At 70.5% G+C, this 110,848-nt stretch carries 106 protein-coding genes and 4 pseudogenes (1 of these 110 cut by a window edge); 53 read left to right on the plus strand and 57 right to left on the minus strand.

The annotated features are described in order from the left end of the window. Window positions 1–227: pseudogene (locus ACZ7LS_RS33575) on the minus strand (coagulation factor 5/8 type domain-containing protein); the annotation flags it as partial. Window positions 228–597: 370 nt separating this feature from the next. Between ACZ7LS_RS33575 and ACZ7LS_RS33580 the strand changes: the two are divergent. From ACZ7LS_RS33580 to ACZ7LS_RS33595, 4 genes are all read left to right on the plus strand, one after another. Beyond that, entirely contained in the window at window positions 598–2,466 is a 1,869-nt protein-coding gene (locus ACZ7LS_RS33580) for a discoidin domain-containing protein (protein WP_382665042.1), read from the plus strand. A gap of 243 nt (window positions 2,467–2,709) precedes the next feature. Further along, window positions 2,710–3,573 carry a DUF1996 domain-containing protein gene (locus ACZ7LS_RS33585; RefSeq protein WP_382516632.1) on the plus strand — a complete coding sequence of 288 codons (864 nt, stop codon included), beginning with the start codon at window positions 2,710–2,712 and terminating at the stop codon, window positions 3,571–3,573. A 70-nt stretch (window positions 3,574–3,643) separates the two neighbouring features. After that, entirely contained in the window at window positions 3,644–4,240 is a 597-nt protein-coding gene (locus ACZ7LS_RS33590) for a DUF305 domain-containing protein (protein WP_385133799.1), read from the plus strand. A gap of 79 nt (window positions 4,241–4,319) precedes the next feature. Beyond that, window positions 4,320–5,372 carry a LacI family DNA-binding transcriptional regulator gene (locus ACZ7LS_RS33595; protein ID WP_382516626.1) on the plus strand — a complete coding sequence of 351 codons (1,053 nt, stop codon included), beginning with the start codon at window positions 4,320–4,322 and terminating at the stop codon, window positions 5,370–5,372. 6 nt (window positions 5,373–5,378) lie between these two features. Here ACZ7LS_RS33595 and ACZ7LS_RS33600 read toward each other — a convergent pair whose 3' ends face one another. The 4 genes from ACZ7LS_RS33600 to ACZ7LS_RS33615 form a co-directional block, all read right to left on the minus strand. After that, a complete protein-coding gene (locus ACZ7LS_RS33600; protein WP_382665043.1) occupies window positions 5,379–6,185 on the minus strand; it encodes a fibronectin type III domain-containing protein in 807 nt (268 codons plus the stop codon). 11 nt (window positions 6,186–6,196) lie between these two features. After that, window positions 6,197–6,799: a hypothetical protein gene (locus ACZ7LS_RS33605; protein ID WP_382516620.1), complete on the minus strand. Its 603-nt coding sequence runs from the start codon at window positions 6,797–6,799 to the stop codon at window positions 6,197–6,199. Between the two features lie 201 nt (window positions 6,800–7,000). Next, complete coding sequence (lpdA, locus tag ACZ7LS_RS33610; RefSeq protein ID WP_382665044.1) at window positions 7,001–8,407, minus strand: dihydrolipoyl dehydrogenase; 1,407 nt, start codon at window positions 8,405–8,407, stop codon at window positions 7,001–7,003. A 76-nt stretch (window positions 8,408–8,483) separates the two neighbouring features. After that, a complete protein-coding gene (locus ACZ7LS_RS33615; protein WP_129767839.1) occupies window positions 8,484–8,885 on the minus strand; it encodes a DUF6221 family protein in 402 nt (133 codons plus the stop codon). Between the two features lie 228 nt (window positions 8,886–9,113). On the opposite strand from ACZ7LS_RS33615, the gene ACZ7LS_RS33620 reads away from it, so the two are divergent. Beyond that, window positions 9,114–9,191 (plus strand): 50S ribosomal protein bL37, encoded by a 78-nt coding sequence (locus ACZ7LS_RS33620; RefSeq protein ID WP_370671728.1) that lies wholly within the window; start codon window positions 9,114–9,116, stop codon window positions 9,189–9,191. 131 nt (window positions 9,192–9,322) lie between these two features. Here ACZ7LS_RS33620 and ACZ7LS_RS33625 read toward each other — a convergent pair whose 3' ends face one another. Continuing rightward, complete coding sequence (locus ACZ7LS_RS33625) at window positions 9,323–11,110, minus strand: PucR family transcriptional regulator (RefSeq protein ID WP_385133794.1); 1,788 nt, start codon at window positions 11,108–11,110, stop codon at window positions 9,323–9,325. A 234-nt stretch (window positions 11,111–11,344) separates the two neighbouring features. Between ACZ7LS_RS33625 and dnaK the strand changes: the two genes are divergently transcribed. The 7 genes from dnaK to ACZ7LS_RS33660 all read left to right on the plus strand — a co-directional run bounded on the left by dnaK (window position 11,345) and on the right by ACZ7LS_RS33660 (window position 18,489). Then, window positions 11,345–13,240 carry a molecular chaperone DnaK gene (dnaK, locus tag ACZ7LS_RS33630; protein WP_385133792.1) on the plus strand — a complete coding sequence of 632 codons (1,896 nt, stop codon included), beginning with the start codon at window positions 11,345–11,347 and terminating at the stop codon, window positions 13,238–13,240. A 9-nt stretch (window positions 13,241–13,249) separates the two neighbouring features. Further along, complete coding sequence (locus tag ACZ7LS_RS33635) at window positions 13,250–13,840, plus strand: nucleotide exchange factor GrpE (RefSeq protein ID WP_385133789.1); 591 nt, start codon at window positions 13,250–13,252, stop codon at window positions 13,838–13,840. 6 nt (window positions 13,841–13,846) lie between these two features. Further along, entirely contained in the window at window positions 13,847–14,791 is a 945-nt protein-coding gene (locus ACZ7LS_RS33640; RefSeq protein WP_385133786.1) for a DnaJ C-terminal domain-containing protein, read from the plus strand. Continuing rightward, on the plus strand, window positions 14,788–15,189 hold the full coding sequence (locus ACZ7LS_RS33645) for a chaperone modulator CbpM (protein WP_382516601.1): 402 nt from the start codon (window positions 14,788–14,790) through the stop codon (window positions 15,187–15,189). Before ACZ7LS_RS33640 ends, ACZ7LS_RS33645 begins: the two co-directional genes overlap by 4 nt. After that, window positions 15,180–17,810: an ATP-dependent chaperone ClpB gene (clpB, locus tag ACZ7LS_RS33650; RefSeq protein ID WP_385133783.1), complete on the plus strand. Its 2,631-nt coding sequence runs from the start codon at window positions 15,180–15,182 to the stop codon at window positions 17,808–17,810. The genes ACZ7LS_RS33645 and clpB overlap by 10 nt, the downstream gene beginning before the upstream one ends. 98 nt (window positions 17,811–17,908) lie before the next feature. Next, a complete protein-coding gene (locus ACZ7LS_RS33655; RefSeq protein ID WP_382516890.1) occupies window positions 17,909–18,142 on the plus strand; it encodes a UBP-type zinc finger domain-containing protein in 234 nt (77 codons plus the stop codon). 101 nt (window positions 18,143–18,243) lie between these two features. Then, entirely contained in the window at window positions 18,244–18,489 is a 246-nt protein-coding gene (locus ACZ7LS_RS33660; protein WP_382516596.1) for a hypothetical protein, read from the plus strand. Between the two features lie 55 nt (window positions 18,490–18,544). Here the strand turns inward: ACZ7LS_RS33660 and ACZ7LS_RS33665 are convergent, their stop codons facing one another. Continuing rightward, the gene (locus ACZ7LS_RS33665; RefSeq protein WP_385133780.1) at window positions 18,545–21,019 is read right to left on the minus strand and encodes a SpoIIE family protein phosphatase; all 2,475 of its coding nucleotides are present in this window, start codon (window positions 21,017–21,019) and stop codon (window positions 18,545–18,547) included. 175 nt (window positions 21,020–21,194) lie between these two features. Then, the gene (locus ACZ7LS_RS33670; RefSeq protein ID WP_382516591.1) at window positions 21,195–21,953 is read right to left on the minus strand and encodes a DeoR/GlpR family DNA-binding transcription regulator; all 759 of its coding nucleotides are present in this window, start codon (window positions 21,951–21,953) and stop codon (window positions 21,195–21,197) included. 552 nt (window positions 21,954–22,505) lie between these two features. Between ACZ7LS_RS33670 and ACZ7LS_RS33675 the strand changes: the two genes are divergently transcribed. The 8 genes from ACZ7LS_RS33675 (at window position 22,506) to ACZ7LS_RS33710 (ending at window position 31,528) form a co-directional block, all read left to right on the plus strand. Then, the gene (locus ACZ7LS_RS33675; protein WP_382516588.1) at window positions 22,506–23,846 is read left to right on the plus strand and encodes an ABC transporter substrate-binding protein; all 1,341 of its coding nucleotides are present in this window, start codon (window positions 22,506–22,508) and stop codon (window positions 23,844–23,846) included. Between the two features lie 10 nt (window positions 23,847–23,856). Continuing rightward, window positions 23,857–24,900, plus strand: coding sequence for a carbohydrate ABC transporter permease (locus tag ACZ7LS_RS33680; RefSeq protein WP_382970806.1), 1,044 nt, complete (start codon window positions 23,857–23,859; stop codon window positions 24,898–24,900). Next, complete coding sequence (locus ACZ7LS_RS33685) at window positions 24,897–25,823, plus strand: carbohydrate ABC transporter permease (protein ID WP_385133776.1); 927 nt, start codon at window positions 24,897–24,899, stop codon at window positions 25,821–25,823. The genes ACZ7LS_RS33680 and ACZ7LS_RS33685 overlap by 4 nt, the downstream gene beginning before the upstream one ends. Window positions 25,824–25,937: 114 nt before the next feature. Then, window positions 25,938–26,924: a carbohydrate kinase family protein gene (locus ACZ7LS_RS33690; RefSeq protein WP_382516580.1), complete on the plus strand. Its 987-nt coding sequence runs from the start codon at window positions 25,938–25,940 to the stop codon at window positions 26,922–26,924. Beyond that, window positions 26,924–28,252: an alpha-glucosidase/alpha-galactosidase gene (gene melA / locus ACZ7LS_RS33695; protein WP_382516577.1), complete on the plus strand. Its 1,329-nt coding sequence runs from the start codon at window positions 26,924–26,926 to the stop codon at window positions 28,250–28,252. The genes ACZ7LS_RS33690 and melA overlap by 1 nt, the downstream gene beginning before the upstream one ends. 69 nt (window positions 28,253–28,321) lie before the next feature. Then, window positions 28,322–29,215, plus strand: a complete 894-nt coding sequence (locus ACZ7LS_RS33700; RefSeq protein WP_382516574.1) for an SIS domain-containing protein — start codon at window positions 28,322–28,324, stop codon at window positions 29,213–29,215. A 109-nt stretch (window positions 29,216–29,324) separates the two neighbouring features. Next, entirely contained in the window at window positions 29,325–30,197 is an 873-nt protein-coding gene (locus ACZ7LS_RS33705) for a class II fructose-bisphosphate aldolase (protein WP_385133772.1), read from the plus strand. Then, entirely contained in the window at window positions 30,185–31,528 is a 1,344-nt protein-coding gene (locus ACZ7LS_RS33710) for a Gfo/Idh/MocA family protein (RefSeq protein WP_382665054.1), read from the plus strand. The genes ACZ7LS_RS33705 and ACZ7LS_RS33710 overlap by 13 nt, the downstream gene beginning before the upstream one ends. Here ACZ7LS_RS33710 and ACZ7LS_RS33715 read toward each other — a convergent pair. Beyond that, complete coding sequence (locus ACZ7LS_RS33715; protein ID WP_385133769.1) at window positions 31,476–31,880, minus strand: DUF5997 family protein; 405 nt, start codon at window positions 31,878–31,880, stop codon at window positions 31,476–31,478. The two genes, ACZ7LS_RS33710 and ACZ7LS_RS33715, sit on opposite strands and share 53 nt — an antisense overlap. 58 nt (window positions 31,881–31,938) lie before the next feature. Between ACZ7LS_RS33715 and ACZ7LS_RS33720 the strand changes: the two genes are divergently transcribed. The 4 genes from ACZ7LS_RS33720 (at window position 31,939) to ACZ7LS_RS33735 (ending at window position 36,070) form a co-directional block, all read left to right on the plus strand. Beyond that, window positions 31,939–32,757, plus strand: a complete 819-nt coding sequence (locus ACZ7LS_RS33720) for a LysR family substrate-binding domain-containing protein (RefSeq protein WP_385133766.1) — start codon at window positions 31,939–31,941, stop codon at window positions 32,755–32,757. 153 nt (window positions 32,758–32,910) lie between these two features. Beyond that, window positions 32,911–33,354, plus strand: coding sequence for a hypothetical protein (locus ACZ7LS_RS33725; RefSeq protein WP_382516560.1), 444 nt, complete (start codon window positions 32,911–32,913; stop codon window positions 33,352–33,354). Further along, entirely contained in the window at window positions 33,351–35,219 is a 1,869-nt protein-coding gene (locus ACZ7LS_RS33730; protein WP_382516558.1) for a GMC family oxidoreductase, read from the plus strand. Before ACZ7LS_RS33725 ends, ACZ7LS_RS33730 begins: the two co-directional genes overlap by 4 nt. Further along, on the plus strand, window positions 35,216–36,070 hold the full coding sequence (locus ACZ7LS_RS33735; RefSeq protein ID WP_385133763.1) for a hypothetical protein: 855 nt from the start codon (window positions 35,216–35,218) through the stop codon (window positions 36,068–36,070). The genes ACZ7LS_RS33730 and ACZ7LS_RS33735 overlap by 4 nt, the downstream gene beginning before the upstream one ends. A gap of 16 nt (window positions 36,071–36,086) precedes the next feature. Here the strand turns inward: ACZ7LS_RS33735 and ACZ7LS_RS33740 are convergent, their stop codons facing one another. From ACZ7LS_RS33740 to ACZ7LS_RS33750, 3 genes are read right to left on the minus strand one after another with little or no spacing between them, the layout of a single operon-like run. Beyond that, a complete protein-coding gene (locus ACZ7LS_RS33740; protein WP_382516553.1) occupies window positions 36,087–36,425 on the minus strand; it encodes an antibiotic biosynthesis monooxygenase family protein in 339 nt (112 codons plus the stop codon). A gap of 14 nt (window positions 36,426–36,439) precedes the next feature. Beyond that, window positions 36,440–37,498, minus strand: a complete 1,059-nt coding sequence (locus ACZ7LS_RS33745; protein ID WP_385133760.1) for a sensor histidine kinase — start codon at window positions 37,496–37,498, stop codon at window positions 36,440–36,442. Next, complete coding sequence (locus ACZ7LS_RS33750) at window positions 37,495–38,181, minus strand: LuxR C-terminal-related transcriptional regulator (RefSeq protein WP_382516547.1); 687 nt, start codon at window positions 38,179–38,181, stop codon at window positions 37,495–37,497. Before ACZ7LS_RS33750 ends, ACZ7LS_RS33745 begins: the two co-directional genes overlap by 4 nt. Window positions 38,182–38,406: 225 nt before the next feature. Between ACZ7LS_RS33750 and ACZ7LS_RS33755 the strand changes: the two genes are divergently transcribed. Further along, window positions 38,407–40,050 carry an ATP-binding SpoIIE family protein phosphatase gene (locus ACZ7LS_RS33755; RefSeq protein WP_385133756.1) on the plus strand — a complete coding sequence of 548 codons (1,644 nt, stop codon included), beginning with the start codon at window positions 38,407–38,409 and terminating at the stop codon, window positions 40,048–40,050. A gap of 63 nt (window positions 40,051–40,113) precedes the next feature. Here ACZ7LS_RS33755 and ACZ7LS_RS33760 read toward each other — a convergent pair whose 3' ends face one another. The 4 genes from ACZ7LS_RS33760 to ACZ7LS_RS33775 form a co-directional block, all read right to left on the minus strand. After that, complete coding sequence (locus ACZ7LS_RS33760; RefSeq protein ID WP_382516542.1) at window positions 40,114–40,611, minus strand: DUF1990 family protein; 498 nt, start codon at window positions 40,609–40,611, stop codon at window positions 40,114–40,116. A 120-nt stretch (window positions 40,612–40,731) separates the two neighbouring features. Beyond that, on the minus strand, window positions 40,732–41,085 hold the full coding sequence (locus ACZ7LS_RS33765; protein WP_385133754.1) for a hypothetical protein: 354 nt from the start codon (window positions 41,083–41,085) through the stop codon (window positions 40,732–40,734). A gap of 1 nt (window position 41,086) precedes the next feature. Further along, a complete protein-coding gene (locus ACZ7LS_RS33770) occupies window positions 41,087–42,055 on the minus strand; it encodes an RHS repeat domain-containing protein (RefSeq protein ID WP_385133751.1) in 969 nt (322 codons plus the stop codon). 405 nt (window positions 42,056–42,460) lie between these two features. After that, the gene (locus ACZ7LS_RS33775; RefSeq protein WP_385133749.1) at window positions 42,461–43,525 is read right to left on the minus strand and encodes a LacI family DNA-binding transcriptional regulator; all 1,065 of its coding nucleotides are present in this window, start codon (window positions 43,523–43,525) and stop codon (window positions 42,461–42,463) included. Between the two features lie 215 nt (window positions 43,526–43,740). Between ACZ7LS_RS33775 and ACZ7LS_RS33780 the strand changes: the two genes are divergently transcribed. The 3 genes from ACZ7LS_RS33780 to ACZ7LS_RS33790 all read left to right on the plus strand — a co-directional run bounded on the left by ACZ7LS_RS33780 (window position 43,741) and on the right by ACZ7LS_RS33790 (window position 48,323). Continuing rightward, window positions 43,741–45,039, plus strand: coding sequence for an alginate lyase family protein (locus ACZ7LS_RS33780; protein WP_385133746.1), 1,299 nt, complete (start codon window positions 43,741–43,743; stop codon window positions 45,037–45,039). A gap of 108 nt (window positions 45,040–45,147) precedes the next feature. Further along, window positions 45,148–45,591 (plus strand): helix-turn-helix transcriptional regulator, encoded by a 444-nt coding sequence (locus ACZ7LS_RS33785; RefSeq protein WP_382516528.1) that lies wholly within the window; start codon window positions 45,148–45,150, stop codon window positions 45,589–45,591. Window positions 45,592–45,917: 326 nt separating this feature from the next. Next, window positions 45,918–48,323, plus strand: coding sequence for an ATP-binding cassette domain-containing protein (locus ACZ7LS_RS33790; protein WP_385133743.1), 2,406 nt, complete (start codon window positions 45,918–45,920; stop codon window positions 48,321–48,323). 105 nt (window positions 48,324–48,428) lie between these two features. On the opposite strand, the gene ACZ7LS_RS33795 is transcribed toward ACZ7LS_RS33790, so the two are convergent. The 8 genes from ACZ7LS_RS33795 to ACZ7LS_RS33830 form a co-directional block, all read right to left on the minus strand. Beyond that, the gene (locus ACZ7LS_RS33795) at window positions 48,429–49,253 is read right to left on the minus strand and encodes a polysaccharide lyase family 7 protein (protein ID WP_382516523.1); all 825 of its coding nucleotides are present in this window, start codon (window positions 49,251–49,253) and stop codon (window positions 48,429–48,431) included. Window positions 49,254–49,284: 31 nt separating this feature from the next. Beyond that, window positions 49,285–50,433 (minus strand): mandelate racemase/muconate lactonizing enzyme family protein, encoded by a 1,149-nt coding sequence (locus ACZ7LS_RS33800; RefSeq protein ID WP_382516520.1) that lies wholly within the window; start codon window positions 50,431–50,433, stop codon window positions 49,285–49,287. A 13-nt stretch (window positions 50,434–50,446) separates the two neighbouring features. Beyond that, window positions 50,447–51,424: a D-2-hydroxyacid dehydrogenase gene (locus ACZ7LS_RS33805; RefSeq protein ID WP_382516517.1), complete on the minus strand. Its 978-nt coding sequence runs from the start codon at window positions 51,422–51,424 to the stop codon at window positions 50,447–50,449. After that, entirely contained in the window at window positions 51,421–52,410 is a 990-nt protein-coding gene (locus tag ACZ7LS_RS33810; RefSeq protein ID WP_382516515.1) for a hydroxyacid dehydrogenase, read from the minus strand. The genes ACZ7LS_RS33805 and ACZ7LS_RS33810 overlap by 4 nt, the downstream gene beginning before the upstream one ends. Next, a complete protein-coding gene (locus ACZ7LS_RS33815; RefSeq protein WP_382970785.1) occupies window positions 52,407–53,606 on the minus strand; it encodes a hypothetical protein in 1,200 nt (399 codons plus the stop codon). The genes ACZ7LS_RS33810 and ACZ7LS_RS33815 overlap by 4 nt, the downstream gene beginning before the upstream one ends. 5 nt (window positions 53,607–53,611) lie before the next feature. Further along, window positions 53,612–54,466 (minus strand): carbohydrate ABC transporter permease, encoded by an 855-nt coding sequence (locus ACZ7LS_RS33820; protein ID WP_382516510.1) that lies wholly within the window; start codon window positions 54,464–54,466, stop codon window positions 53,612–53,614. Next, window positions 54,466–55,332 (minus strand): carbohydrate ABC transporter permease, encoded by an 867-nt coding sequence (locus tag ACZ7LS_RS33825; protein ID WP_382516507.1) that lies wholly within the window; start codon window positions 55,330–55,332, stop codon window positions 54,466–54,468. Before ACZ7LS_RS33825 ends, ACZ7LS_RS33820 begins: the two co-directional genes overlap by 1 nt. A gap of 230 nt (window positions 55,333–55,562) precedes the next feature. Continuing rightward, a complete protein-coding gene (locus ACZ7LS_RS33830; protein WP_382665069.1) occupies window positions 55,563–57,008 on the minus strand; it encodes an ABC transporter substrate-binding protein in 1,446 nt (481 codons plus the stop codon). 276 nt (window positions 57,009–57,284) lie between these two features. On the opposite strand from ACZ7LS_RS33830, the gene ACZ7LS_RS33835 reads away from it, so the two are divergent. After that, the gene (locus tag ACZ7LS_RS33835; RefSeq protein WP_382516501.1) at window positions 57,285–58,091 is read left to right on the plus strand and encodes a sugar phosphate isomerase/epimerase family protein; all 807 of its coding nucleotides are present in this window, start codon (window positions 57,285–57,287) and stop codon (window positions 58,089–58,091) included. A gap of 166 nt (window positions 58,092–58,257) precedes the next feature. Then, the gene (locus ACZ7LS_RS33840; RefSeq protein WP_382665070.1) at window positions 58,258–59,262 is read left to right on the plus strand and encodes a LacI family DNA-binding transcriptional regulator; all 1,005 of its coding nucleotides are present in this window, start codon (window positions 58,258–58,260) and stop codon (window positions 59,260–59,262) included. Between the two features lie 144 nt (window positions 59,263–59,406). On the opposite strand, the pseudogene ACZ7LS_RS33845 reads toward ACZ7LS_RS33840, so the two are convergent. Continuing rightward, a pseudogene (locus ACZ7LS_RS33845) lies at window positions 59,407–59,544 on the minus strand (MerR family DNA-binding transcriptional regulator); the annotation flags it as partial. 150 nt (window positions 59,545–59,694) lie between these two features. Between ACZ7LS_RS33845 and ACZ7LS_RS33850 the strand changes: the two are divergent. Beyond that, window positions 59,695–60,600: an NADP-dependent oxidoreductase gene (locus ACZ7LS_RS33850; RefSeq protein ID WP_385133737.1), complete on the plus strand. Its 906-nt coding sequence runs from the start codon at window positions 59,695–59,697 to the stop codon at window positions 60,598–60,600. 36 nt (window positions 60,601–60,636) lie between these two features. Here ACZ7LS_RS33850 and ACZ7LS_RS33855 read toward each other — a convergent pair whose 3' ends face one another. Next, entirely contained in the window at window positions 60,637–60,999 is a 363-nt protein-coding gene (locus tag ACZ7LS_RS33855; RefSeq protein WP_382665071.1) for a hypothetical protein, read from the minus strand. Between the two features lie 102 nt (window positions 61,000–61,101). On the opposite strand from ACZ7LS_RS33855, the gene sigJ reads away from it, so the two are divergent. Further along, on the plus strand, window positions 61,102–62,001 hold the full coding sequence (gene sigJ, locus ACZ7LS_RS33860) for an RNA polymerase sigma factor SigJ (protein WP_382877118.1): 900 nt from the start codon (window positions 61,102–61,104) through the stop codon (window positions 61,999–62,001). 112 nt (window positions 62,002–62,113) lie between these two features. Next, the gene (locus ACZ7LS_RS33865) at window positions 62,114–62,452 is read left to right on the plus strand and encodes a YciI family protein (protein ID WP_385133733.1); all 339 of its coding nucleotides are present in this window, start codon (window positions 62,114–62,116) and stop codon (window positions 62,450–62,452) included. A 144-nt stretch (window positions 62,453–62,596) separates the two neighbouring features. Here ACZ7LS_RS33865 and ACZ7LS_RS33870 read toward each other — a convergent pair whose 3' ends face one another. Further along, window positions 62,597–63,247 (minus strand): TetR/AcrR family transcriptional regulator, encoded by a 651-nt coding sequence (locus ACZ7LS_RS33870; protein WP_382516484.1) that lies wholly within the window; start codon window positions 63,245–63,247, stop codon window positions 62,597–62,599. A 57-nt stretch (window positions 63,248–63,304) separates the two neighbouring features. Between ACZ7LS_RS33870 and ACZ7LS_RS33875 the strand changes: the two genes are divergently transcribed. Beyond that, a complete protein-coding gene (locus tag ACZ7LS_RS33875) occupies window positions 63,305–64,204 on the plus strand; it encodes an SDR family NAD(P)-dependent oxidoreductase (protein ID WP_385133729.1) in 900 nt (299 codons plus the stop codon). 172 nt (window positions 64,205–64,376) lie between these two features. Here ACZ7LS_RS33875 and ACZ7LS_RS33880 read toward each other — a convergent pair whose 3' ends face one another. The 5 genes and pseudogenes from ACZ7LS_RS33880 to ACZ7LS_RS33900 all read right to left on the minus strand — a co-directional run bounded on the left by ACZ7LS_RS33880 (window position 64,377) and on the right by ACZ7LS_RS33900 (window position 69,007). Continuing rightward, window positions 64,377–64,865 (minus strand): GNAT family N-acetyltransferase, encoded by a 489-nt coding sequence (locus ACZ7LS_RS33880; protein ID WP_382516478.1) that lies wholly within the window; start codon window positions 64,863–64,865, stop codon window positions 64,377–64,379. Between the two features lie 64 nt (window positions 64,866–64,929). Continuing rightward, on the minus strand, window positions 64,930–65,316 hold the full coding sequence (locus ACZ7LS_RS33885) for a DUF6333 family protein (RefSeq protein WP_385133727.1): 387 nt from the start codon (window positions 65,314–65,316) through the stop codon (window positions 64,930–64,932). Continuing rightward, a pseudogene (locus tag ACZ7LS_RS33890) lies at window positions 65,219–65,473 on the minus strand (DUF6333 family protein); the annotation flags it as partial. The pseudogene ACZ7LS_RS33890 and the gene ACZ7LS_RS33885, both read right to left, overlap by 98 nt. 74 nt (window positions 65,474–65,547) lie before the next feature. After that, complete coding sequence (locus ACZ7LS_RS33895; RefSeq protein WP_385133724.1) at window positions 65,548–66,501, minus strand: alpha/beta fold hydrolase; 954 nt, start codon at window positions 66,499–66,501, stop codon at window positions 65,548–65,550. A 244-nt stretch (window positions 66,502–66,745) separates the two neighbouring features. Next, a complete protein-coding gene (locus tag ACZ7LS_RS33900; protein WP_385133721.1) occupies window positions 66,746–69,007 on the minus strand; it encodes a serine/threonine-protein kinase in 2,262 nt (753 codons plus the stop codon). Between the two features lie 424 nt (window positions 69,008–69,431). On the opposite strand from ACZ7LS_RS33900, the gene ACZ7LS_RS33905 reads away from it, so the two are divergent. Beyond that, a complete protein-coding gene (locus ACZ7LS_RS33905; protein ID WP_382516470.1) occupies window positions 69,432–69,929 on the plus strand; it encodes a DUF6328 family protein in 498 nt (165 codons plus the stop codon). A 10-nt stretch (window positions 69,930–69,939) separates the two neighbouring features. Here ACZ7LS_RS33905 and ACZ7LS_RS33910 read toward each other — a convergent pair whose 3' ends face one another. Then, window positions 69,940–70,212, minus strand: a complete 273-nt coding sequence (locus tag ACZ7LS_RS33910) for a hypothetical protein (RefSeq protein WP_385133718.1) — start codon at window positions 70,210–70,212, stop codon at window positions 69,940–69,942. Window positions 70,213–70,590: 378 nt separating this feature from the next. Here ACZ7LS_RS33910 and ACZ7LS_RS33915 point away from each other — a divergent pair, with 378 nt between their 5' ends. After that, complete coding sequence (locus tag ACZ7LS_RS33915) at window positions 70,591–70,773, plus strand: hypothetical protein (protein ID WP_382665077.1); 183 nt, start codon at window positions 70,591–70,593, stop codon at window positions 70,771–70,773. A 654-nt stretch (window positions 70,774–71,427) separates the two neighbouring features. Here ACZ7LS_RS33915 and ACZ7LS_RS33920 read toward each other — a convergent pair. Next, on the minus strand, window positions 71,428–72,654 hold the full coding sequence (locus tag ACZ7LS_RS33920) for an AbrB family transcriptional regulator (RefSeq protein ID WP_382665078.1): 1,227 nt from the start codon (window positions 72,652–72,654) through the stop codon (window positions 71,428–71,430). A 277-nt stretch (window positions 72,655–72,931) separates the two neighbouring features. On the opposite strand from ACZ7LS_RS33920, the gene ACZ7LS_RS33925 reads away from it, so the two are divergent. Together ACZ7LS_RS33925 and ACZ7LS_RS33930 are read left to right on the plus strand one after the other, a co-directional pair. Next, window positions 72,932–73,609 (plus strand): response regulator transcription factor, encoded by a 678-nt coding sequence (locus tag ACZ7LS_RS33925; RefSeq protein ID WP_382516458.1) that lies wholly within the window; start codon window positions 72,932–72,934, stop codon window positions 73,607–73,609. A gap of 81 nt (window positions 73,610–73,690) precedes the next feature. Next, entirely contained in the window at window positions 73,691–75,058 is a 1,368-nt protein-coding gene (locus ACZ7LS_RS33930) for a sensor histidine kinase (protein ID WP_385133715.1), read from the plus strand. 92 nt (window positions 75,059–75,150) lie between these two features. Here the strand turns inward: ACZ7LS_RS33930 and ACZ7LS_RS33935 are convergent, their stop codons facing one another. Beyond that, window positions 75,151–75,777 carry a class I SAM-dependent methyltransferase gene (locus tag ACZ7LS_RS33935; RefSeq protein ID WP_382516452.1) on the minus strand — a complete coding sequence of 209 codons (627 nt, stop codon included), beginning with the start codon at window positions 75,775–75,777 and terminating at the stop codon, window positions 75,151–75,153. A gap of 77 nt (window positions 75,778–75,854) precedes the next feature. Here ACZ7LS_RS33935 and ACZ7LS_RS33940 point away from each other — a divergent pair, with 77 nt between their 5' ends. Then, window positions 75,855–76,526: a TetR/AcrR family transcriptional regulator gene (locus tag ACZ7LS_RS33940; RefSeq protein ID WP_382665081.1), complete on the plus strand. Its 672-nt coding sequence runs from the start codon at window positions 75,855–75,857 to the stop codon at window positions 76,524–76,526. A gap of 78 nt (window positions 76,527–76,604) precedes the next feature. On the opposite strand, the gene ACZ7LS_RS33945 is transcribed toward ACZ7LS_RS33940, so the two are convergent. Genes ACZ7LS_RS33945 through ACZ7LS_RS33965 form a run of 5 tightly spaced genes read right to left on the minus strand, consistent with a single transcriptional unit; the run spans window position 76,605 to window position 82,077 of the window. Next, window positions 76,605–77,369, minus strand: coding sequence for a response regulator transcription factor (locus ACZ7LS_RS33945; protein ID WP_382873059.1), 765 nt, complete (start codon window positions 77,367–77,369; stop codon window positions 76,605–76,607). A 55-nt stretch (window positions 77,370–77,424) separates the two neighbouring features. After that, entirely contained in the window at window positions 77,425–80,097 is a 2,673-nt protein-coding gene (locus ACZ7LS_RS33950) for an ABC transporter permease (protein ID WP_385133711.1), read from the minus strand. Continuing rightward, on the minus strand, window positions 80,094–80,792 hold the full coding sequence (locus tag ACZ7LS_RS33955) for an ABC transporter ATP-binding protein (RefSeq protein WP_385133708.1): 699 nt from the start codon (window positions 80,790–80,792) through the stop codon (window positions 80,094–80,096). Before ACZ7LS_RS33955 ends, ACZ7LS_RS33950 begins: the two co-directional genes overlap by 4 nt. Beyond that, the gene (locus tag ACZ7LS_RS33960; RefSeq protein WP_382516437.1) at window positions 80,789–81,478 is read right to left on the minus strand and encodes an ABC transporter ATP-binding protein; all 690 of its coding nucleotides are present in this window, start codon (window positions 81,476–81,478) and stop codon (window positions 80,789–80,791) included. The genes ACZ7LS_RS33955 and ACZ7LS_RS33960 overlap by 4 nt, the downstream gene beginning before the upstream one ends. After that, window positions 81,475–82,077, minus strand: a complete 603-nt coding sequence (locus ACZ7LS_RS33965; protein ID WP_382516434.1) for a hypothetical protein — start codon at window positions 82,075–82,077, stop codon at window positions 81,475–81,477. Before ACZ7LS_RS33965 ends, ACZ7LS_RS33960 begins: the two co-directional genes overlap by 4 nt. A 159-nt stretch (window positions 82,078–82,236) precedes the next feature. On the opposite strand from ACZ7LS_RS33965, the gene ACZ7LS_RS33970 reads away from it, so the two are divergent. Genes ACZ7LS_RS33970 through ACZ7LS_RS33980 form a run of 3 tightly spaced genes read left to right on the plus strand, consistent with a single transcriptional unit; the run spans window position 82,237 to window position 85,585 of the window. Further along, entirely contained in the window at window positions 82,237–83,568 is a 1,332-nt protein-coding gene (locus ACZ7LS_RS33970) for a sensor histidine kinase (protein ID WP_385133705.1), read from the plus strand. Beyond that, window positions 83,565–84,236 (plus strand): response regulator transcription factor, encoded by a 672-nt coding sequence (locus ACZ7LS_RS33975; protein WP_382516428.1) that lies wholly within the window; start codon window positions 83,565–83,567, stop codon window positions 84,234–84,236. The genes ACZ7LS_RS33970 and ACZ7LS_RS33975 overlap by 4 nt, the downstream gene beginning before the upstream one ends. Then, window positions 84,233–85,585: a sensor histidine kinase gene (locus ACZ7LS_RS33980; RefSeq protein WP_385133702.1), complete on the plus strand. Its 1,353-nt coding sequence runs from the start codon at window positions 84,233–84,235 to the stop codon at window positions 85,583–85,585. The genes ACZ7LS_RS33975 and ACZ7LS_RS33980 overlap by 4 nt, the downstream gene beginning before the upstream one ends. Here the strand turns inward: ACZ7LS_RS33980 and ACZ7LS_RS33985 are convergent. Together ACZ7LS_RS33985 and ACZ7LS_RS33990 are read right to left on the minus strand one after the other, a co-directional pair. Further along, on the minus strand, window positions 85,566–86,378 hold the full coding sequence (locus ACZ7LS_RS33985; protein WP_382516424.1) for a COG4705 family protein: 813 nt from the start codon (window positions 86,376–86,378) through the stop codon (window positions 85,566–85,568). The two genes, ACZ7LS_RS33980 and ACZ7LS_RS33985, sit on opposite strands and share 20 nt — an antisense overlap. Window positions 86,379–86,444: 66 nt before the next feature. Continuing rightward, window positions 86,445–86,917 (minus strand): annotated as a pseudogene (locus ACZ7LS_RS33990) (MFS transporter); the annotation flags it as partial. 489 nt (window positions 86,918–87,406) lie between these two features. Between ACZ7LS_RS33990 and ACZ7LS_RS33995 the strand changes: the two are divergent. Next, entirely contained in the window at window positions 87,407–88,021 is a 615-nt protein-coding gene (locus ACZ7LS_RS33995) for a TetR/AcrR family transcriptional regulator (protein WP_385133699.1), read from the plus strand. A 236-nt stretch (window positions 88,022–88,257) separates the two neighbouring features. On the opposite strand, the gene ACZ7LS_RS34000 is transcribed toward ACZ7LS_RS33995, so the two are convergent. Together ACZ7LS_RS34000 and ACZ7LS_RS34005 are read right to left on the minus strand one after the other, a co-directional pair. Continuing rightward, window positions 88,258–89,577, minus strand: coding sequence for a COG1361 family protein (locus ACZ7LS_RS34000; RefSeq protein WP_382516416.1), 1,320 nt, complete (start codon window positions 89,575–89,577; stop codon window positions 88,258–88,260). A gap of 460 nt (window positions 89,578–90,037) precedes the next feature. Continuing rightward, the gene (locus tag ACZ7LS_RS34005; protein WP_385133696.1) at window positions 90,038–90,448 is read right to left on the minus strand and encodes a winged helix-turn-helix transcriptional regulator; all 411 of its coding nucleotides are present in this window, start codon (window positions 90,446–90,448) and stop codon (window positions 90,038–90,040) included. Between the two features lie 100 nt (window positions 90,449–90,548). Between ACZ7LS_RS34005 and ACZ7LS_RS34010 the strand changes: the two genes are divergently transcribed. Next, entirely contained in the window at window positions 90,549–91,406 is an 858-nt protein-coding gene (locus tag ACZ7LS_RS34010) for an alpha/beta fold hydrolase (protein WP_385133694.1), read from the plus strand. A 111-nt stretch (window positions 91,407–91,517) separates the two neighbouring features. Here ACZ7LS_RS34010 and ACZ7LS_RS34015 read toward each other — a convergent pair whose 3' ends face one another. From ACZ7LS_RS34015 to ACZ7LS_RS34025, 3 genes are all read right to left on the minus strand, one after another. Then, window positions 91,518–92,264: a phosphotransferase family protein gene (locus tag ACZ7LS_RS34015; protein ID WP_385133691.1), complete on the minus strand. Its 747-nt coding sequence runs from the start codon at window positions 92,262–92,264 to the stop codon at window positions 91,518–91,520. A gap of 191 nt (window positions 92,265–92,455) precedes the next feature. Further along, a complete protein-coding gene (locus ACZ7LS_RS34020) occupies window positions 92,456–93,964 on the minus strand; it encodes a hypothetical protein (RefSeq protein ID WP_382874106.1) in 1,509 nt (502 codons plus the stop codon). Between the two features lie 825 nt (window positions 93,965–94,789). Next, on the minus strand, window positions 94,790–95,086 hold the full coding sequence (locus ACZ7LS_RS34025) for a hypothetical protein (RefSeq protein ID WP_385133688.1): 297 nt from the start codon (window positions 95,084–95,086) through the stop codon (window positions 94,790–94,792). Here ACZ7LS_RS34025 and ACZ7LS_RS34030 point away from each other — a divergent pair. Beyond that, entirely contained in the window at window positions 95,072–95,614 is a 543-nt protein-coding gene (locus ACZ7LS_RS34030; protein ID WP_385133686.1) for an NAD-dependent epimerase/dehydratase family protein, read from the plus strand. The two genes, ACZ7LS_RS34025 and ACZ7LS_RS34030, sit on opposite strands and share 15 nt — an antisense overlap. A 122-nt stretch (window positions 95,615–95,736) precedes the next feature. After that, window positions 95,737–96,045 (plus strand): alpha/beta fold hydrolase, encoded by a 309-nt coding sequence (locus tag ACZ7LS_RS34035; RefSeq protein ID WP_385133683.1) that lies wholly within the window; start codon window positions 95,737–95,739, stop codon window positions 96,043–96,045. Here the strand turns inward: ACZ7LS_RS34035 and ACZ7LS_RS34040 are convergent. The 4 genes from ACZ7LS_RS34040 to ACZ7LS_RS34055 all read right to left on the minus strand — a co-directional run bounded on the left by ACZ7LS_RS34040 (window position 95,940) and on the right by ACZ7LS_RS34055 (window position 99,502). After that, window positions 95,940–96,851, minus strand: coding sequence for a MerR family transcriptional regulator (locus ACZ7LS_RS34040; protein ID WP_382665094.1), 912 nt, complete (start codon window positions 96,849–96,851; stop codon window positions 95,940–95,942). The two genes, ACZ7LS_RS34035 and ACZ7LS_RS34040, sit on opposite strands and share 106 nt — an antisense overlap. Window positions 96,852–97,104: 253 nt before the next feature. Continuing rightward, complete coding sequence (locus ACZ7LS_RS34045) at window positions 97,105–97,764, minus strand: NADPH-dependent F420 reductase (protein WP_385133805.1); 660 nt, start codon at window positions 97,762–97,764, stop codon at window positions 97,105–97,107. A 78-nt stretch (window positions 97,765–97,842) separates the two neighbouring features. Beyond that, the gene (locus tag ACZ7LS_RS34050) at window positions 97,843–98,778 is read right to left on the minus strand and encodes an SDR family oxidoreductase (protein ID WP_385133680.1); all 936 of its coding nucleotides are present in this window, start codon (window positions 98,776–98,778) and stop codon (window positions 97,843–97,845) included. 91 nt (window positions 98,779–98,869) lie between these two features. Further along, window positions 98,870–99,502 (minus strand): NADPH-dependent F420 reductase, encoded by a 633-nt coding sequence (locus ACZ7LS_RS34055; protein WP_385133678.1) that lies wholly within the window; start codon window positions 99,500–99,502, stop codon window positions 98,870–98,872. A gap of 204 nt (window positions 99,503–99,706) precedes the next feature. On the opposite strand from ACZ7LS_RS34055, the gene ACZ7LS_RS34060 reads away from it, so the two are divergent. Next, window positions 99,707–100,621, plus strand: a complete 915-nt coding sequence (locus tag ACZ7LS_RS34060; RefSeq protein ID WP_382516382.1) for a LysR family transcriptional regulator — start codon at window positions 99,707–99,709, stop codon at window positions 100,619–100,621. Between the two features lie 604 nt (window positions 100,622–101,225). Here the strand turns inward: ACZ7LS_RS34060 and ACZ7LS_RS34065 are convergent. Beyond that, window positions 101,226–101,837, minus strand: coding sequence for a TetR/AcrR family transcriptional regulator (locus tag ACZ7LS_RS34065; protein ID WP_385133676.1), 612 nt, complete (start codon window positions 101,835–101,837; stop codon window positions 101,226–101,228). Between the two features lie 144 nt (window positions 101,838–101,981). Here ACZ7LS_RS34065 and ACZ7LS_RS34070 point away from each other — a divergent pair, with 144 nt between their 5' ends. Both ACZ7LS_RS34070 and ACZ7LS_RS34075 read left to right on the plus strand, forming a co-directional pair. Next, complete coding sequence (locus tag ACZ7LS_RS34070; protein WP_030354521.1) at window positions 101,982–102,716, plus strand: SDR family NAD(P)-dependent oxidoreductase; 735 nt, start codon at window positions 101,982–101,984, stop codon at window positions 102,714–102,716. Between the two features lie 32 nt (window positions 102,717–102,748). Continuing rightward, complete coding sequence (locus ACZ7LS_RS34075) at window positions 102,749–103,372, plus strand: NADPH-dependent F420 reductase (RefSeq protein ID WP_385133672.1); 624 nt, start codon at window positions 102,749–102,751, stop codon at window positions 103,370–103,372. A gap of 522 nt (window positions 103,373–103,894) precedes the next feature. Here ACZ7LS_RS34075 and ACZ7LS_RS34080 read toward each other — a convergent pair. The 3 genes from ACZ7LS_RS34080 to ACZ7LS_RS34090 all read right to left on the minus strand — a co-directional run bounded on the left by ACZ7LS_RS34080 (window position 103,895) and on the right by ACZ7LS_RS34090 (window position 106,219). Continuing rightward, window positions 103,895–104,692: an alpha/beta fold hydrolase gene (locus ACZ7LS_RS34080; protein WP_385133669.1), complete on the minus strand. Its 798-nt coding sequence runs from the start codon at window positions 104,690–104,692 to the stop codon at window positions 103,895–103,897. A 64-nt stretch (window positions 104,693–104,756) separates the two neighbouring features. After that, window positions 104,757–106,055, minus strand: coding sequence for an MFS transporter (locus ACZ7LS_RS34085; RefSeq protein WP_385133666.1), 1,299 nt, complete (start codon window positions 106,053–106,055; stop codon window positions 104,757–104,759). A 38-nt stretch (window positions 106,056–106,093) separates the two neighbouring features. Next, on the minus strand, window positions 106,094–106,219 hold the full coding sequence (locus ACZ7LS_RS34090; RefSeq protein ID WP_382516368.1) for a hypothetical protein: 126 nt from the start codon (window positions 106,217–106,219) through the stop codon (window positions 106,094–106,096). 380 nt (window positions 106,220–106,599) lie between these two features. Here ACZ7LS_RS34090 and ACZ7LS_RS34095 point away from each other — a divergent pair, with 380 nt between their 5' ends. Then, window positions 106,600–107,220: a TetR-like C-terminal domain-containing protein gene (locus ACZ7LS_RS34095; protein ID WP_385133662.1), complete on the plus strand. Its 621-nt coding sequence runs from the start codon at window positions 106,600–106,602 to the stop codon at window positions 107,218–107,220. Between the two features lie 33 nt (window positions 107,221–107,253). On the opposite strand, the gene ACZ7LS_RS34100 is transcribed toward ACZ7LS_RS34095, so the two are convergent. Then, window positions 107,254–107,568, minus strand: coding sequence for a DUF6879 family protein (locus ACZ7LS_RS34100; protein ID WP_382665101.1), 315 nt, complete (start codon window positions 107,566–107,568; stop codon window positions 107,254–107,256). A 126-nt stretch (window positions 107,569–107,694) separates the two neighbouring features. On the opposite strand from ACZ7LS_RS34100, the gene ACZ7LS_RS34105 reads away from it, so the two are divergent. Continuing rightward, window positions 107,695–109,125, plus strand: coding sequence for a multicopper oxidase family protein (locus ACZ7LS_RS34105; protein WP_385133659.1), 1,431 nt, complete (start codon window positions 107,695–107,697; stop codon window positions 109,123–109,125). Between the two features lie 9 nt (window positions 109,126–109,134). On the opposite strand, the gene ACZ7LS_RS34110 is transcribed toward ACZ7LS_RS34105, so the two are convergent. Next, window positions 109,135–110,016 carry a LysR family transcriptional regulator gene (locus ACZ7LS_RS34110; RefSeq protein ID WP_382970750.1) on the minus strand — a complete coding sequence of 294 codons (882 nt, stop codon included), beginning with the start codon at window positions 110,014–110,016 and terminating at the stop codon, window positions 109,135–109,137. 138 nt (window positions 110,017–110,154) lie between these two features. Between ACZ7LS_RS34110 and ACZ7LS_RS34115 the strand changes: the two genes are divergently transcribed. Beyond that, window positions 110,155–110,538: a hypothetical protein gene (locus tag ACZ7LS_RS34115; RefSeq protein ID WP_385133656.1), complete on the plus strand. Its 384-nt coding sequence runs from the start codon at window positions 110,155–110,157 to the stop codon at window positions 110,536–110,538. After that, a protein-coding gene (locus ACZ7LS_RS34120; RefSeq protein ID WP_385133653.1) for an MBL fold metallo-hydrolase crosses the window boundary here: on the plus strand, window positions 110,538–110,848 show its beginning. It continues 616 nt past the right edge of the window; only the first 311 of its 927 coding nucleotides appear in the window; its start codon is at window positions 110,538–110,540; the stop codon falls past the right edge of the window. The genes ACZ7LS_RS34115 and ACZ7LS_RS34120 overlap by 1 nt, the downstream gene beginning before the upstream one ends.

The following is a 110,848-nucleotide window of genomic DNA, read 5'->3' on the forward strand; positions in this document are numbered from 1 at the left end:
GATTCCTGCTGCCGGAAGATCTCGTCCAGCCTGCCCTGGATGTTGGGCGTCGACGGATCGAAGACCACCACGTTCGGCCCCAGATCACCACCGCCGGGCAGGGCCGCCGCGCCGGTACGTGCCGGCACCGACGCGGACGCGGGCGAGGACAGGGCGAGCATGCTCGGAGCCGACGCGGCGGCTGCCATGACGCCAAGAACGGTACGGCGCGTGGGGGGAGTAGGCATGGCGACTCTCCTTGTTCAGGATGTGAACGGTGGGGGTAACAGGGAGCGCTCTCTCACTCAGGCATGTTCACGGCATGTGAACAGCCCGTCAAGGGAGATGACCGGTTCCGCATCGCAGCGGGCCCCAACTAGCCCTGTGATAAAGGGATATGAGGAGCTATCCGGGTGGATCGAGCGCGCTTCCCGGCGTGCGGGGTTGTATTCACGAAGTGTCGATCACAGCGAACGGCAATCTGTGTGCCACAGGTGTCTTGACACCTTCTGAGGCTGCTTCTACGTTCCACGAGAGCGCTCTCTCGCTGTGGTCTCCTCAGCCCCGACCCTCGTACGGGCTGTGTCCGAGCTCCCCCACCCCTCTCGAAGGAGAGCCATGCGCCCACGTCTGCTTTTCGCTTCCGCCGCCGCTGTCGTCGCCGCGTTGACGGCGGCGACGGCTCCGAGCGCGACCGGCGCCCCCCGGGCCGCGGCCGCGGCCTGGGACAGTGATCTCGCGGCCGCGGCCCTGAGCGCGAACCCGGCCGCCGCCACCGCGTCCGGCAGTCAGAGCCCGGAGCTGGGTCCCGGCGCCGCCTTCGACGGCAACGGCGCGACCCGCTGGTCGAGCAACGCCGCCGACAACGCCTGGATCCGGGTCGATCTGGGCGAGACCCTCCGTATCGACCGGGTCACGCTCGACTGGGAGGCCGCCTACGGCAAGAAGTACGTGCTGGAAGTGTCGGGCGACGGCACCAACTGGCGGCCGTTCTACACGGAGGACGCGGGCACCGGCGGTACCGTCACCGCGCACACCTACCCGCAGGAGGTCAGGGGCCGGTACGTACGCCTGCGCGGCATCGAACGGGGCACGCCCTACGGCTACTCGCTGTTCTCCTTCAAGATCTACGGCGGCACCCCGGCCCCCGCATCCACCACCCGCGCCAATCTCGCCCTCCACCACCCCGCCTACAGCAACCTCTACCAGCACGCGGGGAACTCGCCGGCGTTCGTCACCGACGGCGGCTGGCCCGCCGCCCTCAAGGGCGACCAGACGCGATGGGCGAGCGACTGGAACGCCGACCGCTGGGTCGCCGTCGACCTCGGCGCCACCTCCGTCATCAACAGCGTGGACCTGTACTGGGAAGCCGCGTACGCCGTCGACTACGAGATCCAGGTCTCCGACGACAACAGGACCTGGCGCACTGTCCACCGCCCGTCCGCCGCCGAGGTCGCCGCGCGCCGCGCCGACATCAAGTCCCCGGGCGAGGCGGCCGGGCGGCATGACACCGTCACGCTCTCCGCACCCGCCACCGGCCGCTATGTGCGCATGCTCGGCAAGGAGCGGCGCTCCTTCTACAACCCGGCGCCCGCCACGGCCCAATTCGGTTACTCCCTCTACGAGTTCCAGGTGTGGGGCACCGGCGGCAGCGCGGCGGCCGCCTATCCCGCCCTCCCCGGCGAGCAGGGCGGCACGTACCGTACGACGTTCTTCGACGACTTCACGGGAGCCTCGCTCGACCGCTCCAAGTGGCGGGTCGTGAGAACGGGCCAGGAGATGGGGTCGGTCAACGGCGAGGCCCAGGCGTATGTGGACTCCACCGACAACATCCGTACGGCGAACGGCAGTCTGATCCTGACCCCGAAGTACTGCAAGGGGTGCACCCAGGCGGGCGGCGGTACGTACGACTTCACCTCGGGCCGTATCGACACCAACACCAAGTTCGACTTCACCTACGGCAAGGTCAGCGCCAGGCTGAAGCTCCCGGTGGGCGACGGCTACTGGCCCGCCTTCTGGCTGCTCGGCAGCGATGTCGACAACCCGGCCGTGTCCTGGCCCGCCTCGGGTGAGACGGACATCATGGAGAACATCGGCTACGGCAACTGGACCAGCAGCGCCCTGCACGGGCCGGGCTACTCCGCCGACGGCAACATCGGGGCCCAGCAGTACTACCCCGCCGGGGGAAGCGCCGACCAGTGGCACACGTACGCGGTCGAGTGGACGCCCACCACCATGCGGTTCTTCGTGGACGACCGGATCGTCCAGGAGACGTCCCGCAACAAGCTGGAGTCCACGCGTGGCAAGTGGGTCTTCGACCACAACCAGTACGTGATTCTCAACTTCGCTCTCGGCGGCGCCTATCCGGCCGGCTGGAACAAGGTCACCACGCCCTACTGGGGTCTGCCGCAGTCCAGCGTCGACCGCATCGCCCAGGGCGGCATCCAGACCGAGGTCGACTGGGTGAGGGTCGAGCAGAAGGGCTGATGCCGAGCAGCAGGGCTGATACGGACAGCCCGCCGCCGTCCGTCCCCCGCGTCCTCCCGTCCCCCAAAGTCCCCGTCCTCGCGTCCCCCCATTCCCCACCCGCGCGTCAGCCCGTCACATCTGTCCCGACCGACACATCACCGCAACCACTGGATTGGACCCCTTGTGAAAAGGATCCTCGCTCCCCCCACCGCGCCCTCCCCGCCCCGTTGGCGCCGGCTATTAGGACTCGCCGCGGCTTCCGTGGCCGCTCTGCTCATCGCCGGCTTCAGCTACCCGGGAGAGCGCGCCCAGGCCGCGCAGACCCCGGCCGCGTCCGCCCCTGCCGCGTCCGCCCAGGGCGAAGACGTGGTGCGCGTCGCCGAGTTCCTCGCGGAGTGCCCTTACAGCCACCGGGCCACCGACGACCCCATCGTGTTCCCCGGCCTTCCGGGCGCGTCCCACATGCACAGCTTCTTCGGGAACACCTCCACGAACGCCCACTCGGACCTGACCAGTCTGGAGCGCTCGTCCAGCAACTGCAGCCCCTCCACCGACCTCTCGTCCTACTGGGTGCCGACCCTGTACAACGGTGACACCGCGGTGGAGCCGACCGGAACGACCTTCTACTACCTGGGTGAAGGCGTACGCGACGACATCATCGCGAAGATCCAGCCGATGCCCCGGGGCCTGCGCATCGTGGCCGGCAACGCCAAGGCCACCGGCCCCAATGACAACACCATCTCCCGCTGGTCGTGTCTGCACCACGGCGAGGTCGGGTCCTCCCCCAACTTCGTGAACTGCCCGGCCGGTGCGATGCTGGAGTCCTATCTCGACTTCCCGCAGTGCTGGAACGGCAGGGACCTGGACTCCGCGGACCACAAGAGCCATATGTCCTATCCGGTGGCGGGCGCCTGCCCCTCCACGCACCCGGTCCCCGTGCCCAAGCTCCGGCAGGTGCTCCGGTATCCCGTCAACGGGGATCCCGCGCGGTTCCGGCTGGCCTCGGGGCCCGGATACACCATGCACGGCGACTTCTTCAACGTCTGGCCCGCCGCCGAGATGGAGCGTCGCGTCCGCGACTGCATCAACCCCATCATCAAGTGCGGTGCGGACGGCCGTCCCTGATTTCTCGTCACCTCACCCCCCACACGCCCGCCCGGGTCTCCCGGGCGGGCCCTTCACGGGAAAACCCACCATGAAGCGACGCCTCGTCACCCCCCTGCCGGCCCTGCTTCTGCTCCCCCTTCTCCTGCTGCCGCTCCTGTCCCTGAGCGGCTGCTCGGCCTCGGCCGATCGGCCGGCCGCCGCCGGCACGTCCGCCGCACCCGCCCCCTCGTCCAGCGCGCCGTTCACCGCCACCGACTCCGGCTGGATCCAGCTGATGACGCCGATGAGCGAGCAGGCCGGGCAGCTCCTCGCGATGGCCTCCGCCCACGACTCCGCGCCGCCGCTGGCCTCATGGGCCGCCGCCCTCGCGAAGGAGCACCGTACGGAGGTGGCCCAACTCCGGCAGCTGCTCGGCCGCATGGGCCTGCCCGACACCAATGTGCACGCGGGCCATGACATGCCGGGCATGGTCACGGAAGCGGATCTCGCCCGCGCCCGCGGGCTCAAGGGCGCGCGATTCGACGGTTTCGTACGCCAGGAGATCCGCGCGCACCTCGAACAGTCGCAGCGTGTCTCCCGCTCCGAGTCCCGGGCGGGCGGCAGCCAGGAGGCGAAGCGGCTCGCCGCGCGCATCGCCGACTCGCGCGCCGAACAGCTGAAGACGCTGTCCTCACTGGACCGGTGACCGTGCGGTACGGCGAGGGACCGCCGCACGGCGAGGCCGCCGGTGTGCCGGCAGGGAGCACGTGGATATAAAAGACCTCATGGATGCCGACTCCTCGCCCCCTTTCCGCCCGGTGACCCTGGAGGACGTGGCCCGCGTCGCCGGTGTGTCCCGGGCCACGGTGTCCCGGGTCATCAACGAGACACCCACCGTGGACCTGGCGCTCCGGCACGCCGTGGAGAACGCCGTGGCCGCCACGGGATACGTGCCCAACCGCGCGGCCCGCTCACTCGTGACCCGGCGGACGGGTTCGGTGGCGCTCGTGGTCTCCGAGCAGGAGAAGCGCCACGCCGCCGCGCCCTTCCTCGGCCGGGTGTTCACGGACCCGCACTTCGGGCGGGTCGTCAGCGGGCTGGTCGATGTGCTGCGGCCCGCGGGTGTCCATCTCGTCCTGATGCTGGTGGACGACGAGGCCTCCCGCCTCCAGACCCTCTCGTATCTGCGCCAGGGACATGTGGACGGTGTGGTGCTGATCTCGTCGCATGTGGACGACCCGCTGCCGCGACTGCTCGCCGACACCCGGCTGCCGGCGGTCCTGTCGGGGCGTCCGCGGCGCGACTCCACGCTCGCGTTCGTGGAGGCCGACCAGCGGGAGGGTGCCCGGCTGGCCGCCGGACATCTGGTGGCCCTGGGCCGGACCCGGATCGGCTCGGTGGCCGGGCCGCAGGACATGCCCGCGGCACGGGAGCGCCTGGAGGGTTTCCGCGCCGCCCTGGCGGAGCACGGCATCCATGATGTCCCCTGGACGGAGGGCGACTTCACCCACACAGGGGGCGCCTCGGCCGTACGGGAGCTGCTCGCGCGGCGGCCGGATCTGGACGGACTGTTCGTGGCCTCCGACCTCATGGCCCTCGGTGCGCTGCCGGTCCTCCAGCGCGCGGGCAGAGAGGTGCCGCGGGACGTGGCGGTGGTGGGCTTCGACGACAGCCATGCCGCCCAGTCCTGCGACCCGCCGCTGACCACCGTACGGCAGCCGGTCGAGGAGATGGCCTCCGCGACGGCCCAGCTCCTGCTGCGCCGGATCGCCCGGCCGGACCAGGCCGTGCGGTCGGAGCTGTTCGCGCCCGTGCTCGTGGTCAGGGAGTCCGCCTGACAGGGCCTAACGCCGGTCCGCCGCAGGCTCCCCGGTCGTGAGCCGGGGGACGTTCGACCGCGCGCCGTACGTGAAGGCGCGGACCCGGTAGGAGGCCCGTTTCTCGGTGGGCAGGGTGATCAGCCCGCAGGAGTTGATGTCGGGGTCGAGGACGGCGACCGGAGCGTAAGCGGAACCGCCCCGGGGGCGCGCCTCCAGCAGAAACCCCTCCTCGTCCGAGGCGTGATCGGTCCAGCTGAAGTGAATGCCGTTCGCATGCTTGACCACGGCCTTGAGTCCGGTGGGCGCCGCGGCTCCCCCGTCGCGGACGGGACGGCCGGTCGCGGACCGTCCGGGATCCCTGCGCGGCGGCAGCCAGTCGTGGCCGGACTCCTGGTCCTCCGTGGTCAGTTCGCCCGGTGGCAGGGAGACGTCGACCGGCGCCGACGCCGGGCCGTCGAAGGTCCTGAGGCGGTAGAAGAACGTCGTACGCGGCATCAGGTCGGGGTGACGGTATGCCGTCGCCCCGGGCGGCAGGTACTGGAGGACGGTGTACGGCCCCGCCTCCTCCGTCGCGAACTCAAGGACATGGCCGGAGGCGCCGGGCGCACCGCCGCGCCAGCTGAGATCGATGTCGGTGGGGGTGGTCAGGACCGCGCGGAGCGCGGGGGCCGCTCCGCCGCCGGTCCCCGGCGTACCCGGGGTGGCGGCGGCCCCGCCCGGGGAGGTGGCGGACCCCCGGACGGGGCGCTCGGCCGGCGGCCGCGTGGAACACGCCGTCACCGCCAGCACGAGCGCGACGGCCGGCACGGCGGCCCGGATCGCTGGGCGCACGGACGGGCCCGCTACTTGCGCCAGAAGCGGACGTCGCTCCAGACCACCGTGGCCGGTCCGTTGCCGCTGTCGGTGCGGTAGGCGCCGAACTTGTCGTAGAAGCTGCCGCCCGGACTCGCGTAGGTGTGCTTGAGCGACCCGTTGATGTACGTACGGTGCGAGGTGCCGACCTGGTGAACGGTGTTGACGCGGACCGTCGCGCCCACGGTCCCGGCGTTCGACAGCGTGGTGCCGCCGTGGACCGCGTACAGCCGCCCGCCGCGTTCGGCGGCCAGCATGAAGTAGGGGCCCGACGCGGACTCGTTGAACGTCTGCTTGAGGCTGATGCGCGTACCGCTCAGGCTGCTGATGCGGAAGTAGCCCTCGAACTGCCGGGTGCCCCCGGTATAGGTGGCGTACCGGCGTTCGGCGCGCTGGTCGCCGCTCGCGGTGGAGCAGGTGAGCGTGAACGTCAGACCGTCGACCTGGCCGCACCCCCGCTCCTGGACCGTGAAGGTGGGCGAGACCGAGGTCCACCCGCCGGGCTCGACCTCGGCGGAGGCGGGCGGGACGGCGAGGAACGAGGAAGCACCCACCGCGGCGAGAACCGTGAACGTCCGAAGGCGTGTGAACATGTCTCACTTCCCTCTCTGGGGGAGGACGCAATCAGAGCCCGCATTCCATATACATGAACGCCGACTCTGATTTTGAATGGTTGAGTGGGAAGATAGGACTGGACCAACCGCCCGTCAAGAGCCCTCCGCGAGGCGGCTGCTGGCGATACGGAACGTCTACGCCGGATCACCGCCACCGATCCCCGGCCCCGCGGGCGGGCCTCAGAAATTGATCATGTGACCGGCCAGACCGTGGACCGCTTCCTTGACCGCCTCGCCCAGCGTCGGATGGGCGTGCACATTGCGTGCGACCTCGTGGACCGTCAGGTCCCACTGCTGGGCCAGTGTCAGCTCCGGCAGCAGTTCGGTGACCTCGGGGCCGATCAGATGCGCGCCGAGCAGTTCGCCGTACCGGCCGTCACTGATCAGCTTCACGAAACCGGCCGGATCGCCCAGACCGTGGGCCTTGCCGTTCGCGGTGAAGGGGAACTTCACCACCTTGACGTCATGGCCCCGCTCGCGCGCCTGCTCCTCGGTCCAGCCGAAGCTGGCGATCTGCGGCTGGCAGTAGGTGGCGCGCGGGACCATCACGAAGTCCAGTTCCATGGTCTCCGCCCCGGCGATCGTCTCGGCCGCGATCACCCCCATCGACTCCGCGGCGTGGGCCAGCATCAGCTTCGCCGTGACGTCCCCGATCGCGAAGATGTGCGGCACGCTGGTACGGCCGCGTCCGTCCACGTCGATCGCTCCGCGCTCGGTCAGCCGGACGCCGGTGTTCTCCAGGCCGTAGCCGGCGATGCGCGGCGCGAAGCCGATCGCCTGGAGGACCTTGTCGGTCTCCAGCACCTGCCGCTGCCCGTCGCGCGAGACGGTGACCCGCACCTTCGCCGACGGATCACTGTCGTCGATCCCCTCGACCCGGGTGGAGGTCAGCACCTCGATGCCCAGCCGCCGGTAGCGCTTGGCGAGTTCCTTGGAGATCTCGGTGTCCTCCAACGGCACCAGCCGGTCGAGGAATTCGACGATCGTGACCTTCACCCCGTAGTTGTGCAGCACATACGCGAACTCGACGCCGATGGCACCGGCACCCGCGATGACGATGCTCTCCGGCAGCGTGTCGGAGAGGATCTGCTCCTCGTAGGTGACGACCCGCTCGCTCAGGGAGGTCCCCGGCAGCAGCCGGGTCGTGGTCCCCGTCGCGACGACGCAGTGGTCGAACGTCAGCGTCTCGGTACCGCCGTCCGACAGCGCCACCTGAAGGGTCCGGTCGTCGGCGAACGTGCCACGGCCGTCGTACTCGGCGATGTCGTTCTTCTTCATCAGATAGTGCACGCCGGCCACCCGGCCGTCGGCGACCTTGCGGCTGCGCCTGAACGCCTCCGTGTAGTCGAAGCTGACCCGGCCCTCCACCCGGATCCCGAAGGTCTTCGCCTCCTGCGTGAAGATGTGCGCGAGTTCGGCGTTGCGCAACAGCGCCTTCGAGGGGATGCACCCCACGTTCAGACAGACGCCGCCCCAGTACTTCGCCTCGACGACTGCCGTCCGCAGCCCGAGTTGCGTCGCGCGGACCGCCGCGGTGTATCCGCCCGGTCCCGCGCCGAGGACCACGACATCAAAGTGTGTACTCATGATCCACACCATAGGCACCCGGGACGCCGCGCGAGCACATGTCGGGGCAAGCGTGCTGCCCCTCACACGACAGGCCCTAACGGACGAACCGGGGCAGCCACTTCGCCCGGTAGCCGGGATGGCCCGCGTGCTCCGCCGCCATCTGCCGCACGACGAACCCCAGCCCGACGGCGCGGCCTGACGGGAAGTCGTCCGCGGGACGGTCGGTGTCGAGGTGGGACACCTCCGCGTACTCGTCGAGGAGGACCCTGCTCGTCTCGATGCGCCGCAGGGTGTACTCCGGGTTCTGGTGGGCGATGTGCTCGTCGTAGCCGCGCGTCCGCACCGTGAACGCGATCCCGCCGGTACGGTCGTGGATCTCGCCCGGCATCTCGGGCGGACAACGCCAGCGTTCCCCGCCGGCCTCCTGCGCGTGCCGCGCCTCCTCGTCGAGACGCGCCCGCACGAACGCCAGCAGGTCCGCATTGTCGTCACTCATCAGCTCTCGGTCCTTTACCGTCACGGACACGGGCGGGGAAGACCTCCGTCCCGGGCACGTTCTACCGTCCAGCAGAGGATGCCGTACAAACGGCTCGGCGCATGAGGATCGCGCGCGTGGGGTAAGCGCTCCCTGGCCATCGGATGAAACGCGGCAGAACGGCGTATATCCGGTAACGGCCCCTGTCCGGTAAGGATGTAAGGATCAGCTCTCACGAGAGGAGACGTCATGTCATCGAAGCGGCGCCGCAAGAAGAGGGCCCGTCGTAAGAACGGGGCCAACCACGGCCGACGTCCCCAGTCCTGACCGGAAGACTCCTCCGTACGGACTACCTCCAGTGGCCCCCGCGCGTGCGGCACCCCGCCGTACACCGGCGCCGGGGGCCACTGCCTCGGCCTCGCGCGGCGGAGCGGACGGGCGGTCTCGCGCCGGCGGGGTCAGGCCTCGCCGCCCAGGACCTTCCAGACCCGGGTCGCCACATGCAGATTGAGGCGGGTCTCGACGTCGCTCAGATCGTGCCCGCCGATCTCGCGCATGCGCTGGAGCCGGTAGCGCAGCGTGCTGCGGTGGATGCCGAGGGCGGAGGCCGCGCCGTCGTAGTTCCCGCCCGCCTCGAAGTACTGCGAGAGGGTACGGACCAGATCGCCCCGGTGGGCCGCGTCGTAGTCGAGGAGCGGGCCGAGCCACTCGCGGACATACGCCTCGATCTCCCGGTAGTCGTCACCCGTACCGATGATCCGGTACAGCCCGAGGTCGTCGAACGAGGTCGCGCCGTGGGGGACGCGCGAGCGCTGCCGTACCTCCAGCGCGCGCAGCGCCTCCTGGTAGGAACGGGGGATCTCGGCCGGGGAGTCGCAGCGGCTGCCGAGCCCGATCGCTCCCGCGCGCGAGCCCAGTTCCTGGGCGACCGACCGATACAGCTCCTCCCCCTTCGGACGCCCCTGGACGACCAGGACCGCCCGGCCCGAGCGTCGGGCCACCAGCGACCGGAGCCCCAGGCCGGCCGCCGCGCCGGCCACCGCCTGGACGAACGCGTCGTCGGCGGTCAGCCCCGTCCACCCCACCGCCACCAGATGCTGCGCGCCGTGCAGATCGTGGCCGACGGCCGCGGCGCGCGCGAAGGCGCTCTCGTCGTCCGTACCGGTGATCAGATCGTCGACCAGCTCGCGGCGCAGGCGTAGCTCCATCTCGGCCAGGCTGCGCAGATGCGCCATCTCCAGGGCCAGCGCGTCGCAGGCGTGACCGAGCGCGAACTCCTCCCGCTCCCCCGCGGCTCCCCGGGGATCGACCAGGGAGACGGTGCCGAGGATCTCTCCGCGATGGCGGGCGACGGCGGTGAGCCGGTGCCCGACGTACACCGGGCGCGCGTCCCGGATCGCGTCGAGGATCAGCTGTTCCTGACGCCCCGGGTCGGGCTTCGGGTACGGGTCGGGGCAGCCGGGGCCGGCCCAGGCCCGCAGATTGCCGAACTGGTCCTCCACCACGGCGGAGAAGCCGGTCAGCCGGTGGACCGTCCACGCGATCCCCGCCTCGGTGTCCCCGGTGGCGGTGGCACCGCTCAGCGCGTCGTGCACCGAGCGCCGGTACGTCAGTTCTGACTCCACGTCGGCGAGGCGCGCACGCGCGGCGTTGCCGTCCTGCCGGACCCGGCTCAGCTCGGCGGCGGACTCCCGCTCCCGGCGGTGGGCGGTGGCGCCCGCCAGGGCGGCGCCGGTCTGGCGCGCGAGCAGTCCGAGCAGCGCGAGGTCCTCGTCGCCCGGCGGCCGGCGGCCGCTCACGACCAGATATCCGGCCGGGGAGCTTCCGGCCCGGCCGGATGGCCCCCGGAGGGCGAACGCCCATGACCACTCCCGGCCGGGGACCCGGACGGCGCCGTCCCGGCTGTCGAGTCGGCCGACCTGGCCGTCCAGCGCCCGGCCGGTGGCGGAGGGGCCCGGCGGAGAGTAGGAGCCCGGCGGCGGGTAGGAGCCCGGCGGCGGGCGCGGGCCGGCGGCGGGCGAGCCGGTCGGCGGGCAGCGGACGAGCCGCCCCTCGGCCGTCGGCAGATAGGCGGCCTCGGTACGCCACGGACCGAGCCGCGCGACCCAGGAGCCCGCCAGCCGCAGCACCTCGTGCTCGTCCCGGCCGTCGGACAGGACGCCCGACAGCGCCATCAGACGGTGGAGGCGGGAGGACCGGCTGCCCGGGGGGTCCGGGGCTCCGGTTCTTCCGGCGGCCGTGCTCATCTCCCTGGCCCCACACCTTCCCGAAGACAGTCGCCCCCAGCACAACTTTACCGGGCGGCCGGGTCCGCGCATCCGGTCCGCCGGGGGCCGTGCCCTGTACCGGCAGGTCCAGTCACCGCCCGGATTTGGACCTCGCAGGAGCAGGAATCGGCGCGGCGCCGTCGTCAGGCTGGAGGAGAAGGACCCCTGCCCCGAGGGCAGCCAGCGAAGGCAGTGGACGTAAGGGAGCACCTCATGGCCAAGGCAGTCGGCATCGATCTGGGCACCACCAATTCGGTGATCGCCGCGTGGGAGGGAGGTGAGGCGACGGTCCTCCCCAACGCCGAGGGCTCCCGCACCACCCCCTCCGTCGTCGCCTTCACCGACTCCGGCGAACGGCTCGTGGGCCAGCTGGCCCGCCGGCAGGCGATCCTCAACCCCAAGGGCACCATCTACTCCGCGAAGCGGTTCATCGGCCGGCACTTCGACGAGGTCTCCGACGAGGTCAAGGCGGTGACGTACGACGTCGTGGCGGGCGAGAACGGCGTCGCGCGGTTCGACATCGGCGGCAAGCAGTACGCGCCGGAGGAGATCAGCGCGCTGGTGCTGCGCAAGCTCGCCGAGGACGCCTCGAAGTCGCTGGGAGAGCGGGTGACGGAGGCCGTCATCACCGTACCGGCGTACTTCAACGACGCCCAGCGCACCGCGACCAAGGACGCGGGGCGGATCGCGGGTCTCGAAGTGCTGCGCATCATCAACGAACCGACCGCGGCGGCCCTGGCGTACGGCATGGACAAGAAGGAGCACGAGACGGTGCTCGTCTTCGACCTCGGCGGCGGCACCTTCGACGTGTCCATCCTGGACGTCGGTGACGGCGTGGTGGAGGTACGTTCCACCGCGGGAGACACGCACCTCGGCGGCGACGACTTCGACCGCCGGCTCGTGGACCACCTCGCGGACACGTTCCAGCGCGAGAACGGGATCGATCTGCGCGATGACACCCAGGCGCTGCAACGGCTGTTCGAAGCGGCGGAGAAGGCCAAGACCGAGCTGAGCTCGGTGACCCAGACCCAGGTCAGCCTGCCGTTCATCACGGCCGACGCCAACGGCCCCAAGCATCTGACCGAATCCGTCATGCGCTCCACCTTCGAGCAGATCACCGCCGATCTGGTGGACCGCTGCCTGGGCCCCGTGCGGCAGGCGCTGTCCGACGCGAAGGTGACGGACAGCGATATCGACGAGGTCATCCTGGTCGGCGGCTCGACCCGGATCCCCGCCGTCCAGGCGCTGGTCCGGCGGCTGACGGGTGGCAAGGACCCGAATATGAGCGTCAACCCGGACGAGGTGGTGGCGCTGGGCGCCGCCGTCCAGGCCGGGGTGCTCAAGGGTGAGGTCAAGGACGTCCTGCTGCTGGACGTCACCCCGCTCTCGCTGGGCGTGGAGACACGCGGCGGGGTGATGACGAAGATCATCGAGCGGAACACCACGATCCCGGTCCGTCGTACGGAGACCTTCTCCACGGCCGAGGACAACCAGCCCGCCGTCGATGTCGTCGTCCTCCAGGGCGAGCGCGAGCGCGCGGCCGACAACCGGGTCCTCGGCCGCTTCCAGCTCACCGACATCCGCCCCGCGCCACGCGGGGAACCGCAGGTCGAGGTCACCTTCGACATCGACGCCAACGGCATCCTCCATGTCACCGCGCGCGACAAGGACACCGGCGGGGAACAGGGCATCACCCTCAGCGAGGGCTCCAACCTCGACCGGTCCGAGGTGGAGCGCATGGTCTCCGAGGCGGAGCGCAACCGCGGCGAGGATCAGGCGCTGCGGCAGGCCGTGGACGCGCGCAACGAGCTGGACGCGATCGCCTATCAGGTGGAACGCAGGCTGGGCGAGCTGGGCGAGAACGCGCCCGAGCACGAACGGGCGCGGGCCCAGCTGCTGGTCTCCGACGCGCGCCAGGCGGTGAAGGGCGAGGAGACGCTGGACCGGGTCAGGTCGCTGACCTCCGAGCTCCAGCAGGTCCACCAGGCGCTGTCCGCCCGCCCGGCCGGTCCCGCCGGCTCGTCCGAGCCCGGTCCCGGTGGGCCGCCCCCGGCGAGCGGCACCGGAGGCGACGACGACGTCGTGGACGCCGATTTCGACCGGAGCTGAGGTCACGCCATGGCCACCGAGCCGGAGCGGATACCACCGCCGGACGAGACGGACGCCGTGCCTCCGCCGGAGGGCCGGACGGACGGGCGGCCGGACGACGTCCAGGACGACACACAGCACGGCGCGCAGCACGACGTACAGCGAGACGTACGGACAGACGGCGACGTGCGGGAGGACCTGGCCGAGGCGCAGGACGCCTGGCGGCGCGCGCTCGCCGATCTCGACAATCTGCGCAAACGCCACGCCAGGGAGCTGGAGGAGGCACGGGAGACCGAGCGCGCCCGTACCGCCGCCGCGTGGCTTCCCGTACTCGACCATCTCGAACTGGCCCTCGCGCACGCGCACGCCGACCCCTCCTCGGTCCTGAAGGGCGTCGAAGCCGTACGGGACCAGGCCGTGGACGTGCTGGCGCGGCTCGGCTATCCGCGCGAGGAGGAGAGCGGTGTGCCGTTCGACCCGGGCCGGCACGAGGTGGTCCGGGTCGTCGACGACCCGGACACCGAGCCCGGCACGGTCGTGGAGGTCCTGCGCCCCGGATACGGACGCGACGGACGCCAGTTGCGCCCGATGGCCGTCGCGGTCAGTCAGCGGCGGGAGTGACGGCGCATGGCACAGGACTACTACGAGGTCCTCGGCGTCCCCCGCACGGCGAGTCAGGAGGACATCCAGCAGGCCTACCGGAAGCTGGCCCGCCGCCACCATCCGGACGTCAACAAGGACCCGGAGGCCGAGGAGCGCTTCAAGGACGTCAACGAGGCGTACAGCGTTCTGGCCGACCCGGACACCCGGGCGCGCTACGACCGGTTCGGCCCGGACTTCCGGCAGATCCCCGAGGACTACGACGAGCGGGTGGCCGCGGGGACGGGCCGCGGCGGCGCGGGCTGGGCCTCCACCGGTGGCGGGGTGCGCTTCGCCCAGGGGCCGGGCGGCTCCTTCCAGGACGTGGACTTCGAGGACCTCTTCGGCGGCCTGTTCGGGGCGGGCGGCGGGCGCGGCGGACCCCGCCGTACCGTCCCCGGCGCCGACCAGGAGGCCGAGGTGGAGCTGTCCGTGGAGGAGGCGTACCGGGGCGGGCGGCACGCGGTCGGTCTCGCCGGGCCGGACGGCCGGCGCGACTACCGGGTCACCATTCCCCGGGGAGTGCGGGACGGGCAGCGGATCCGGCTGGCCGGCGAGGGCGGCCAGGGCAGCCGCGACGCGCCCGCCGGTGACCTCTATCTGCGGGTGCGCATCAGACCCCATGAGCGGTACCGGCTGGACGGCCGCGACATCCATGTCCAGCTGCCCGTGACGCCCTGGGAGGCGGCGCTCGGCGCGACCGTGCCCCTGCCCACCCCCGGCGGCACCGCCAAGGTCACCGTGCCGCCCGGCTCCTCCAGCGGGCGCCGGCTGCGGCTGCGCGGCGAGGGAATGCCCCACCCGCGCGGCACCGACGGCGACCTCTACGCCGAGGTGCGGGTGATGGTCCCGCCGCGCCCCACCGACCGTGAACGCGCGCTGTTCGAGGAGCTGGCGGCGGCGTCCGACTTCGACCCGAGGAGGCCGGGATGACGCCCGAGCGACGGCGGCGGCCGGACACGACGGCCTGGCGACGGCCGGACGGGACAGCCGAGCGGCGGCAGGACGCGACGGAGGTCCGGGTCTACGAGCTGGTGCCCGTGCGCGGGCTCAGCCTGGAGAGCGTGGCCCGCGGCTCGGGAATGCACCCGGAGATGGTCCGGCGCCTGGTGACGCTGGGGCTGGTGGACGCCACCCGTGACCCCGCCGGCCGGCTCAGGTTCGACCGGTCCGCCCCGCGCACGCTGGCCCGTATCCAGCGGCTGCGGGCCGGACTCCCCCTCAACTACGCCTCCATCGGGCTGGTACTCGATCTGCTGGACCGGATCGGTCAGCTGGAGGCCGCGCTGCGCCGTACCGGCGCGAGGAGTGACGACGTGCCATGGACATGAACCGCCTCACCCAGAAGTCCCAGGAAGCCCTGCAAGAGGCCCAGAGCGCGGCCGTACGCCTCGGGCAGACCGAGGTCGACGGGGAGCATCTGCTGCTCGCGCTGCTCGACCAGCGGGACGGGCTCGTCCCCCGGCTGCTCGACCAGGCCGGCGTCGATCCGCCCGCGCTGCGCACCGCCGTCGAGAACGAGCTGTCGCGCAGACCCCGGTCGACCGGCCCCGGAGTCGCGCCGGGCCAGGTCTTCGTCACCCAGCGGCTGTCGCGGCTGCTGGAGACCGCCGAGCAGGAGGCCGGGCGGCTCAAGGACGAGTACGTCTCCGTCGAGCATCTGATGATGGCGCTGGCCGACGAGGGCTCCGCCACCGCCGCGGGGCGCCTGCTGAAGGACCACGGGCTGACCAAGGAGGCGTTCCTGTCCGCGCTCACGCGGGTCCGCGGCAACCAGCGGGTCACCTCCGCGACCCCGGAGGCCGCCTACGAGGCCCTGGAGAAGTACGGCCGCGACCTGGTCGCCGAGGCCCGTACCGGCGGTCTGGACCCGGTGATCGGCCGGGACGCCGAGATACGGCGGGTGACCCAGATCCTCAGCCGCAAGACCAAGAACAACCCGGTGCTGATCGGCGACCCGGGGGTCGGCAAGACCGCGATCGTGGAGGGCCTCGCCCAGCGGATCGTCCGCGGCGATGTGCCCGAGGGGCTTCGGGACCGTACCGTCTTCGCGCTCGACATGGCGGCGCTGGTGGCCGGTGCCAAGTACCGCGGAGAGTTCGAGGAACGGCTCAAGGCGGTGCTCGGCGAGGTCAAGGCGGCCGGCGGACGGATCCTGCTCTTCCTCGACGAACTCCACACCGTGGTCGGCGCGGGCGGCGCCGAAGGAGCGGTGGACGCCGGGAACATGCTCAAGCCGATGCTCGCCCGCGGTGAGCTGCACATGATCGGCGCCACCACCCTGGACGAGTACCGCAAGCACATCGAGTCCGACGCCGCGCTGGAGCGCCGCTTCCAGCAGGTGCTGGTGGACGAGCCGAGCGTGGAGGACACCGTCTCCATCCTGCGCGGGCTGCGCGAGCGCCTGGAGGTCTTCCACGGCGTACGGATCCAGGACACGGCGCTGGTCGCCGCGGCGACGCTGAGCCACCGCTACATCTCGGACCGGTTCCTGCCCGACAAGGCCATCGACCTGGTGGACGAGGCGTGCGCGCGGATGCGTACGGAGATCGACTCGATGCCCGCCGAACTGGACGAACTGACACGGCGGGTGACCCGGCTGGAGATCGAGGAGGCGGCCCTCGCCGAGGAGACCGCCCCGGCCAGCGTCACCAGACTGGCGGAGCTGCGCGGGGAGCTGGCCGATCTGCGGGCCGACGCCGACGCCCGCCGCGCCCAGTGGGAATCCGAGCGCCAGGCCATCCGCAAGGTCCAGGAGCTGCGGCAGGAACTGGAACGGGTCCGTCAGGAGGCCGACGAGGCCGAACGGGCCTACGACCTCAACCGTGCCGCCGAGCTGCGCTACGGAAGGCTCACCGACCTGGAGCGCCGGCTCGCCGCCGAGGAGGAGCAACTGCGCGCCAAACAGGGCGAGACCCGGCTGCTGCGCGAGGTGGTCACCGAGGACGAGATCGCCGAGATCGTCGCCGCGTGGACCGGCATTCCGGTGAGCCGGCTCCAGGAGGCCGAGCGCGAGAAGCTGCTGCGGCTCGACGAGATCCTTCAGGAGCGGGTGATCGGGCAGGACGAGGCCGTACAGCTGGTGGCCGACGCGATCATCCGGGCCCGCTCCGGGATCCGTGATCCGCGCCGCCCGATCGGGTCGTTCATCTTCCTCGGCCCGACCGGCGTGGGCAAGACGGAGCTGGCGAAGACCCTCGCGGCCGCGCTCTTCGACTCCGAGGAGAGCATGGTCCGCCTGGACATGAGCGAGTACCAGGAGCGGCACACCGTGAGCCGGCTCGTCGGCGCCCCGCCCGGATACGTGGGGTACGAGGAGGGCGGCCAGCTCACCGAGGCCGTCCGGCGCAAGCCGTACTCGGTGGTCCTGTTCGACGAGATCGAGAAGGCCCACGCCGATGTCTTCAACACCCTGCTCCAGGTGCTGGACGACGGCCGGATCACCGACGCCCAGGGGCGGACCGTCGACTTCCGCAACACCGTCGTCATCATGACCTCCAACATCGGCTCGCCCTATCTGCTGGACGCGAGCGCGGACGGCGAGATCAAGCCCGACGCCCGCGCGCAGGTGATGTCCGAACTCCGCGCGCACTTCCGGCCGGAGTTCCTCAACCGCGTGGACGACATCGTGCTCTTCAAGCCGCTCGGTCTGACCCAGATCGAGCGGATCGTGGACCTCCAGTTCGATGAACTGCGCCGGCGTCTCGCGGAGCGCAGGATCACGGTGGAACTCACCGGGCCGGCCCGTGAACTCATCGCCCACCAGGGCTTCGATCCGGTGTACGGGGCCCGTCCGCTGCGTCGCTATATCTCGCACGAGGTCGAGACGCTGATCGGACGCGCGCTGCTGCGCGGGGAGGCGGAGGACGGGTCGCACATCAAGGTGGACGCCCAGAACGGCGAGCTGGTCGTGACGTACCAGGACCCGCCCGAGTCCGCGCCGGAAGGGTGAGCACCGTGGCCGGCAGGACGAGGGTCGTGAGGAGGGATGTGCGTGCCGTGACGGGGGAGGCGAGGGCCGTGACCACGGACGCCGACTGGCACCTGTCCATGGCGCGCCCCGTCACCCCCCGTACCCCCGACGGCTGCGAGGAGTGCCTGCGGCTCGGCGCGCCCTGGGAACACCTCAGGATCTGCCTGACCTGCGGCCATGTCGGATGCTGCGACTCCTCCCCGCTCCGGCACGCCCGTGCCCACGCGGCCTCCCTCGGCCACCCGCTCGTGGCGTCCCTGGAGTCCGGGGAGCACTGGCGCTGGTGCTACATGCACGAGGCGTTCGTCTGAACACGCGCGCCGTGACCGCTCCCCGGGTTGCCGTGCCGGTCCGGGCACCGGAGCCTGTCAGAGCGGGCACGGCACGCATCTTCGAGGCAGGGGTCGTTTTCATGACAGAGAGTGAAAGCCCGCGGTTCCAGTACGCTCCGGTCGTGGTCCTGCCGGTCCAGGACGGGCAACCGCCCTTCCGGCTGGTGGAGATCCACGGCGAGCTGGCCGGCAAGGCGTTCTCGATCGAGGACGTCTTCGAGTACGCCTTCGCGCTCGGCCTGAAAGGCTCCGAGCTGGACGACCCCGAGGTGGTCCGGTGGGTGGGCGGCGACCAGTACACCTGGAGCGTCCGGCACTGGAAGTGAGACGCGCGGCCGCCCCGGCGGAGCCGCGATCGCGGCGTTCACAGCCGCGGTGGAGTCACATCAGTTCCTGTTCCGCCCAGATGATCTTGCCTTCCGGTGTGTGCCGGGTCCCCCAGCGGTGCGCCAGCTGGGCGACGAGGAAGAGCCCGCGGCCGCCTTCGTCGGTGGTGCGGGCGTGCCGCAGCCGGGGAGAGGTGCTGTTGGCGTCGGCGACCTCGACGATCAGACGGGACTGGCGCATCAGCCGGAGCCGGATCGGTCCCGTGCCGTACCGGACCGCGTTGGTCACCAGCTCGCTGACGATGAGTTCGGTCGTCATGACCAGCTCGTCCAGGCCCCATTCCTCCAGTTGGCGGGTTGCCAGATTCCGGATGCCGGCGACGGCGGCGGGGTCGGAGGCCACGTTCCAGGAGACGACATGGTCGGCGCTCATGGCACGGGTACGCGCGAGCAGCAGCGCCACGTCGTCGGGCTGCGCCGCGGCGGTCAGCCGTTCCACGGCGGCGGCGCACAGCGCCGTGAGGGAGAGGCCGGGCTGCGCCAGGGCGTGTGCGAGGCGGGACATGCCGAGGTCGATGTCCTGGTCGGCGGCCTCGATGAGACCGTCGGTGTAGAGACCGAGCAGACTGCCCTCGGGAAGCTCGATCTCGGTGGCCTCGAAGGGCAGTCCGCCCAGCCCCAGCGGTGGTCCGGCCGGCAGCTCCAGGAATCTGACATGCCCTTCCGGAGAGACGACGACGGGCGGTGGATGCCCGGCCCTGGCCAGGGTGCAACGCCGGGTGACCGGGTCGTAGACCGCGTAGAGACAGGTGGCGCCGACCACGGTCGTACGGAACGGGTCGGCGCTCTCGTTGAGCGGCTCCTCGTCGCTGAGGCGCAGCACCAGATCGTCGAGGTGGGCCAGCAGCTCGTCCGGGGGCACGTCCATGTCGGCGAGTGTCTGCACCGCGGTGCGCAGGCGTCCCATGGTGGCGGCGGCGCTGATGCCGTGCCCGACCACATCGCCGACGACCAGACCCACGCGGGCTCCGGACAGGGGGATCACATCGAACCAGTCCCCGCCCACACCGTCGCCCGCGCCGGCCGGCAGATAGACGGAGGCCACGTCCACGGCGGCGCCGCCCGCCAGTGTGTGCGGCAGCAGACTGCGCTGGAGTGTCACGGTCGCGTTGTGTTCGCGGGTGTAGCGGCGCGCGTTGTCCACACACACCGCCGCGCGGGCGACGACTTCCCGGGCCAGCAGGACATCGTCCGCCTTGAAGGACACCGGGTTGAGGGAGCGGAAGAACGTGGTGACGCCCAGCACGGTGTCCCGCGCCCGCATCGGCACGGAGATGAGCGAGTGCATCCCGTACTCGCGGATGTTCGCGGCCCTGGCGGGCTGCCGTGTCACCCACTGGGGAGTGGTGGCGTCGAGGACCTGAATGAGCACCGGCTCGCCGTTGACCAGGAGGTCGGGGCCGTGCGGCGGGGGCAGCGAGTCCACCCGGTCGCCGATCCGGGCGACGGCCTCCGGGCATCCTTCCCGTACGGAACTCATGCCCGCCCTGCGCATCGTCACGCGCGTGACCGCCGGTCCCGCGTCGGTCAGCCAGGTCCCGTGCCCCTCGTCGCTGAGAATCGGTTCCAGCAGGTCGACGGTGACGAAGTCGGCGAAGCGGGGTACGGCGAAATCGGCCAGCTCCTGCGCCGTCCGTGTCACGTCCAGGGTGCTGCCGACCACGGCTCCGGCGTCATTGACCATGGCCAGCAGCTCACGGGCGTTCCACCGGTCGGTCACATCGAGCACGATGTAGCAGACGCCTGTGACACCGCCGTCGGCGTCGACCAGGGGAAAGAACGAGGTGGAGTAGGCGTGCTGCCGGTGCGGATCCGCCCAGCTCCAGCCCAGGTACTCGTAGTCGGTGACCGGCACACCGGTCTGCAGCACCTTGCGCATCAGGTCTTCGAGGATGTCGGCCTGGAGGCCCGGGAGCAACTCGCTCAGCCGGCGGCCCAGGCGCTGCTCACGCGGCACTCCGCCGAAACGTTCCAGGGTGTCGTTGATCCAGCTGTAGCGCAGGTCCATGTCCATGACGGCCATGCCGACGGGTGACCGGGTCAGGAACCCGTCCAGTACGGACTGGCCCATCGCCCATTGGGTCCGCTGCTCCCATGCCGAGATCAGAAAGCATTCATCGCCACCGATGCGGAACGAGGTGGAGACGCGCAGGTTCAGTTCCATGCGCCGGCCGTCGCGGTGCCGCACCGGAACGACCCCGCTCCACCCGGCCCCCGCGCGGCAGTGCTCGGCGACCGCCACCGCACGTACCCGATCGCCCGGATCGGTCAGCAGCAGGGCGGCGGTCCGGCCCACCACCTCCGCCGGCGGGTAGCCGAGGATCTCCTCCGCCCCCCTGGTCCAGGCCACGACGTTGCCCGCCGCGTCCACCACCGCGGTCGCGTCATTGGATGCGTCCAAAGGAACCTCCGAACGCGCGGGCGGGGGAGCGCCGGGCCTCGGGCCCGACTGCCTGCGCGCCGATGACATCCACCTCACCATCCCCTATGCACCCCATAATCGCACCGCGTCACGCAACGCGCAGGGACGCGCGATCTTCGGGATACGGGCGGACGCGCGGGGCCGCGGGCACGCCCGGTACCCGTCCGGCCGCGACGTGTCACCGAGGTGCCGCCGCCCGTCACGATCGACCGCGGTGGCGGGGTCAGACCGCCGTCACCTCGACGCCCGCCTCGGCGATGCGTGCCAGGGGGTCGGCCGGGGCCGCCTTGTCGGTGACGAGGTGGTCGATGTCCGTCAGCGGGCAGATCTTCGCGAAGGTGACCTTCCCGATCTTCGAATGGTCCGCCACGACGACGGTCCTGCCGCTGTTGTCGGCGAAGGCGCGGTCCGTCGCCGCTTCGAGCTGGTCGTGGGTCGTACAGCCATGGGCCGCGCTGATCCCGTCCACCCCCAGGAACGTCATGTCGGTGTGATGGTCGGCCAGTGTCTTCTCGGCGATGGGGCCGACGAGTTCATAGCTCGCGGTACGGGCGTAGCCGCCGACGACGACCAGCGTGACATCCCTGTGCGGTACCAGTTCGGCGGCGATGTTGACCGCGTTGGTCACGATGGTGACGGGTCCGCGCGCGGCGAGCACCCGCGCGATCTCGATGACGGTCGTGCCACCGGTCAGACCGACGACGGCTCCCGCCGGCACCAGCTCGGCCGCGGCCCGTGCGATGGCCTGCTTCTCGGACCTGCGGCGCTCCGTGCGGTGCTGGACCGGAAGCTCGGCCGGGAAGCCGCCGGCCACCGCTCCGCCGTGCGTACGGCGCAGCAGATTCAGCCGGCTCAGATGCTGCAGATCGCGCCGGACCGTGGCCGCCGACACGTTCAGCAGGCGGGAGAGCTCATTGACATCGGAGCCGCCTCGCGCGGAGACATGCTCAAGTATCCGCGCATGGCGCTCAGTTTTCAGCATGAGGTGAGCATAGCCCCGCGCGGGAATGCCCAGCTCGGAGATTCCCCGGGGCCCGTTGACCGTCGAACCCACTGCCCATGTGCGCAAAGTGCGCAGCTTCGATCTGTTGACATGCCGAAAGTTGCTCGCTTTACTCCATGCAACGCCAGAGTTGAGCACCCGGCGCCAGAGGTACGCCCAGCCGGTAACGCGGTCCACGCACCGCCAGCCCGGACTGAGTCGCCAGGACACCCGCGGAGATCGCGGAGTCCGAGGCGGGGACGTACCCCCCATCTTCTGGAGCTCACGATGCCTTCGATCAACCGTTTCCGCACCGCCGCACCGCCGCCCGCTCGGCGGTCCTGACCGGCTTGGTGCGTCCCGGTCCCGGGTGGGGTGCACCGAGCCGCCGCTCCCGCCCCCACGCGGCGCACACTGTTCGAATCACCTCGCCACGCACCACCTCACAGCACACCACCGCACAGCACACACCTTCCACACCACACACCACCCACCGTGCCGGGACGCTCTCCGCGCGATCGTCCCGTGCCGCGTTTCCCCTGGGGGGCTCACATGGCCGCAGCACACCGCTTTCCCGGCGCTCCCGCCGGGCTCTCGCGCCGCACGGTCCTGCGCCGGGGCACCGGTCTGGCGCTCGGCGCCGCCGCCACCGCGGCCCTGCCCGGTTGCGGTACGGACACGAGCGACGGCGTAGGAGCCGACGGACGCGTCACGGTCGAACTCTGGCACGGGCAGACGGACACCGGCCGGGCGGCGATCGAGAAGCTGGTCGCGGAGTTCAACCGCACCCACCCCGGCATCCGCGTCGATTCCGGCGGGGGCGTGCTGGCCGACGCGATGCTGCAGAAGATCACCGCGGCGATCGCGTCGGGCTCCTTCCCCGACGTCGCCTATGTCTTCGGCTCCGACCTGGCCAGCGTCGCGCGCAGCCCGTCCGTGGTGGATCTGACCGACACGGTCCGGTCCGGCCCGCTCCCCTGGAAAGACTTCTGGGCCCCCGCCCGCGAGGCCGTCACCCTCAACGGACGGGTACGGGCGGCCCCCGCACTGCTCGACTCACTCGCCGTGGTCTGCAACAAGAAGCTCTTCCGCGACGCCGGCCTGCCCCTCCCCGAGCCGGGCTGGACCTGGGCGGAGTTCGTGGCGACGGCCAGGAAACTGACCGACACGGGACGTGGCACCTTCGGCACCGGCTGGCCGGGCGTGGGCGACGAGGACACGGTGTGGCGGCTGTGGCCGATGGTGTGGGACCTGGGAGGCGATGTCGTCAGCGAGGACGGGCAGCGGATCGGGTTCGCGGACGTCGGCGTACAGGCCCTGGAGACGGTGGCGGCGCTCGCGAAGGACAAGAGCGTCTACATCGACCCCAAACCGGGCAGCGAGCAGATGTACCAGGTCTTCCTCTCCGGCCGGATGGGCATGGTCGTCACCGGCCCGTGGCAGCTGCCCGACATCGAACAGGCGAAGATCGACTATCACGTGGTGCCCCTGCCCAGCTACAGCGGCAAGCCGATGACCATTTCGGGACCCGACACCTGGACCGTGTTCGACAACGGTCCGGCGCGCGTACGGGCGGCACGCACCTTCGTCACCTGGCTGGCGCAGCCCGCGCAGGACGTGCGCTGGGACGTCATGGCCGGCAGCCTGCCGCTGAGCCGGAGCACCGAGGCCCTGCCCGCCTGGCAGGCGCAGGAGGCCAGGACCGACGGGCTGCCGGTGTTCACCCGGGCGCTGGATTCGGCGCGCGTACGTCCCGTACACCCGGCGTATCCACAGATCTCCCAGGCGCTCGGACAGGCCATCGCCGCCGTGCTCCTCGGCAGGAGTACCCCCGTCAAGGCCCTGCGCGCGTGCGCGGACGAGGCCAACGCCGCTCTGCTCATCCCGCGTTGAGAGGAATACGATGCCGCGCCTGCCCACTCCGCTCACGCTTCCGGATCACGGCCACGAGCACAACGAACACACCGACAGCACAACCAACGGCAACGGCGCCCGCGCCGCGGCGTCGGGCGCTCCCGGAAAGCGACCACGACCGGGCGCCGCACGGCGGTGGCTGCGCGGGGAGACCGCGACCGCCTGGGCGTTCGTCTCGCCCTCGGTCCTGATCATTCTCGGTCTGAGCGTCATCCCCGTGGCCTGGTCGCTGCTGCTGTCCTTCCAGGCCGACGACCTGGTCACGCCCAGCCGCTGGGTCGGTCTCGGCAATTACCAGGCGCTGGTACGGGACCCGCACTTCAGCCAGGCGGTGCGCAACACACTGCTGTACACAGTGCTGTACGTGCCGCTGAGCATCGGTCTGGGGCTGCTGCTCGCCCTCGTACTGAACCAGCGGATCCGGCTGGTGGGCGTGTACCGCACGCTGATGTTCGTGCCGTTCGTCATCTCGGCGACGGCGCAGGGGGTGTTGTTCTCCTTCATCCTCGATCCGGAGTTCGGGGCGGCCAACTCCGTACTGCACACACTCGGCATCTCCTCCCAGGGCTTCCTCACCGATCCCGGGCAGTCCCTGCTCATTCTGGTGGCGATCTCGCTGTGGAGCGGCACCGGCTTCTGCGTGGTGGTCACCCTCGCCGCGCTGCAGGACGTGTCGCCGTCCCTCATCGAAGCCGCGCGGCTGGACGGCGCCGGGCGCCGGCATCTGCTGCGGCATGTCATCCTTCCCGCGGTCACACCGGTCATCGTGTTCCTCCTGCTGTGGCAGACCATCAACGCGCTTCAGGTCTTCGACCTGGTGTACGTGACGACCAAGGGCGGACCGCTCGGCTCCACCACCGTGATCGTCTACTTCATCTGGGAGCAGGCGTTCAAGAACTTCACCGCCGGTTACGGCGCGGCGGCCGCCTACGCGCTGGCGCTCGCGCTGCTGCTGATAGCCGCTGTCCCGCGGGTGGCCCGGGGCGTACGGAGCCGGCGCGAGAACCACCGCCTCGAAGGAGCCGCACGATGACGGCCACATCCGCTTCCGCCTCCCCCTCTTCCTCCGCCCCCTCTTCCTCCGTCGCCGCCTCATCCCCCGCTGCCGCCCGGCCGGCCGCCGGACCTCCGCGAGGCCGTCGGTGGCTGCCGTTCAGCCCCTGGCATCTGCTGCTCGCCCCTCTCACGCTGATCTTCGCGATCCCGTTGATCTGGCTGCTGCTCAGCTCCGTGATGAGCAACGCGGAGATCAACCGCTTCCCGCCGGCCCTGTGGCCGTCGGGGATCGACCTGGGCGGCTACCGGTATGTGCTCGGCAACGCGATGTTCCCGCGCTGGTTCGCCAACTCGCTGATCGTGTCGGTGGTCGCGGTGGCGTCCAACCTGCTGCTCGGCTCCCTCGGCGGCTACGCGTTCGCCCGGATGCGGTTCGCCGGCTCCCGTGTCCTGCTGGGCCTGATGCTGGCCACGATGGCGATCCCGTTCCAGCTGACGATGATCCCCACGTTCCTGGTCATGAAGCGTCTCGGACTCATCGACACACTGGGCGCGTTGATCGTCCCGTCGCTGGTCACACCGTTCGCCGTGTTCCTCCTGCGGCAGTTCTTCCTCTCCCTGCCCAGGGAACTGGAGGAAGCGGCCTGGATCGACGGCTGTTCACGGCTACGGGTGCTGTTCCGCATCGTGCTGCCGCTGTCACGACCGGCCCTGAGCACCGTGGCGGTGCTGACCTTCCTGACCACCTGGAACGACCTGACCTGGCCATTGATCGCCATCAACCACGACACCCAGTACACGCTCCAGCTCGGCCTGACGACCTTCCAGGGACAGCATCACACCCAGTGGTCCGCGGTCATGGCGGGCAATGTGATCACCGTGCTCCCGGTGCTGCTCGCCTTCCTCTTCGCGCAGCGGTCCTTCATCCAGTCCATCACGTCCAGCGGTCTCAAGGGCTGAGCCCCGCCCCACGAACACAGCACGCACACCACACCACACCAGACCTCACGCCGCACCACACACCACCGCCCACACCACACCTGCGTGGCCAGGGCCGCGATCACGGGAAGCCGCATGCCGCACACCTTCGACCTGCTGGTCATCGGGGACGCCAACCCCGACATCGTTCTGGGACCGCTCGACGCCCCGCTCGCCTTCGGACAGCGCGAACAGCTCGTCGACACCGGCCTGCTCACGCTCGGCGGCTCCGCCGCGATCATGGCGTGCGGAGCCGCCCGGCTCGGACTGGAGGTCGCCTTCGCCGGACGCGTCGGGAACGACGAAGCGGGACGTTTCATCCGTACGGCACTGGACGCCCGGGGGGTGAACACCGACGCGCTGCGCGTCGACCCCGCGCTGCCGACACCGCTCACGGTGGTCGTGACACGCGGGGACGGCGACCGTACGATCCTCACCTCCCCCGGCACCCTCTCCGCCACCGGGCCCGATGACGTCCCGGAGGCGCTGCTCACCAGCAGCCGTCATGTGCACGCCGCCTCCTACTTCCTGCTGCCGAAACTCGCCGGAGCGCTGCCCGAACTGCTGGCCACGGCACGGGCGCACGGCGCCACCACCTCGCTCGACACCAATGACGACCCCTCCGGCACATGGGCGCCCGGCCGTATCGACGCGACGCTCGCGGTCACCGACTTCCTGCTGCCCAACGCGCGGGAGGCGCTGGCTCTCGCGGCCGCCGCCGCTCCGGACGCGACCGGCTCGCCCGCCACCGCGATCACCCTGGAGGCGGCGGCCGGCGCACTCGCGGCGCGCGGGCCGCGGGTGGTGGTCAAGAACGGGGCCGACGGCGCCCTCGTACACGACGGCCGCACCCTGCTGCGCACCCCCGGCATCCCCGCCCGCCCACTGGACACCGTGGGCGCGGGAGACAGTTTCGACGCCGGTTTCATCGCCGCGTTCCTGCGCGGCCTGCCCACCGCCGAGGCGCTGGCGTTCGCCGCCGCCTGCGGCGCTCTGTCCACCCGGGCGCACGGCGGTACCACCGCCCAGCCCACCTGGGACGAGGCCGGAACGGCCCTCGCCCGCGACGGAAAGAACCTCTGATGACCCTCACCACCCCGAAGATCGCTTTCATCGGCGCGGGAAGCGTCGTGTTCACCCAGGGCCTCCTGGCGGACCTCTTCGCGTTCCCCGAGCTCAAGGGCGCCCATATCGCCCTGCACGACATCGACGCCGAACGGCTCGCCACGGCCCACGGAGCCGCCCGCCACATCGCGGAGCGGCTGACGGAGCCGAGCGGCACCACGCCGCGGATCACCGCCCACGCCGAGCGGCGCGCGGCCCTGGAAGGCGCCGACTTCGTCATCAACATCGTCCAGGTCGGTATGCGCGAGTCGACCCGTACCGACTTCGCTGTCCCCGCCGCATACGGGGTGCGCCAGACCATCGCGGACACCCTCGGCGTGGGCGGGATCTTCCGCGCGCTGCGCACCTTCCCGCTGCTCAAGTCGCTCGGCGAGGACATCGCGGAGGTCTGCCCCGACGCCTGGCTGCTCAACTACACCAACCCCATGGCGATGAACGTCCAGTACCTCACCCGCGCCACCGGGCTGACCCGCGTCGTCGGCCTGTGCCACTCGGTGTACTGGACCATCCGCGACCTCGCGGACCTCCTGAACGTCCCGCACGAGGAGGTCACCTACCGGGCCGCCGGAGTCAACCACCAGGCGTGGGTGCTGCGCCTCGAACACCAGGGAAGCGACCTCTACCCGCGGCTGGACGCCCTCGTCGCGGAGAACCCCGAGCTACGGCGCCGGGTCCGTGTCGACATGTACCGGCGCCTCGGCTACTACCCGACCGAGACGAGCGAGCACTCCTCCGAGTACGTCCCCTGGTATCTGCACCACGACAGCGAGATCGAGCGGCTGCGCCTGCCCGTGGGCGCCTACCTCGGCATCGTCGACGAGAACATCGCCGAGTACGAGCGGACCCGTGACGCGCTGGCCGCTGGAGCTCCGCTGACCGTCGAGGGCACCATGGAGTACGCCCCGCAGATCATCCACAGCATCACCACCGGCACGCCCCGCACGGTCTACGGCAACGTCCCGAACCATGGGCTGATCGACAATCTCCCGTCGACCGGCACCGTCGAAGTGCCGTGTCTGGTGGACGCCCTGGGCGTGCAGCCCACCCGTATCGGCTCGCTGCCCGCCCAGTGCGCCGCGCTCAACCGGGGCTACCTGAGCATGAACGAGCTGGTCGTCAGGGCCGCCCTGGAGGACGACCCCCGCTCCATCCGGCAGGCGGCCATGGCCGACCCGGCCACCGCGGCCGCCCTGCCCGTCGAACGCATCTGGGACCTGTGCGACGACATGGTGCGCGCGCACGCGGATCTGCTCCAGCCGTCGCTGCGCACAACGCTCGGCCACTGAGCACACCTCGCTCCCCCTCCCCCGCACCCACCCGCCCGCGTACCGCACTCTCACCCCCCTCGGAGAACCATGTCGCAGCACCACACCAGCCAAGAGATCGCCTCCCAGCCGGCCTGCTGGGAGCGCGTCCTCAGGGAACTTCCCGACCACGCCGCGGCTTTGCCCGCACCGGGCGAGCGCGTCGCGGTCATCGGCTGCGGAACCTCGCTGTTCATGGCGCAGGCGTACGCGCACCTCCGGGAGGAGGCCGGTCTCGGGCTCACGGACGCGTACCCGGCCTCGGAGGTGAAGCCGCACCGCGCCTACGACCGGGTACTCGCCCTGACCCGTTCCGGCACGACCACCGAAGTCCTCGCCGCGCTCGACCGGTTCGCGCCCAGCGTGCGCACGACCGTCGTCACCGCCGTCGGCGACTCCCCCGCGGCGGCCGCCGCCCATCACGTGATCTGCCTCGACTACGCGGACGAGCGATCCGTCGTCCAGACCCGCTTCCCCACCACGCAGCTCATGCTGCTCCGTGCCCACCTGGGCCACAGCACCGTCCGGGCGCTCGCCGACGCCGGAACGGCCCTCACCACCGAGATCGGGCCCGAGCTGCTCGGGGCCGAGCAGATCTCCTTCCTCGGCGCGGGCTGGACCGTCGGTATCGCCGCGGAGGCCGCGCTCAAGGTACGGGAGGCGGCGGCCTGGTGGACCGAGTCGTACTCCGTCATGGAATACCGGCACGGCCCCATCGCCGTGGCCGCGCCGGGACGCGTGGTCTGGGGGCTCTCGTCGCTCCCCGGGCCGCTCACCGACCAGATCCGTGCCACGGGCGCGCATCCGCGTCACCCCCGGCTCGACCCCCTGGCCGAACTCGTCGTCGTACAGCGTCTGGCGGTCGAACTGGCCACCGCGGCCGGCCGTGACCCCGACCAGCCGGCTCATCTGACGCGCTCGGTCGTCCTGGAGCGGACCGGCTGACACCGGCGAGGCGGGCGGGCGCTCCCGTCCGCCGTCCGCCGCTTCCCATGCGGCTCTCCCCCGTCCCCCGTCCGCCCCTCCCCCGCCTGTCCCTCACAGAAAGCAGAACATGCCACTCGTCCCCACCGGCGACATCCTCGGCCAAGCGACGTACGGCGTCGGCGCGTTCAATGTCGTCCTCCTCGAACAGCTGGAGGCCGTCCTCGCGGGCGCCGAGCTGGCGAACGAGGCCGTCATCGTCCAGATCAGTGAGAACGCCGTCGCGTACCGGGGCGCCCTCGGGCCGCTCACCGCCGCCGCGCACGAGGCCATCGCCGCCGTATCCGTACCCGTCGCGCTGCACCTGGACCACGCCACCCGGCCCGAGCTGATCGAGGAGGCGGTCCGGCGCGGCTTCACCTCCGTGATGTACGACGGCGCTCATCTGCCCTGGGAGGAGAACGTCGCCAGGACCCGCGAGATGAGCGACCGGTGCCACACGCATGGCGTGTGGATCGAGGCGGAACTCGGCGCGATCGGGGGCAAGGACGGTGCCCACACCCCCGGGGTTCGCACCGACCCCGGTGAGGCGGCCCGGTTCGTCCGCGACACCGGTGTCGACGCGCTCGCCGTCGCGGTCGGCTCGTCCCACCAGATGACCCGGCGTACCGCGCGGCTCGATCTGGACCTCATCCGCGACCTGCGCACGGCGGTGCCCGTCCCGCTGGTGCTGCACGGTTCGTCGGGGGTGGCCGACAGCCACCTCGCCGCCGCGGTACGGGCGGGCATGCGCAAGATCAATATCGCCACGCATCTCAACACCTTCTTCACCGCGTCGGTGCGCGACCGGCTGTCCGCGCGGCCGGCGACCGTCGATCCCCGTGCCTATCTGCGTCCCGCGCGGGAGGCCGTGACGGACGAGGTCGCCCGCCTGCTGCGGCTGATCGGACAGGAGCCGGACGGACTCGACGATTCCAGGGAGGGGGCTTCATGTCCCAGGTGACGATGGTCCTCGTCGGAGCGGGACTCCGCGGAATGACATACGCCCGGCGCGCCCTGGCCACGGGAGCGGGACGGGTGGTCGCGGTGGCCGAGCCGGACCCGCGGCGCCGTGCGCGGGCCGCGGAGGAGTTCGGAGTACCGCCCGAGCGGGTGTACGCGGACTGGAGCGAGGTCGTGGCGGCGGGCAGGCTGGCCGACGCCTGCGTCATCGCGACCCAGGACCGGCTGCACACCGGACCGGCGGTGGCCCTGGCCGATCTCGGCTACCACATCCTCCTGGAGAAGCCGATGGCGACCAGCGAGGACGAGGCCGCGGCGATCGCGGACGCGGCACGGCGCAATGACATCCTGCTGGCCGTCTGCCATGTGCTGCGCTACACGCCGTACACCCGGCTCCTCAAGCGGCTGCTGGACAGTGGCCGCATCGGCGGCCTGGTCAGCGTCCAGCACCTGGAGCCCGTCGGCTGGTGGCATCACGCCCATTCGTTCGTACGGGGCAACTGGCGCCGCCAGGACACCTCCGCCCCCATGCTGCTCACCAAGTCCTGCCACGACATCGACTGGCTGGTCCATCTCTTCGGACGTGCGCCCAGGAAGGTCAGCTCCTTCGGCGGTCTGACGCACTTCCGGCCCGAGGGCGCCCCGCCCGGCGCGACCGCCCGCTGCCTGGACTGCCCACTGGAGAACGCCTGCCCCTACTCGGCCAAGCGGCTCTACCTGGGCTGTCTGGGCGATCCGGACCGGGAGTTCTGGCCGCTGTCGGCGGTGACCGACGACCACACCGAGACGGGCGTGCTGGACGCGCTGCGCACCGGGCCGTACGGCCGCTGTGTATACGCCTGCGACAACGACGTGGTCGACCACCAGGTGGTCAGCATGGAGTTCGGCTCCGGCGCCACCTGTTCGTTCACCATGAGTGCCTTCACCCCCATGGAACAGCGCCGCACCCGGCTGCTGGGCACCCACGGCTTCATCGACGGCGACGGAAACACACTACGGCTCGTCGATTTCCGTGACGGCTCCGAGGAGACGATCGACACGTCCATGAGTGCGGCGGGGAGCCCGGGGCCCTCGCCGGAGGACGGCCACGGTGGCGGGGACGAGGCACTGACCGACGCGTTCCTCACCGCCGTCGCCGCGGGCGACGCGTCCCTGCTGCTCTCCGACGCCGCCGAGAGCCTCGCCACCCACCGCGTGGTGTGGGCGGCGGAACAGGCCCGGATCACCGGCACGGTGGTCGAACTCGGCGACCGCGACGAGGTGCCGACGGCGGCGGGGGTCAGGAACGGGGACGGCGGGCCTGCTCGCGTCGCTCCGCGTTCTTCTCCTTGACCCGCACGGCTTCCTTCCGCACCTCGGCCTGGGTGGCGCGTTCCTGCCGCAGCCACTCCGGGCTGTCGCCCTTCAATGCCTCGATCTGCTCCGTGGTGAGGGCTTCCGTGACTCCGCCGCGCGCGAGACCCGAGATGGAGACGCCCAGCTTCGCCGCCACCACCGGCCGGGGATGCGGGCCGTCGCGGCGCAGCTCCAGCAGCCACTGGGGCGGGTCGGCCTGCAGCGCGTTCAGCTCGGTGCGCGAGACGACACCCTCCTGGAACTCGGCGGGGGTGGCTTCGAGGTACACACCCAGCTTCTTCGCCGCGGTCGCGGGCTTCATTGTCTGGATGGTCTGGTGCGACGTCATGCTGTCAAGAGTAGCGAGCGTGTGCGATACCTCCGACCACGGCCGGTAACCTGGTGGCGTGACAGGCTCGGAAGTACCCCCTTCGTTCCGGCTCGCGTATGTCCCGGGCGTGACGCCCACCAAGTGGGTGCGGATCTGGAACGAACGGCTGCCGGGCATCCCGCTGACCCTCGTCCCGGTGTCCGCCGCCGAGGCGCCCGGTCTCTTGCGGGACGGCGGGGCCGACGCCGGTTTCGTACGGCTGCCGGTCGACCGGACGGACCTCAGCGCGATTCCCCTCTACACCGAGACGACGGTGGTCGTGGTCCCGAAGGACCACCTGGTGGCGGCGGTCGACGAGGTGTCCGCCGAGGATCTGGCCGACGAGATCGTGCTGCATCCGCTGGACGACACCCTCGGCTGGGAGGTCCGGCCGGGACGGCCCGCGTACGCGCGCCCCGAGACGACGGCGGACGCCGTCGAACTGGTGGCGGCGGGGGTCGGACTGCTCGTCGTCCCGCAGTCGCTCGCCCGTCTGCATCACCGCAGGGACCTCACGTACCGGCCGGTCCTGGACGCCCCCGAGTCGCGCGTCGCCCTGTCCTGGCCGGAGGACGGAACCACCGACCTGGTCGAGGACTTCATCGGTATCGTCCGCGGGCGGACCGTCAACAGCTCGCGGGGCCGCCCGGCCCCGGCGCAGCCGAAGAGCGAGCGCCCCGACACGGGGGGCGCACGGCGGAAACAGGCGCCCGGCCGGTCGACCGGCGCGTCGGGCGGCAACACGGCCCGGAAGTCGGCCGGCAAGAATCCGCGGAGCGCTTCCGGCGGCTCCAGGGGCGGTGCCCAGGGCGGCACCAAGGGCGGCCGGCGCGGCAAACCCGGCCGCCGGTCGTAACTCCCCTGCACCACACCCCTTCCGGTCACTTTACGTTCGACCGCGCTCACACTCGGCGAGTTTCCGAGGCATGAACGGGTTCCCATCGAGGTAGGGATCCCGGCTGATGTGCCCGGTCTCCGGTGAGTGGCCCGACGAGGGGGATCTTTGTCCATGACGCAGACCGAGCGGTTCGTCACGCTGTCGGCCGTGCTGACGGGGTTCGACGCCGCCGAGCTGACGGCGACCGGAATGACCGGGATCTACCAGGCGTTCGTGGCCCGGCGGGTCGAACCGGCGCTCTACGCACGGCTGGTGGACGCCCTGGTCGACACGGAGGCCGATACGGGAGCGGTGACGGACCCGCGGACGGTGGCGGACAAGGACGAGGAACTGGGCGAGCTGGCCCGCGCCGTGTGTCACCTCTGGTATCTGGGCACGTGGCCGGGAGAGTGGCCGGACGACGGCCGGACCGCGCCCGCTCCGCCCCCGGCGCGCGCCTACGCCCGCGGGCTGGTGTGGAGCAGCTTCGGTGGCCACGCCCCCGGTGCCGGGCGCCCCGGCTACGGCACCTGGGCCGAGCGTCCCGCCGGCGCTGCGGGAGGCGGGGAGCGTTGACCGCAGCGGAGCGTTTCGATGTGATCGTGGTCGGCGCCGGTGTCGCGGGGTCGCTGGTGGCGCGGCGGCTGGGGGACCGCGGCCGGCGGGTCCTGGTCCTGGAATCGGGTGTGGGCGACGGTGACACCGGACCCGCCGGCGGACGGGCGGCGGATGTGGAACGGTTCCGGGCCGCGCCGGTGAAGGTTCCCGGCGCGGCGATCGCGGACAACGCGTTGGTGCCGTCACCCGACGTACTGGACCTCGCCGGCCGTCCCGGCGGTGGTTACCGGGCCGGCGGATACCTCGTCCAGAACGGCCCGTTGCCGTACGCGAGCGGCTATCTGCGGGTCAACGGCGGTACGGGCACGGCCTGGACGGGTCTGGCCCCGCGCATGCATCCCGAGGACTTCCGTACCGCCGACTTCGGATACGGCCGCAACTGGCCCATCGGGTACGCCGAGTTGGAACCGTACTACCGCGCCGCGGAACGCGAGCTGGGGGTCGCCGCCGATCCGGCGGAGCAGCGGGACCACGTCGGTCTGCCGCTCGCGGAGGACTACACCTTCCCGCACCGGCCGCTCCCCGCGAGCTATCTGGACCGGCTGCTGGCCGAGCGGCTCGACGGGCACGAGATCGTGGATCCCTCGTATCCGCGCCCCACCGCGCTGCGGGTCGTCGGGACGCCCCAGGCGCGCAACAGCGCGGCCACCGAGGAGCACGGTCCCGTGTGCGAGGGCAGCGCCAGTTGCATTCCCATCTGCCCCACCGGGGCGAAATACACCCCGCGACGCACCCAGGAACGCTGGGGCCCGAGCGTCACCCTGCGCACCCGCGCGGTAGTGGGACGGCTGCTGGCCGACGCCTCCGGCCGGATCACGGGCGTCGAGTACCAGCGCTATGACGACCCCGCCCGCCCCGCTTCCGTCAGCCGGCGAACGGTCCACGCGCACACGGTCGTACTGGCCGCCCACGCGATCGAGAACGCCCGGCTCCTGCTCGCCTCCGGCCTGGCCAACTCCAGCGACCAGGTGGGCCGTAATCTGATGGACCACCCCGTCCTGCTCACCTGGGGCCTCATGCCCCATCCGGTCGGCCCCTACCGGGGGCCCGGCTCGACCTCCGGACTGGAGGGATTCCGCTTCGGCCCGGCCCGCGCGGCCCGCGCCCCTTTCCGTATCGAGATCGGCAACTGGGGCTGGAACTGGGCGGTCGGCCCGCCCGGCCACGAGGTCGCCGCCCTGCTGCGCCCCTCGGACCCGGCGATGCCCGGCGGGGACGGGGCGCTGTTCGGCCCGGCGCTGCGCCAGGCGGCCGGGGACCGGATCGGGCGGCAGTTCGCCCTGCAGTTCGAGATGGAGCAGAGCGCCGATCCCGCCAACCGCGTCACCCTCGACACCGTCCACCGCGACCTGCTCGGCAATCCGCGCCCCGTCCTGACCTATGACCTGTCCGGCCATGTGAAGGAGGGCATCGTCGCGGCCAAGTCCGTGTCCGACCAGATCTTCGCCCTGCTGGGGGCGCGGGACCACAGCCGGTACGAACCGGGGCCTTCCCAGCCCGGGTGGTTCGAGTACGGCGGCAGGTCCTACGCCTACCGCGGCGCGGGCCACGGCGCGGGCACGCACATCATGGGCGACCACCCCGGTGACTCCGTCGTCGACTCGTGGCAGCGCTGCTGGGACCACCCCAACCTGTACGCGGTGGGGTGCGGCTCGATGCCCTCCCTCGGCACCTCCAACCCGACGCTCACCATGGCCGCGATCACTCTGCGCAGCGCCGAACAGATCGACCGCGACCTGTCGGAACAGCGCGTCACGATCCGCCCGCCGGCCGCCGGACACGTCCCCGGCCCGGCCACCCCCGAGGAGACCCACGCCCCGTGACCGACGACCTCACCCTGCCGCCCGTCGCCGCCCCGTACCAACTGCCGTTCCACTACGGAGCCCTGCACAATGTCGGCCTCGACTACCTGGTCGATCCCGCGCCGGTGCGCAAGGCGCTGGCCGAGCACCATCCCGATCTGAGCGCCGCCGAGTTCGACGGACGGGCCTGCGTGACGCTCAACTACCAGCTGTACTTCGCCCAGTACCCGAACGGCGGAGGCATCACGCAGGAGATCGAGTACAGCGTCATCGCCCACCCCGCCGCGAGCGCCGGGCGCCTGGCCCGGCTGTCGTACGAACAGTTCGCGCACGGCTACGACCAGACCAAGCTGCTCGGTATCGCCCGGCTGCATGTGCTGTGCGACAACCCGCTGGCCATCGAGGCCGGCACGAAGCTCTACGGGGAACCGAAGTATCCGGCGTGGTTCGAGGCGACCATGCCCTCCCTGAACGGCCCCGCGGGTGACAAGTGGACCGTGGCGTGCAAGCAGGCCACGCACGCGCCCTCCGGCGCGGGCATCGACCGCGGGGAGCGGACCCTGTTCTCCTTCTCGGCCGACCTGACCGGGCTCCCGCGTACGCCCGTCAACAACACCCCGATCACGGGCTACGGCACCGATCAGGACGGCCGGCCGCTCGCCGGCCCCATGAACGTCTACCAGCCCTACGACTACCGGGGGTTGGCCGGCGAGGCCGACCGGGTGAGGCTCACCGTCCACGACGCGTCCTCACCCGTCGGCGCCGACCTGGCCACGCTCATCGGGGACGCCCCGGCCGCCGGGGCGTGGACCTACCAGTCACCCCCGGTCGCGGCGCACAACCGCCCCTATTACGTCCCACGCGCCGGCTGACCTGTACGCGGGCGGGTCACCGACCGTCAGCGGCCTTGGGGGCGGCCTGCTGGACCACCTCGAAGGACCACAGGCTGGAGCCGGAGGCGGCCGGCTTCTGCTGAGGGGCGCCGGCGTCGCCGCCACGCTGATGGGCCGCCTTCATCGGGCCTTCCATCCACGCCTGGAAGTCGGCCTCACTGCGCCAGCGGGTGTAGACGAGGTACTGGTCGGTGCCCTCGACCGGGCGCAGCAGCTCGAACCACTCGAATCCGTCGGAGTTCTCCACCGACCCCGCGCGGGAGGCGAAGCGCTTCTCCAGCACCTCGCGCTGCTCCACCGGAACCTGCAGGACATTGATCTTGACGATGCTCATGGCTCCATCTTGCCTCAGCGCGGTGGCCGCCCGTGCCGTCGGCCGTCTCTGACATGGCGCGGCATCCGCAGGGTGACGCGCGTGCCTTCCCTGGGCGCCGAGTCCACCATGAGGTGCGCGTCGAGCAGGTGGGCGCGCTCCCGCATGGCCGCGATGCCCATGCCTCCGGAAGCGGTCGCGTGAGGCGGGGTGCGAACGGTCGCCGGGGCGGGTTCCGGCGTCATCCCGAGGCCGTCGTCCGTGACTTTCGTGAACAGGCCGTGGTCGTCGCTGTCGAGTTCGACGAGGATCCGTGTCGGCCGGGCGTGCTTCACCGCGTTGTTCACCGCCTGCTGCACGATCCGGTAGACATGGACCTGTGCCTCGGGAGGCAGCTCCGCGCCGAACCGGTCCCAGTCCGCGCCCACGCGCAGTTGGGCGTCGATACCGAAGTTCTCCGAGGTGCTCCGGCACAGGGCCTCCAGGGCCGGGCGCAGTCCGAGCTGGTCGAGCGCCGCCGGGCGCAGCTCCGCGATCAGACGCCGGAGCGAGGTGATCTGGTTGCCGATCAGGCGCCGCGCCTGTTCGATGGCGCCCTTCATGACGTCGGGGCGGCTGCTGGCGGTCGCCCCGGCCAGCACGATCTGGACGGCGCCCAGTTCCTGGAGCGTGTCGTCGTGCAGCTCGCGGGCCCAGTGCCGTCGCTCTCGTTCCTCTCCGTCGTGACGGGCCCGGGTCCACTCCCGTTCGAGGTTGCCCTTGCGCAGAGCCGAACGATGTCCGATCGCGACGGCACAGGCGATCAGTGTGAGTGGCACGAGGTGCAGGCCGTTGAGCAGGGGTGCTTCGACGATACGGACGAGCAGCGCCACGGCGATCACGAGCGAGATCCCGCTGATGATCGCCAGCCACGACCGCCGGGCTTGCGGGCTCAGCGCCGCGGCCGCCAGGAAGACGGCGCCCGCGGCGAAACAGAGCACGGCCTCGGCGCGCAGTGAGCGGTGCGCGATCTCCAGAGCCAGTGTGGCCACGAGCAGCAGCGTGCCCACCGTCTCCAGGACGGCGCCGGCCCGTGCCCCCGACGAGTGGGTCATGCCAGCAGCCCACGCTCTCGTGCCGCCGTGACCAGGTCCGCCTTGGTCTCGGCCCCGAGCTTCTCCCGGATCCTGGCCCGGTGCGTCTCCACCGTCCGAACGGATACATGCGTCTGTTCCGCGATCTCATGATTGGTGTGGCCGAGGGCGAGCAGGGACAGCACCTCCACCTCGCGCGCCGTCAGAGAGTCGGCCGCCCCTGTCCCGGGCATGTCGGGGGCGGTGACGGCGAGGCGGGCGCCCAGCGAGGGCTGCACGTAGGTGGCGCCCCCGGCGACCTGGCGAGCGGCCCCCAGGAGCTCCTCCGCGGCCGCCTCCTTCAGCAGGTAGCCGACCGCGCCGATCCGCAACGCCTCGCGGGCGAACGCGGGATCTTCCTGCATGGTGAGGACGAGGATCCGGGTACGGGGCGATGTCGCCAGCAGCTCCGGGATCGAGCGCAGGCTGGACTGCCCCGCCAGTGTCAGATCCAGGACCAGTACCGACGGCTGGTGGCGCTCCACGGCCAGAAAGGTGCCGGGAAGAGTGGAGCTCTCCGCGACGATGTCGAACGCCGGGTCCTGGGACAGCAGCAGCCGCATGCCCGCGCGTACGACCAGGTGGTCGTCGGCGAGCACCACGGTCAGGTGTGACGTGGGTTCTCCACTGACGAGGCGGTTGGCCTCCCTGGCACTGCCGTCCATAGCACCACCGTAAGCCGCGAACCCCGTCCGCGAGAGCGCGACGGCCAGGGCTGCGGGGAACCCGCGACAGCGTCGCGGCGATCCCGCGGGCCGGGCGGGATCGCCCGCATCCCGCGGTGTGCAACGCGCAGGGCCGGCTGCGGTTCAGTGCCGACGCCCCGGAGGCGCTCGGGCAGCACGCTCGGAAGGAGAGCAGACCAGCGTCTCCCTCACAGGATGAACACCATGACGTCTCACACCGACCCAGTCCACAGCCGAAGGCTCTTCCAGGTCGCCGGGGAACTCGCCGGCGCCGCGGTGCCGAAGCTGGCCGACGCCTCCTCGGTCGACGTGCTCGAAGTCCTGCTGCGCGGCGACGTGCCACCACCCGGACCGGTGGACGGAAGCAGGAAGCTGCGACGTGCCGCTTTCCTGAGCACACGGGGGGAATCGGCCCGCGGCGCGTACGAGGTGGGTGAAGTGAGCCTGATCAGGCCGGCGACGCCGTACGGCCAGAGCCTTGCCGATCTGCGCCCCCGGCTGATCCGCCATCTGAACCACGACAGCCGGTGGCTCGTCCGTGACCCCCGGCGCGCGCGTGTCCTCCGTGAGGCGCGGACGCACTCCCTCATCGTGCTGCCGCTGACCATCCGGGATGTGGTCCTCGGTCTGTTCGTGCTGTACCGGCGGGACGAATCGAGCCCGTTCGACGAGAACGACCTCAGGGAAGCCGCGGCGCTCGCGGATCGCGCGGCCCGGTGTCTTGACACCGTCCGCCGTCAGATCGACGAGGAGGCTCTCGCCCGGCTTCTGCGGCGTTCGCAACTGCCCGAGCGGCTGCCGCCGCTCAGCGCGCTCGAAGCGGCCCACGGCCATGTCCCGGCGGAGGCCGCCACCGGGCAGTGGTTCGATGTCCTCCCGCTGTCGAGCGCGCGGGTGGCCCTGGTGGTGGGGACCGCGGAGGGGAAGGGAGCCGATGCCGCGATCGGCATGACCCGGCTGCGGGCGGTGATCACCACGCTCTCGGCGCTCGACCTGCGTCCCGACGAACTGCTCACGCACCTGAACGACACGGTGATCCGCCTGGAACGTCAGCGCACGGTCCCGTGCCGGGGGCCCCGCGACGCGGAACGGACCGGCACCAGCTGCCTCTACGTGATCTACGACCCCGCCACGGAGCGCTGTGTCTCGGCGCGTGCGGGCGGCCCGACGCTGATGATCGCCCACCCGGACGGCGACGTCACCGCCCCTCGCCTCGCCTCCCATTCCCCCTTGGGTGTCGGCGACGAGCCCTTCGAGAACACCGAGTTCGAGGCGCCCCCGGGAACCACCCTGCTCCTGAACGGCGGCCGCTCCCCCGCACCGCACGCCGCCGGCCCGACCACGGAACGGTTCCAGGACGCGCTCGCCGCCTCCGGGCCCGATGTCGCACGACTCCTCGGCCACGTGGTGCGCGACCTGGCACCGGACCGCGAACCGACCCTCCTGCTGACCCGCACACGGGCACTGGCGGCCAAGGATGTCGCCACGCTGACCCTGCCGCCGGATCCCGCCGCCGTCGCCACCGCCCGCGACTGGGCAGCCCGGCGGCTGGCGGCCTGGACGCTCGACGACCTCACGGACAACACGACCCTGGTGATCAGCGAACTCGTCACGAACGCCATCCGTTACTCCGACGGCCCGATAGGTGTCCGCCTGATCAGGGACGACCGCACGCTGATCTGCGAAGTCTCCGACACCAGCGGCTCCGGCCCGCACAGGCGTCAGCCGAAGACGACCGACGAGGGCGGCCGCGGGCTGTCGATCGTCGGCCGGCTCACCCAGCACCAGGGGACGCGCTACACCGCCTCCGGCAAGATCATCTGGACCGAGCAGCCACTCCCGGCGTGACGGCCGCGCCGGGTGACGCGACGCCTCCGGCTCTCGGCGCACCCGGTGGCCCTGGGGCCTGTCTCAGGTCGTTCGGGCCAGCCGCCGCAGACCTTGGGCGTATCGGCGCGCCACGGCCCGCTGAAGCAAGCGTCCGCAGGGGCCCAGCGCCTTCGTGTACCAAGCCGAGGGTCGGCTGATGGCGACGATGACGAAGTCGGTGGAGTTGTCCGGCAGGCGTTCCAGTACGAAGGATTCCTCACCGCACTCGGGGTGTCCGGCGAGCGTCCCGTAGGCAAACCCGGTCCGATGCTCCTCGTTGACGGTCCACACGACCTGGCACGGTGCCCTGAGCGGTCCTGCGCGCAACAGCACCCGTACGCCGGGCGCGGCGTACGGAGTGTCGTTCGGAACACGGATCAAGGGAGTGGCCCGGTGCATCCCCCACCCGAAGAGCGCCTCGGCGGCACGGTCGTACGTGCCGGGCCCCAGTGACATACGGAGCCGCAGCACGTGGAAGCCCGGGGGTGTCGGTCCGCTCTTCGCCGTCATGCCCACGTCGGAATAGGTCAGATCGCGCATGCGCCCCATCATGCCCCGCCGGCCACATGGGAGTGCCTGACAGCCCCGGGCCGGCCGCACCATGCGACCGAGGGCCGGGAGAGAAGTCCCCGGCCCTCGGCGGTCACACCAGTCGGCACATCAGACGCCGGCGGACACCGTCGCCATCGCGCAGGCGATCAGGCCACAGCCGAGCACGACCCCGGCACAAATCCTCGCCGTCCTGAGGCCGGGCAGGCGCTTGGCCCGCTCGGCCATCAGGACCACCGGCGCCGCGACGAAGGGCAGCGCGGCCACCCCCAGCATCGCGAGGCCCCAGCCGAGCGAGGCCGTGGCGCCTTCGGGCATCTCGGCCCGGCCCAGGGCGCTCAGCGTGTGCTGTGCGCCGTTGAACCCGAGCGGCAGCCCCGCGAGGAGTCCCGGCAGGAACGCCAGGCAGATCGCTGCCACCGCGCCGGCGGTGCGGTCCAGCAGACCTGTTGTATTCGCTTGCATTTCAGCCCCTTACCAACGCGGTGCGTACCAAGCTGGTCAGTTCCCTGCCCAGGGTGACCAGATGGAGCGGACCGTATTCGTCCAGCGTCCGCTGTCCGTCGGCCGAGTACACCGTTGTCGAGGAGAGCCGTTCGGCCCGCTCGGCGCCGGCGAGATCGGACAGCCCGAGTGTCGTGGCCTTGGCGTCGTCGGCCCGGAGAGCGATGGCGCGGTTACCTGCGGTCAGTTCGGTGACCGTGTTGCCGTGGGCGTCGTACTCGGTCGTGGTGATCGAGCCGCCGGGCGCCGCGGTGTTGGTCTCGTCTCCGTTGGCGTTGATGTAGGTGACGGTGGCCGTGCCATAGGCGCTCGCGCCCAGGTCGACGCCTGTGCTGGAGGCCGGGTCCGAGCCGGGCGGAAAGACCGCGGTGGCATCGGTGGGCGCCTCGTCCTGCGCCCAGGTGGCGACCGTGGCCTTGTTCATCTGGTAGGGCGCCTTGGATCCGGACAGCGGGACGTCGTAGACGACCGTGGTCGCGGCCGTGCCGGCCGTGGTGGTGGCTGTTCCCTCGGCGAGACCCGGGCGGGACGCCTTGAGCAGCATGCCCGTGCCCGCCGTGAGAGCGGATCCGGCCTTGCCGTAGGTGAAGGTCCATGGCAATGCGCCGCCCTCGGTGAGGGTGGCGATCCTGCCGTCCGCGTCATAGGTGTAGGAGGTCTTCAGCGCGGCGCCGATCCTCGGGTCCCACACTTCGCGCAGCCGGCCGGTGCTGTCGTAGGCGTAACGGGAGATGATCTCCGGCGTGGCCTTGTCCGCTCCGGGCTCGGTGGCCCACAGGCGGACGGACTGCACCCGATTCTGCTGGTTGCCCAGGGCCCCGGTGGTGGCGGTGGTCGTGGTGGCGTAGACGAACTCCACGACACGGCAACCCCGCTGCGCGGGATCGGCCTGGCACTGCGCGGGAGTGACGCCCTCGGTCGGTGAGATCACGTACTTTCGGGCGGACGAGCTTCTGACTGCCGCTCGTGGTCGTCTCGGAGACGAACGTGAGTTGCGTGTCGTCCACTGCGGACGCGCTGGAGGCCAGCGGCCACGTGGTGGTGCCCGCGGCCTTGGTAAAGACTGCGACGCTGGCCTGGCTGTCCTTCAGCGTGAACGACGTGCCGGTGAGCGACCCCGTGAGCGTGAACGACTCATATCCGGTCTGGGCAGCCCAGCCGCCCTTAGAGGCCGCGGTGAAGGCGGGTACGGGATCGGCGTCGGGAAGACCTCCGAGCGGCTCGGCGAGGACCGGCCGTTCGCCTCCGTGGCGAACGGCGGAGCCGGCGAAACACCGGAACCGCTGTGAAGCACCTTTCGGGTCCAAGGGACGACCGGACAACAGCTCTCGGGGCGTCAGGCGGGACGGCCGACGCTGTCGCGGACCACGATGTGGGTCCCCAGCAGCTGCCGCTCCTGTCCGGATCCGGGATCGTCGCGCAGGGCGAGCCGTAGCGCTGTGCGTCCCATCTCCTCGGCGGGAATATGGACCGTGGTCAGCCCGGGAGTCAGATCGTCGGCGACCGGGTCGTCGTTGTAGCCGATCAGCGAGATGTCGTCGGGCACCGTCAGGCCGTGCTTGCGCAGCGCCTTCATGGCTCCCGCGGCGACCTCGTCGTCTCCCGCGAACACGGCCGTGAAGTCCAGCTCTCCCGATTCGAGGAGCGTGTTCATGCTCGCGTACCCCTGCCGCTTGTTGAAGCCGGTGCCCACTACGCGGGCGGCCTCGGGAGGCAGCCCGAAGTCGAGGAGGGCTCTGCGGTATCCGCTGATCCGGTCCTCCGATGTCGAGTTGCCCGGCAACTGCCCGAGGAAGACGATGCGCCGGTGCCCCGCTGTCAGGAGATGGCTGGTGATGCCATAGGCGCCGGCCTCGTTGTCGTACTCGACGACCAGCGCGGGTACGTCGGGAGGGGGAGCGGGCCGCCCGCAGAGCACCAGGCGGGAGCCGACGGCCGCGAGTGCCTGGGCATAGCGGGCCATCCGCTCGCGGTACTCGTCGTTCTCCACCACGCCGCCGACCAGGACCACCGTCTCGGCCCGCTGTTCGCGCAGCATCTGGACCATCTCGTGCTCGCGCGCGTTGTCACCGCCGGTCGTGCAGACCATGCACAGCCGGCCGCGGGTGGTCGCCTCGTACTCCACGCCCTGCGCCACCTGCGAGAAGAAGGGGCTGGTGACATCGCGGATCAGTACGGCGACGGTCTTGCGCCCGGTGCCGGCCAGGGCCCGCGCATGAGCGTTGACCACATAGTCGAGGTCCTTGACAGCCCTCAGCACCCGGGCACGCGCGCCGGCGGACGTCGGATGACTTCCTGTGAGCACCCGGGAAACAGTCGCGGCCGACACCTGCGCACGCTGCGCGACCTCCTGAATCGTGACGCGTTCTCCCAATGCCCCTCCTCGTGTGCGGGTGGACATCGCCGTCCGGCCGCCACCCCTGTCGCACACCATCGTGCGTCATGATCACCGCTCGGCCGCCCCAAACCCCTGTCCCGACCGCCCCCTCAGGACCTAAAGCGCTTTCACAAGAGCGCCCATCTTTCCCATCACGCAACTCCTTGACGCCGCTATCAGCTGCACTTAATCTCCAGTCGACTTCATGAAATCGCTTACATACGAGTGGAGGACGTTCCGTGAGAAGAAGACTCCGGCCGCGGCTGGGGGCCCTGATCGCCGCCGTTGCCGCGACTGCCGCCGTACTCGTACCGACGACGGCCTCCTCCGCCTCGGCGCCCCCGGGAGACCCTCGCGCCGTACGGCACGGGCTCCACTCGGCCCCCAAGACCCCCGTCATGGACGGCAAGCGGCTCCTGCAAGCCCGTACCCGCCTGGCGCTCGGCGACCCGACGCTCCGTGACGAGGTCACGTCGCTGACCGCCCAGGCCGACGCATGGCTGGGGAAGGGACCGTGGACCGTCACCGACAAGCCCATCCCGGCGGCCAGCGGTGACATACACGACTACCTCAGCCAGGCCCCGTACTTCTGGGCGACGCAGCCCAGGACCCCGGAGAACCCCAGGGGCTGCCCGTACGAGGAACGCGACGGGCAGCGCAATCCCGAGGCCGAGATCGGCACCGACCGCGTCGACGCCGGGAACGTGCTGAAATCCGTCCCCCTCCTGACTCTGGCCTGGTACTACACGGGGAAGAAGGAGTACGCCGAGCACGCCTCCAGGATTCTGCGCACCTGGTTCGTCGACCCCGCGACCCGGATGAACCCGCATCTGAACTACGCGCAGGGCATCCCGTGCAAGAACGACGGACGTTCCATCGGCATCATCGATTTCGCGCAGTACTACACGGGCAACCTCGACGCCATGGCGATCCTCGATACCGGAGCACCCGGCTGGACGAAGAGTGACCGCGCGGGCATGCGGGCCTGGAACGAGGCCTACCTGGACTGGCTGGTGAACTCCGAATTCGGCAAGAAGGAGTCCGCCGCCACGAACAACCACGGCACGTACGCGGCCATGCAGATCGCCGGCCTCGCGGTCGCGACCGGGGACAGGGAACTCGCGCGTGAGACGGTCCGCGAACAGGGTGCCAAGCTGATCGACTTTCAGATCACCGCGGACGGCGGCCAGCCCCGGGAACTGGCACGCACGCGGAGCTGGCACTACTCGAACTACAACCTGGCCGCGTTCTGCCGCCTCGCCGCCATCGGCAAACAGGTCGGCGTGAACCTCTGGTCCCATCAAGGACCACAGGGCCAGAGCCTGTTCGACGCGATCGGCTATCTGCTGCCCACCGCGACCGGCGAGGCCAGCTGGCCGCACCCGGAGCTGGAGTTCTACCGCTACGCGGCGAGCGACATGGTCCACGCCGCCGCTGACGCGGGTGACCGGGCGGCGAAGGCGGCCCTGCCGAAGCTGCAGGCCCCGCCGGGCGGCGACCTCTGGGAACTGAGACCGGCCGCGCAGCACGCGGTCTGAACACCCGCTGTCCGATCGAGCGGCCACCGACGGTCACCGGCCGGTGGGAACGGTTCGCCCGTGGAACGCATCGGGGGACTGTCACACGCACGACGTACGATCGCGGATGTGACCAGCAGACCCACCCCGGCGCAGCGCCTGCGCGACCTGGCGCGGCTGCGTCGCGTCCGCGACCGGATCGACCGGGAGTACGCGCAGCCGCTGGACGTCGAGGCGCTCGCCCGCGGTGAGCACATGTCCGCCGGGCACCTCAGCCGCGAGTTCAAGCTCGCCTACGGCGAGTCGCCGTACGGCTACCTCATGACGCGTCGCATCGAGCGCGCGATGGCGCTGCTGCGTCGTGGCGATCTCAGCGTCACCGAGGTGTGCTTCGCGGTCGGCTGCGCGTCACTGGGCACCTTCAGCACGCGCTTCACCGAGCTGGTCGGCATGCCGCCCAGCGTCTACCGGCAGCGGGCGGCGGGCGCGACGGCGGGGATGCCGTCCTGCGTGGCGAAACAGGTGACCAGACCGATCAGGAATCGAGAAGCACCGGCACCGAGCCACATCTAGTGTGACCGTCATGGACATCGGGAGCCCGCGCACGACAGGTCGTCCGGGGGGCCGGCGCCACGGAGGGCGGTACGCCGCTCCTGGTACCGTGGCCCCTCGACCGGGACGGCGAGGCGCTTCCGAAAGCCACGGAAGAAGCCCCCGGGACCGGCGCGCCGCCGCGGGAGCGGGGTGACCGGTTCGACGCGCACACCGGCATCCCCCCGGCCGCGTCGGCCCCGTACGACTGGTTCCGTATCGCCCACGTGCCCGGGGCCGAGCTGTGCCACGAGCCGATGCGGCGACGGAGACCGCGAAGGCGACCCCGCCCGACAGATGGAGACACGATGAGCAGGGCCACGAGCACGGACACGCGGTCGCCCGCGCCGCATGTCGCCGACAGCCACGATGTGATCCGCGTGCACGGCGCGCGTGTGAACAACCTCAAGGACGTCAGCGTCGAGATCCCGAAGCGCCGGCTGACGGTACTGACCGGCGTCTCCGGCTCGGGCAAGAGCTCCCTGGTGTTCGGCACGATCGCCGCGGAGTCGCAGCGGCTGATCAACGAGACGTACAGCGCGTTCGTACAGGGCTTCATGCCGACGCTGGCGCGGCCCGAGGTCGATGTCCTCGACGGGCTGACGACCGCGATCATCGTCGACCAGCAGCGGATGACCGCCGACCCCCGCTCCACGGTCGGCACCGCCACCGACGCGAACGCGATGCTGCGCATCCTCTTCAGCCGGCTCGGGCAGCCGCACATCGGCTCGCCCAACGCGTACTCCTTCAACGTCGCCTCGGTGCGGGCGAGCGGTGCGATCACGGTCGAACGCGGCGCCCGCAAGACCGTGACGCAGACCTTCAGCCGTACCGGCGGCATGTGCACGCGCTGCGAGGGCCGCGGCACGGTCTCCGACATCGATCTCAGCCAGCTCTACGACGACTCCAAGTCGCTCGCCGAGGGCGCGTTCACCATCCCCGGCTGGAAGTCCGACAGCTTCTTCACGGTGCGGGTCTACGCCGAGTCGGGCCTCCTCGACCCGCACAAGCCGATCCGCGAGTTCACGGAGAAGGAGATGCGGGACTTCCTCCACCGGGAGCCGACCAAGGTGAAGGTCGAGGGGGTGAACCTCACCTTCGAAGGGCTCATCCCCAAGATCCAGAAGTCGTTCCTCTCCAAGGACAAGGACGCGCTGCAGCCGCACATCCGGGCGTTCGTGGACCGCGCGGTCACCTTCACCGCCTGCCCCGAGTGCGACGGCACCCGCCTCAGCGAGGCGGCCCGGTCGTCGCGGATCGGCGGGATCAGCATCGCCGACGCGTGCGCGATGCAGATCAGCGATCTGGCCGTATGGGTGCGCGACCTCGACGAGCCGTCGGTGGCACCACTGCTCGGCACCTTGCGGCAGACTCTCGACTCGTTCGTGGAGATCGGGCTCGGCTATCTCTCGCTCGACCGTCCGTCGGGCACGCTGTCGGGCGGTGAGGCGCAGCGCGTCAAGATGATCCGCCACCTCGGCTCCTCGCTCACCGACACCACCTATGTCTTCGACGAGCCCACCACCGGCCTGCACCCCCATGACATCCAGCGGATGAACGACCTGCTGCTGCGGCTGCGGGACAAGGGCAACACCGTGCTCGTCGTGGAACACAAGCCGGAGACGATCGCGATCGCCGACCACGTCATCGACCTCGGGCCCGGCGCCGGCGCCGCGGGCGGCACGGTCTGCTTCGAGGGCTCCGTCGAGGGGCTGCGGACCGGCGGCACCATCACCGGCCGTCATTTCGACGACCGTGCCTCCCTCAAGGAGTCGGTGCGGAAGCCCACCGGCACGCTGGAGATCCGCGGCGCGACGGCGCACAACCTGCGCGATGTCGATGTCGACATCCCGCTCGGGGTGCTCGTGGTCGTCACGGGCGTCGCCGGCTCCGGCAAGAGTTCGCTCGTGCACGGATCACTGCCGCGGCGGTCGGGGGCCGCCGACGCGGGTGTGGTGTCGATCGGCCAGGGCGCGATCCGCGGCTCGCGGCGGAGCAACCCCGCGACGTACACCGGACTGCTCGACCCGATCCGCAAGGCGTTCGCGAAGACCAACGGTGTGAAGCCCGCGCTGTTCAGCGCCAACTCCGAGGGGGCCTGCCCCCAGTGCAACGGCGCGGGTGTCATCTACACCGATCTGGCGATGATGGCCGGCGTCGCCACCACCTGCGAGGAGTGCGAGGGGAAGCGGTTCGAGGCGTCGGTGCTGGAGTACCACCTCGGCGGCCGTGACATCAGCGAGGTGCTCGCGATGTCGGTGTCCGAGGCCGAGGAATTCTTCGGCGCCGGCGAGGCGCGTACGCCGGCCGCGCACACCATACTCGGCCGGCTCGCCGACGTCGGGCTCGGCTATCTCAGCCTCGGCCAGCCGCTCACCACGCTGTCCGGCGGGGAGCGGCAGCGGCTCAAGCTGGCCACCCACATGGCGGAGAAGGGCGGCGTCTACGTCCTCGACGAGCCGACGGCCGGACTCCATCTCGCGGACGTCGAGCAGCTGCTCGGCCTGCTCGACCGGCTCGTCGACTCCGGTAAGTCGGTCATCGTCGTCGAACACCACCAGGCGGTCATGGCCCACGCCGACTGGATCATCGACCTCGGCCCCGGCGCCGGGCACAACGGCGGCCGGATCGTCTTCGAGGGCACACCCACCGACCTCGTCGCCGCCCGCTCCACCCTCACCGGCGAGCACCTCGCGGCGTACGTCGGCTCCTGACCGACGCCTTCGCTCCGTGCGATCGCCCGCTCCCGCGGCGGCATGCTGCCACCGCGGGAGCGGGCTCCGCCCCAGGGGCGGACAGCGCTATGTCGGTGACACGCCTCAGCTGTGCTTGACGCTGACGTTGTAGATCGTGGTCTCGCCGTAGTTGTCGCTGCTGCACGGCGAGGAGTTGCCGCAGTTGGCCTGGGTGTAGACGCCTGCCTTGAAGTACCCCGTGGTGAAGGCCGAGGTGATGGTGGTCTGGAGGACCCCGTTGTAGTACGCCTTGATCTTGCCGCCGCTCACGACGAACTTCGCCTCGAACTGGGTGCCGAGCTTGTAGTTGCTCGTCACGAGCTTGTAGTGGGTGTCGTTGTCCTTGGTGACATACAGGCTGGTGCCTTCGAGCCGGAAGACCGAGCGGTCGTTGCCGTCGTGGATCTGTCCCGCCACGACATGGCTCTTCGTCGCGGGCAGACGGTTGATGGCCTGGTCGATGATGAGCGTGTGCGTGCCGGAGGACGAGGACCAACTGGCCAGGGACGCACCGTTGTTCGTCATCTCCCGCAGTTCCGAGCGGGGGTAGGACGTGTTGGTCGTGGTCGCCCCGTTGACCGCCGCGCGGAACGTGACGCCCTTGCAGTCGGAGGTCGGGGTGAACCACGGGTTGATGGTGTACGAGGCGAGCGCGGGCTGCTTGATCTCCAGGGGCTGGGTACCCGAGGCGTTGGGGTCGTCCACCGGCAGCTGGATCTTCCAGTTGCTGGTGAGCCCGAGCACCGAGGATGGCGAGGGGCAGGCGGCCGGGGTGGCTCCCGCCGTCGGCGACTGGGCCGGCAGGCCGAAGGCCGCGGGACCGCCGGCGACCAGCGTGGCGCAGGCGGCGAGGGACGCGAAACCGAAGTACAGCCTGCGACGCGGTGTGGGGGACGTGAACTGGTACATGAACGGCTCCTCATGTTGGGGATGATGTGCTTCAGACGGAAAGTTCGCGTATCACCTCCTCGTCGACGCCGATACCGAGGCCCGGTCCCGCGGGTACCTCGGCTGTTCCCGCGGTGATGCGGATGACCGGGTCGGTGGCATAGGGGCTCGTGAGGAACTGCCGGCCGTTGAGGTCGACCGGGGTGGTGACGCCGAACGCGGCGAAGAGGTGGAGCGAGGCCGCGAGGCCGATGTCGGACTCGGTCAGGCCCGATCCCATGATCTCCACCCCGCAGTCCTCCGCGAGCTGGCACTGGCGCAGGGCCAGGGTGAGGCCGCCGCAGCGCTGGACCTTGGCGACGGCGGTTCCGACGGCACCGAGGCGTACGAAGGTGGCCAGATCGCTGGGGTGCCGCAGGCTTTCGTCGACCGCCACCGGCACCGGACTCAGGTCGCGCAGTCTGCGCAGACCGTCGATGTCGTTGGCGGGGAGCGGCTGTTCGAACGCGGTGACGCCGAGGGGCGCCAGTGCCCGTGCCATGCGCAGCGCGGAGTCCGCGGTGCAGGACTGGTTCGCGTCCACCCAGAGGATGCCGTCCGGGGCGGCTTCGCGGACGGCGGTGACGACGGCGAGGTCATCGGCCCCGGCGGCGACGCCTGTCTTGACCTTGAAGTGGCGGTAGCCGTTGGCCTGGCCTTCGGCGACGGAGTCCCGGGCCGTCGCCGCGTCGGTGCCCGTCACGATCCAGGCGAGTTCGACGGTGTCGGCGCGGCGGCGGCCCCACAGTTCGCCCAGGGACAGGCCCCGTGACCGGGCGAGCGCGTCGTGGCAGGCGACATCGACGGCCGAACGGGCCAGGGGCATTCCGATCGAGAAGCCCCGGCTGATGGTCCGGTCGAAGGTCCTGACGAGTCCGTCGAGATCCCAGAGCGCCCGCCCGGTCGCCGCGGGCGCCAGATAGTGGTCGATGGTGGAGACGATCGACTCGGTGGTCTCGTACGTCCACGAGGGGATCGGTGTCGCCTCGCCCCAGCCCGTACTGCCGTCCGAGGCCGTCACCTTGACCAGGACGCGGATGGCGGGCCGGCCGCCGCGGGTGACGGGGCCGCCGGCGACGGTGAAGTCGCGCAGGGTGGGCAGGGCGACGGTGAAGGTCTCGACGCGTTCGATGGTGGGCGATCCATGCGTGCCGTGTGTCATGGTCCGGCTCTCCTCAGTACCAATTGGCCTTCTCGACTTCATTGACCAGAGGTTTTCCCTCGGTGAACCGCTGGGCGTTGTCGAGGAGGACGGCGAGGCGCCGCTCGTCGGCGTGCGGGCCGGCACCGGCGACATGAGGGGTGATCAGCACGTCGGGGCGGCGCCAGAGAGGGTGGTGCGCCGGGAGTGGTTCGGTTTCGAAGACATCCAGGGCGGCGGCCCGGAGCCGCCCTTTGTCGAGTGCCTCGGTCAGTGCGTCGAGCCGGACCGTCTGGCCGCGGCCGACGTTGACCAGACAGGCGGTCGGCTTCATGAGCGCCAGCCGCTCGGCGTTGATCAGCCCTTCCGTGTGGGGTGTGTGCGGAAGGGTGACGATGACGAGGTCGGCTTCGGGGAGGCAGGCCTCCAGCCGCTCCGGCCGGTGGAGACGGGTGAACCCGGGCGGGGCCACGGTCTGCCGGGCGTCGATGCCGTCGACCTCGGTACCGAACGCGGCCAGCAGCCGCCCGACCTCGGCGCCCACCGCTCCCGTTCCGACGATCAGGGCGCGGACCTCCGAGAGAGGGATCACCGCGTCCGGCGACCAGTCGGGGGCCCACACCGGCCCGAGCTGGTCCCGCATATAGCGCGGCAGGCCCCTGGCCAGGGCCAGGACGAGCGCCATGGTGTGCGCCGCGACATGGTCGGTATAGGTGTCACGCATATTGGTGATGCGGACGGGGTGCCGGACGAGTTCCGGATAGTAGAAGCCGGGCGGCGGTCCGGCCTGGGGGACCTGCAGCCAGCGCAGCCGGCCCGCGTACGGCAGGAGTTCCCCGGGAAGCGCGCCGTACGCCGCGTCGGCCCGGCTCAGCGCCTCGATCGTCTCCTCCCGCGTCTCGGGCCGTACGACCCTGAGCGCGGGAACGGCGCTTTCCAGCCGGGCCGGCCACTGAGCGGTGCGCTGGTCATGGGGCGGCAGCATCACCAGCAGGCCGCGGTCCCCGGTCATGCCGCGTACCGCGTCGCGTCGGCCGTCACTTCGTGGCGAAGGGGGCGCCCGGTCACGTAACGCTCCAGTTCACCAGCCATGGCGCGGCCGAGCCGGCGGCGCTCAGGGCCGAGGTTTCCGGCGAGATGGGGTGTGATCACGAGGTTGTCCAAGGAGAAGAGGGGCGAACCGGCCGGAGGGGGTTCCGGATCGGTGACGTCGAGTGCGAAGAACAGGTCCGGCCTCCGGCGGGCCACCTCGATGAGCGCGGGCTCGTCGATCAGTCCGCCCCGGGCGGTATTGATCAGAGTGGCGTCGGATTTCATGGATTCGAGGAACCGCTCGCCGACCATGCCCTCGGTGTCCGGCAGCAGGGGGGTGTGCAGGCTCACCACGTCGCTGGTGGCGAAGAGTTCGTCCAGTGGGACCAGCCGGACCCCGAGCTCCGCGGCCGTCTCCGGGCTCGCGTACGGGTCGTATGCCTGGACATGTACGTCGTGGCGGGAGAGCAGACGCGCCGTCGCGCGGCCCGCGGCGCCGAGCGAGACCAGGCCCACGGTCGAGCCGCCGGTGCCGAGTTCGGGCTGTCTGGGTACCGGTGTCCGGTTGCGCAGGGAGCCGAGGGCGTAGCGCCATCCGTGTTTGAGCGCGTACAGGATCTGCGCGAGCGTGAACTCGGCGACGGTCTCGGCGATGACCGGTCCCGCGGAGGTGACCCTGACGCCGTGGGCCCAGGAGTCGGGGGTGACCAGGCCACGGGTGGAGCCGGCGCCGTACAGCACCAGACCGAGTCCGGGCGCGGCGGAGAGCAGTGCGGCGTTCAGCCGGGGGGCGCCCCAGCCGGTGATCAGAACGTCCACCTCGGCGAGGTGCTCCGGGGTGAGGGCGTCGCCGGGGCAGAGCGGATGCCGGATGTCGACATGCCGCTCGATGGCGGCGCGTTCCTCGGGACCGTAGACATCCTCGAAGAGGTCCGGGTTCATGGTGTAGATGCCGGTGAGTGTCATCGCTGTTCCCCTTGTACGGAGGTACGCACTGCGGCGAGCCGGGAGGCCGAGGCCAGTCCCGCGTGGTAGTAGCGGATGCGCTGGGCGCCCGCGGCGCTGAGCCGGGCGGCGCGCCGCGCGATCGTGTCCGGCGGGTCTTCGAGTACGGAGACGTTGGCGATGACCGGAACCGTCGTGCGCCGTACGGCCTGTTCGACTCTGGCGACCGCGCTGTCCTCGTCGTCCCAGCACTTCAGTACGAAGGCGTCGGCGGGGCCGTCGAACGCGGTGACGTCCAGCCCGCTGTCGGGGCCGGTCGCCTGAGGGTCGTCGTCGGCCATCAGCAGCAGTTCACGGTCCGGTGCCACGGAGGCGACAGCGCCGGTCAGTTCGGCTATGACGGCGTGTCTGTGACGGAACAGCCCCTGTGCGCGGTCCTCCCCGAGGGTCTCGGTGAGCGTGGCGGGGGCCGGGCGGCCGTGCGCCAGTTCGCCGTCCACGGCGGTGCGGATGTCGCGCGCCAGGGCGTCCGGGTCCACGCCGTCGCCCGCGAGCGCCGCGGAACAGACCGTGCACAGGCAGACCGAGAGCAGATCGCGGCAGCCGGGCGAGAGGTCCATGCCATGGGTCTTCTCATGGTGGCTGCCGTGCTCGAATCCGAGCCAGCCGCAGGCCTCCAGCATCAGGCTGGGCACGTCGTAGCGACCGCAGACCTCCCGGACCAGGTTGAGGGCGTAGGCACGCACTTCCGGGTGGGCCGGACAGAGGGCGTACGGGTAGTGCTCGCCGAAGGCGTTGCGGACCGTGAGGTGGGGGGCGCGGGCGCCGAGTACCGACGAGTGGGTGAGGACCAGCCATGCCTCGACACGGAGACCCGCGGCGCTCAGGGCCGCCGCCGCGGTGCCGAAACGGTCCGGCACGTCCACTCCCCAGGTGGGGGGCAGCGGTGTGAGTGTCTGTCCCCGCCAGATCTCGGGGGTGAGCGGGAAGTACGCGGCGGCGTGCGCCGCGTGCACGATTCTGTGGCGCGGATGCCGGGAGGTGATCGCCCGTACCGCGTGATAGCCGGCCTGGAGGGTCACCGTGCCCAGCCCCAGGTCGGCGATCCGGTGTGCCGCCGCCGGATCGCCGACGATGTCCCAGGTGTAGGCGAACGTCCCGTCGCGGCCCCGGGCCGGACCCGTGGACCGGCCGGCGGGAAGAGTCGCAGGAATCACGCGTGTCACTCCTTGGTCGCGCCGGCCAGGCCACGCACGAAGTAGCTCTGGAAGAAGAGGAAGACGAGGAGCATGGGGACGAACGAGATCGTCATCCCGGCGGCGAACCCGGTCCAGTCCACGGCGTGTTCGCCCTTGAACGAGAGCATTCCGACGGCGAGGTTCTGCAGCTCCGGCTGGCCCAGGGTGAAGACCAGGGGGATGTTGAACTCGTTCCAGTTGCTGACGAACTGGAAGATGACCACCACCGCTATCACCGGTTTCGCGAGCGGGAGGACGAGGCGGAAGGTGCGGAGGAAGCCCGCGCCGTCGAGCTTGGCCGCGTCGAACAGCGCGGGAGGCACACTGGAGAAGAACCCGATGAAGAGGAGTACGTACAGTGCGCCCGCGGCTCCGGACATCGCGAGAATGACACCGGCCCGCGTATTGAGCAGGCCCAGTTGGTCGACCAGCACGAACTGGGGAATGATGATCGAGGCGACCGGGATGAACAGGGTCGCGACGATGGTCCGGTGGAGCAGTTTACGTCCGGGGAATTCGTAGCGCGCGAGAATGTAGCCGCACAGCGCCGATTTCACCAGTTCGATGGCGGTCGATATCACCGTGTACAGCACGGTGTTGAAGAAATACCGCGAGAAGCCGGCGTTCACCCAGGCACGTTCGAAGTTGTCGAAGTTCAACTGGTCGGGGATGAGCCCCGCGCCCCCGGTGAACAGTCCTGTCTGGGTCTTGAACGCCCCCGAGACAGTCCAGAGGAAGGGGTAGATCCAGATCAGGGAGACCACCACGAGCAGGGGCAACGTGATGAGATTGGCCCGGGTCGCCCGGCGCACTCGGAAACGCTCTCGTGTTGTGCTCATCAGACGCCGTACTCCTTCCGGAGCTTCTGCGCCCGGCGCACGAAAAAGCCCTGGCTCATGACAATGACGAAGGCGATGACCGAGAAGAGCAGCGCCGCGGCGGAAGCGTATCCGTAGGAGAAGGGCAGACTTCCGAACGCCTCTTCGTAGATGAAGTACGAGACGACATAGCTGCTGGTGCCGGGACCGCCGCCGGTGAGGGTGACGACCAGCCCGAACACATGCATGGCGTTGACCAGGCCGAGCAGCAGGATGATGACCGCCACCGGCTTGATGATCGGCAGCGTGATGCGGGTGAGCTTCTTCCATTCACTCGCGCCGTCGATTTCGGCCGCCTCGTACAGCTCATCGGGGACGTTCTGGATGGCGGCCATCCAGTAGATGACGTACTGGCCGAACACCTGCCATACCGAGATGAGTACCAGAGCCAGCAGGGAACTCCATCGCGAGGCGAAGAAGTCGACCGACTCGTCCGTGATTCCCAGATCATGCAGAATCGCGTTGAGTGCGCCGTTCGACGGATTGAGCAGGTACGTGAAGACGAGCCCCGCCATGGCCACCGGGATGATCAGCGGCGCGAAGAACACGGTACGGAAGACCCTCTTGCCCCGTAGCCATTTCCGCGTGAAGAGGACGGCGACGACGAGAGAGAGCGGGAGTTTGATCGCCGTGGTCAGGACGGCGAAGATCAGGGTGTTGGCCACGGCGAGCCAGAAGAGGCTGTCGCCGAGGATGGACCCGTAGTTGTCGGCGCCGACGAAGTTGTCTATCGGCCCGCTGCCCGACCAGTCGAAGAACGAGTAGTAGACCGTCGCGACGAGTGGCCACATCGTGAATCCGAGGTACAGGAGAAGAAAGGGTGCCATGAAGAGGGCCACCCACAGGCGGTCCCACCCTTTGGCCCGCTCGCGTGGTGCCTCGTGGCCGGGCGGCGGTTCCCTCGACGTGTCCTTCCGCGAGACGGACTTCACTGAAGGGGGTGCGGCCGGCGGGGGAATCTGAACGGCTGTCATGAAAGGTCCTCGTCTTGCGGGGAAGTACGGGCGGTGCGGGGTGAACCGGTCGGGGTGAACCGGTCGGGGTGAACTCGCGGCCACTACTGGTTCGGCGCGTAGTCCTCGGTGTACTTCCAGTCGGGGAAGGTGTAGCAGTCGATCGAAACCTTCAGGCCCGACGCCGCTTCCTTCTTGAGCCCGTCCTCCAGGGTCTTCTGACGCTCCGCGACCAGTTTCCCCGCCTCCGGGGCCAGCGGCTTTCCGCTCGTGAGTGCCTCGACCATCGCCTCGTACTCCCAGTTGGGCCGCTTGGAGATGGCGTCCAGATACGCCGTCGACTTGACGAGGTCGGGGCACTTCTGGACAGGAACGGGCACGTTCACGCGGTAGCCCGGCTGATCCGCGATCTTCATGATCTGCTTCATGGCGGGGTCGGTGACCTGCTTGGCCGAATCGGCGAACGCGAGCGTTCCGAAGCCGGTCTTGAGGTACTCCTTCGCGAAGTAACCGTCGGGCTCGGTCATCCACCGCAGGAATTCCGAGGCGGCTTCCGCCTTCTTCGTCTGCGAGCTCACCCAGTACTTGTTGCCGTCGTGCTGGCGGGCCAGGGCGCCGGTCGCCCCGTCGTCGGGTACGGGATGGGCCGCGACGGTGTACTTGTCGCCCGTGAACCCCTGGCTGTTCCAGACGCTGGGTACCCAGGTGCCGTCCAGGTAGATCCCGGCCTGCCCGACGGCGAACTGCTGCCGGGAGAAGTTCTTGTCGTTCAGCCCGGGGGCCAGGTAGCCGGCTTTCTGAAGCTCCTGGATGTACGAGAACGTCTTCAGTGCCTGCGGATCGTCCAGCGAGAACTTGCCCTCGTGGAAATTGAAGAACAGGTCGGTCGACGCTCCCGACGCGAGCGCGAACCAGATGCGTTGGAGTTCCTGTTCCTTGCTGGGGGAAGCGATGCAGTAGGCGTCGGTCTTGGCCTCGATCCGGGCGCAGGAGTCCTTCAGTTCCGACCATGTCCTGGGCGGATTCGCCGTGTCGAGCCCGGCGTCCTTGAAGACCTTGTTGTTCAGGAACATGTATCCGGGACCCCAGTAGAGGTTCTCGGAGAAGGGGAACCCGTAGGTCTTGCCCTGGTAGGTGTTGATCCCCTCGACGAAGGAGCCCTCCGGCCAGCGGCTGGTGAAGTCCTTGGAGACCTTGCCGTCCGGCGTCAGCGGCCGGATCCATTTCTGGTCGAGCAGCTGGGCCATGTTCGACGGGCCACCGGAACTCCAGTAGAAGATGTCCGGCCCTTGGTGACTCTGGAAGGCCAGGGGGAGCGTCTGCTGATATTCGTCCTGCGAGATCGACCGCCACTCGACCTTGGTTCCGGGGTGCTCCTTGGCGTACTGGGCGACGACCTTGTCATGGAAGGCGGTCTGCTCCACGGAGAAGTCCCAGATGGTGAGTGTGTCCTCCGCGGCGCCGTCCCCGCTCGTCCCGCAGCCGGACAGGCCCACCGCCATCACCGTCATCAGCGCGGCGACCGCCCTCGAACGTCGTCTCTTGACCATCAGAGTCCTCCTGCCGGTGTTACGGCGAGGGCACCACTGACCTCTGCCGACCTATCGGCCCCGCGGAAACCCAGGGCCTGAGGTGCGGATGAGGCTAGGGGCGACAGAAGATCCGAGCAAGCGTTTTCACAAGATCAACTTTGTCCATCCTGGAAGAGATCCGTACACAGCACCTCTGAGCTGCACTTTTGACCAGGAGATCTGCATGATGGACCTGACTGATAGATTCTGAGGGAACGCTTTCACACATCGGACCGAGACCGGAGGGCCGCCGCCGTGCGCTTGATCGTCCTGACGAAACCATTCGGATCCACCAGCGTCGACCGGCTCGCCGACCGGCTCGCTTCCCTGGGTGTCGACGGCGCCGACCTTCTCGTCCGTGCGGGGCAAGCGGTGACGCCCGGCACACCGGAGGACATAGTCGTCGCGGCAGGCACCCTGGAGCGCGCGGGGCTGGGGCTCGACATCGTCACCACCGATCTCACGGCCGCCGGGCCGGAGGCGGAGCGGACCATCGCGAGCTGCGCCGAAGCGGGAGTCCCTCTGGTGCGGATCGGTTTCTACCGCTACCCCGGACACGGGGACTACCCGACGTACCTGAACGAAGCACGCCGGTGCCTGGACGGCCTCGTGGACCTCGCCGCCGCTCACGGTGTGCGCCTGGCGCTCCAACTGCACCACGGCACCCTGCACATCTCAGCGGCGCACGCTCTGCGGCTTCTTGAAGGACACGGCGATGTTCTCGTCTACGCCGATCCCGGCAACCAGGCCAAGGAGGGAAGCGAGGACGTGCGGCTCGGCCTCGACATGCTGGGCATCGAACGCATCGGCTGCGTCGGTGTCAAGAACGCGGTGTGGCGGCGGGGCGCGCGAGGCTGGGAGTGTGACTGGCAGCCACTCGCCGACGGTGGCGTCGTCAACTGGCCGAGGATCCTCCCGTTACTGCTCCGGCGCGGCTACCGCGGTCCGCTCTCTCTCCACGTCCACTACCCGTTCGGGTCGCTGGAGCGCGTGCTTCAGCGTGACGTGAACCACCTGCGGGACCTCGTCGCGGACGCGCGGAGGGAAAACGACGCCCAGTGAATCGTTTTACCCTGTCAGAGGTACGCGCACGGCCGCCGCGGCAACCGGCCGGGGCTTACCCCAGATGATTTCCGCTTGAGGTTGTTGTTTTCTCCCGGACGTTCGGAGGCGCTCGTTGAGCAGGTCGCGGATCGGCAGATCAGGCAGTGAGACAGGGCGGTCCCGGGTGACCATCCGTGAGGTGGGCGCGGCGGCCGGCGTCTCGACCTCCACGGTGTCCCGGGTGCTCAACGGCACTGCCAAGGTGGACCCTTCGCTGGTTCAGCGGGTGCACGACGCCGTCGCGGACCTCGGCTACCGGCCCAACGCGGCCGCTCAGGGACTGGCCCGCGGCGAGGCGGGCGCGATCGGAGTCCTGGTCCCGGATCTCGCGAACCCGTACTTCCCCGACATCCTCAAGGCGGTCTCCAGCGTGGCCCGTACGCACGGACGCCGCGTCATGATCATGGAGTCCGACGAGAACGCGGCCGGCGAACACGAGTACGCGCAGGACCTGATGCGGTGCTGCGACGGAGTACTGCTGTGCTCGCCCCGGATGGACCGCGCCTCGCTCGTGGACCTGACCCTCCAGGGCACCCCGATGGTCATGGTCAACCGGATGGTGCCCGGCCTCAGCACGCCCTCGGTCTCGGTCGACTTCCACGGCGGCATGACACTGGTCTGCGGCCACCTCGCCCAGCTCGGCCACCGCCGGGTGGCGTATCTCAGCGGCCCCGAAGCCTCCTGGGCCAACGCGGAGCGCGTCCGGGCCTTCGCCGCGGCCGCGGCCTTCGGCCTCGACATCACCGTCGTCCCCTGCGGCTCCACCACCCGCCATGGCTACGAGGCGATCGCCTCGCTGCCGGACGCCGGCATCACTGCGATCGTCGCGTACAACGACCTCGTGGCTCTCGGCGCCATGGCGGGATTCGAGGAACGGGGCATCAAGGTACCCGACGACATCTCCGTCATCGGGTGCGACAACCTGTCGCTCGACCGCATGCCGTCCTCGGGCCGCCTCCTCACCACGGTGTCGGGCCCCCGGGACCAGCTCGGCAGGCAGGCCGCCGAGCGGCTGGAGCTGTCCATGACCTCGCAACCCGACAGCGAACCGCTCCTCATCCCGATGGAGTTGGTCATCAGGGACACCAGTGTCCCCCCGGGGACCACGAGGCCCTCGCACACCGCGTAGGCCGACGGCGGAATGCGCGCGGCCCGTCATCGGAAGTGCGACGAAGAGCTCGGTGACGACCGGGACACGTATCCGCCGCCTGCCGGTGGCGTCGGGGGTCGCCGCGGCAGAGGTCTCACCGCATGTGGGAGCAGTCGGACCCGGCACCCGGCCGACGGCCGTGTCGGGGTAATGCCGCCGGCCGCCGGGGCCGCGGTCCGCCCGGAGCAGATCCTGTTCCTCGTAGGAGCGCAGCGCGCGGACGCTCGCTCCCGCCTTGTCGGCGACCTCACCGATGCGCACCGGTCCTCCTCCTTGGTTCCGGCGACCAGCCCGACTTGCACCTGACACTGATGTCAGGTTTTAGCGTAGTGAGTGTCGGCGGCCCGCCGAACATGCTCCCCACTGATCTCGCGAACGGCCGGTTCAGGCCGCGCGGAAAGGCAGAACCTCATGCGCGCAGTCCGCTATCACGAGTACGGCGGTGTGGAGACTCTTGTGGTCGAGCAGGTGCCGGACCCGCGTCCCGGGCCCGGCGAGATCCGCGTCCGTGTCACGGCGGCCGGCGTCAATCCCGTCGACTGGAAGGTGCGCTCCGGCGCGGTGCGAGAGGTGCTTCCTGTGGACCTGCCCGCGATTCCCGGGCGTGATGCCGCCGGTGTGGTCGATGAGACCGGTGAGGGGGTGCGGGGGGTGAGCATCGGCGACCGTGTCTTCGGGCTGGGCGGCGTCACCGGCGCGACGGCGGAGCTGGCCGTGCTCTCGGCCTGGGCACACACCCCCGCCACATGGACCGACGAGGAGGCCGCCGGTGCCGGTCTGGCGTCCGTGACCGCGATGGGCGGGCTGAAGGTGCTCGGACCTCTGCGGGGGCGCACCCTTCTCATCGAGGGCGCCGCCGGAGGCGTGGGCAGTGCCGCGGTCGAGATCGCGGTGGCCCGGGGCGCCACTGTGATCGGCACGGCCAGCGAACGCAACCACGAATTCCTCACCTCCCTCGGAGCCGTTCCCACCACCTACGGCACCGGCCTCGCGGAGCGCCTCGCCATCCTGGCTCCGGACGGTGTCGACATCGCGCTCGACACCGCGGCCTCCGGGTCCCTGGGCGATCTCGTCGCGATCGTGGGCGACCCCGCTCGTGTGTCGACGATCGCCGACCACACCAACGCGCATCTCCTGGGCGTGCATCTGGCCAACGCGGAGAACGATCCCACGCTCCTCGCCGAAGCGGCCGAACTCGGCCGGCAAGGCCGCTACACACCGCGCGTCGAGCGGACCTACCCGCTCGAACAGATCGCGGAAGCGCACACATACGCCGAGCGCGGACGCACGCGGGGCAAGATCGTGGTCCGTGTGTGAGCTCGCCGCGGCGTCGCCGTCGGGGCGTGACGGACTTCAGCGCCGCGCCGACGCCAGCACGCTCAGTCCGAACATCAGGACGCCCAGGGGGAGATGGACCGACGGTACGTGCGCGATACCGAGCACGACCTGGACCGAGGCGAGGACAAGGAAGCCGGACGCGTGCCAGACGGGCCGGAGCGAGCCGCCGCCCGGCTTCCACGCCAGCACCGCCGCGAGCACGTACAGCATCGACGCCCCGTACATCACGCGGGCTCCGGCGCTGTGCAGCGTCTCTCCGTAGGACGAGGTCAGCAGCAGTCCGGCGGAGACCGCTTGAAGGAAGATGGTCAGGGTCTGCACGGTGATCGCGATCCGCAGAAACGACCAGCGGCGCTGTGCCGTCGCCTGGGTTGCCATGCCACGGTCCCCTTTTCCGCCCGGGGGGCAGTAGATCGATAAGGTCTCACCAGCCCGACGACGCGGGCCCGCGAAAGGTAAGGCGAGGAGGCGGTCGGGAGCATGGGGACGGCAGGGACGGACACCGATGAGATAGCCGGTGAGCGGCGCCAACTGATCAATGTCGCCTACCGGTTGCTCGGTTCACTGGCGGAGGCCGAGGACGCCGTACAGGAGGCCTACGCACGCTGGTACGCGCTGCCACGAACCCGGCGGGACGAGATCGTGTCCCCCGGCGCCTGGCTGACGACGGTGACCGGCCGCGTCTGCCTGGACGTGCTCGGCTCGGCGCGGGCCCGGCGTGAACGTTACGTCGGCGCGTGGTTGCCCGATCCGCTGCCCGACCACGCCGAGTGGCACCACGGCCATGGCACCGACCTCGCCGACCAGATGATCCTGGACGAATCGGTGACCATGGCCTTCCTCGTGGTCCTGGAGTCGATGACACCCGCCGAGCGGGTGGCGTTCGTCCTGCACGACGTCTTCCGGTTCCCCTTCGCCGAGATCGCCGGCATCGTCGGCCGGACCCCTGCGGCCTGCAAGCAGCTCGCGGCCTCCGCCCGGCGGCGCGTGCGCGTCGCGCGGGCTCCGGTGACGGCGGACGGGCAGGCCGATGTGGTGCGGCAGGTCAAAGAAGCATGGGAGACGAGGGACATCGCGGCCCTCGTCGGGCTCCTCGACCCGGCCGCCGTGATGACCGCCGACGGCGGTGGCATGGTGGGTACCGTCCCGCACCCGGTCGAGGGCGGTGCGCGTATCGCCCAGTACATGGTCGCCATCGCCGAGAAGGCTCCGGGGCTCGAACTGCTGGAGCGCTCGGTCAACGGTGTGCCGGGCCTGGTGGCCCGGCGTGCCGGCGCCGTCATGACCGTGGCCTCGTTCGATGTCGTCGACGGCCGCGTCACCCGGATCTGGGCGGTCCGCAACCCGGAGAAGCTGCGGCCGTGGGTGCGGGACGGCTGAGGGCTGTCCCGTGGGGCGTGTTCCGCGCGTTGGGGAAGTGTCGGTTCCGAGGTGAGGCGTTCGTCGTAGGGTGTGAGGCGGCCGAAGGAGGCCAACAGCCGAGGGAGCCTTGATGACGCGGTACCTGATCTCGTTCGATGACGGCGCGATGTCCTTCCCCGAGGAGGAGTTGCGCGCGGTGGCCGAGGCCTCGCACAAGGTGGTGCGTCAGGCTCAGGAGGCCGGTGTGTGGGTCTTCGGTGGTGGACTGGAGACGCAGCAGGCGAGCGTCGTGGCCACCGACGGGACCGTCACCGACGGCCCGTACCCGGAGACCAAGGCGGTGCTCGGCGGGTTCTCGATCATCGATGTGCCCTCACGTGAGGACGCGCTGGAGTGGGCCGCCAAGATCGCTGCCTCGTGCCGCTGTGCGCAGGAGGTCCGGGAGATCATGCCCGACACGACCGTCTGATCGAAGACGGCCCGACGCGGCTGGGACCCGGATCCGGCGCATCCTGAGTGATCGTCGCCGAAGCCGTGTCCGCCGCCGTCGGGCGGACGGGGAGGCCCGGTTCACGGTCGGCGCGTGGTCGGTGACTCACGCACATGCGGCTCGCTATGCCGTTCGGCCGGCGTCGGCGACCATGCGGACGAGGGTGTCGATGAGTTCGTCCGCGGTGGTGCGCAACCTGTCTGTGTCCAAGTGGCCGCTGAGCTCCATGTCCGCGATGCCGTGGGCGCTGGTGAGCAGCAGGGCGCCGTAGTGCCGTGTGTTCCGCTCCCCGACGAGGTCGGCGACGATGGCCAGGAACTCGTCCTGGAAGCGCCCGGCCGCGCGCACGCGGTCCGCGATCGGGTCGTCCCCCGGTCCGCACAGCTGACGCCGGACGCGGTCGAGTCCTTCGCCGAGCTCTTCGGGGCGGTGCCCACGGCGCCTGAACAGCATCTGGTACAGGTGCGGCTGGTCCCTGCCGACGCCGACGAGGGTGTGCAGAGCGCCGCGCAGCCTGGCGGAGGCCGACAGGGCGGGGTCGGTCCGCAGGGCCTGGACCTGGTCGGCGATCCGTTGCCAGCTCTCGGTCGTGACGGCGGTCAGCAGGCTGTCCTTGCCCGTGAAGTGCCGGTACGGCGCTCCCCGGCTCACGCCTGCCCGCGCGCCCACCTCGCGCAGGGTGACGGCTTCGGGGCCGCCGAGGTCGAGGAGCTGGGCGGCCGCGTCGAGCAGCGCGCGGCGGGTGACGGCGGCGGACTCCGCACGAGTGACCATGGACCCCACCATACAGTTGACAGTGTCATCTTCACTGGTAGCGTAGCTAAGGTGACAATGTCATCTGAAACTCGGAAGCTCATCGTCGTGACCGGCGCCTCCACGGGCATGGGTGCGTCGACCGCCCGGGGACTGGCACGTCAGGGATTCCACGTCCTGGCCGGTGTACGACGTGACCGTGACGCCGACGCCATCCGGTCGGCCGGCATCGAGCCGGTCATCCTCGACATCACCAAGTCCGACCAGGTGGAGGCTCTCGCCGTACGGATCGCCGACGACCCGCGCCCGCTGCACGCGCTCGTCAACAACGCCGGCGTCCAGGTGAACGCCCCGGTCGAAGCCCTGCCGATGGCGCGGTGGCGGCAGGTGTTCGAGGTCAATCTGTTCGGCCATATCGCCGTCACGCAGGCGCTCCTTCCCGCGCTGCTGCGCAGCAAGGGCCGTGTGATCAACATCAGCTCGATCGGCGGCAAGTTCGCCATGGCCACATACGGCGCGTACGCCGGCGCGAAGTTCGCCCTGGAGGCGGTCAGCGACTCGCTCCGCCGGGAGGTCGCGCCGCTCGGCGTGCGGGTGATCGTGGTCGAGCCCGGCGGCATCCGTACGGAGATGGCCGCCCGCGGGATCGCGACGGCGAACGACCTGGCCGCCCGGATGACACCGGAGCAGGACGACCGCTACGGCGGGCTGGTCCAGGCGAACAACGCGCTGATGGCCTCGGGCACCGCGTCGGGCCTGACCGCCGACGCCGCCGCCCGTGTCATCACGAAGGCCGTGACCACCCGCAGGCCACGCACCCGCTACACCGCCGGCCGGGACGCCGCTCTGATCATGCGCCTGGGCCCGATGCTGCCCGACCGCACGGTCGACCGGATCCTCGCCGCCAACCTGCGCCGCCACTACCCGAAGGGAGCCGCGGCCCGGCCCACCGCTCCCTCCCCTTCGCGCCGTCCATGACCTGGGCATGTTCCGGCGGCTCCGGCCGGAGCGCATGCGCACCCAGGGGGCGGAGCGTTCACCGGCTCCGTCAGCGCCTCGCACCCTCCATTCCGGCGGACGAACCGCGACGTCCGGCGCGTCCGTCCAGGGCGTGCCCCGAAAATCCCGCCTGGCCCGCGGGCGGACGGCGCTACTTTCGCAATACGCCCTGGCCCAACTCCAGCTCGCCGACCTTCTGGTCCCCGCTCGTCTCCCCCGTCGGCCGAAACCCCAGCCCCAGGTAGAAACCCTCGGGCCCGTCCTCGCCCGGATGCCAGGTGGTGGTCAGTCGGGTGCCGCCGCGGCGGCGGATCTCGGCGGCCACGGACTCGACCGCGAAGCGGCCGTATCCGCGTCCCTGTTCGCCGGCCGCGATGTTGAGCCGCCACAGTCCCGAGCGGATGTCGGCGCCCGTGCCGTCGCCCGCGAAGTCGATATCGAGGAAGGCCATGAGGAAGCCCACGGGCCGGTCACCGTCGACGATGAGGCGGGGCCAGGCGATGCCGGGGTATACGTATGCCTCGGCGAGGGACTTCACCACCGGCGCCACCAGGTGTTCCTGGTCGGGGCGAACCCTCAGACCGATCGCGGCATCGAAGTTGGCGGCGGTGACCGTTTCCAGGCGGAGCGTCGTCGTCATGCGGAAACCGTAAACCAGCGGATCGACCAGCGGATCACGTGGTGGGGCGGGCCGCCCACCGGCCTCAGTCCTCACGCCAGACGTCGTCGATGGCGTCCTGGACGTCATCGGTGCGGGCGACCTTGAAGACGGACACCATCAGGTTCTCGTCACCGTAGAAGGAGTGCAGGCCGCGGGCGAGGAGGTCGAGGTAGTCGACGCCGATGAAGGGCTCGCCCCGTTCGGTGTGGAGGTAGGCGCCTCCGAGGCCGTCCCGGTCGACGCCGACAGCCCGCAGAAGCCGCGCGGGGTCGGTTGGTGGAGAGGACGCCGTCCTCGCCGAAGGCCGGATCGCTGATCTGGACGACGCTGCCCCAGCAGCCGACGGCGACGTGGTCGAGGTCGCCGATGTGCCGGGGGTGGCCCATGTCCCGGCGAGGCATGGGGGCGAGTTCCTCCACCACGGTGGCAACCGTGGAGAGTTCGGCGACCACCGCGCGGGCGCGCGCCGGGTCATGGGCCGGCGCACGACGGATGGTGTGCTGGTCGTAGGGGGCGGGGCACGGCGGGTGGACGCGGGTGATCCGGAGGGTGGACTGCCGCCAGGCGAGACGCGTGTTCGGGCTCATGGCGGGAGCCTAGAACTCGTCATCACACGAAGGGGGCCGGTGTGCGCGGGATTCGGGCTGCTCCCAGCCGGGGGTCAGTGTGGTGTGGCGAGCATGTCCGCGATCTCCTTGAGTACGAGGTCGGGACGGTCCTTCGGTACGTCGTGGGAACTGCCCTCGGCGGTGACGAGCGTTCGGTCGGGGCCGTCCTGGACGAACGAAGCGGCCGCGGCGCGCCAGCGCTGGACGTCCACGGGTGAGCCGTCGAACGGGGTCTTCTCCGAAACCATGACCGTTGCCGGTACGGAGTCCGGCCAAGTGACCTTGTGGAATGCCTTGTGCGCCGGGGCGAATCCCTCCGCGGTGGAGATGAGCCGGCGGTTCTCCGGCTTGTCGGGGTCCTTCTTCGCCGCGTCGACCTGCGGCTCGCTCGCGGCTACGAGACGGGAGATCTCCTCGTCCGTGAAGAACGGGGGGAGGTTGGCGTCGACCAGGACCGCGCCGGCGAGCATCTTCGGGTTGTCCTTGGCGAAGTAGTTCGCGATCTCGCCGGCCTGGGAGTGGGACACCAGGGTCACGTTCTCCGTGACGCCCAGCTGCTCAAGCCCCGATGTGAGGTCGCCGGCAGCGCTCTCGGCCTTCCATGGGCCGGGCACCACGTCGCTCTTCCCGAGACCGGCCCGGTCGTATGTGATGACGGTGGCGCCGGTGTCCGCGTGGAGCTTGGGGACGAGGTCCTTCCATTGTGAGGAGTCCTCGCCGCCGCCCGAGTCCAGGACGACCGTGTGGCCGTTGCCTTGTGTGACATGGAAGGCCAGACGGTGACCGTCATTGGTGATCACGTGCAGCTTCGATACGCCTGGCCGGCCGGCTCCCGGCGAGGCGGACGGCGTGGCCGAGGCCGTGGCCGAGGACGAGGACGAGGGCGCGTGCTCGGGGGCGGAGTCGTTGTCGCCGCAGGCCGTGACGGCGCCGGCGGTCAAGGTCAGCACGGCGAGGGCCGACAGAACGCGGTATGCGGACCGGCGCTTGCGGGGAGTGCGGGACATGAGTGATCCTTCGGCGAATGAGGGGCTGTTGTGCCTGTCAGCTCCATCATTCGGTGACCTGGGGTGATCAAAGAACCCGGCTGGCCCGTCTGTTGGTGGTGTCGCTGATGCCAGTGAGCGCCGTGGGGTCAACCCCCGCGAACGGCCACTGAGCGGTGTTCCTCAGGCCGTGGGCGGCTGCCCGCTCCAGAGCGCCGGCCCCGCACGCCGGTCGTCTGTCGTGATCACGGCAACGCCGCCGGAGTCAGCCCGACTTCGGCGGATTCCGTGCGTCGAAGGCGACGAGGGTGTTCTTGGCCGCGGCCACGACCACCGCACGCCCCACGACGGTCACGCGCGAGGTCGCGCTCGCGTCGCCCGTCAAACCCTCGGCCTGCGGATCCGTTGTCCACAGCTGTTCGCCGTCGTGCGGCGACAGCGCGACCACCCGGCCGGTGACCGAGCTGAAATACAGTGCGCCGGCTCCCGCCGCGGGGCCCGACGCGCCCTCCACACTCGTCTGCCGCGACCACTTCTTCCGGCCGGTCGCGGGGTCGAACGCCGTGATCAGACCGGTCTGCCCGCTCATATAGACCGTGCCGTCCGCCATGCCGGGCGCCCCCGCGTATGTCCTGTCCAACGGGGAGTACGTGACCTTCCCCGAGGCCGGGTCGAGCCGCGCCACCCCGTCGTATCCGGCCAGCGCCGTTCCCTCCATGCGTCCCAGAAGGAATACGAGCCTGCCGTCGGCGACGCCCATCGGCAGGGCGGGGCCGTCGACCGCGATGGGCCTGCCCAGTGCCCCCGAGGCCCGGTCGACCGGGTACAGGGTGGGGTGGCGCACCGCTGAGGCGTCCACCTCCGTATTCGTCGCGCACATCGCGAAGAGCTGTGGGCCCACCGGGACGGGAGCGCACTGCGTACCCGCGGGGAACGGCCTCTTCCAGGCGACCTCACCGCTGTGCGCGTCCCTGGCCTCGAAGCGGGAGTTGGAGGCGTCGACCGTCACGACGGCGGAGCCGACCACCAGGGCGTCCCGAGTGCGCCCCGTGACGGCCGTCGACTGGGCGCCGGACGGCACGGACCACAGCTCCCGGCCGTTGTCCGCGTCGATGGCGACCACCTCGCTGGGAGGGTTCTGCGGGGCGTCCTCGGCGGCGAACCGGTAACCGAGCACCGTGTCGTCGGTGGCGCCCACCAGGTGCATGCCCTGGACGGGGACGCCCGGGCTCTTCGCCGTCCACACCCGCGAGCCGTCCAGGGCACTGATACGGGTCGCGACCACGCCGCCGCCCCCGCAGAACAGTGCGTCGCCGCGCGCGACGCAACGCAGTTCGTCGGGGATGTCCTCGCGACCGCCGGGCACGGTCGCGCGCCACGGCTCGAAGCCGGCCGGAAGCACGGCACCCGGCGCCGCGGCGCCGGCGGCCTTGTCGCCGCCGCTGCCCTTGTCGCCGTCGCTGCTCCCGACGCTGCCGGTCTGTAGCAGGGCGACTCCCCCGCCGATCGCCGCCACCGCGACCGCGGCCGCGAGCACGGGCCGCCACCGGCCGCGCAGACGGCGGCCGATGGGGGTGCCGGTGCTCCCCGTACCGGGATCGTCCGGGGCGGTCGGCGCCGGGGTGGTCGGCGCCGGGGTGGCAGGCGTCGCGAAGTGATGCTGGGTGATCATGTCGCGGGTACGGCCCGCGCCCACCCCGCTCGTGTCGGTCCCGCCGAGGTCGGCCGACAGGTCCCGCAGCAGTACGAGGAGTTCGTCCGCGGAGGGGCGCCCCTGGGGATCCTTGTCCAGGCACGACTCGACGACCTCGCGCAGAGCCGACGGCACGGCACCCAGCGACGGCTCCTCGTGCACCACCTGATACGCCGTCAGGTAGGGGCTGTCCGCGTCGAAGGGCCCGTGGCCCGTCGCCGCGTACACCAGCAGTGTCCCCAGGGAGAAGACATCGGACCGCGGCCCCACACCACGCGGCGCCTGCAGCTGTTCCGGCGACATGAAAGGCGGCGTACCGATGACCCGTCCTGTCATCGTCAGCGTCTGCTGGTCCACGGCGCGCGAAATGCCGAAGTCGATGACGCGCGGGCCTTCGGACGAGAGCACGACGTTCGAGGGCTTCAGGTCGCGGTGGACCACCCCCACCCGGTGGATGTCGCGCAGCGCCTCCGCCAGCCCGATGGCGAGCCTTCTCAGCTCCGGCCCGTTCAGCGGGCCCTTCGCGGCGATGCGCTGGGCGAGCGTCTGCCCCTCGATATAGGTCGTCGCCATCCACGGCTGCTCGGCCTCGGGGGCGGCGTCGACCACGGCGGCGGTGAACGCGCCGCTCACCCGCCTCGCGGCCGCCACCTCCTGCCGGAAACGGATACGGAACTCGTCGTCCCCCGCGAACTGCTGGTGGATCAGTTTGATCGCGACAGGCCGCCCCGAGCTCGTACGGGCCAGGAAGACCGTGCCCATGCCACCCGAGCCGAGCCGTGCCTCAAGCGGATAACCGCCGATCTCGACTGGATCGCCTACGCGCAGCGACACTCTTCCCGACCTCCCGTCCCCCGTGCACTTGTGCAACCACGGGCCCGCGTACCTGTCTTCCCTACAAACTAGTCGCAGGGCAGTACAGCTGAGCAAAGCGGGTGACGAACAGGGAGCCATGCGCGGCTCGCTGTTCGTCTGATCCCCAGGAGATCACGGGGACGGTCGTCCCCCTCGACCACGTCGGAACGGCGCCGGCGCTCGGCCCGCCTCGAACGGAAGCGCCTCCCGCGCCGACCGGCGTGTACGACTCGAACGCGGGTACTAGAGGCACCGTCAACGTGATGGCAGATCATCGCGGTGCCGCACGCCTCCTCTCGACTCGACGATGTGACGGCAGGCGCCACCGCGGGCCCGTAGGGCCAGGTGATCCGACAAACAGCCCGCGTGAACGCGACGGGCTGGCGAGTGGATGGGGGAGCGGATGCCGAACAGCGCGGCGGAGGCGTCGGCGGACAGGGGACGCGACGAGACCGCGGAGGAGCAGGCGGACCGTAAGTGGGGCGAACTCATCCAGGAAGTGCGGGTGGCTCAGACCGGCGTGCAGATCCTGTTCGGTTTCCTGCTGACCGTCGTGTTCACTCCCCACTACCAGCAACTGGAGCAGACGGACAAGACGATCTACATCGTGACCGTTGTCCTCGGCGCGGCGGCGACCGGGGCGCTGATCGGTCCCGTGTCCTTCCACCGGATCGTCTCGGGACGGCGCATCAAGCCGGCGGCTGTGCAATGGGCCTCGCGCCTCACGTTCACCGGCCTGTTGCTGTTGCTGGCGACGATGACGTCGGCGCTCTTCCTCGTCCTCCGTGTGGCCACGCACGATCATTTCGTACCGTGGCTGGTCGCCGGTGTGATGGCCTGGTACCTGGCCAGCTGGTTTGTGCTGCCGTTGTGGGCCCGCCACCGCCACACCACTCCATGAGACGCGCGCTTCAGAGGCTTGAGAGATCGCGCGGTACCTCCTCCCGCAGGATCTGCTTCTCCTCCTCCGTCTGCTCGTACTGCGACAGAGCCAACCCCATACAGAAGAAGGTGGGCGCCCACTCACCGACAAAGATTCCCCACCGGTCGGCGCGATCCAGCCCGCCCGTCGGCTCGTACCTCATGGATCCCATCCACGAGGCGATCGCGAGCCCTATCGACACGACTCCCGCCGTGTACATGTGCTCGCTCCGCAGGCCCTTCTCGTGCAGCATCTTGATCATGACAACTCCCGGGTCGAAGTGAACTCTCCGTTCCACCGTCACCCCGGGCGCGGACACGCGCATCCCGGCACAGGAAAAGCTCGCCGGAGGCGCTGGGTTAGGTCAGCCTTTCCTGACTGACTACATCGATGTGGACTCCACTGGGACCCCGGCTCGACGTGTCCGGGCACAGTCGTCCCTGTCACGTGAATCGAGGCTTCCATGTCCGCCGGCTCTCGCCCCGCGCTCGCCACCGAGGTGTGCGGAAACAACCTCACGGGACCGTGCGAGGGGACCGAGGCCCAGCCGACCGCCGAACCGCACCGGGCCGGGGGCCGGTCCGGGCGCTGATCCCCCGGGCCGGGCCCGGCGTCGCCTCAGCCATCGACGGGGACAGCGATGAACTCCGCCTCGGTCATTCCGCTGCCGGTCGACACCACACCCGGCATCGTCCTGGCCGCACTCCTCGCCACCGCGGTCGCGGTGACCGCGGCAGCCCATCTCGTCCCGGACCGGACCCGCACGGTCGGCCCGGTCGCTCTCCCCGGCGCGTTCGCCGGCACGCGGGAGGCGGACAGCTGATGTACGCGCCGCATCCACAGCCCTTCCCCGCCCCGGATCCGCCGGAGTAGGACACCGCCCAGCGGGCCGAGCACGCCATCAGCTGGCTGGCCGAGGGCGGCGAGGCCGAGCAGACGCCGGCGGCGGCGCTGGGCGGGCTGCCGAACGCGTGCGACGACCGCCTCGCGCGGATGGCCGGCCTCGTGCAGGCCACCGCACGGGGCCTCGGGCCACAGGCCGCCGCGGTGTGGGCGGGCGTGCCGGAACACCTTCTGGACAGCCGGCTCCAGCAGGACCTCGCCTTCAACTCCGCCATGGAAGCGGCTGCCGCCCTGGCCCGCACGCACGGAGTCGAGCCCCAGGGGCACACGACGCCCGCGGTGCTCCGGGTCGCCGTGCTGGCGATGAGCCGCGGTGCGGACTGGGACACCGCCGCACGGACGGCGGGACTGAAATCCCATGAGTTCCGCAAGCTGTGGCGGGCATCCCCCGTGCTGAAGGCGCTCGTCGCCGCCGCGAGGCGAGCCCGGGACCGTACGCCGAGAACCTTCGTCCCCTCCTCCTTCCGACAGCGGAAACCCGGTCGGGAGGCGCCTTCGCCCGGCTCCCACAAGACCGCCAGCACGTCCGCGACGAGCTCGCCATGCTGTCGACGCGTACACGGCCGTGCGACGCTCAGCGCCGGACACGGCTCCGGTCCCCCGCCGGCGCCTTGTTTCCGGCGGGCTTCGGCCGGTCCGGCGTGAGCCGTCGGATGATCATGGGCGTCAGCAGCATCACGACCAGGAGCCGCAGGCTCTGCACGGTCGAGACCAGGGCGACATCCCCGTGGGAGGAGACCGCCGCGGCGAGGACCGCGTTGATCCCTCCGGGGGTGGTGGCCAGATAGGCGTCCATCAGCGGGGTGCCCGTCGCCTTGGCGAAGATCCACGCCATTCCGGCGCAGCCGAGGCACACGGCCGTCATCGCGGCGAGGATCGACGGCAGCAGTCCCCGTACGCGCCGGAGCGTGTCGCGGGTGAAGCGCACCCCGACGTCCATGCCCACGAGGACGAAGACGACGTCCTGAAGGATTCCGGCCGGTGCGAATGCCGGGATGACACCGCTCATGGTGGCGACGAGTGCGACGAGCATGGGCCCGATCAACGCGGGCGTGGGAAGGCGCAGCCGGCGCCCGGCCAGGATGCCGGCCACCGCAACGGCGGCGAGCGTCAGCAGACCGGTCAGCTGGTCCGGCCCCGCGACCAGCTGGAACAGGCCGGGGCCCGGCCAGGACCCCGCTCCCCCGCCGCCGGCCGGCCCCGACGACGAGCCGCCGGCCATCCAGTGGGCGAGCAGCGGCGCGGTCGTCGCGACGAGCCCCACGCGCAGATACTGGTTGAAGGCGACGAGCCGTACATCGGCCTTGAGTTCATCGGCGCAGGTCACGATCCCGGCTGAGCCGCCCGGCATCATGCCGAGGACGGCGGTCGGGCGGCTGATCCGTCCCTTGCGCGCGAGGAACCACGCGATGGCCACGCTGAGTCCGATCGTGGCCGCCGTGACCGCGGTGAGGGGCAGTGCGGACGGTGCCGCCGCCATCAGGGCGGAGGACGTCAGATGGCTGCCCATGAGCGCGCCGACCAGTGCCTGGGACGTCCGGTTCGCGGGTCCGGGAAGGCGGTCGCGGACCCGTCCCGACAGCGCGAGGACGGCGCCCACCAGCAAGGAGGCCAGGAGATACGGCGAGGGAACACCCAGGGCAGAGCCCACGGCGCCGGCCGCGTACCCGCCCGCGATGATCAGTGCCCAGCGCAGCGCGGGCAGGGAACGCGGGGGGATGCCGGCCGGTGTCGGCGCGGGGGCCCGCGGGAGTTCCCGCGTATCTCTCTTCTCCCGCTCGTGCACGGACGTCGGAGTCACAGTGCCGCCTTTCGCCGTGGAGTGACAGGTCTCGCGGTTCGGGCCCGCGGGCGTCGCGGGTTTCCACGGTGCGGGGTCCGGCCTGTGCGGCCGCTGAGAGCGCCTGAGCGCATGCTGAGGCGCGCCTGAGAGCACACTGAGAGTGCGCGGGCCGACCAGCAGAAAGGGCCCTTGGCCTCGGTTTTCCCTACACTCGGGAAGGGATGATCGGCACGCTCGGGAAGGGGTGATCGGCCTTCCTGCCGGTGCCCACCGATCGACGCACGAGGAGATCCGGGTGCGGGTACTGGTGGTCGAGGACGAACCGCACATCGCCGCCGCGGTCGAGCGAGGGCTGCGCGCCGAGGGTTTCGGTGTGGACGTCGCCGAGGACGGCGAAAAGGGGCTGCTCCTCGCACGGCGCAACGAGTACGCGGTGATCGTGCTGGACCTCATGCTGCCCGGACGCAACGGCTATGACGTCTGCCGGACACTGCGCTCCTCCGATGTCATGACGCCCGTACTGGTCCTGACGGCGAAGGACGGCGAGTACGACGAGGCCGACGCGCTCGACCTGGGCGCCGACGACTTTCTGACCAAGCCCTTCTCGTTCGTGGTGCTGCTGGCCCGCGTCCGCGCGCTGCTCCGCCGCAGCGCCCCCCAGCGCCCCGCCGTGCTGACCGCCGGCGACCTGTGGCTCGATCCCGGTGCCCACCGCTGTGGCCGGGGCGACAGCCTGCTCGAACTCACTCCGCGTGAGTTCGCCCTGCTGGAATATCTGCTGCAGCGCTCCGACACGGTCGTGAGCAAGACCGAACTCCTCGCCGAGGTCTGGGACGCCTGGTTCGAGGGCGACCCGAACATCGTCGAGGTGTATATCGGCTATCTGCGGCGCAAGATCGACGCTCCCTTCGGGCGCGCCGCCATCGGGACCGTGCGCGGCGTGGGCTACAGGCTGGACGGGAAGGGCGGCTGAATGCCCTGGCGCCGTCTCCGCCCGCGTACACCCCCCGTCCGGTGGCCCCTCGCCGGGCGACGGCTGACCTTGCGTTCCCGGGTGACCCTGTGGGCCACCTCGATCGTCGCCGCGGCGACGATCCTGGCCGGCGTCGGTCTCCTCCTCGCCCTGCAGTACTCCACCAGGCATGACCTGGACGCCATCGCCGCCGAGCGTGTTTCGTACGTCTCCTCCCTGGCCGAGCACGGCCGGTTGCGCGGTCTCATCCCCTCGACCGGTGGCGAGGCGGACGTGGTGCAGGTACTGGACACTTCAGGACGCGTGCTCGCGAGCTCCGACTCCGAAGTCCGCCCCGGAAGCCGCAGCGGTTTCCCTCATCCGCTGCCCTCGGGGCTTCTCGACGGCCATCCCATGACGCTGCACAACCTGGCGGGAATCGCCGACGGAGGCGATTTCCGCGTCAGAGCCCGGCCGGTCCGTGTCGACGGACGCCCGGCCACGATCGTCGCGGCCGTCTCCCTGGCCCAGTCGGAGCGCACGCTCTCCAGCCTCGTCACCGCGCTCGCCATCGGCATTCCGGTGCTGGTCGCCCTGGTGGCCTGGACGATCTCCCTGACGGCCCGGCGCACCCTGCGCCCCGTCGATACGCTGCGCCGCCAGGCCACCGACATCAGCGCCACGGACCTGCACCGCCGTCTGGACCTGCCCGACTCCCAGGACGAGATCCACGCGCTGGCGGTCACCCTCAACGACATGCTCGCCAGGCTCGACGCGGCCTCCGCCGCCCAGAGCCGCTTCATCGCCGACGCCGCGCATGAACTGCGCAGCCCCCTCACCGCGATCCGCGCGCAACTGGAGGTGCTGGCGCGCTATCCCGATCCGGAGCGCGACCCCCTGGTGGCGGGCGCACTGCTGGAGGACACCGAGCGGTTGCACGGTCTCGTCGAAGATCTGCTGGCCCTGGCCAGAAGTGAGGATCCCGCCCCGCGCCGGCCGCACACCGTCGTCGACTTGGACGAGGTGGTACTCGCCGAGGTCCGCCGGCAGCACGGCCTGACGGGAGCCCGCGTCGACGCCCGCGGGGTCTCGGCCGGCCGCGTACGGGGAGACGCCGAGGCCCTGCGCCGCGTCGTACGCAACCTCCTCGACAATGCCCGCCGCCACGCGGCTCGTCAGGTGCGGGTCACCCTCGCGGAACACGGCGGCAGCGTCGAACTGACCGTCAGCGACGACGGAGCCGGCGTCCCGCCCGAGGACCGCACCCGGATCTTCGAACGCTTCACCCGCCTCGACGAGGCCCGCTCCCGTGAAGCGGGCGGCTCGGGCCTTGGTCTCGCCATCGTCGCCACCATTGTCACCGCCCACGGTGGCACCATCCACGCCGATCAGGACCCGCCGGTGGAAGAGGGCGGCCTGGGCGGCGCCCGCCTGGTGATCCGTCTGCCGCCGGCGGGCCGACCGGACTGACAGCGAACACACTCGACGGTGCGCGGCGATCACGGGGACGGTTCGCCGACGTGGCCGCCCGTGACCCGGATCCGCTCACGGTGTGGCTGGGCTCATGCCGTGGCGGCGGTGCGGTGCAGGGTGAACCAGAACGTCGGGACCGGGTTCGTGCCGGGTGTCACCTCGTCCAGCTGCCACCCGGTGAACCGGGCGCCGAGTTCGTCGGCGGTGACGCCGGAGATCGGGTCGGGGAACGCCTCGGGCCCGTAGCCGAACATCAGCAGTCGTGCGCCGGGGGCGGCACGCTTCGTGAGGCCGGCCGCGTAGGCGTCGCGGCGGTGCGGTGGAATCCCGCAGTAACAGCTCAGGTCGAAGAACAGGTCGTAGGGGCCGGGCACGCCCACCTCGTCGAGTCGGGTGGCGTCCCCGCACAGCACCGTGACGTCCGCTCCGGCCGCGGCGGTCTTCTCTCTCGCCTGCCGGACCGCGCGGTCGACCAGGTCGACGGCCGCCACCTGCCAGCCGTGCCGGGCCAGGTACACCGCGTTCGTCCCGGTGCCGCAGCCGAGTTCGAGGGCCCGCCCCGGAGCCAGTGCGCCGGGCCCTTCTGTCGACGCCACGAGCTCGGGCGGCGTGACACCGCTGTCCCACGGCGGCTTGCCTTCCCGGTAGAAGTCCTCCAACTCACGGCGCACAGCGGCCTCTTGATCCAGCTCCACAGCCGTCCGGGTCTCACTCATCACTTCCCCCTCCAAGAACTTAGAGTCCAACCTTAGTGGCGAACTCTAGTGGTTGACTCTAGAGATAGACTCCCGTCATGGACGCAGTCAAGGGATCCGGCAGAAACGTCAAGAGCCCCGACAAGAGGGCCGAGCGCTCGCGGCGCACCCGCGAGAAGATCGTCGCGGCGGCGCGGGACCTGTTCGTCGCGCAGGGGTACGGCGCGACAAGCCTTCAGGAGGTCGCGGATCGCGCGGGAGTGGCCGTCCAGACCGTGTACTTCGTCTTCCGCAACAAGCGCGCGCTGTTCAAGGACGTCGTCGACACCTCCATCGCGGGCGACGTCGAACCGGTCGCCACGATGGACCGCGACTGGTTCCGCGCCGCGTGCGCCGAGCCCACCGGGGCCGGGCAACTGCGCGCCCACGTACGAGGGGTACGCGACATCCTCGGCCGTGTCGCCCCGATCATGCCGCTGATCGCGGCCGCGGCGGCCACGGACCCGGAGATCGCCGCGCAGTGGCCTGCCGGCCCCGATCCCCGCTACACCGTCCAGCACGCCGCGGCGGAGGCACTGACCGCCAAGCCCGACGCCCGCCCCGGCGTCGGTACCGCCCGCGCGGCCGACCTGCTGTACGGACTGCTCAGCCCGGAGCTGTACCTGATCTTCGTCCGCGACCGGGGCTGGTCCCCCGAGGCCTGGGAGGAGTGGGCCCGCGCGGCCCTCACCGCCCAGCTCTGCGCTGATCACGGCGCCGATCGCGAGTAGGCCACCGACCCTCGGTGAATGTCGCCCAAGGGTCGGTGGCCGCGGCCGCTGTGCGTCAGGGCGGTCGGCGCGGTCCTCTCAGCCGCCCGCGCCCTGTTCCGCCCCGGACCCCGGCTCCGGGCGTTCGAGCCGGTAGCCGTGGCCGCGCAGTGTGGTGATCGCCGGCAGGTGCGTGGTGCCGGGCGTGTCGGCCGCTGCCTGGTGCAGGCGGCGGCGCAGTGAGGCCAGGGTGACGTCGAGTGTCTTGGTGGGGCCGAACCAGTTCTCGTCCCAGACCTGGGCCATGAGCGTCTCGCGGGACACCGCGGCGCCCGCGTGCCGGGCGAGGACGGCGAGGAGTTCGAACTCCTTGGGGCGCAGGGTGATGTCCCGCCCGGCGAGCAGACAGCGCCGGGCGGTGGTGTCCACGGTGAGGTCGCCGAGGCGGATCGGTCGCTCGCTCCGGCCGGATGCCGGCGGTCTGCGGCGCAGATGCGCGCGCAGCCGTGCCAGCAGGACGCTGAGGGTGAAGGGTTTGACGAGGTAGTCGTCGGCCCCGGCGTCGAGGCCGGCGATCACATCGATCTCGTCGCCGCGGGCGGTGAGGATGACGATCAGGGTGTCGGGGAAGTCCGCCCGCAGGGTGCGGGCGATGTCGACGCCGTCGGTGTCGGGGAGTCCCAGGTCCAGGAGCACGATGGAGTAGACGCGCGTCCGGATCTCGGCCAGCGCGCTCCGTCCGGTCCGGCACCAGGTGGTGCCGTAACCGTGACCGCGCAGTCCGGCGTCCAGATGGCGTCCGATCGTGTCGTCGTCCTCGACGACCAGGACCCGGGTCGCCTCGTGGAGTGCGGGCGGGCTCATACCCCGAAGCATAGGCGCGGCCCGCCCGTGTGGTTCCGGCGCTGTTCCGGGGCTCTCACAGGTCCCGCAGTTCTTCGACGGGCGGCCGGGAGGAGCGCCGGGCGGCGTTCAGTGCCGAGGCGCCGATCGCCACGGCCGCGGCCCCCGCGGTGAGGGCCAGATAGCCCCAGGGGACGGCGATCGTCGCGGGTGGCGGGTCGAAGATGCCGGTCAGGACCTTCACCAGCATCTGTGACAGGGCCCAGCCGATGAGTGCTCCGCCCGCCAGGCCGCCGACGGTCGTGACGACCGCCTCGCTCAGGACGAGTCCGCGCACCTGGCGTCGGGTGGCGCCGAGGACGGTCGTCAGCGCGAACGTGCGGCGCCGTTCCGCCAGCCCGAGTGCCAGCACGATGCCTCCGGACGCGGCGGCCAGCAGCACGGCGAAGCCGAGTTCGATACGGGTGAGCCCGGCCAGGTCGACCGAGGTGAGGCTGGAGCCGACGGTGGCGCGTGTCCGCGTGATGTCGGTGACGGTCGCGCTCGTGCCCAGCCGGTGGCGCAGTTCGGCGGCGACACGCTGTTGGCCGGTGCCCGAGGTGTCGAGCAGGAACGCGCCGATCGCGTCGCTGCCGGTGGCCTTGGCGACGTACGAGGCGTTCGCCACGAAGAAGCTGTCCTTGGGCGCGGTGGGGAATTCCTTGACGACTCCCTCGTAGTGGAAGGGGACGGTGCGCAGCGACTTCGTACGGCTGTCCTGGAGCCGCAGATTCAGGGTGTCGCCGGGGCTGAGCTGGAAGTCCTTGACGGTTTCCTGGCTGACCAGGATCGAGTCGGGGCGGGCGGTGAGCTTGTGCATGAGGCTCTTGGCGGTGCCGCCGACGAAGTAGGCGTTCTGGAGGGAGGTCGCCGACGCGATGCTCGCCGGCTGGACTCCGTACAGGTCCTGGAGGTCGGCGCCGACATAGGCGAACCGGTGCTGGAGCGGTTCCACGTGACGTACACCCGCCGTTTTGAGGGCGCTCCCCCCGTCCGGGCCGACGCTGACGCCGGGGGATTCGGTGACGGTGACGTCGGCGCCGTTGGTGAGCTGGGCGTCGACCTCGGCCTGCTGCCGGTAGGTGGAGTTGAGTGTCGCGGTGGACGCGGCGAAGGCGATGGCGAGTGCGAGCAGCACGACTGCGCGGGCCAGCGGGCGCCGGCGGCGGGCCATGCTCGCCGCCGTCGTCCCGGCGAGGGTGCCGGTCAGCGGACGCGTCAGCCGGGCCACGAACCGCCGTCCATGGGCGAGCACCAGGAGCGTCAGCCGGCAGAGGAGCAGGGCGGAGCCGAACCAGAGCAGGGCGGGGCCGAGGAAGGCCCAGTACGACACCGAGATGCTCGCCACCCCTTCCGGGGCGAGGACGAGTGCGTACTGATTGCCGCTGGACGCCCGGAAGACGAGAAGCGAGGTGGTGAGGAGGATCAGGTCCACGCCGTACCGCAGCCACCACGGGGAGCGTGCCCGGCCGACGACGCGGCGTGCCTCCGCGACCGTACCGCCGCGCAGGTCACGCAGCGCGGGGACGAGGACGGCGCCCGCCGCGGCCAGCAGTCCGAGCACCAGGGCGAGGACGAACCAGCCGCCGGCCGAGGTCCCTCTCGCCCCGAACGAGGCGGTGCCGAAGGCGATCCGGCCCGCCACGGCCGCGATACCGAGGCCCAGCAGCCCGCCCGTCACCCCGATGACGGCCGCCTCGGCGCCCGCCAGAGCGGCCACCTGACGCGGACGGAGCCCGCGGGTGCGCAGCAGGGCCTGCTCACGGCGCCGCCGATCGGCCCCGGCGCCCGCGACGGCCGCGGTCAGCAGCGCGGCCAGCACCGCCCCGGGTACGCCCAGGAAGAGGAACAGGATCTGTGCGTACAGCGCGTCCTGCCGGGCCGCGTCGAGGGACGCGCCGAGGTTGTCGCCGACCACGCCCCCGCCGGTGGTGCGGGCCTCCAGATTGCGCGCGGCGGCGGCGTCCGAGGTGTAGGCGGCCGCGGGGTCGGCGGGCAGCGGCGCGTCGCGGGTCAGATGGATCTGGGTGGTGACGGCCGCGGGGTCGGCCGCCTTGGCCGGCGCGGTCAGGGTGTCGAACATCCGGGACGGCAGCAGCAGTACGTTGTCGGGCGGCGCGCTGGGCTGGGACTGCGGAGGCGCGCCGACCTTCTGGAACAGCGAGTCGGCCTGCGGCAGGTCCACCACGCCGGCCACCTTCACCTGGGCGGGCTTCGCGCCCGGCAGATTGACGGTGACCGTGTCCCCGGGGCCCACGCGCAGATTCGCCGCGGTCTGCTGGGCGATCAGTACCCCGGACGTCGCGCCGGTGAGCTGGCGGACCTCGCGCGGGAAGGTCTTCCGGTAGGTGTCCGGCAGGCCCAGCACGACGCCGGGTCCGGTGTCGTGAACGCTGCCGCCGCCGGTGGCCCGGAAGCCCGTGCTGCGGGCGAAGCCGACGCTCTGCGCGTCGCGCACGCCGTGCGCGGTCCGTACGGTGTTCAGTACCGTCTCCGGGTCGCTGCCCGGCTGGACTTCGACCTGCCAGTCCACCGCGACCGAGCTGACGGCCCGGTCGGTCATGGTCGTCTTCGACGCTGTCAGGAACGAGCCGAGCGAGGCCACGAGAGCGACGGCGAGGGCGATGCCGGACATGGTGGCCGACAGGCGGCCGGTGTGGTGGCGGAACAGGCCGCCCACCCAGGTGGTGACAGTGCTGGTGGCAGTCATGAGGTTTCTTCCGTGTGTGCCGTTTCCCGGGCTCCCGCGGATGGACCGTGCCGGGGTCGCAGCCGGCCTTCGTGCATCTCCCACCGTTCGCCGAACCGCTCGGCAACCGCCGGGTCGTGGGTGGTGACCACCAGCGCGGCGCCGATCTCGTCGGCGGCGGCGATGAGGACGTCGATGACGCGCTGACCGGTCGTGTGGTCCAGCTGGCCGGTGGGTTCGTCCGCGAGAACGAGGCGGGGGCGCTGGGCCAGCACCCGTGCGACGGCGACGCGTTGCGACTGGCCGCCCGAGATCTCCTCGGGCAGCTTGCCGGCCAGATCCGCGGCGCCGACCAGGGTCAGGGCGTCCAGTGCCCGCCGTCGTGCCCCGTCCTCGGGGACGCCCGCCAGGACCAGCGGGAGTGCGGTGTTCTCGGCCACGTCGAGGGCCGGGATCAGGCTCGGCCCCTGGAAGACGACCCCGGTCCCGCCCGCCCCGGCACCGCGCCGGTCGACCGTGCCGGCCGTGGGCGTCTCCAGGGCGGCGAGCAGATGCAGCAGGGTCGATTTGCCGGAGCCGGACGGCCCGGTCACCGCGATCCGGTCCCCGGCGCGCACCTGGCAGGTCGCCCCGTGCACGGCCACGACCGCGGCCGGCCCGCTGCCGAAGGTACGGGCGGCGTCCTGGCAGTCGACCAGCAGATCGCCGGTGCTCATGACGCTCTCCCGTCGCGCAGGGTGATGACCCGGTCGGCGATCTTCACGGCCTCGGGACTGTGGGTGACCAGCAGCACCCCGCCGCCCGCCAGGGCGCGGGAGCGCAGCAGGCGGAGGACGCGCTGTTCCGTCGCCCCGTCGAGTTCACCGGTCGGTTCGTCGGCGAGGAGGATGTCCGGGTCGTTGGCCAGGGCCACGGCCAGTCCCGCGCGGGCGAGTTCGCCGCCGGCCAGTTCCCGCGGCAGGGCGCGGGCACGGTGACCCAGCCCGACCTGGTCGAGCAGTTCGCCGACCGACTGGCCGGCCGTACCGGGCGTGGCTCCGCGGGCGAGGCGGATGTTGGCACGGACGTCCAGATGGGCGATGAGATTTCCGGACTGCGACAGGACCCCGATACGGCGGGCGCGCATCCGGGCCCGCTCGGCCTCGGGCCGGTGGCTGATCCGCTCCCCGCCGACGTGTACGACGCCGCCGTCGGGCTCGTCCAGCCCGGCCAGGCAGGCGAGCAGCGTCGACTTGCCGGAGCCGGACGGCCCGATGACCGCGACGCTCTCTCCGTACCGGACGCGCAGGTCGACCCCGCGCAGCGCCAGCGTCTCCTCCTCTCCCGACCGGTAGAACCGGTACAGGTCCTTGGCCCGCAGCGCGTCCGTCCCCGGCCTGTCCGGGGCCGTCGCGGTGGTCACTGCCACCTCAGCGAATCGGAGACGATGCGCCAGGGGTCGACGTTGTCGGCGCCGACCGGCCCGGACAGCGTCAGATCGACCTCCCGGCCCTGGTGGTAGAAGGTGTACCGCTCGAAGGCGTCGTGGACGGTCTTGCCGGTCACCTCGTCCGGTGCGCTGTCCCCCCGGTAGGTGAGCAGTACGGCCCGTCCCGCGTGGCGGGTGACCGTCGACGCCTTCTCCTGCGAGAAGGCGGGCACCTTCTGGCGCAGAACCGGCACCGTCTTCGCCGTCACCGACGCGGGGGATGGCGGCGCGGGTGTGTCGACGGCGGCGATCTCGATCCTGTTCAGCTTGTCCGTGAAGACGGTCGAACCGCCGCTGGTGCCGCGCGCCCAGCCCTCGGGCACCTTGACGGTGAAGCCGCCGGCCGGTGGAGTGTAGGTGACGAACGCCTGGTCGTCGGGGATGTCACCGGCGGGATTGGACTCGGCCGGAGCCGGCGCGCCGGTGCTGCCGTTCGATGGTCCGCCGCCCGGCGAGGAGCCGCCGCCACAGCCCGCGACACCTCCCGCGGTCAGTGCCAGAGCGGCGAGGGAGAGAGCGAGGGTGCGTCGCATGATCGTGGTGCCCTTCACGAGTGTCACGAGTGAGGCCGACTGCCGTTGCCGTGACGCTAGGCACCGGCCGGTAAGAGCTCGGCCCGCGCATGGTCAGACGACGGTAAAACCGCCCGACGCGAACCGGCCGCGCCCGTGAAGCGCCGCATGATGGACACCATGAGACAGCATGTGGTCCGGGTGGCCCTGGTGGCGGCGATCGTCGCCCTCACCCTGCTGGTCGTGCCGCTCGCCGTGGCCATCCGGGTGTCGTTCTTCGCCGACGAACGCGGGGAGCTGGAGCGTGCGGCGATGGCCGCCGCGGTCCGCGTCGGGCCCGGCTTCACCGCGGGCGACCCGGTGGAACTGCCCTCCCCACCCGGCGAGGGACGGCTCGGCGTCTACGACCGCGAGCTGCGCCTGCGCGCGGGCACCGGGCCACGGACGGCGGACACGGTCACCGGCCGGGCCGTGGCCGACGGCGTGATCGAGGAGCACACCGGCGGCGAGCTGGTGGCCGCGGTGCCCGTGTCCCAGGACGAGCGGGTCGTCGGGGTGGTCCGTGCCTCGGTCGACGCCGGGAGTGTCTGGAATCGTGTCCTGCTGGCGTGGGCCGCTCTGGCGGGCGTGGTGCTGGTGGCCCTGGGCGTCGCGGTCCTCGTCGCCCGGCGGCGGGCACGTTCCCTGAGCGAGCCGCTGGAAGCCCTCTCCCGTACGTCACAGGCGATCGCCGACGGCGACCTGACCGCCAGGGCGGCCGGGAGCCGGGTCGCCGAGATCGACCAAGTGGCCCGTACGCACAACGAGATGGTGCGGCGGCTGTCCGAACTCCTGCGGCGTGAAAGGCACTTCACCGCCAATGCCTCCCATCAGCTGCGCACTCCGCTCACCGGCCTGCGCCTGGGGCTGGAAACGGCCCTCCACGACTCCGGCGCCGACCCGCGCGCCGCGCTTGAGGAGGCGCTTGAGCGGTCCCAGTACCTCCAGGACACCATCGACGAGGTCCTCCGGCTGGCCGGGGCACCGGCCGTGACCGCCTCCCGCCCCGCCGGCCGTCCGGTCGGCGCACTGCTGGAGCACGCCGAGACCCGCTGGCACGGACCGCTCGCCCTGGACGGCCGCCGGCTCGACGTCGTCATCGACCAAGCGGTCGCCGCACTGACCGTCCCCGGCCGCACCACCGCCCAGATCCTCGACATCCTCCTGGACAACGCACGGCGGCACGGCAGCGGAACGGTCACGGTGACCCTCCGCGAGATCGGCGACGCCCTGGCCGTCGACGTCGGCGACGAGGGACGCCTCACCACCGACGCGGCGGAGCTCTTCGAGCGCGGCGCCACCACCGGCCGGGGACAGGGCATCGGACTCTCCCTCGCCGCCGATCTCGCCGACAGTACGGGGGCACGGCTCGGCCTGAGCCGACGAGCGCCCACGTGCTTCACCCTGCTGCTCCCCGCCCCGTCGGCGGACCTTCCGGAGGCGGATCGTCCAGAAGCGGGACCGGTACGGTGACGCGCGCCCGCGTTCTGATCGTCGAGGACGATCACGGCCTGCGCGACGTGCTGGCCCGCGGCCTGCGCGACGAGGACTTCGACGTCGTGACCGCCTCCGACGGCGCCGTCGCCCTGCGGACGGCCGACCGGTCCGTGGACGCGGTGGTACTGGACATCGGACTGCCCGACTCCGACGGCAGGGACGTGTGCCAGGCCATGCGCGGTACGGGCATCACCGCCCCGGTGATCTTCCTGACCGCCCGCGGGAACCTCACGGACCGGCTCTCCGGCTTCGCGTCCGGCGGCGACGACTATCTGGTCAAGCCCTTCCATCTGAGCGAACTCGCCGCGCGGCTGCGCGCCGTACTGAGCCGCACGGGTTCCTCGAAGGTCGTCACCGATGACACGGGCGCCCTCCGCCTGGACCCGTTCCGGCACGAACTGAGCGTCCACGACCGCCCCGTCGCCCTCACACCCACCGAATTCCGGCTCCTCGCCCGCCTGATGGCGGAGCCCGGCGCCGCCGTCGGACGGCGAGTGCTCCTGCGGGCGGGCTGGCCGGAGGGAGCGCGGGTCAGCGACAACACGCTCGACCAGTACCTCGCCAGATTGCGGCGGAAGCTGCGCGAGGCGAACTGTCCGCACCGTATCCATACGGTCCGAGGGATCGGATACCGCTTCGCATGAGACGCCTCCGTGCCGCCCCCACCCTGCGAGGCCGCCTCGCGCTGATGGCCCTGGTCGCCGGCGCCCTGTGGATCGCGGTCCTCACGACCGTGTTCAACCTCGCCCTGGACAACCGGCTCCGCCAACAGGCCGACGACGTGGTGCGCACCCGCGCGGAAGCGGTCGCCGCCACCGTCGAGGCCCGGCCGGACGGCCGGCTCACCGTCCGGGAGCCCGCACAGGACCAGGCGCTGGACACCGGCGTATGGATCTACCAAGGCCGACAGCCCGTCGAGACGCCCTCCGGCGCGTCCGGTCCACCGCGACGGCAGGCGGACCCGCTGGCCGGGAAGAGCCATGTCTTCGCCGACGGTTCGGGACCCGGCCCTTGGCGCCTGTACGCGCTCCCCGTCGCGAAGGCGGACGGCTCGGGCCAGGCGGGGACGGTCGTGGCGTCGGTGAGCCTGGACCCGTATCGCAGCACGGCCGACACGGCGCTCGTGGCGTCCATCGCGCTGGCCACGGCACTGCTGGGTGGCATCTACCTCCTCACCCGGCTGGTGGTCAGGCGCGCTCTGCGGCCCGTCGCCGCGATGAGCGACCAGGCCGCGCGATGGAGCGAATCCGCCGCTCCCGAACGGTTCGGCTCCGCCGGGCGGCCCGCCGAACTCGGCGCGCTCGCCGCCAATCTGGACGTACTGCTGGACCGGCTGGCCGCCGTCCTGCGCCACGAACAGCACCAGGCGGCGGAGTTGTCACACGAGCTGCGCACCCCGCTGGCCCGCGTCACCGCCGAAACCGACTGGCTGAACCGCCGGCCCCGCACCCCCGCCGAGCTGCGGACTTCCCACGACGCCATCGCGGGCGCCGCGGCGACGATGCGGCAGATCTGCGACTCCCTGCTCTCCGAGGTCCGCACCCGCGAGTCGCCGGCCCCCGGCCGCTGCCGCTTCCCCGATGTGATCCACCAGCTGGTCGGGCGGGACCGGGCCGGGCTCGCCGGCCTCCCGACCGTGACGGTCGAGGGGGACCACGCGGACATCGGCGTCGCCGAGGAGGTCGCCGAGCGCGTTCTGACGCCCCTGCTGGACAACGCGCGCCGCTACGCCCGGCACACGGTGACCGTCAGCTGTACGGCGGGCACCGGAAGGATCACGCTGTACGTCGCCGACGACGGGCCCGGAGTGCCCGAGGAGTTCCGGCCCTCGCTGTTCGAGCCCGGCCGCCGCGCGGATCCCGGCGACGGCCACGACGGCGCGGGCCTCGGCCTGGCGCTCGCCAGGCGTCTCGCCCGCGCCGCGGGCGGGGACATCGCGCTGTCCGGCGCGGCCCCCGGCGCGTCGTTCGCGGTCAGCCTGCCGGCCGGCTGACCCGGTCCGCGTCCGCCACGTCCCGACGGGTACGGGACAGGTAGACGACGAGGCCGAGAATGACCGCGAGGAACAGGACGCTGGTCCCGACCGCCCCCAGCCCGAGACCGCCGTCGGCACCCGGCTGGGACAGGTAGTCGCCGAGCGAGGCGCCGAGCGGCCGGGTCAGCACATACGCGATCCAGAACGACCACACGGCGTTGAGGTCCAGCCAGTGGTGCGCGACGGCCACGACGGCGATCAGACCGGCGAACAGGACCGCGGACAACCAGTACCCCACGTTGAGCCGCTCGGCGGTCAGATCCCCGGCCGCGGTGCCCAGGGCGAACGTGAACAGGATCGCGAGCCAGTAGAACGCTTCCCTGCGGCCTGTCCTGATGGTGTGGATCGACAGGGTCCGCTCGCTCAGGTACCAGGCGGCGAAGGTGACGGCGAGAGCCACGGCGAACACCGCTGTCGTCGTCTCCAGCGGGACGCCGAGGCTGTCGGTGAGATTGTCCGTGATCAGCGTACCGACCACGCTGATCAGCACGACGGCGAGCCAGTACACCCACGGCACATAGGCCCGGGCGCGGAACTGGACGACCAGCGCGACGGCGAGCAGACCGGCCATGACGTACGAGGTGGTGACCAGCCCCAGGCCGAGGTCGACGTTCAGGAGATCCGCGGCGGTCTCGCCCACCGTCGTGCACAGCACTTTGATCACCCAGAAGTACAGGGTGACCTCGGGGACCTTGTTCGCCGGCTGCCGATGCCGGGCGCGCGACCGGGCCGCATGTGTGTTGGTAGTCATGGAAGCGACACTCCCAAGACGTACCTGAACACATCCTGACCGCGTCAACGGGGCTGATCAGCGGGATCAGTCCGGCCGACAGGACCGCCGCTCCGCCTCTCGCAACCGCCGCGGGCACCGTTCGTGCGCGGCAGGTGCTGGGACGGTCGCCACACGGCGGCTGGATGCCCGGACCGCCAGGGCGCAGGCGGCGAAGGCCGTGCCGAGGATGGCGGAACCGGTCCATCCGGCGGCGGCGAAGACGGTGGTCGTGGTGGTGGCGCCGAGGGCGGAGCCGAGAGAGTAGAAGATCATGTAGCCGCCGATGACGCTGCTGGTGCGGCGCGGGTGGGCGAGGGTGAGCAGGTGCTGGTTGCGTGTACGGCTTGGACGGCGAAATCGAGTACGACCACGCCGATGACGACGAGCCACAACGACCACGCCGCCTGCCCGATGGCCGGCCACGAGGCAGCGAGGAGGACGAGTGCGCCACCGGTGACGGCGCTCGTGAATCCGGCGTCGGCCCAGCGTCCCGCCCGGGCGGCGCCGAGAGCGCCGGATCGTGGCCGGCCGTGGTCGCCAGCTCCCAGCGGGCGAACGTGTAGACGAACGCGGCGTCGACGCCGGCCGCGTCATAGATGTCGAGCATCTCCCCTACGCAGGAGGCCTGCTCCTGGACGACTCGGGCGAGGAACGCGTTGAGCGTGGCGTGCAGTTGGGGAAGCAGGGCGCGGAACTCGGCCGGGGAGGCCAGGTTCGCCGTCCGCTCCCGCAAGGTGCCGCCGGGCAGGAAGCCGTCGGTGAACAAGGTGATTTCCGAGCCGGTGAGAAACACGATGCGCGCGCCGTCGCGGCGCAGGCGCTCGGCGCGTTCGGCCGCGTCGACGAGGAACGCCAGGAGTTCGTCCTGGGTCAGGCCGTTGGTGAACGGCGAGTACCAGACCTCCAGTCCCGCGTCGGCGGCGGCGCGCGCGGCGGTCTCCAGGCGGTCGGCGTGGCCGCCGGTGACGCGGACCGCGTCGCGGTGCAGGTCCTCGCGAGGGTCACCGATGGCGCCCGACCAGCAGCGCGGCACCGCGCCCCGGCGCCGGGGCGCGGCGTTGGAGGACGCGATCCTGCGGGCGGCGGCCGAGGAACCGCGGACCGCCGGCTACGCGGGCATGACGATGGACCGTGTCGCGCAGCGCGCGGGCACCAACAAGAACGCGATCTACCGGCGCTGGCCGTCCCGCGCGGCGCTGGGCGTGGCGGCCTACCGCCACCTGGCCGACGCGGAATCGCGTCTCCCCGGCACGGGGACGTTGCGCGGTGACGCGCTGGCGCTGCTGCGTGCGGTGAACACGACGTGGTCGTCACCGCAGGGGGCTGTGCCGCGCGACCTGCTCGCGGCGGCGGCCGACGACCCCGGCCTGCTCACGATGTTGCGGGAGCAGGCCGGTGGGAGCAGCACGGATACGGCGTGGCTGACGCTGTTGGAGCGCGCCGTGGCCCGGGGCGAGGCGGCGGTCGGTGCGGTGCATCCGCGCGTGGCGTCGGTGCCGATGATGCTGCTGCGCGGCGAGTACGCCCTGCGGGGGCTGCCCGAGGTCCCCGACGATGTGCTGACGGAGATCGTGGACGAGGTCCTCCTGCCCCTGGTGCGAGGACGCGCGGCCGGCCTCTGAACGGTCCGGCGCGACGCGGTCGGACGCCGTCCGCCACGACACCCGGCAAGCCCTCCGGCTGTGTCACCGCAACGGCACGCCGACCATCGCGGCGCTCGCCACCGAGGCCGGCCGGCCGACGCCGAGACGGGGTTCCGCGAGCAGGCGGTACGGCTCAAGGAGCTCCGCCCTGTGAAACGCGGGCAGCGCGGGTCCTGAGCAGCCGCTCGGGCGGCTTGCTCCGGACCCGCGACCGGTCAGTTGACGGTCAGGACCGCCGTGTTGTTCGTGAGGTCCGGGTCGAAGTCGAAGGGGTACTCACCGAACTCACCGAACGCGGGGTGGATGCTCACGGCACCGGTCGCGCCGGGCACCACGGTGTCGACGCGCACGGAGAACGCGAACGTGTGCCGGGTGTCCTCCAGCACCCAGTGCGGCAGGCTGCAGTCGTAGCGCGGAGCGCCCGTTTGCTTCGGGTAGTAGCCCCCGTCGACGGTGCGCGGGTAGCAGTCGGACGGCACGCCGGTGACCGTGGTCCCCTCGGGCACGATCAGCCGGACCTCGGCGACCGGGTCGCCGGAGCCGAGATTGCCCAACCAGGCCGGGCCGTTGTTCTTGAACGTCAGCTCGGCCGTGGCCGTCTCCCCCGCCGCGCCGGAGATCGCGTCACCGGCCACGGAGAAGTCCACGGTGTTCTCGGCGCGGATCTGGAGGGCCGTGTAGTCGTTCTGGGAGTCGATGTCCTGAGCGCCGTCGCCCGGCTCGACGCCGATGTCCAGCCGCTCTTTCAGCGCGTACGGAGCGAGTCGCACCGTCAGCGGCTCGGGCAGCTCGAAGGAGTCGCCCGGCGCCAGCACCTGGTCGAACGTGCAGACCACGGTGTTCAACGGTGGGTAGTCGTCGCCGTCCGTCGGGGGGTAGGCGCAGGCGTCGTACCGGGTCAGATCCGTCAGGCCGTACGAGACGTACAGCTTGACGGTGAGCCCGTTCGCGCTCCTGTTGCCCTGGTTGGTGACCTTGAACGGGATCGTCCGCTCGTCGCCGGGCTGTCCGTCCTCGATGTCGGCGACGGGGTCGATGGCGAGGTCGGGCCCGGCACCGACGGTGACCGTGGTGCTGAAGCTCTCGCGCGGCGCGGTGAGCGTGCCGTCGGGCCCGCCGGTGGCCGTCGCCTCGTAGGTGATCCTGCCCTGCGCGCCGACTTCGGCGCCGTCGGCCGCGCGGACCGTCAGGGACACCTGGTCCTCGTAGTCGCTCCCGATCACGGGCACCACGGGGATGGTGCACACCGCGGCCGCACCGCTCGGCGTGCAGTTGTCGGGCCAGGTCACCTCGGCGACCCCGGCGAGGTCGGAGACGTCGACGCTGAGCCTGCCGTCGGTCACCGTGAAGTTGTCGTTGTCGTGGTAGAGGCCGACACCGAGGGTGCGGGACTCCGGCTGACCGCCGTCGGTGCCGATCGGCAGCGTCTGCTCGTACGGCTCGTTGATCCACAACTGGTCGCTCTGCGGCGGGTCGTCGGCGGCGAACGCGGGCACGGCGAGGCCGGCGGTCAGCAGACCGGCCGCCACCGCCACGGCGGCACCGGATCTGAGACGTACCGGGCGTCCAGCAGAGAACAGTCTCATTGCTACCCCCCATGGGTGTGGTAACGCGACTGACGCGCCGGCAACTCCGGCGCACCGGAAGGATCATCACACGGCAGGGCTCCCGACGCGCCCCGGTTTTCCGCCTGTTGGAGAGGGGGGATCTCGCGAGGTTCCTCGACTCGGGTGACCTCAGCGAGTTCGCGCGGAGTAGGCGTACTCCCCATGGTCCCGGCTCCACTTGATCTTGTCGGTCCGTCCCCGGTGGACCGGGCAAGGCCGGCAGCGAGCACCAGCTGATCGTCGAGGCGCACGGCATCCCGCTCGCGGCAATCACCACCGGCGGCAACCGCAACGACGTCCCCCCTCCGTCTTCTACGCGGTACCAGGGCGGCGACGCCGACTACATCGAGTACCCGAGCCACCAGTACTGAGCACGGCATCGGCCTGCCTATCCCTCATCGGCCCCCTGGTCGTCGGCTTCGTTGGCACGGTCGATCTCGGCCATGTGCTCCTCCGCCCAGGTCCGCAGCCCCGCAAGCGCGGCTTCCAGGGACAGCCCGAGTCCGGTGAGCCGGTAGAAGACCCGCGGCGGCACGGTCGGTTCGACCCGGCGCGACACCAGCCCGTCGCGGGTCAGGCTTCGCAGCGTCACGGACAGCATCTTCTGCGAGACACCGGGCATCCGGCGTCTCAGCTCCGCGAAGCGCACCTCGTCCGGTGCGGCACCGGCGAGCGTCTTGACGGCCATGGACGTCCACTTCGTACCGATGCGGTCCAGCAACTGGCGCGTCGGGCAGTCGGGATCGAACAGGTCGCCGCGTACCCGACGACCGGCGGCCCGGTCTCCTTGGGTGGTCACCTGTGGCTCACCACCTTCCCTGAAAGTGCCGTCTTGGAAGCGGCCGGACAGTTACCTATCGTTCCATGGTCACCAATGGTAACCAGCTGGAGGAGTCATCATGCCCGTGACCGCAGCACCCCACCTGCGCCGCATCGCGACGAACGGCATCCAACTCAACGTCGCGATCGCGGGGGACGGACCTGCGGTTCTCCTGCTGCACGGCTTCCCGCACACCTGGCAGCTCTGGAGCGGCGTCATGGGCCGACTGGCCGGGCGGTACCGGGTCATCGCCCCGGACCTTCGAGGCTTCGGTGCCAGTGCACGTGCCGTCGGGGGGTACGACGCAGGCACTCTCGCCGCCGACGCCGAAGGGCTGCTCGACGCACTCGGCGAGCCCTCGGCAGCAGTGGTCGGCATCGATGCGGGCACCGCCCCCGCCGTCCTGCTCGCGCTGCGCCGGCCCGGCCTCGTCCGGCGCCTGGTCGTGATGGAAGCACTGCTCGGCCGCCTGCCCGGAGCAGAACACGTCGTCGCGGGCGGCGCCCCGTGGTGGTTCGGCTTCCACGCCGTCCCCGGCCTCGCCGAGACCGTCCTGGCCGGCAACGAGGCCCCGTACATCGACTGGTTCCTCGACTCGGGGACGCTCGGGCGAGGAGTACCCGACGACGTCCGTACGGCCTTCATCCACGCGTACACCGGGAGCGAGGCTCTTCGCTGCGCGTTCTCCTACTACCGGGCCCTGCCCACCAGCGCGCAGCAGATCCAGGACGCCGTCGCGACGGCCCGGCTGACCATGCCCACCATGGCCGTCGGCTCTCACCCCGTCGGCACGGGGCTCGAACGCCAACTCCGTCCCCTCACCGATGACCTGGTCGGACACCATCTCCAGGACTGCGGCCACATCATTCCCCTCGACCGCCCCGACGCATTGCTCGCGCTCCTTGTTCCCTTCCTCTCCGCCGGTCCGCCGAAGTGACCGGAGCGGGGCCGGCGGAATGCCGTATCCATCCGTGGCGGGCGACGCCCTCCGGGGGATGGCCTGCTCGATGCGTCGGAACGCATACGTACCAGTCGGGCCCGCGCAGCCTCACATACGGGATCTCAGTACGTCGACCTCACAGCCCGGCGCGAACGGGTCGAAGCCGTGCTCGACCAGCCAGCGAACCCCCAGCAGGCTTCGCAGCGACCACCACGCGCGGATCACGTCGAGGTCGACATCGCTGCCATAACCGGCGACGAGGTCGCCCAGGTGCTCCTCGTGTCCGAGCGTCACGGTGGCGAGGTCGAACAGGGCATCACCCCGGCCCGCCTCGGACCAGTCGATGATGCCGGTGACCTCGCCGCCGTCGACAAAGACGTGATCGATCTGCAGGTCGCCGTGCGTGAACACCGGAGTCCACGGCCGGAGCGCGGCCTCGGCGATCTGGCGGTTGCGGGTGACCAGGTCAGCGGGCAGGATGCCGTTCGTCACGAGCAACTCGCACTCGCCGTTGAGTTCCGCCGCCAACTCGTCGGGACCCCGGCGGCGCCGGCCGGGCCAGGGCGGCAACGGCGCCTCGTGCAACTGCCGGATGGCGGCACCCGCCGCGGCCCACGCCGCCGACGGCGCGGTCGACGGCGCACCGAGACGGCCGAGTGCCGTCCCCGGGACGGCGGCGATCGCGAGCACGGGCGGCTTGCGCCACAGGACCTCCGGAGTCGGGACCGGCACCAAGGCCATCGCCTCGACCTCGACGTCGATGCGCGCCTGATCGGTATCCACCTTCAGGAACACATCGCCGACGCGCAGGGTCGCGCGCTCGGAATGGGCGACGACAACTTTGACCTCATCCATGGGCGGCCAGTATCCCGGGGATGATCGCCGATGTCGCCGGGTTTACCGCGTGCGGTGGCGTGGCTGACACCACTTTTGTCAGGAGTCCCTATCGAGGACGTGGGGCGGGGCGGACGAGCGTGCCCGTGGGCGGCGGTGGTGTCAGGGGCGCTTCGAAGTGGTGTGCAACCCCGACGATGTCGGTTTCGTTCCTAATCCCTGACCTTGAGGAAGCGCATCCGGGTTGCGCCATTGCTGTCGGTGCCGCCGGCCTCGGCGTTGGAGATCTTGCCGCCGGTGAGGACGAACATCAGGTGCAGGCGGACCGTCCTGGGGCCGGAAGCGACCGCGTACTCGGTCATGATGTGTGTGGTTCCGCCCTGCTGCTCCTGCCTCGCCGCGTTGATCGCCGCGATCTGGGTGAAGCTCGTCAGGAGGGTGTCCGCGGTCTCGTCCCTGAGCCAGCCGATGATGTAGCCGCTGCCGCCGGTGGCGGAACCGAGCGCGTACCGTACATCGCTGTCGATGTGGTACACCCCGGCTTCCGGGAGCACGATGTCGGACTCGGGGATCGGCACGTCGGTACCTGCCTGGGCCAGGAGGTTGGCGTGCTGCCTCTCGGCGTTGCGGAACGCGCTCACCGGTGTGAGGCGGGCGCCGATCTTCCACCTTTCGGGGCAGCCGGGCGTCCCCGTGACGTCGATGTCCACCGACCGTTCGGTGCTGCTGTTGCCGCCAGGAGCGATACCCGTCAGGTCGATCCGCGGCACGAGCAGCCCACCGGTCGTGTTCCGTGCGGCATTGCACGGGGACGGGTCCAGAGCAGGTGTGTCGGGCGCGTACAGACACCCGTCGCTGCCCCGGGTGATGGCGTTGCCCCGGTCTGTGGAGACGCACGGAGGGCGGGCGGTGGCGCATCCATCCTGGCAGGAGGCGACCGGGATGACCGGCGGGACCGCGGCGTAGGGAGCCGAGCCGTCGAGGGTGTCGGTCGTGCAGGTGACCGCGCCGTCGCAGTTGCGGCAGGTCGTACGGAGGAACGGCCTGCCGCAGCCCGGGGCGGACGCCTGGACGGTGAGGACGAAGCTGTCGACGGTCCACTGTTTGGGGCCGACTCGGCAGGCGTCGTCGTTGCCTGTTTCGAGGTTGAGCTCGACGACGATCTTTCCCGCGAGGACGTCCGCGAGGGACACGGTGGTCGGTGGGATGACGCCGTTGTCGTCACCGCCCGCCGGCAGATCGGGTGGGCCCAGGAGATCGGTGCGGATCGGGGTCGTGCCGTTCCACAGAGCGAAGCGGCCGTAGAGCTGGCAGGCCGTGTTCCTGCCGTCGTTGTGGACATGGACCGAGGCGCTGATCGTGACGCTGGTGGGGTTGCCCCGCAGTGACGTGGGGTCGATGTGCACGACGCCGGCGAGCCAGGTGTGCTGGCCGTTGTGCGTCCCGTCGTCGGCCGGGAACGTGCCCGTACCGCTGTTCAGGATGGTCTGGGCGACGACAGGGTCCAGTGCCGCATGGGTGTTGGCGATGGTGTAGTACGGCGTCGGGTCGGTGCTGCTCGCGGTCGCTGCGACCCGGTACGGCGCGGAGTCGCGCAGTGGGGTGGTCTCGCAGTGCTCGCACGGCTTGGAGCCGGGACAAGCAACGGGGGGACAGGCCGGCTTGGAGGGCTGACAGCCGCCGATGGCGATGGGGGACTGCCCGCAGCCGCATCCACTCATGGGTCAACTCCTATTGTGAGGTGGAGTGGTGGCAGTGGCGGTGTGCCCCGTGCGACTTTGGCGCGGTTGGGGCACGAGGGAGTGGTGCGCCGGCTCGTCAGCCGAAACGGATGTACGTCGAGAGGGCAGGCGCGTTGAGGGATACCGGCGGCCTGAAGGCGGCCGCGCAACCGGGGAGCGGAAGAAGACCGTCTGACGGACCGCTCGCCGGGTCGCGGCTGACATGACGTCGATCGTCATCCGGCTGCGTGTTCCCGCAGCCGGTCATGTCCTTGGGGTGGGAGACAGAAGCGGCCATATCGGCCCCTCTTCGCGATTCTGCTACGGGTACTGGGTACCGGTACTGGGCAAACCGCGTTGGGCGCTCGGGCAGAGGAATACCTGAAGCTCAGTCACTTGTCTTCTTCGTTGCCATTCCTAATGTACTGTCCCGCGACCTGTCGGGCATTACCCCGTTAGGGTGGCCGATTTCACCGTCAAGGTGGCAAAGCGCTCACATTTCCACCGGCGTACGAGCCGGGAGCGGGTGACCTACCGGGCACCGGTTCGCCGACCGCACCCGAGCCAAGCACGCCACCGTCTACGCGCTGCAGGCCGTCGGCCACACCCGCCGTGCGATCCGACGACAGCTCGGCATGACCTACCGCACCGTCCAACGGCTCGCCGGCTCCGCAGCACCGGAAGACCTCTTCGCTCAAGCCCCTTCCCTGGATGGACGTCCCGCTTCAGGGACGTACTCAGGGCGTCGGCCACGGACGCTCGGAGATCCACCGGATCAAGGTCACCATCCTTTGCCGACGGGGGATATCACGCCTGACGGGCTGATCAGCAATCGGATTCTGCGGGGGCGGCCGATGAGCTCTGGGCGGTCTGTGCGACACGGGCCAGCAGGGTGCGCAACTGGTTGGCGTCGTGGTCGTCGAGGTCGGCCAGCAGCCTCGCCTCGGCGGCAGCGAGATTTTCGCGTACTTGGCCGAGGCGGGTGCGTCCGGTGTCGGTGAGCAGGACCTGGCGGGCGCGGCGATCGCGGGGGTCGGGCCTGCGGGTGACCAGATCGTGGGCTTCGAGGTCGTAACCCTCGTCTTCCTGTCCGGCAGCGGTGTACTGATGCAGCGCACCCAAGGTTCCTGGAGCCCGGACATCTTCGCCGAGGACGACCCCTTCGTCACCGAGCCGCTGGCCGGTTTCCGTAAGGCCGCCGAGGACACCGTCCTGGCCTCCGCCGCCAACGGAGTACGCGCGATGGTCATCCGCCCCGGCCAGATCTGGGGCCCCGGCGACCACGGCCACATGTTGTTGATCTACCAGTCCGTCGCCGCGCTCGGAGCCGCCGCCTACATCGGCAGCGGGCTCGCCGTCTACAGCCACGTCCACATCGACGACGTGACCCGCCCGTTCAGCCTCGCCCTCGCCAAGGGACGGGCGGGCGGGCTCTACCACGCGGTCGCCGGCGAGACACCCAACCGGTGGATCGCGGAGAAGGTCGCCGAAGACCTCGGCGTGAAGACCCGCAGCGTCACCCCCGAGGAAGCCGAGCAGATATGGGGCCGTTCGGCACCCTCATCCTGGCCGCCTCCAGCCGTATCCGCGCCACCGCCGCCCGGCGGGAACTGGGCTGGCAGCCCGGACACCCCGACATGCTCACCATGATCGGCGACCAGCGGCTGCGCGGCCTCGTCACCCCCGCCGCCTGACACCGGTGTCGCCCCCCGCCAACAGGCCGAGGGCCGACTCCCCGCAACACTCCCCGCCACCAACGTTTCGCCCGCGTCATGCCCGCCCTCACCCGCACCCACCCCCACACCCACACGGTCGTCGTCCCCGACCTGCGCGGCACCGGCGACAGCGACCGTCCCGAAGACGGCTACGCCAAGACCAACCAGGCCGAGGACATCCGCGGCGTCCTCGACGCCCTGAGGGACTCAGCTGGGCCCAGGGGAACTCACGGAATGGCGCACAAGCACAACACGGCCGGTCAGGTCCGATCCGCGGCGCGCAGGGCCCGCGCCAGCCACTCCAGCTCCTCGGTCGCGTCGGGCGACGAATCCTGCCCGCGCACGCGGGCTACGAGCCTGCGGTAGCGCTCCGCTCCTGCCTCGATCCCGGCCTCCAGGCTGCGCAGCACGGCGGCCCGGTCGGCGTCGCCGAACAGATCGGACAGCATGTCGGCCGCCTCCGGTCCCTCGGGGGCGACCCCGCGTTCTCTGATCTCCGCGACGCTCTGCGCGACCTGCCTGGCCCACCAGATGGACGCCCCGGCGGGACGACCCTGCCCCGGTACGGGAGTGTTGAGCTCCATCCATGTGCGCAACCGGGCGCGAAAGCCGGGGTCCCGCACCAGTTCAGCCAGTTCGATCCAGGCGTCGGCCTGCTCAGGTGTGGGATCGTCGGGCAATTCGATGCTGAAGGTGCGCATGCGGTCGCGCAGGCGCGGGTCGACGTCGAGACCGCCGAACACCTCCTCCTTGAACTCGTCGATGATCTGCTCGCGTTCGGCGGCGGAAAGCCGCGCCAACCGGTTCATCAGTGCTGTCTCCTCAGTGGTGGAACCACGTGTCGCCACAGTGGACAGGACGGCCCGGCTCACCTTGAGCGAGCGGATCTGCGCGTCGAGCGCGGCCACGTGCGCGTGGGCGACCTCGGCGACCGTGGTCCGACCGCTCAGCACCCGGCACACGTCGTCGAGCCCGAGGCCCAGCTCCCGCAGAGTGCGGACCAGCTCGACGCGGGCCACGGACTCGGCGTCGTACAGCCGGTAGCCGCTCGCGGAGCGTGCCACGGGCGGCACCGCTCCCTCGTCCGACCAGAAGCGCAGGGTACGCACCGGAAGTCCGGTGCGGTGCGCGAGTTGGCCGATAGTGAGCACGTCGGGGCGTTCGTCGTCCATGGGCGAGATCCTGGACCCTCCAGCCGCTGGAGACTCAAGGCGCCTCAGTACGACATCCCGTAAGTGCTCCGGAGTTCTGCTGAGTCCCGTCCACCACCAGCGCCAGCGCCAGCGCCGACAGCATGCGCCTCCTCGCCTTCGATCAGGCCGCAGGTTGTCGACGCCTTCGCGTGCGAAATATGCCCCCGCCCGGTATCCACCGGGCGGGGGCATGGCACGGCCGGACCACGTCACGGTCCGCGGTAATTCACGGTTACCGCGTTGCGGTGGCCAGTGCCGCGCGGATGGCATCCTCGCCGACCGGCCGGCCCTTCTCGTTCGCGTACGGCCCGTACGGTGTTCCCCACACCGGCGTGCCCGTCGCCTGCCGCCAGCTGTCGGCCAGCGTTCCCGCGTCCACCACGCCGTAGCCGATGGAGTCGATGAATTCGGTCACCGCCGCCTTCGCCGGTGCGGAGTCCCCGGCGATCGGCAGGTAGGAGCGGTCGACCGCCCCTGCCGGGCGGGCGAGTGACAGCAGGTGCTTGAAGAAGATGTTGTTGAACGCCTTTACGAGCAGGGCGCCCGGGACGTACCGCAGAAGCAGCTCGCTCGATGTGAGGGACTCGCTGTCGAGCTCGGGGATGTGCCCGTCGCGCTCGGGGCCGTAGTTGCAGGTGTCGATGACCGTCTTCCCGGCCAGTGGCGCGGCGGGCACGTGGGGGTAGGCGCTGACCGGCACCGTGACCACGACGATGTCACCGGCCGCCGCGGCCTCCTCGCTCGTCGCCGCGGACGCCCGCGGCCCCAGTTCCGCGGCCGTGTCCGCGAGCGTTGCGGGACCGCGCGAGTTGCTGAGCACCACTTGGTGACCGGCTCCGACAGCGAGTCGCGCGAGGGTCCTGCCGATGCTTCCGCTTCCGATGAATCCCACAGTCGTCATCGTCTCAACGTCCTTCAGATGGGCCGAACTTGGCGGTTGCCGGGCTCGTTACGATCCGGGTTCCCGCCATCAGCCGGCCGGGAAGTAATGGCCGTTGTCCAGATCGGCGAGCAGGCCGGGCCGGGCGGGCTCCCAGCCGAGGGTCCGGCGGGTGATGAGGTTGGACGCCGGGTAGCTCTGCGTGACGATATTCGTGAGGAACCCGAAGTATCCCGGCGTCATCAGGGCATCGTCGGGAACGCTCACGGCGGGCAGGCCCAGGCGGCTGGCGATGGCCTCGGCGATGTCGCGGAACGGGATGCCTCCGTCCTCGACCGCGTGCCAGTACGTGCCCGCCGGCCCCTTCTCCAGCGCCAGGCGGAACAAGGTGGCGGTATCGCGGATGTGCACGGCGTGCCACAGGTTCGAGCCGTCGCCGTGGTAGCCGACGAACCCCTTTTCCTTCGCGAGCGCGATCAGCGTGGGGAGGAAGCCGGCACGATCGGTCGTGCTGTGCGCGATGTTGGCGATCCGCACGACCGAAGACCGCACCCCCTGTTGGGCGAGGTCCACAGCGGCCCTTTCCACGACGTTGCGGACCCGCAGGGTGCCCTTGTGCTCATCGCCGGCGGGGAGGGCCGGGTCCTCCTCGGTGGCCGGCCGCTCCAGGTGACCGGGCGAGCCGATGCTTCCCGCCGTGACCAGCGGCTTTCCGGTTCCCGCGAGTGCCTCGCCGTACGCGAGCATGATCGGGAACTCCGCGGCGGCCACGGCGTCGAGCCCGCCGGAGGGAAGCAGATCCTGCCTGTGCGCGACGTGGATGACGCCGTCGGAGTCCGCGGCTGCCTCCTTGAGCCCGTCGAGATCCTGGAGGTCGCCGCGACGCACCTTCGCGCCGAGCGCGGACACGGCCGCGGCGGCCGCGTCCGACCGGGCCAGGCCGGTGACCTCGTGTCCGGCGGCGATGAGCTCGGGGATGATGTACGAACCGGAATGGCCGGTCCCCCCAGTGACGAAAACGCGCATCTGACTGTCCTTGTGAGGGTAGGTGCAGGGTCTTTTCGTGCCGCAAGTGAACTGGCGTAATGCGGCACGAGAGGTAGTGGTAGGGGTGCGCTCAGCCGAGAAGGGTGATGCCGAGGGAGAAATCGGTGTGCTTGACGGAGTGGTTCATGAGGCCCAACTCCAGCAGGCCGACGTTCTCCAGTGCCCGCGCCATGGACAGCTCCCCGGTGTCCCAGGGGCGCAGCCCCAAGCTCTCGACGAACGCCGACACGCGCGCCTTCGCCTGCGCGTCGTCGCCGGCGATGAACACGTCCAGAGGGCGGCCCTCGGCCGGGCCGGCCGCCAGAACGTGGGAGAACACGGTGTTGAACGCCTTGACGACATGCGCGTCGTCGGGAGCCGCCTTGGCGATCTCCTGTGCGCCGGAACTGCCGTCGGGGACGATGAAGCCCCGCAGGTCGGTGGCTACGGGGTTGGTGATGTCGACGATGACCTTGCCGCGCAGTGCGTCCCCGTACTCCCTCACCACCGCCGCCGCGCCGGCGTATGGCGCGGCGAGGATGACGATGTCCCCGGCCGGGGTGGCCCCGGCCGTTCCGACCGCGGCGCCGCCGAGCGTGGCGGCCAGCTCCTTGGCCTTGGCCGGGTCGCGGCCGATGATCTCGACGGCGTTACCGCCGGTGAGCGCCCGGCCGGCCAAAGCACGGGCCATGCTTCCCAGTCCGATAATGCTGATACTGCTCATCGGTATTCCTGCTTTCCGGGCTTGGACCCCGCTGTCATCTTCCAGTGCCGAATTCGTGGGTCGAATTCGTGAGTCGACTCGTGGGTCGAATTCACTTCGGCGCCCTTGAGCGCCTGTTTTAGGCTGCCATCGAATGTGAGTGGGTGTCCAAGACCTCTTGAAGCTGCGGTGATACCCTGAAGGCATCACCGGGCCGGAGGTGCCATGGATCTGGATCTGCGCAAACTGCGTTACTTCGTCACCGTGGCCGACCGGCTGCATTTCGGCCGCGCCGCCGATGACCTGCATATCGCGCAGCCGGTTCTCAGCCGGCAGATCCGCGCGCTTGAGCGGGATCTCGGCGCCTCGCTGTTCACCAGGGATCGCCACGGAGTAGAGCTGACGGACGCGGGCCGGCAACTGCTGGCCGACGCAGGTCCGCTGCTCGCCACAACCCACGCGGTCCGCCGCAGGGTGTCCGCGGCCGCCCGCGGCAACCGGCGGCTGATGGTCGGTTTCCGGGCCGGCATCCCGGTCATTCCGGCGGCGCGGGCGTTCGAGGACCGGCACCCGGACGTGGTCGTGGACGTGCAGCGGATCGAAGCGGACGACCAGGCTGCGATGCTGCTCGACGGCCGCATCGACGTCGGCTATGTGCGGCTGCCCATCGACGAGGCCGGCCTGCGCGTCACCCCGCTGTACACCGAGCCGCGGGTAGCGGTACTGCCCGCCGGACACCGGCTTGCCGACAAGGAGGAGGTCACCGAGGCCGACCTGGCCGGCGAACCGCTGGTCTGGAACGGTGCTCCGAGCACGCAGCCCACCAAGCGCCCGCACCCGGATGCCGGGTACCCGGTGCGCGGGGTGGACGAGACGCTTGAGCATGTCGCGGCCGGACGGGGTATCTCCTTCCTGGCCCGTTCGGCGTCCGTGTTCTACTCGCATCCAGACGTCGCCTATGTGCCCATCCCGGAACTGGCGCCCGACCAGGTGTGCCTCGCGGTGGCGGCATCGCACACCTCACCGGTAGTGGACGACTTCGTCACCGCGGCTCGGTCGACGGCCGAGATCACGGCAGAATGCGGGAACTATGAGATGTGGCAGCTTGGAGGCGGCGATGCCGTCACACGGCACGCTTGAGCAGTTCGACTGACCCCGTTCACCAGGCGCTGAAGAGTGAACTGGCCTGACGGAGTGGTGCTGTTGCGGCTGACCTCTGAGACGGTTCGGCTCTTCGGCCGGCAGTTGTCCGAGGGGGCGCGGAAGCAGCTGAGACCGACTGGAAGTACGTGCTGTGGACCCGGCTCACGTCGGCTGATCGCCCTGTCGTCGGAGTGGAGCCGTTCACCGACGGTCCGCCGTTCGTCGCGTCGGGAGTCGGTCCCCGGGACCAGAACCCGACTACGGGTTCCAGGCGGATGTGCTGGCTGCCCGCCTGTTGGTCTTTGTTCCGGGCTGGCGTGGCCGGGACGGGCCGCTCACTGATGACCAGCGTGACTGGTTCAGCTACCTCGGTCCGGAAGTCAACGCCGTGCTGCCCCGCGGTGGAGTGAACAGGCGGCGGCAAGTCTCCGGCTCGTAGAGGTTCCGTGGCTCGTAGAGGTTCCGTGGCTCGTAGAGGTTCCGTGGCTCGTAGAGGTTCCGTAGAAGCCTGCAATGCCAGGTGCCGGGCGGCTGCCGTCGTGTGCCGGCCGGTGCGGCCACGTATCCGGTAGCGCGTCCAGCCCGGCCGCGATGTGCCACGTCAGCTCGGCACTTCCTCCCGTCGTCGGTCATCGCCGGCTGTGACGGGGATGGCGTTGTCGATGAGGACGGCGGCGATGGCGGCGGCGGTGGGGAAGGCGTCGGCGTTGAGGACGCGGGTGCGGGCCGCGGCGCCGTCGATGAGCAGCGCGAGCTGCTCGCCGAGCTGTTCAGGTTCGGCGGCGCCGGCTTCACGGGCGGTGTCGGCGAGCCGCGCGGCGACGGCTTCCTTGTAGTCGCGCGCGTACTGGGATGCCGGGTGCTGGGGGTCGTGCAGTTCGACGGCGGCGGCGATATAGGGGCACAGGGGGGTGGTGGGGGGGATGTCGAAGGCGGCGAGGAGCCGTTCGCGGGGCGTGAGGTCGGTGCGGTCGAACACGCCGGACAGCACGGAGGGATCGAACCGGCGCAGGTACTCCGCGACGAGTTCGTCCTTGCCGGTGAAGTGCTGGTAGGCCGTGCGCTTGGACACCTGGGCCGCCACGCAGAGCTGGTCCATGCCGGTGCGGTTGATGCCCTGCTCGCGGAACAGTTGCTGGGACGCGCTGATGATGCGCTCGCGGGCGCCCCGGCCGCGGCGGCGGCCCGTGGGGCCCTTCTCCAACTCCGTCATGAGCCCATGGTACCCCAGCTCGGTAACGACCGGTGTACATAGTTTGCGTCCCGGCCGCCCGCCCGATAGCGTAAGCACACAGGGCGGTGTACATAACTCCGTCGCCCCAGGTACACACGGCACCACCGACTCAAGGGAACGACTATGGGAAAGCTCGACGGCAAGGTCGCGGTCATCACCGGCGGCACCACCGGCATGGCACTGGCCGGCGCGAAGCTGTTCGTCGACGAGGGAGCACACGTCTTCATCACCGGCCGCCGCCAGGACGCCCTGGACGAGGCCGTGAAGCAGATCGGCCGCAACGTCACCGGCGTCCAGGGCGACGCCGCCGACCTGGATGACCTGGACCGCCTGTACGACACCGTCAAGCGGGAGAAGGGAAGCCTCGACGTGCTGTGGGCCAGCGCAGGAGGGGGCGAGCCCGCCCCGCTCGGCGAGATCACCGAGGCCCACTTCGACGCCGCGTTCTACCTCAACGCCCGCGGCACCCTGTTCACCGTGCAGAAGGCCCTCCCGCTCTTCAACGACGGCGGTTCCATCCTCATGACCGGCTCCAACGCCTCCCTCGGCGCCTTCCCCGGCTGGAGCGTCTACGCCGGCAGCAAGGCCGTCCAGCAGGCCTGGGCCCGCGTCTGGCTCAACGAGCTCAAGGACCGCCGCATCCGCGTCAATGTCCTGACTCCCGGCCAGGTCGCCACCGCCAAGCAGGAAGAACTCTTCGACGAGGCCACCAAGCGCCAGTTCGAGTCCCTGATCCCCCGCGGCCAGATGGGCCGCCCCGACGAAATCGCCACCGCCGCCCTCTTCCTCGCCTCCGACGACTCCAGCTACGTCAACGGCATGGAACTCGTCGCCGACGGCGGCACCACCGCTATCTGAACCGAACAACCACCACCAGGGCAGGACATCTCATGAGCGACATCAGCATCATCGGCACCGGGAACATGGCCCGCACCATCGGCGCGCGGGCGATAGCGGGCGGCAACACCGTCGAGGTCATGGGCCGCGATCACTCCAAGGCCGCTGACCTGGCCAAGGCTCTCGGCGGCGGCGCCACGGCGGGCGATTGGGGCACCGCCCCGGCCGGGGACATCGTCATCGTGGCCCTGCTGTACGACGGCGTCGTGCCGGTCGTCGCCCAGTACGGAGACGCTCTCACGGGCAAGGTCATCGTCGACATCAGCAATCCCTTCAACTCCACGTTCGATGGTCTGGCCCACCGTGAAGAGACCTCGATCGCGCAGGAAGTCGCCAAGGCCGCCCCGGCAAGCGCCGGCGTGGTGAAGGCGTTCAACACCGTCTTCCGCCATGTCCTGGAGAAGGGTCGGCCCGATGTCTTCATCGCGGGGGACAATGCGCAGGCCAAGGCAAGTGTGGCGGCGTTCATCGAGACCCTCGGGCTGCGCCCTCTGGACGTCGGCGGCCTGAAAATGGCGCACTGGCTGGAAGGAGCGGGCGTGGTCACGGTGGGCCTCGCCAACCACGGGATGGGGAACGTGGACTTCGCGCTCAGCATCACCGAACTTCCCGTCTGAGTTGACGGTTGGCGGATCGCCGAAAGGACTCGCCAAGTGAGGCCGTGGCGAGTCGGCGGGGTAGCCGTCCTGCGCGTCCTTCCCGAAGGCGAAGATCGCTCCGTCAGGTCGAGGACCGCTCCGTCCAGCAGTGCCTCGGCCGCCTCCAGCACCCGGGCCACCGGGCAGCCGGGCAGCCGTCGGTGAACTCGGCGAGCGGCCTGGTCACACGCGTTGGGGTCTGGCTGTTCGTCAAGGCCGTAGCCCGGTGGCGTGCGCCATCAGATCCCTGCGCCGTAGCCACCGAACGGGACCATGATCGCCCGGACAGGCCCTGGTCGCCGACGTACGATGCCTGCCCCCAGGCCCAGGCCTATTGCGAGCGCCGCCGCGCCGTCATGAGAATGCGAGCAAGTTGATCCGCTCAAACTCATGACTGGCGTCGGCGGCTGTGACCATCCGCCTGAATGACATGCAACGGGTGGTCTATGGCTCACGAGCTTTCTTAGCGATTCGTTGTGGGTAAATCGTCATACCCTGTGCCTACTTGGAGCCCACCACGCCTGCCAGAAGATTTGCTGTGCCTTCGGGCGCCTCCACCTGGAAGTGGTGGCTGCCGAGGTCGACGAGCACGATGTCGAAACGGTCCCCGTAGCGCTCGATCGCTTCCTGATCTGTAAGTGCCCGTATCGCGAAGACGGTGATCGGCTGCTTCGTCTCGCTCAGCGCTGCTTCCATGTCCCAGCGAACCAGACCGCCGATGGAATGCAGGCCGGCAGGCTGCCGCACCGCGACCATCTTCTCGAAGTACGCGTCCTTGAGGGCCTCGTCGGTTCCCGCAGGCGAGCCTCCCTCGACCAGCCCCCGCACCCCTTTTTCGAAGTCTTGGCGGAAGAGGTTCTCCATCGCCTCGACCCGCTCCGCACTCTGCTTGGGAAAAAGGCCCAGGTAGTGCAGCGCATCGAGGGCCACGATGTGCGACACCTTGTCGGGCAGCTGTCGGCCGACTTCGACAGCAACTGCCCCGCCAAGAGAGTGCCCGGCAACAACGGCCGTGTCCACCGATTCCGCTTCCAGGACAGCGGCTACGTCGCGACCGAATTCTTCGATCGTCCAGACGTTCCGCGTCGACCGCGACTCGCCGTGCTCAGCGAGGTCAACGGCGATGACTCGAACGGTGTCAGGCAGGTGATCGGCGATCGCGTCGAAGTCAGTCCGATTTAGACCCCATCCATGGATGAGCGCCAGCGTCGTTCCCGAAGCGGGGCCACTGACCGTGTACCTGATGGTCGTGTGGTCTTCCCGCTGAACCTCAAGATGCTTCTTTTCCTTGGTCGTCATGATCTCTCCTTGTCAAAGGTGGTCAAAAGCCGTGTTGGTCGGCGTGTGGATATTGCTGGGCAGCTCAACCGCATGGGGTGATCTCTGCGGTTGCAGCGGAGTGGCGCTCTACGCGTACCTGGTTCAGGCGCAGTGCCAGGGCGGAGAAAGTGATCACCGCGATTGCGAGCGCGTAGATCCCCGCTGCCGTCCTCAGTCCGATACTGGTAACGGCGATTCCTCCGAGTACGGCGGGAACGCTGTTTCCCAGGTAGTTGATAACGTTCGCCAAGGCGAACACCGCGCCGCGCTCATGCGGCTTGGCAACGCGTGTCAAGGTCCCAAAAGTGGCCAGTACTGAGGCGCCGAAGCCGATACCGGAGATGACGGTGCCGACGGCGGCAAGCCAGGCGAGGTCCTGCGCCACCCCGGAGAGCGATATCAGCGTGCCGGCCCCGAGCAGTGCGGCCGATGGGGCCAACAATATTGCAGCCGGCCTGGAGCGGAGCAGGGTTATGGCGACCGCTCCGGTGCCCGCCAGGAGCGTCACGACGACGCCGCCGATCAGGTGGCTGTGGAGCCCCAGCAGCTGGGCTGCGACGGATGGGCCGAGGGAGAGGTACATGCCGGCGAGAGCCCAAGCGGCAATTCCCGCAGGCACAAGCGGCACAAGGTCTGCGCGCAGATGGGCGGGCATCGCGACCCGCGGGCGCAAGGAGGCAACGGCACCCGGGCGGCGCGGCGAGGTTTCGGGGGTCCGCGCGACCACCACCGCCGCCGCTGTCATTCCGGCGAGCAGCAGTGCGTAGACCAGCCGGGTCGGTGACGGGGCGAGTTCCACGAGCATGCCACTGCCCAGTGCACCGGCCGCGAGTCCGCTCAGGGGTGCGATGGAGGTGACGACCCCAGCCCGCCCGCGCACAGGCTCAAGGTCGACGAGCATGGCGCTCAGAGTCGTTGTCGCGGCCCCGGTCGCTATGCCCTGCACTACGCGGGCGGCGGACAGGACATACACGTTCCCCGCGACCAGAAAGAGGATGAGCGCGACCATTTCCAGTGCGATCGCGGCAGCGAGGACTGGCCGACGACCGAGATGATCCGACAGCCCTCCTACGGTCAGCAGCGAGGCCAGCAGACCGAAGACATAGAGAGCGAAGACGACGGTCAGTGCCCACGCTGTGAAATGCCACTGCTCCTGATAGATCACATAGAGCGGGGACGGCGCGCTGGAAGCGGCCAGAAAGAGGATAAAAACTGCGGCTACGGCCGCGAAGGCGCCCTTGCCCGGCCTGCGGTGCGAAGCGCCGAAGGACGTGTGCTTGGCCTTCGTACCGTCCGGCCTTCCGGCCCCAAGGCCCCCGGCAGCGCGATTTATGGATGTCATCGGAGTTTCCCTTCACCTTTCCGGCTACGACTCTGCTCTCACAAGGCCCGGTCGTACTGATTCGGCCAGGACGAGGGGTCGTCGCGGCGGTGGTAGAGGACGAGATACGGATCGCGCGGCAGTGCCCTCCCCATCAGCACCGCGTCAGCTTGGCCACTCGCCACGGCTTCGCCTGCCGGCGACATGTCGGCGATCTGCCCAAGTGGAGCGAAGGGGAGACCCGACGCCTTGGAGGCCGATACCGACGGCTGCCAGTTCCTGGGCGAAAACTGTCGCCTCGTCAATAGAGATGCCACCTTCGACCCATTACCGTCCGCAGCGGCGCAGTACTGAGCCATCGGAGACATCCGCACACGGTTGGCGACCGTGACGTCCCGCAGTTGCAGGGGGCTCATCTCGGGGCCCACGAATGCTGGACCGGACACAGCAGGACTCACCCCCTGAGGCGCAACATCGCAGCGATCATTGCGTTAGTGGTTGGAGCCTAACACAAACGCAGCGAACGATGCGATACAAAGGCAGTGATCAGTGCAATACTGGTCACATGCCTGCTACGACATCCCCCCGCCGCACCGAAAGTCGGCCCGGCGGCCGCTCTGCCCGGGTCCGGGCGGCGGTCCACCAGGCCGTCAAGGACCTACTCACCCACGAAGCCAGTGAACTGACCATCCCGGTCGTGGCCTCTCGCGCCGGCGTGCACGCCACCACGGTCTATCGCCGCTGGGGCTCCATCGGCGAACTGCTCGCCGACGTCGCCACGAGCCGCTTCTCCGGCGACATCGTGGTACCGGACACCGGGACCCTCCGCGGCGACCTGGAGCGGTATGCGTCCGACCTGGCAAAAGACCTCTGCGACCCGGACACCCTCGCTCTGGTGCGAGCCACCATCGGCACAGGCGGAGAACAGGGTGCTGCCGCATGCCGCGGCGAACGCCAGCAGCAACTCGAAGCCATCCTTGAACGCGAGCAGGCCAGAGGCCATGAGCGCCCGACACTGGAGCGGACCACAGACGCCATACTCGCCCCCCTTTACTACCGGGCCGTCTTCACCAACGAGCCCCTCACCTCCGAGTGGGCATACGGCCTTGTGTCTCACCTGCTGCCAGATGAGAGCGGCGCCGCCAAGGCACCTGACTCCGCATCCGACGATCCGCTCGCGGACTGACGGGCCTGGCTTCGCTGTTCCCGCGGAAGCAGCTCACTCACGAGCCTCGGTACGAGGAAGGCCGTGGCCGTGTTTGCGTTCGCGGTAGTCGTGCTCGATGCGCCGGCGCATCCTGGCGGGTTGGTCATCCAGTAGCCGCTGGGTTCGTCGGCTGGGCAGTACGCGAATGTCCTCACCGGCCGCTGTGTTCCCGGCCGCTGTGTTCCCGGCCGCGGTCGTCATGAGGAACCGCTGCCCGTCTGCGGGCAGTTCGCCGATGATCCGTACGCGGGAGTAGCGCCCGCCCCGCTCAGCGCGGATACGGACGTTGACGTTCCACGGGTGGTCGGGCTCGCGCTCCGGATCCACACCGCGCGTGAACGCACTCCTTCGGCGCGAATCGCGTGAGCAGCTCGCGCGGGACGACAACGGACGTCTCGTCCTCGGCGACGTCTCGCGGTTGCGCGAGACGCCGAGCCGCTGATCCCGGTCCGGATGTCGCTCGCTGCGAGGGCCCTCGTTTATACCCGCGCGTTCCTCGGCGCCGGCATCGCGGGGGCGGTCGGCGTCGGAATCGGTACGCCGTTGCTGGTGGCGGGCGCCGGAACCGAGTCGACCGGAAATCTGCTGCGGAGCGAGCGGCCCCTCCCCACCGCGTTCACCCGTCGGCTGACGGTCCCCCGGGTGCTCAGCCCGGGCAGGTCCGATGCGGACGGGGATCACTATCGCATCGTCCAGACCGCCGCGTCCGCGTCGATCGTCCCCGGTGCCACGACCCGGATCTGGGGGTACAACGGCACCTTCCCCGGGCCGACCATCGAGAGCCGGCGGGGACGACCCGCGATCGTCACGCATGTCAACCGCCTGCCCGTGCCAACGGTCGTCCATCTGCACGGTGGTCGCACGCCGGCGTCCAGCGACGGCCACCCCATCGACTTCGTCTATCCCCCGGGCATGAGTCACCACGGCGGTCACGGCGGCGATTCGATGGTGGGTGACACGACACACGGATCCCGTGAGTACACGTTCCCTCTCGGCCAGCGCGCCGCCACCCTCTGGTACCACGACCACCGGATGGACTTCACCGGGCCGAGTGTGTGGCGTGGCCTCGCCGGATTCCACATCCACCGTGACGAGGAGGAGGACGGACTGGGGCTGCCGTCCGGCGCACGGGAGCTCCCGCTGATGATCACCGATCGCAGCTTCGCCGCGGACGGCTCGTTCCGGTACCCGAGCATCGATCCGGGCCTTCTCCACACCCCGGGAGTGAGCGACGACTACGTCGCCGGCGTACTCGGCGACACCATGCTGGTCAACGGCGTCCCATGGCCCGTCGCGGAGGTGGACGCCGTCCAGTACCGGCTGCGGATCCTGATGGACGTGATCGTCGACTTCTCCGGGTACCGCCCCGGCACCGAGGTGACCGTCGTGAACGACTTCGACGACGGCCCGATGGGGAAGGTGATGCGGTTCGTCGTCGGAAGGCCCGCACGGGACGACTTCGTCCTGCCTGCCAGGCTGTCAACCGTCGAACGGCTCACCGCGGAGCAGGCCGTCACCACCCGGTCGTTCTCCTTCCGGGCCGGTGAGGTGCGCGGCGGGCACGGATGGCTGATCGGTCAACGTGCCTTCTCACCCGGTCACATCGCCGCCGGTCCCCGGCTCGGCACTGTGGAGGTCTGGCGCCTGCGTGCCGACTTCCATCATCCGGTGCATCTCCACCTGCATCCGTTCCAGGTACTGTCGCGTGGCTCCGAAGGGCCGGGCCCGTTCGACGCCGGCTGGAAGGACACCGTCGACCTCCGGCCTGCCGAGGAGGTGGCCATCGCGATCAGATTCGACGGATACCGCGGCACGTACGTTTTCCACTGTCACAACCTTGAGCACGAGGACATGGCGATGATGACCAACTTCGTAGTGCGGTGACGTAAGGGATCAGCCGCTGCCTTGTCGCACGGAGCGTGCGGTGGCCGTCGTGACATCGACAAAACCGTGTACGAGCGGCCGCCGGTCACGCCGCCGCCACGCGACGACGAGAGGGCTGGGCGCGACACCGTCCACCGGAACGACAACAATGCCGGGTGCCCGGTTGATCGTCAGCGGAGCGAGCCCGATCGAGTTGGACCACAGCACAGCCTGAATGCATTCCCGTACAGTCCGCACGATGGTGTCGGCTCCGTCCGCGGGCTCGCGGCCGCCGGCCCAGTAGTCCCTCCAGAGCGGGTCGGCGGTGTCAGGGACACGGAACCAGCGACGGTCCCGCAGCTCGTCCAACTGCAGCCGCTCGCGGGAGGCGAGCGGATCCGTCGCCTGCATGACGACGCCGACCGGGTCCCGGCGGATCTCGGCGACCGCGACTCCGGTCGCCTTGAACGGGCCACGCGTGACAGCGACATCGACCAGACCTCGGTCGACCCCCACCGTGGGGTCGGTGAGGTCTCCCTCGACCATGCGGATCTCGACGCCGGGATAGCGGGAGCGGAACGCCTCGATGAGCCCGCGGCCCGCACGGTCCACGCTGTCGGCCAGCGTCCCGATGGTGATGGTGCGCACATCGGCCGCCTGTGACACCAGTGAAGGCAGGCTCTCGACTCGCGCGAGCACTTCCCGTGCTTCGGGCAACAGCGCGTGGCCGGCCTGGGTCAGGGTCATCCCGCGCGCGGAACGCGTGAACAACTCGACGCCGAGGTACCCCTCAAGCTGCTGAATCGCCCTGCTCAGCGGCGGCTGCGACATGTGCAGCCGGGTCGCCGCCCGGCCCACGTTGAGCTCCTCCGCCACCGCGACGAAGTAGCCAAGAGAGCGAAGATCCACCACCCTTCAACCATACCCTGACGGTATTGCCCTGCCTGATCAGGTGTTGGACCGCCGTCCCCCGACCGGGGTCCAATCGAAGAGTGACCCACGAGAAGAAAGCCATGCTGAACGAACGGACCGAACGCGGCATCGCGGTGTATGCAGAGACCTTCGGCGACAGCGCGCGAGCTGCCGAGCCTGCTCTCGGACCGGGTCGGGAGACGATTCGCCGGAGAGGCCATTCTCGCGGCCGGAGGGCCGGCTTGGAACGACCCGTCGCTGGACGATCGCAGCCGCAGCGTCGCGATCCTCACCGCACTGATCTGTGAAGGTGTGCGCGGCAATCGGTTCACCACACACCTGCAACGCGCGGTCCGTGCCGGGCTCGACCAGCCCGCGCTCGAAGTACTCACCGTGCTGCTGTCCCTGTACGTGGGCCAGGCACGCACGTCCCTGGCGGCAGAGGAGATCCACCACTTCTTCCAACAACCCGTTCCGGAGACCAGCGCACAGCAAGCGCCTCCAGAAAGGCCCATCCCGTGATGTACATCTTGACCGGCGTAGTACTCGCCGGTATCGCCGCCGCGCTCATCGTATTCCGGTCGTTCCGGCCTGCCCCGCTTCCGGCACCGGCGCCGTGGACGGGCCCGCTGCCGGACGCCTCACCCCCCGCCGACATGGCGATCTACAAGCTCCCGACCGGTACGTACGAGAATCGGGCCTTCCTGGCATACCGCGGCGGAGCGTTCAGTGAGCTGCGAAAGTTCGCGGCCACAGCCGTGCTCGTCCGGCATCCCGCCGGCGATCTGCTGATCGACGCCGGATTCGGCGCGAATGTCGAAGCGCACATCGC

The organism is Streptomyces sp. NPDC039430 (assembly GCF_055639435.1).

Coding starts and splice junctions, on each gene's coding strand:
- melA (WP_382516577.1), top strand. CDS start 26,924: ATGACCCTCACCACCCCGAAGATCGCTTTCATCGGCGCGGGAAGCGTC.
- ACZ7LS_RS33660 (WP_382516596.1), top strand. CDS start 18,244: ATGACAGAGAGTGAAAGCCCGCGGTTCCAGTACGCTCCGGTCGTGGTC.
- ACZ7LS_RS33810 (WP_382516515.1), bottom strand. CDS start 52,410: ATGACACTCACCGGCATCTACACCATGAACCCGGACCTCTTCGAGGAT.
- ACZ7LS_RS33825 (WP_382516507.1), bottom strand. CDS start 55,332: ATGGCACCCTTTCTTCTCCTGTACCTCGGATTCACGATGTGGCCACTC.
- ACZ7LS_RS33645 (WP_382516601.1), top strand. CDS start 14,788: ATGACGCCCGAGCGACGGCGGCGGCCGGACACGACGGCCTGGCGACGG.
- ACZ7LS_RS33700 (WP_382516574.1), top strand. CDS start 28,322: ATGTCGCAGCACCACACCAGCCAAGAGATCGCCTCCCAGCCGGCCTGC.
- ACZ7LS_RS33675 (WP_382516588.1), top strand. CDS start 22,506: ATGGCCGCAGCACACCGCTTTCCCGGCGCTCCCGCCGGGCTCTCGCGC.
- ACZ7LS_RS33760 (WP_382516542.1), bottom strand. CDS start 40,611: ATGCGCGATCTGACCTATTCCGACGTGGGCATGACGGCGAAGAGCGGA.
- ACZ7LS_RS34040 (WP_382665094.1), bottom strand. CDS start 96,851: ATGGACGACGAACGCCCCGACGTGCTCACTATCGGCCAACTCGCGCAC.
- ACZ7LS_RS33855 (WP_382665071.1), bottom strand. CDS start 60,999: ATGGCAACCCAGGCGACGGCACAGCGCCGCTGGTCGTTTCTGCGGATC.
- ACZ7LS_RS33980 (WP_385133702.1), top strand. CDS start 84,233: ATGAGACGCCTCCGTGCCGCCCCCACCCTGCGAGGCCGCCTCGCGCTG.
- ACZ7LS_RS33605 (WP_382516620.1), bottom strand. CDS start 6,799: ATGTTCACACGCCTTCGGACGTTCACGGTTCTCGCCGCGGTGGGTGCT.
- ACZ7LS_RS33680 (WP_382970806.1), top strand. CDS start 23,857: ATGCCGCGCCTGCCCACTCCGCTCACGCTTCCGGATCACGGCCACGAG.
- ACZ7LS_RS33915 (WP_382665077.1), top strand. CDS start 70,591: ATGAACTCCGCCTCGGTCATTCCGCTGCCGGTCGACACCACACCCGGC.
- dnaK (WP_385133792.1), top strand. CDS start 11,345: ATGGCCAAGGCAGTCGGCATCGATCTGGGCACCACCAATTCGGTGATC.
- ACZ7LS_RS34035 (WP_385133683.1), top strand. CDS start 95,737: ATGCCCGCCCTCACCCGCACCCACCCCCACACCCACACGGTCGTCGTC.
- ACZ7LS_RS34030 (WP_385133686.1), top strand. CDS start 95,072: ATGCAGCGCACCCAAGGTTCCTGGAGCCCGGACATCTTCGCCGAGGAC.
- ACZ7LS_RS33690 (WP_382516580.1), top strand. CDS start 25,938: ATGCCGCACACCTTCGACCTGCTGGTCATCGGGGACGCCAACCCCGAC.
- ACZ7LS_RS34115 (WP_385133656.1), top strand. CDS start 110,155: ATGCAGAGACCTTCGGCGACAGCGCGCGAGCTGCCGAGCCTGCTCTCG.
- ACZ7LS_RS33670 (WP_382516591.1), bottom strand. CDS start 21,953: ATGCTGAAAACTGAGCGCCATGCGCGGATACTTGAGCATGTCTCCGCG.
- ACZ7LS_RS33870 (WP_382516484.1), bottom strand. CDS start 63,247: ATGGTCACTCGTGCGGAGTCCGCCGCCGTCACCCGCCGCGCGCTGCTC.
- ACZ7LS_RS34015 (WP_385133691.1), bottom strand. CDS start 92,264: ATGGATGAGGTCAAAGTTGTCGTCGCCCATTCCGAGCGCGCGACCCTG.
- ACZ7LS_RS33745 (WP_385133760.1), bottom strand. CDS start 37,498: ATGACCCACTCGTCGGGGGCACGGGCCGGCGCCGTCCTGGAGACGGTG.
- ACZ7LS_RS33580 (WP_382665042.1), top strand. CDS start 598: ATGCGCCCACGTCTGCTTTTCGCTTCCGCCGCCGCTGTCGTCGCCGCG.
- ACZ7LS_RS33620 (WP_370671728.1), top strand. CDS start 9,114: ATGTCATCGAAGCGGCGCCGCAAGAAGAGGGCCCGTCGTAAGAACGGG.
- ACZ7LS_RS33940 (WP_382665081.1), top strand. CDS start 75,855: ATGGACGCAGTCAAGGGATCCGGCAGAAACGTCAAGAGCCCCGACAAG.
- ACZ7LS_RS33850 (WP_385133737.1), top strand. CDS start 59,695: ATGCGCGCAGTCCGCTATCACGAGTACGGCGGTGTGGAGACTCTTGTG.
- ACZ7LS_RS33830 (WP_382665069.1), bottom strand. CDS start 57,008: ATGGTCAAGAGACGACGTTCGAGGGCGGTCGCCGCGCTGATGACGGTG.
- ACZ7LS_RS33985 (WP_382516424.1), bottom strand. CDS start 86,378: ATGACTACCAACACACATGCGGCCCGGTCGCGCGCCCGGCATCGGCAG.
- ACZ7LS_RS34055 (WP_385133678.1), bottom strand. CDS start 99,502: ATGAGCAGTATCAGCATTATCGGACTGGGAAGCATGGCCCGTGCTTTG.
- ACZ7LS_RS33965 (WP_382516434.1), bottom strand. CDS start 82,077: ATGCGACGCACCCTCGCTCTCTCCCTCGCCGCTCTGGCACTGACCGCG.
- ACZ7LS_RS34065 (WP_385133676.1), bottom strand. CDS start 101,837: ATGACGGAGTTGGAGAAGGGCCCCACGGGCCGCCGCCGCGGCCGGGGC.
- ACZ7LS_RS33590 (WP_385133799.1), top strand. CDS start 3,644: ATGAAGCGACGCCTCGTCACCCCCCTGCCGGCCCTGCTTCTGCTCCCC.
- ACZ7LS_RS33775 (WP_385133749.1), bottom strand. CDS start 43,525: ATGTCCACCCGCACACGAGGAGGGGCATTGGGAGAACGCGTCACGATT.
- ACZ7LS_RS34095 (WP_385133662.1), top strand. CDS start 106,600: ATGCCTGCTACGACATCCCCCCGCCGCACCGAAAGTCGGCCCGGCGGC.
- ACZ7LS_RS33595 (WP_382516626.1), top strand. CDS start 4,320: ATGGATGCCGACTCCTCGCCCCCTTTCCGCCCGGTGACCCTGGAGGAC.
- ACZ7LS_RS33685 (WP_385133776.1), top strand. CDS start 24,897: ATGACGGCCACATCCGCTTCCGCCTCCCCCTCTTCCTCCGCCCCCTCT.
- ACZ7LS_RS33705 (WP_385133772.1), top strand. CDS start 29,325: ATGCCACTCGTCCCCACCGGCGACATCCTCGGCCAAGCGACGTACGGC.
- lpdA (WP_382665044.1), bottom strand. CDS start 8,407: ATGAGTACACACTTTGATGTCGTGGTCCTCGGCGCGGGACCGGGCGGA.
- ACZ7LS_RS33740 (WP_382516553.1), bottom strand. CDS start 36,425: ATGAGCATCGTCAAGATCAATGTCCTGCAGGTTCCGGTGGAGCAGCGC.
- ACZ7LS_RS33945 (WP_382873059.1), bottom strand. CDS start 77,369: ATGAGCCCGCCCGCACTCCACGAGGCGACCCGGGTCCTGGTCGTCGAG.
- ACZ7LS_RS33665 (WP_385133780.1), bottom strand. CDS start 21,019: ATGTCATCGGCGCGCAGGCAGTCGGGCCCGAGGCCCGGCGCTCCCCCG.
- ACZ7LS_RS33795 (WP_382516523.1), bottom strand. CDS start 49,253: ATGTACCAGTTCACGTCCCCCACACCGCGTCGCAGGCTGTACTTCGGT.
- ACZ7LS_RS34105 (WP_385133659.1), top strand. CDS start 107,695: ATGTCGCTCGCTGCGAGGGCCCTCGTTTATACCCGCGCGTTCCTCGGC.
- sigJ (WP_382877118.1), top strand. CDS start 61,102: ATGGGGACGGCAGGGACGGACACCGATGAGATAGCCGGTGAGCGGCGC.
- ACZ7LS_RS33750 (WP_382516547.1), bottom strand. CDS start 38,181: ATGGACGGCAGTGCCAGGGAGGCCAACCGCCTCGTCAGTGGAGAACCC.
- ACZ7LS_RS33710 (WP_382665054.1), top strand. CDS start 30,185: ATGTCCCAGGTGACGATGGTCCTCGTCGGAGCGGGACTCCGCGGAATG.
- ACZ7LS_RS33725 (WP_382516560.1), top strand. CDS start 32,911: ATGACGCAGACCGAGCGGTTCGTCACGCTGTCGGCCGTGCTGACGGGG.
- ACZ7LS_RS33790 (WP_385133743.1), top strand. CDS start 45,918: ATGAGCAGGGCCACGAGCACGGACACGCGGTCGCCCGCGCCGCATGTC.
- ACZ7LS_RS34010 (WP_385133694.1), top strand. CDS start 90,549: ATGCCCGTGACCGCAGCACCCCACCTGCGCCGCATCGCGACGAACGGC.
- ACZ7LS_RS33935 (WP_382516452.1), bottom strand. CDS start 75,777: ATGAGTGAGACCCGGACGGCTGTGGAGCTGGATCAAGAGGCCGCTGTG.
- clpB (WP_385133783.1), top strand. CDS start 15,180: ATGGACATGAACCGCCTCACCCAGAAGTCCCAGGAAGCCCTGCAAGAG.
- ACZ7LS_RS33880 (WP_382516478.1), bottom strand. CDS start 64,865: ATGACGACGACGCTCCGCCTGGAAACGGTCACCGCCGCCAACTTCGAT.
- ACZ7LS_RS34075 (WP_385133672.1), top strand. CDS start 102,749: ATGAGCGACATCAGCATCATCGGCACCGGGAACATGGCCCGCACCATC.
- ACZ7LS_RS33805 (WP_382516517.1), bottom strand. CDS start 51,424: ATGACCGGGGACCGCGGCCTGCTGGTGATGCTGCCGCCCCATGACCAG.
- ACZ7LS_RS33640 (WP_385133786.1), top strand. CDS start 13,847: ATGGCACAGGACTACTACGAGGTCCTCGGCGTCCCCCGCACGGCGAGT.
- ACZ7LS_RS34085 (WP_385133666.1), bottom strand. CDS start 106,055: ATGACATCCATAAATCGCGCTGCCGGGGGCCTTGGGGCCGGAAGGCCG.
- ACZ7LS_RS33655 (WP_382516890.1), top strand. CDS start 17,909: ATGGCGCGCCCCGTCACCCCCCGTACCCCCGACGGCTGCGAGGAGTGC.
- ACZ7LS_RS33635 (WP_385133789.1), top strand. CDS start 13,250: ATGGCCACCGAGCCGGAGCGGATACCACCGCCGGACGAGACGGACGCC.
- ACZ7LS_RS34060 (WP_382516382.1), top strand. CDS start 99,707: ATGGATCTGGATCTGCGCAAACTGCGTTACTTCGTCACCGTGGCCGAC.
- ACZ7LS_RS33910 (WP_385133718.1), bottom strand. CDS start 70,212: ATGATCAAGATGCTGCACGAGAAGGGCCTGCGGAGCGAGCACATGTAC.
- ACZ7LS_RS33765 (WP_385133754.1), bottom strand. CDS start 41,085: ATGCAAGCGAATACAACAGGTCTGCTGGACCGCACCGCCGGCGCGGTG.
- ACZ7LS_RS33950 (WP_385133711.1), bottom strand. CDS start 80,097: ATGACTGCCACCAGCACTGTCACCACCTGGGTGGGCGGCCTGTTCCGC.
- ACZ7LS_RS33800 (WP_382516520.1), bottom strand. CDS start 50,433: ATGACACACGGCACGCATGGATCGCCCACCATCGAACGCGTCGAGACC.
- ACZ7LS_RS33865 (WP_385133733.1), top strand. CDS start 62,114: ATGACGCGGTACCTGATCTCGTTCGATGACGGCGCGATGTCCTTCCCC.
- ACZ7LS_RS34080 (WP_385133669.1), bottom strand. CDS start 104,692: ATGACGACCAAGGAAAAGAAGCATCTTGAGGTTCAGCGGGAAGACCAC.
- ACZ7LS_RS33955 (WP_385133708.1), bottom strand. CDS start 80,792: ATGAGCACCGGCGATCTGCTGGTCGACTGCCAGGACGCCGCCCGTACC.
- ACZ7LS_RS33905 (WP_382516470.1), top strand. CDS start 69,432: ATGCCGAACAGCGCGGCGGAGGCGTCGGCGGACAGGGGACGCGACGAG.
- ACZ7LS_RS33615 (WP_129767839.1), bottom strand. CDS start 8,885: ATGAGTGACGACAATGCGGACCTGCTGGCGTTCGTGCGGGCGCGTCTC.
- ACZ7LS_RS33755 (WP_385133756.1), top strand. CDS start 38,407: ATGACGTCTCACACCGACCCAGTCCACAGCCGAAGGCTCTTCCAGGTC.
- ACZ7LS_RS34020 (WP_382874106.1), bottom strand. CDS start 93,964: ATGAGTGGATGCGGCTGCGGGCAGTCCCCCATCGCCATCGGCGGCTGT.
- ACZ7LS_RS33820 (WP_382516510.1), bottom strand. CDS start 54,466: ATGAGCACAACACGAGAGCGTTTCCGAGTGCGCCGGGCGACCCGGGCC.
- ACZ7LS_RS33715 (WP_385133769.1), bottom strand. CDS start 31,880: ATGACGTCGCACCAGACCATCCAGACAATGAAGCCCGCGACCGCGGCG.
- ACZ7LS_RS33970 (WP_385133705.1), top strand. CDS start 82,237: ATGAGACAGCATGTGGTCCGGGTGGCCCTGGTGGCGGCGATCGTCGCC.
- ACZ7LS_RS34070 (WP_030354521.1), top strand. CDS start 101,982: ATGGGAAAGCTCGACGGCAAGGTCGCGGTCATCACCGGCGGCACCACC.
- ACZ7LS_RS33625 (WP_385133794.1), bottom strand. CDS start 11,110: ATGAGCACGGCCGCCGGAAGAACCGGAGCCCCGGACCCCCCGGGCAGC.
- ACZ7LS_RS33875 (WP_385133729.1), top strand. CDS start 63,305: ATGTCATCTGAAACTCGGAAGCTCATCGTCGTGACCGGCGCCTCCACG.
- ACZ7LS_RS33895 (WP_385133724.1), bottom strand. CDS start 66,501: ATGTCCCGCACTCCCCGCAAGCGCCGGTCCGCATACCGCGTTCTGTCG.
- ACZ7LS_RS33995 (WP_385133699.1), top strand. CDS start 87,407: ATGGCGCCCGACCAGCAGCGCGGCACCGCGCCCCGGCGCCGGGGCGCG.
- ACZ7LS_RS34050 (WP_385133680.1), bottom strand. CDS start 98,778: ATGCGCGTTTTCGTCACTGGGGGGACCGGCCATTCCGGTTCGTACATC.